Origin of the sequence: Pseudomonas sp. WS 5071 (assembly GCF_012985765.1) — a bacterium.
In the GTDB taxonomy this organism is placed as follows: Bacteria; Pseudomonadota; Gammaproteobacteria; order Pseudomonadales; family Pseudomonadaceae; genus Aquipseudomonas; species Aquipseudomonas lundensis_A.
In genome coordinates, this window is record NZ_JAAQWY010000012.1 from 1 (window position 1) to 115,343 (window position 115,343).

Below are 115,343 nucleotides of genomic sequence, written 5' to 3' on the forward strand. Positions count from 1 at the left end.
GAGCACGAGGTCGGAAGCCTCGCGTTTGAATTCAGCAGAAAAGGAACGGCGTTGTTTGGTCATCTGACACCTCGATCTGGCGAGCATTCTCGCCTAAATGGGTGTCCGGTTTCATTAGACCACTACAGGGTGCGTTGCAGATACACAATCAAGGCCTTACTAAAATCCTGGAAAGTGAAGGGGAGTGGCCCCTTAGGCGGGGCGGGATAGCCTGTCTTCTCGAGGGCTTGCCGATGCGTTTCGAAGGTAAGAGCATGTTGGTTATCCCGTTGTGGTAACCAACTTCCGACGTCCCACACCGATGACGCCCACGATGTTGAAATTGGCAACGACTGAAAAATCGCTTGTTCCTGTGTAATAAAGCCCTCGATGCTCTGCCTTGCCCTAGACAGCGTCATCTGCGGCATCCTCCGTGTGCTGCCGGCAGCGCTCGATGGTAGCGCTTACCGCCAGGATGGTTGTCTGATGCTGGGCGAGGGGCCGGTTGTGAATGAGGTCACCGGCTTGTTCTGCCATATCAATGAACCGTTGGGCTTCTCGTTGCAACGCCTCTTTCACCTGCTCATGGCGGCCGTCAGCAAAGGGATGAAACTTCTTGCAGGTGTAGCAGGCATACACGGGATTGTAGGGGCAGTGCGTATGAACTGGCAGGGCACAGGCACCGATGTCCCCGATGTACTGCGTATCGATGACGCCGCGGATGGCTCTTTCTGCGACTGTATTTCGACGCTGGACGATTTCCCCGGTTAATAAACTGCGCATGATGCGCTGATAGGAAGGGCTCTTTCCGAGCGCTTTCTCTTTGATCCGGGCAATGTTGGGGGTTGCTGTGACATAGGCACGTGCCGCGACCGTGCTGTTGTGACCGAGCAGTTCGGCAATCATGCCTGCTGGAGTTCCCTGGTCCGCCAAACCTTGTCCGAGGTGATGACGCAGTAACATGGTTACCTGGTTCGGTTTGTCTATCCCGGCTTCGCGCAGCTCCTGTTTAAGGCCTGCACAGATTTTGGTTACCGAGAGGCGCCTTCCTTTGGAATTGACAAATAATGGTTCGCATTTGCTGCCAAAACGGCGTTGAATTTCCGAAACATGGCGGGAAATTTTTTCACCCAACCGCGTGGTTACTTTGCGGGGTCGTCGCTCAGGTCGGCGTTGACCAACCTTTTTTGCCATGGGGAGCCACAAAGTGTAGTACTTCTCAAGATTAGTGCTTTCAATGAGTTCAAAATCCGCAATATCAAGGGAATGGAACTGAATAGCTCGCGGTCCGAGTTCAAAACCCATGAGAAGCATCAAATTTAACTGGGCGTCCTCCCAAAGATCTGTTGGAGGTGCTCGTTCAATACGCTTGAGCAACCGAACTTCCTCATCAAGGTCAAAACCAGACTGCGAAAGAAAAATTCGCGCATATGGATCCACCCGGGCTGACTTTGTATCTTTTATTGTAAGGTAAGTATTTAGATCAAAACCTTTAATACCTCTATCAACCGCCCAACGATAAAATCTACGAAACCCTACAAGATCGTGTCTTGATTTTTTTAAGTCCTCAAGAACGGCTATTAGAAGGATTTTATCCCAAGGAAGTCCATTTGCTAGTTTAGTCCTAGATAAAACCTGAAGGGAATTTGCAAACATATGCGCTGTTCTTGGTGCATATTTTTCAAGCGCATAAGCCATAAAATTTTTGCTAATTGCCATGAGTTCAGAGTTAAATCGAAGATCAGTCCAATCAATTTTCATTGCAAGACCGCCGTCGTACCACGTCCAGACGCTCAATCGGGTATCGACGTACCTTGGCTGGTCATTAGTGCGAGTTCGAATAGCAACCTGAGCCGGGCCCTCAAATACGTAAGCCGGTAAAGAGGAGGAGGGTGAAGCCTGTTCTTGATCGGCTGATTTGGTCACGATGAACCTCCTTAACTGTCAAGTCGGCTCCAGGCTGCCGAGGCGCGCTGGGCGTTATGGCGGTTGGCCGACTCGGCTAGATAACGACTTGCATAACGGCGTGGCATCGCCGACGTATCAGACCAGCCGCAGACTCGTCGGAGTTCGTCCGTGGCGCGCTCGAGGTCATGCCCACGCTTCTCGACCAGGTAAGCCAAGAAACGGTCGGCGAAGGTGTGGCGAAAGTCATGCGCAGAAAGTGTAGGCAACAACCCCGGATGAGCCAGTTCAATGGTCAGAAACAGCCGATCGAGGACGTTAGACAACGCGCGAATCGACAGCGGGCGACCTCGGTCAGAGATGAACAAATAGCGGTACAGCAATTTCATTGGTCTGCCGTTACGTATGGGGCGCCGATCGCTCTGGATATAGCGCTCGTAGACCTCATACAACTGTGCGGAGATACCTACGGTCCGTCCGTGGGTTTTCAGCGCAGGCTCTTCAGCGCGCGGGTCACCTGGGTCATGTTCGCGATCATTGACGCTGACATAGGCATGATGTGAACCCTGATTGATATCCGTGGTGTAGAGCTTCAGAAGCTCACCGCGACGGATACCGGTCTCCAACAGCAATTCAATCATTAGCCAGTTGCGCAACTGCAATCGTTCTGGAAACGGATTTTCCGTAGTGCCCGGGCGAATCAGCGTGCGAATGATCTGGAGTTGCGTATCTGTCAGGCTGCGGTAACGAGTGCGGTCCGGCTGTGCATTGATGATATGGCTCTCAAAGCGCCGTTCAATGACATCGGCAACGTCTGCAAATACAGCCTCGATGTTTGCTAGGGAGGTTGAGTTTTGACGAGCACGCGGGATGTAACGGGTGACACACCAGGACAAGTATTGCTTCAGCAATCGTAGGTACTGGTCACGAGTACGCGGATCGATCTGCGGAAAAGGTGCCGTCGCAGCTGTGCCGATTCGGGCGATCAGATTATCGGCGTGACGGCCGCTTTGGAGCCAGATGGCGTAACCATCTAGCAAAGCCAAAATCGCCTCAAAGTGGCAGGCCAAGATGGCCTCATCGATATCCAGATCTCTGGTATTGGCATAGGTATAGAAAGCCTGGATCGCGCGCAGATGTGCCGCCGCAGTGTTGTAAGCGCGGTATCTGAGCTTGAGTTGAACGTAGATGAACGGGACAAGCATGGGCAATGGCGCCGCATCTCCGGTCTGCACGAGCAGCGGTACACGCTGACCGGATGAGTAACGGCACTGAATCAGCTTCATCGGCAGCCACCTCATTCAATGTCTCACCATGAACACGAAGTACATGGCCCGTTGAGAGCGTGGACGTCAGAAGCAGGTTTGTCGAATCAGTAGCTTAGGCAGCTCATGAACATCTATGACATGACCTGTCGTTTAACATAATATACATTATGCGAACCTAAGTATTGGGGTGTCAGGGTCAGTGGAGGCTGCTTTTGAACAGGCAAATAAGTATTTCAGGTGCTGGAAACCAACGTTGGACTTTCGCCTGCCAATCCACTGCCGCTGGTTGCCCAATGATCAAGCTAATAAAATGGTCTTCTTCACGATGACACGCTGGCCGTTGAAAAATTTGCAGCCTACTAGATCGCAGTGCTTCAAACCTTCGATCAACCGTGCGACGCTTATAACCCTCAGACGTCCAGCTCAACTTTGGTCGTCGAAACCTTTCAATTACAAGGGTGAGTTACTCATGAAATACAGCCTGACATTCATGCATCCCAATGCCCATGATTCACGGGAATCTGATTTCTACACATTGGAAATCGATGCTCAGTCAGCACCTCAAAGCCTCAGTGATTTCAATGGAGGAACAGCTAAGGCTTACGCTGGTTACCAGACTTCCGATGATACGTTCATCATCAAAGCCGACCCGCACAATGACGATACTATCGAGCTATGGGGGCACAACACGCCGGTATGGAATGTTTGGCAAAACACGAGCAACCTGAATCTTGGCGGCAAAGTCACAGTTAACGAGTCCGGAAAACACTATTCATCCATAGAAGCAAAGATCACCAGGCGCAGCTGGTAGCCTTCATGCTTATATATGAAAGAATTTTCGCAGACGCGAAAGGTATAAGGAGCGTTTAGTTCTCCCTCGCCCGAGAAAACAACTTAAAAATATAACTAAACTAAATGTCTGTTTAGTTTAGTTATATATATGGCGGAGGAATTTACTGCCTCCTCCACCCTTACACACGCCACACAACGCAGCGCTCAATACGTCTAACCTAGCTATCCGCACGCCTCAAGAATGCGAAGATCCATCGTTGGTCAATTGCTTTGGTCCCGCGATCAGCCAGGCCAGTAACCCCAGCAACGGGACGAAAATCAATACTGCAACCCACATGCAACGGCTGTTCACGTTGGCACCGCTCTTGAGGACGCTCTTGATTGCCCACAACTCCAACAGGAGAACGACGACTGCCAATGCCACCCAGATGTATTCAATTTGCATGCTTAACCTCCCAAGTTGTTGTGCATTAGGCGGCTGATGCGCATGAGGGTTCATTAAATTCACGTTGAGCGTGTGCTCACAGGATGAAGCGATCTGTGGCGTTACGGCGCTCGTTGTCATCACGCATGTCGTAACTGACGGTGGTTGCGATGTTGGCGTGGTGCGCCAGTTTTTGTGCAATGGATACGTCGTACTCCTCAATCACACGGGTAATGAAGGAGCGACGGAAGTCGTGGGGCATGATGTTGACCCCTACTTGCTTGCCGCGCTGTTTGGCAATGTAGTAGATCGCGTGCTTGGTAATGCGCTCGCGGGTGATGTGGTTGCCGCGACGAATGCGGTTGAACAGGAAGTCGTCGTCACTTACGCCTTCCGGCAAATGTGCGCGACGAAACGCCAACCATGCTTCGAGTTTTTCAAACGCCCAGGCCGGTGCGAATTTGATCAACTCCTTGTTACCTTTGCCCATCACTTGCAAGCTGCGCTCGGCCACATTGATCTGGCTCAGGTCCATGTTCACGGACTCTGATTTGCGCATCCCGGAGCCGTACAAAATGGCAATGATCGCTGCATCGCGTAACCCTTGCGGGCGCGGATCGGCAGCACAAACGTCCATCAACTCGCGAATCAACGTACGGCGCAAGTTACGCCCTTTACTCAGGCGTGTGCCCCCGCCCGCCTTCACTGCCCGGATTTTCAGCAGATGATCCTGTGTGATCAGGCTTTGTTGCCACGCCTGATTCATCACCCCGCGGATAGCATTGACGTACAGCGAAGAAGTGTTTGGCGCATAACCATCGGCGCGCAGCGCAGCAACGAGCGCGGTGATATGCCCAGGCTGCAAATGGTGCCAGGGGAACTCGTCAATGGTGACGTCTTCAACACCCAAACGGTCCGCCGCATCTTGCAACACATAGCGCATGGTTTGCCGGCTGGACGGTGCCAGGCGCTCAAGGTAGAGCACCACGGGTGCTTGAACATCATGTAGAGGGCTAACGTTAACCAACGGTGTTACGGGTTCGGAAGTCGACAAAACCAATCTCGATACGGTTTGAAACAAGCCCGCAATATACCGCATCGACAGCGTTTTTCTGACCCGGTGTCTCGCCGATTAAAATCCCCGCGCCAACAGGGTTGCCACACCCAGCAGCAGGATGGCAGTGACTCTCTGTACGATGCGCTGGCGTTCCGGGCTTCGCAGGACTTGACGAATACGCTGTCCGAAATAGCAATACAGGCACCCGCTGGCGAATTGCAGCAACAAGAAGGCTAACCCGAGTGCGGCCACGTCGAGCACCCGAATTTCGCCCCCCTGCCCTGCAAATTGCGGAAATACTGCACTGAACATGACGATGGTTTTCGGATTCGAAAAGCCGGTCAGCAGGCCTTTGCCGAAACGGTCCGCAAACCCGCTGGCCAATGGTGCATGCGCGTCGTGCAGTGAAACCCCGTGACTGGTCCATTGCCGATACGCCAGATACAGCAAATAAGCGACGCCGATGTATTGAATCGCACGCGTTATTAACACATTGCCCTTAACCAGTTCTGCAAACCCCACGGCGAAAATCAACATCGACACCAGATACGCGGCACTCGCGCCCAACTGTACTGGCATAGAGCGCTTGAGCCCCTCCTGCATGCCAAACCCCATCAACAACAGGGTCATGGGGCCGGGGCTGAACGTCATGGTCGCGCAAAAAACCAAAAAATAGGCAAACGAAGTCAAGGTCAATTGAGTAGCCATACAGCGTTTTTCACCCTTAAACACATTGCCCGAACGTGTGCGGGCGGTCAGGCAGTGTGTGCAATCGCCAGCGCTGAGGACAGGTAAAGCCGAGGCAAACATTACCGGTCTTTACTGGTAGCATGACCGGCTAAGTTCGAGGCCGTTATGTCCATTTCCCGTATCGAATTCCAACCCGGCACTTCCAAAGTGCAGCAAATTGTTAGCGCACTGACCCAGGCCATCGATGAAGGATTGCTAAGCCCCGGTAGCAAGTTGCCATCTGTGCGCGAAATGACACTCGTGTTGGGCGTCAGCAAATTCACCCTGATCGAGGCGCTGGATCGCCTGCGCGGACAAGCACGCATCACCTCCAGCCAGGGCCTAGGGTATTTTGTAGCATCCAGGCCGATGACCGCCGCCACGGCGCCTGTTGACCTGTTACCCAACGATCTGACCAGCGTCCTGCGACGCTCACTGATCGGCGCCAGCGCAGCCTTGCGACCCGGCGGCGGGCACTTGCCTGAACAATGGCTTGAGGCCAGCACGCTGCGCGCCAGTCTGCGCGCCGTCAGCCGCTCCCCGCTGCTGCGGTTAACAGGTTACGGCGACCTCGCGGGTTATCTGCCACTGCGCCAGGCGTTGCAGCGAAAGCTGGCAGCACAGGGGCTGGACGTTGCGCTTGAACAGATCATCACCACCAGTAATACGGTGCAGGCGCTCGACATGGTGTTGCGCTTGCGCCTGCGGCCGGGTGATACCGTGTTGTTGGACACGCCCTGCTACTTCAACTTCCACGCCAATCTGGCGTTACACGGGGTTCGTGTTGTCACACTGGAACGCACGGCTCAGGGGTTGGATGTGCAGGCACTGGAAGCGCTGCTGGGGACACACCGACCAAGCGTCTACCTGACCACCAGCGTATTGCAAAACCCCACCGGCCATTCGTTTACACCCGCTCAGGCTTACGAACTGCTGGAACTGACCAAACGTTACAACTGCCACATCATCGAGGATGATCTGTATGGCGATTTGCATCCCGAGCCGCCGCCGCGCTTGTCGACATTGGCGGGGTTAGACCACGTGACATACCTCAGCGGTTTCTCCAAAACCCTCAGCGCCAATCTACGAGTCAGTTTCGTTGTGACCTCACCGCAAATGGCTGCCAACCTCACGCACATGAAGTTGATGTGTGGCGGTATTACCTGCGAAATGGTGGAACAGACGCTGTATTCGATGCTCGCCGATGGCAGTTACCACAAACACCGAAAGCGGGTTGTGCACCGGCTAATGAGCGCCGGTGCACGGGTTGCAGCAGGGTTGCAACAGGTCGGAATGAGCCTGAGTGTGCCCTACACGGGCGGGCTGTTTATCTGGGCCACGTTGCCGCCAGGTCTGGATGCCGAAAGGCTCGCCCAGGCCGGGCTCAAGCAAGACTTGGTACTCGCCCCAGGAACGCTGTTCGGCTATGGGCCGCAGCTGACACGCTGCCTGCGCTTCAACGTGGCCCATACCGACGACCCGCAGGTCATGACCGCCGTGCATTCGGTGCTATTCACCGCAGCTTGAGCGGATCGACCAGCCCTGCAGCGATCGCCATGCCCACCAGATCAGGTAAATGGTGCGCCTGCATGCGCTTCATCACCCGCGACCGATACAGATCGATGGTCTTGACGCTCACAGCCAGCAGCTCGGCTATTTCGCGGGTCGTATAGCCCTTGACCAACGGCATCAACACATCACGCTCCCTGGGGGTCAGGCTGTTCAGGCGCGCTTGCACCTCGCTCAGCTCCTGGCTGGCGACCTGTTGCGGGGTACGGGCATTCAACGCTTGCTGCACGCTATCGAGTAGCAACTGCTCGTTGTAGGGTTTCTCGATGAAATCATGGGCACCTGCCTTGAACGCACGTACCACAATCGGCACGTCAGCATGCCCGCTGACAAAAATCACTGGCATCGTGATGCCGCGCTCCCTGAGGGCTTGCTGCACATGCAGTCCGCCCATGGACGGCATGCGCACATCCAGCAACACGCACGCGTTCAGGCTCGGGTCACAGGCCTGCAAAAACGCGTGTCCACTGGTGAATGGCAGCGCGTGCAGGCCGACCGATTCCAGCAACCAGACGGTTGAATCGAGCATGCCCTGATCGTCATCGACCACATACACCCTGGGCTGCATTGAAGTTGTCATTGCTCAGTCACTCTCTTGTTTTTGTTCGGGTGGCTGGGCCGCCCCCATCAACGGTAAGTTACAACACATCAACAGGCCGTGAGGTTGCGGATGCGCTTCAAGCTCCCCACCCAAGCCCTCGATGATACTGCGGCTCATGGACAAGCCCAGGCCAAGGCCGTCGGCCTTGCTGGTGTAAAACGGGGTAAATAAGTGCTGCAACTGCGCCTCACTGACCCCCGGCCCCTGATCAAGCACGCTGATTTGCAAACGTAAGGCCCCTAAAGGTTGTGCCTGCAAGCGGATGCACGAAGGCTCTGTGGGACGACGCTCGCCATTGGCGTCGATGGCATTACGCAGCAGGTTGAGCAGCACTTGCTCCAGCAGAACCTGGTCGGCATACACCCGCGGCAAATCAGCCGGTATTTCTTGCTCAATCGTCACCTTGCGGGCGCTGGCTTCCCAGGCACACAAGCTGACAGCCCGGCGCATCACCTCACTGACATCCAGTGCCTGCACGTTACGTCGACCTTTACGCAAAAAACTGCGCAAGCGCTTAATCACTTCGCAAGCATGGTTGGCATGCAGGGTGATGCGCTCCAGCCCTTGCGCAACCCGTTCAGCGGCTTGCGGATTACTGTTCAACGCGTGCAAATAACGCTGACTGGCACTCGCATAATTGACCACGGCGGCCAACGGCTGATTGATCTCGTGGGCGATGCCGGACGCCAACTCGCCCAGTGTCACCAAGCGTGCCGTATGCGCCATTTCTTCTTGGTGCTGACGCTGCTGGGCTTCGCGCAACTCACGCTCGCGCATGTCACGCGCCACCAATGAAAAGAAGCGCTCCCCGGCAGTTGAGCGGTGCGCCAGTAACAGCAGCGATACCGGCACGGAAGGGTCGTCATTCAAAGGCAGCAAACGCGTTTCAGTGCTCCACAGGCCCTCCTGCTCAGCGCGGCTCCAACCCATAGCATCGAGCTGCAACACATCTTGCCGACTCAAGAATGCACTCAGCGCAGGCATCCCGGCCGAGGGCGCCAGCCCCAAAATTCGGCGTGCCGCCGGGTTGAGGTAGGACACCCCGCCCTGCGGGTCGATGAACAGCACAGGGTCCGGATTGGCCTCAACCACCTCGGCCAGGCGTCGCTTGTTCTCTTCGGCCTGAACCCTGGCGGTGATATCACGGGACACGCTGACGACTTCCACCACCGCACCGGTATAGGTTTCACGAATGGCCCGGCTCGCGGTTTCAAACCACAGGTAATGCCCGCCCTGATGGCGAATGCGGTAGGTCATGGTGTAGTAACCGTCTGCGTGCAAAGCATCCCGTGCCTGATGAATCACGTCCGACAAATCGTCAGGGTGAAACAGGCGTTGCGCCCGGGTCCCGCGCAGGACTTCGGGCCAATAACCAAGCAGCGTCCACGAGGCTGGCGAGGCATCCAGAAAGCGCCCGTCGGGGGTATGACGCGAAATCAGGTCGGTGGTGTTTTCAGTGATCAACCGGTACAAGCGCCTTGCTTTGGCGGCCTCCCGTTCGGCCATCCATTCCTGACTGGCCTCCCGACCACGCGCCAGCACACAGTGGCTGGCCATGTCCGGAATCAGCGTCCACAGCCATACGTGTTCCTGGCATTGGGCTTCCACGTGTTCAATCGCCCGCTGCTGTTGCAGGCACGCGCGCACCAGCTCGGGCAGATTATTGGGCAGCCAGGCGCGTACCTGCTCCCGTGGCGCACCCGCCAGCAAGGCGTCCAGCGCCGGGTTGACGGTGAGCGGCGAGCCCTCTGCGTCGAGGATCACAGAAGGTTGCGGATCATGCAGCATGAGCGACACAGGCATAGGATTCCCTGAACACCATCTATATAGAATAACTACTATATTGCTTAGGTATTACTTCCATATCAAACCCGGAGTGGGCTATAAATCGTGCCGGACATCAAACTGACCCACTCGCCACTGGCAGAGCGGGCAGCCATAGAGCTAACAATCAGCCACCGGAATGACCCATATGTCGATTTTTGAGCAAGGCCTCGGGCCTGCCGCTGTCAATCATACTGCCCTCTCCCCGCTCGGCTTCATCGAACGCACTGCCAGCGTCTACCCCCACTACCCTGCCGTGATCCATGGTTCGATTCGTCGTACCTGGTCGCAGACGTACAGCCGTTGCCGACGTCTGGCCTGTGCATTGGCCGGGCGCGGTATTGGCAAGAACGATACCGTGGCCGTGATGCTGCCCAATATTCCGGCGATGCTGGAAGCCCACTTTGCCGTGCCCATGATCGGCGCCGTGCTCAATGCACTGAATGTACGCCTTGACGCGGAAGCCATCGCCTTCATGCTGGCCCATGGCGAAGCCAAGGTACTGATCGCCGACCGGGAATTCCATGACGTGGTGCATGCCGCTGTGGCCATGCTCGATCACCCGCCGCTGGTCATTGATGTCGATGACCCGGAATACGGCGAGGGCCAGCCGGTCAGCGCGCTGGATTACGAAGCGCTGCTGGCTGAGGGCGACCCGGATTACGCCTGGCAATGGCCCGACAACGAATGGGACGCCATCGCCCTCAATTACACTTCCGGCACCACTGGCAATCCCAAGGGCGTGGTGTATCACCATCGCGGCGCGTATTTGAGCTCGCTGGGCAACCAGATGATCTGGGCTATGGGCAACCACCCCGTGTATTTGTGGACCTTGCCGATGTTCCATTGCAACGGTTGGTGCTACCCGTGGGTCATTACGGCTTTGGCGGGCGTGCATGTGTTCCTGCGCCGGGTGGACCCGCAAAAAATCCTCACCCTGATTCGCGAGCACCAAGTTACCCACCTCAGCGGCGCCCCCATTGTGCTCAATGCATTGGTGAACATGCCGGAATCGGCCAAGGCGGCTATCGATCACCCCGTGCACGCGTTGGTGGCCGGTGCGGCGCCGCCTGCCAAAGTGATCGGCGCCGTCGAAGAAATGGGCATCAAAGTCACCCACGTGTACGGCCTGACTGAAGTCTATGGGCCGGTGACCATCTGCGCCTGGCATGACACGTGGGATGAACAGCCCCTGGCAGAGCGTGCCCAAATCAAGTCGCGCCAGGGGGTGCGTTACCCGACCCTCGAAGGGCTGATGGTGGCCGACCCGAAAACCCTCGAGCCAACACCGCGCGATGGCGAAACGATGGGCGAGATTTTCATGCGCGGCAACACCGTCATGAAGGGCTACCTGAAAAACCCCAGCGCCACAGCCGAAGCCTTTGAGGGTGGCTGGTTCCATACCGGCGACCTGGCGGTGTGCCACCCGGACGGCTATGTTGAAATCCGGGACCGCTTGAAGGACATCATTATTTCCGGGGGTGAAAACATCTCCACCATCGAAGTCGAGGGCGTGTTGTATCGCCACCCCGGCGTGATGGAAGCTGCCGTGGTGGCGCGCCCGGATGAGAAATGGGGGGAAACCCCGTGTGCATTTATCACCCTCAAGGCCGATCATGACCATGTGCGCGAAGCGGACATTATGGGCTTTTGCCGTGAACACCTGGCGGGGTTCAAGGTGCCGCGTACCGTCATCTTCACCCTGTTGCCGAAGACGTCCACGGGTAAAGTCCAGAAGTACGTGCTGCGTGACATGGCCAAAGCCCTTTAGTCAGGCGCAGATCGCTTCCATTCCATGAGCTGCAACGAGGTTTCGTGATGCCTGAATTCAATGCTCCACTGCGCGACATGCGCTTTGTACTGCACGAAGTGTTTGACGCCCCTGCCCTATGGGCACGTTTGCCTGCGCTGGCTGACCACGTCGATGCCGACACGGCGGACGCGATTCTTGAAGAAGCCGCCAAAGTCACCGGCCAATTGATCGCGCCGCTCAATCGCAGCGGCGATGAAGAAGGCGCCCAATGGCACGCTGGCAACGTCACCACACCGAGCGGATTCAAAGCCGCCTACAGCATGTACATAGAAGGTGGCTGGGTGGGGTTGTCCGGCAACCCGGAATATGGCGGCCTGGGCATGCCAAAAATGCTCGCCGTACAATTTGAAGAAATGCTCTACGCCGCCAACTCCAGCTTTGCGCTGTACTCGGCGCTCAGCGCCGGCGCGTGCCTGGCCATTGACGCCCATGCCACTCAATCCCTGAAAAACATCTACCTGCCGCCGATGTACGAAGGCCGCTGGGCGGGCTCCATGTGCCTGACCGAGGCCCATGCCGGTACTGACTTAGGCATCATCCGTACCCGCGCCGAGCCACAACCCGACGGCAGCTTCCTCATCAGCGGCAGCAAGATCTTCATCACCGGCGGCGATCAGGACCTGACCGAAAACATCGTGCACCTGGTGCTGGCCAAGCTGCCGGACGCGCCCCCGGGCCCCAAGGGAATCTCGTTATTCCTGGTGCCCAAAATACGGGTCAATGACGATGGCAGCCTCGGGGATGCTAACGCCGTCACTTGCGGCTCGATCGAACACAAGATGGGCATCAAAGCCTCTTCCACCTGCGTGATGAACTTCGATGGCGCAACGGGCTGGTTGATCGGTGAGGCCAACAAAGGCCTGGCCGCGATGTTCACCATGATGAATTACGAGCGCCTGTCGATAGGCATTCAAGGCATCGGCTGTGCCGAAACGTCTTATCAGAATGCCCGCACTTACGCCCGTGAGCGCCTGCAAAGTCGCGCTCCCACTGGCAAAACGGCGCCTGACAAAGTGGCCGACCCGATTATCGTCCACCCGGACGTACGGCGCATGCTGCTGAGCATGAAGGCCATGACCGAGGGCGGCCGGGCTTTTGCCAGCTATGTAGGTCAGCAACTGGACCTGTCCAAGTTTTCGGATGACCCACAGGAACAGGAGCAAGCCAGCACATTGGTGGCGTTACTCACCCCCGTCGCCAAAGCGTTTTTCACGGACACCGGGCTCGACAGCTGCGTACTCGGCCAGCAAGTGTTCGGCGGTCACGGCTATATCCGTGAATGGGGACAGGAACAGTTAGTGCGTGATGTGCGAATTGCACAAATTTATGAAGGCACCAACGGCATTCAGGCGCTGGATTTGCTCGGGCGCAAAGTGGTCGCCAACGGCGGTGCAGCCTTGCGGTTGTTCACTGGCCAGATTCGACAGTTCGCCAGCCAGCCCGGCAAGCCTTATGGCCCCGAACTGACCGACGCGGTGCAGCGCCTTGAAGACGTGACCGATTGGCTTCTGACTCGGGCCGCGAGTAACCCCAACGAAATCGGGGCGGCGTCGGTGGAGTATCTGCACCTGTTCGGTTATGTGGCCTACGCCTGGCTGTGGGCGCGCATGGCCGACGTGGCCCAAACGTCCATGGACGCTGATCCACCGTTCTACCGTGCCAAAAAGGCAACCGCACGGTTTTACTTCACCCGCTTGCTGCCGCGCATCTTAAGCCTGGAGCAATCGATACGCGCGGGAAGCGAACCTCTGTTTGAGCTAGACGCTGCCAGTTTCTGACCCAAAAAAACGGCGGCCTGTTCAAGGCCGCCGTCAGTGGTTCAGAGGCTCACTTCATCCAAGTAAAGCACCTCTCGGTGCTCGACCAAATCGGCCGCGGCGGCGGCCATTTTCTGGTAATGATCAGTTTTTTGGTGAAAATCAATCGCGGCCTGATCCGTCCAGCCCTCCATAAACACAAACCGTTGCGGATCTGCCCGGTCGACATGCAGGTGATAGAACAGGCAGCCTGGCTCGTTGCGTGAATCCGGTACGCAGGCCAGCAGCGCATTTTTCAGGGCTTCACCCTTGCCTGGCTTGGCCAGCAGAATGGCAACCACTTTGATGGCATTGGACATGTCAGATTCCTGTCAATTCATTGGGCGTGCTGAGCGGGGTTCAACCGCTTTAGTTCATCGACGATTTTATCTTTCACTTTAAGCCGTTTATCTTTGAGCAGGATCAATGTGTCGTCGGAAGTGCCAATGGCCTCATTCTTTTCGGCCTCAAGCACATGCACATCGGCTTCCTCATACTTTTTGATCAACGCTGCAAGATGAGGGTCTTGCGCCTGCAACTTTTGCACTTGTTCTTTGGTATGTCCCAGGTCTTGATACAAATCATGTTTAACCGGCATAGCTCAGTACCTCATGTAAGTTGCAGTAGGAAAGCAGGCTCACTGTATCAGCCTGCCCGTCAGCTCTCATGTCCTCTAAGCAATAGCACGCTGTGCCTCACACAGAAAGCCGCGTGATGACATTCTGCTTAGGGGCATTGCGCTTGAACCAGGACAAACCGGCCCAGCACACCGCCTGACGCGGGAAAGCCTCTATTGGGCTCCTGCGCACGACGCAAGTTCACACCCTGTGCCTCATGGTTTTTTACCCGCTCAATTCCAACCGGGCTGCCAGTCCAGAGCCCTTCATCGTTGATTTCCAGCGCCAACACCCCGCAAAGCATCATCAGCGATCTGGCGCCCGACCGCGGCCCGACCAAGCTCAAGCTGTTTGAGATTGCGCCAAACGACATCGCTCAGGCCCTGGCCACCTTGACCCGTGAGTTGAATCGCGCAGGCATCAGCCCTGCCTGCCAGATTGTACTGGTGGCGCCCGCCAGCAGTTGGGGCAACAAGGTCGCAGCGCATCGTCTGGGCCAATGGCTCAAACGCCTGCGTGCCTGGCTGGTCGAGCGTCAGGCCACCTTATTGGTCATCGCCCATGGCGACGCCCAACCGTTGCACAGCGAACTGTTGCAGTTCAACGAAACGTTATCGGGGCTCTGTCGCCTGTATCGGCACAATGGCGAAATCCGCTATCAACTGCATTTTTGGCACAACCAGCTGGGGGTCAGCGCCGGCCAAGAATTCAAACTGTCGGTGGCTGACCAATGTTTCACCCTGATTCCACAGACAACCGTCGATACCCAGCCCCGGGTGGCGGACGATCAGCACGTCTACCTCGCAGAACGCGCTGTGCTTGAGGGCTCGCCGTCGTTATCGAAACACTGGTACTTGTTCGAGAACCGCCAGACATTGCTTGAGCAAGCCCTGTCCGCCCGTGCTGCAACCGTGATTGTGGCCATCGATAACAGCCACCAACTGCTGGAGCTGGCGCAGCAACTGCACGATTTGCGGGAAAAGTGCGGCCCGGAACTGAAAATCGTGGTTCGCGAGATGGAACCGGCCGTGCGCTATCGCGACGAGCGCCTGCTGCTGGCCTGCGGCGCCAATTTGATTGTCCCGGAAGGCACTGTGCTGTCGCGCTTTTTGAGCATGATCGAGAGTGTTCAGGGCCAACGCTGGCAATACAGCCAGAACAGTGACTTTGAAACCCTGCTCGAGCGCCAGCGGCCGCCGCAGGTCCGGGGACTGGTCAGCCCCCGGGAGTTTTACGAAACCGTGGAGCAGATCTACACCGACAGTTCCGGCGAAGTCACCCATCAACTGCTCAAATTCCAGCCGGTGTCCGGTTTGGCGCCCGAGCTGTTTTTGAATCAAATGTGTCTGCGCCGCTTCGGTGACATGGCTTGCCTGCTCAATGGCGAGCTTTACCTGTTCCTGTTCGCCTGCCGCGCTGATGGTCTGGACCCGGCGCTGGGCAACATTTGCCGACTGCCCTGGCGCGACTTGTTCAATCAGCGGCACGTGCTCTCGGGGATGACCGACTTGCCCGAAGAAGCCTTCTTGAACGCCACCGTTACACCTGAAGGGCTGTCGATCCCCACTGAACATGCCGTGATGGCGCCGCAGGTTGCTCAAATCCACCCTCCGTTAATTGCGCAAAGCGTCGCGTTGCCCCTGAGTGAGCCTGCGTCATGACCTTTCTTGAGTTGCTCGAAGTCATTGTGCTGACCAGTGTCGTCACGGTAGTCCTGACACTGCTGTCACGCCGTTTTCGCCTGCGTCTGAAAATCTATTTTGAGCAGTACCAGCGTCCCCGCTACCTGAAATCTCGCGGCGTACGACGCCGTGCACCTGCCAGTTCGTCTTCGAGAACGCCCGATGAGTCTGTTTAAGTCATCCCCCGCCCCCGCCAGAATCTCCGGAAAGTGGAAAGGGCTGGGGCTTTGGAACCTGTATTTCCTGGCCAAGTTTTTGTTGGCCTGGACGGGCCACCTGAATCTTCAGGTGATGCCTAACCTGATATTTGCCCTGGTGTTGCTGATTCCCCTCGCCCATCCGCTCCTGCGCCGGGTGCGCACGCTCATTGCAATCCCGGTGGCGGTGGCGCTGCTGTATCAGGACACCTGGTTTCCACCCTTCAGCCGCTTGCTGGCGCAACCCGGCGTGCTCGACTTCTCGGTGGATTACATCGTCGAGCTGCTCGGGCGTTTCATCGACTGGCAAGTCTGTGCCCTGCTGTTGCTGTTGATCATCGGCTATGCCTTCCTCAACCAATGGCTGCGCTTGACCACCTTCACCTTGCTCGGTTTGTGCTGGATGAGTGTGGGCAACGTACAAGCCTTGTTGCCCCAAACCCTGCGCAAAGTCGATTTCAAGACGCCCGCCGTCGAGCCACCGCCGTTTGACCTGCTGGTGCTGAACATTTGCTCGCTGGCTTGGGACGACCTGGATGAAGTGGGTATGCGTGACAACCCGCTGCTCAATCAGATGGACGTGATTTTTGACAATTTCAACTCGGCCACCGCTTACAGCGGCCCGGCGGCGATCCGTTTGCTGCGCGCCAGTTGCGGTCAGGTCTCCCATGCCCAGCTGTATAAAGCCACGCCCGAACAGTGCCTGCTCTTCGAAGACCTGCGCAAGCTGGGCTTCAGCAACGAGCTGATGCTTAACCACACCGGGGAATTTGACGGTTTCTTGCAGGAAGTCCGCGATCAGGGTCATTTACCCGCCCCTGCGCTGGGCACCTCGCCCGGTGTGCCGCGTGCTTACGTGAGCTTTGATGGCTCACCGATCTGGCGCGACCGCGATGTACTGAGCAAGTGGTGGAAACACCGTCTGGAGCAGAACACCCCCCACGCCGCGCTGTTTTACAACACCACCACCTTGCACGACGGTAACCGTATGGTCACGGCTGATGGCGGCACTCAACGCGCTGATTACAGCAGCCGGGCGCAAGTGCTCCTCGATGATCTGGACGCTTTTATCAATGAGTTGAAAAAAAGCGGACGCCGCGTAGTGGTCATGATCGTGCCCGAGCACGGTGCCGCCCTGCACGGCGACCGCATGCAGATTTCCGGCATGCGCGAAATTCCCAGCGACTCGATCACCCATGTGCCGGTGGGCATCAAGCTGATCAACATGGGCGACGATAACCAGACGTCTCCCGTGCACGTCACCCAGCCCAGCAGTTACCTGGCAATTGCCGAGATCATTGCGCGCTTGTACGCCGACCCGGCCCTGAGCGAAGGCCAGCGCATCGACTGGTCCAAGGTGCTGGCCGATCTGCCGCAAACAGCAAAAGTGTCTGAAAACTCGGGGACGGTTGTACTGGATTACAACGGCAAGCCCTATGTGCGTATCAAGGAGAACGGCGGATGGCTGCCCTACCCACAGCGTTTCAAATAAGTGCCGATATCCTCACGCGCAACGAGCGTGCCGATGACATCGCCCGGCTCAAGTCGATGATGGACTTGCCTGATCTGCGCTATGTCGACGTCTCTGCACAAATGGAGCTTATGCAGTCGTTGGAGCGCTGGCCCTTGCTGGCCCATCTGGAAGCACAGTACAAGGCGACGCCCGGCGCTGAATCGCTCGGTCTGCAAACACGCTTGGAGAAAAAGCCATGATCGCCGCCAGCTTTCGCGGTATTCGTGGCGGCGTGGGCACCAGCGCCAGCCTGGCAGCCCTGGCGTATGCGCTGTATGCCATGGAGCAGAGAGTGCTGGTGGTGGACATGTGCCCGGAGAACACCTTGGGCCTGCACTTCAATCTGGACCTTGCACCTCACGGCGGTTGGGCGCGGGCCACGCTGGATCAGCAGCCCTGGAACGAATCAGCCTGGCGTGTCAGCGACCGGTTGTACGTGCTGCCTTACGGGCACGTCACAGAAACAGAACACGTTCAGCTGGATGCGTGGCTGTTGCAACACCCTCAATTGTGGCGCCAGCGTCAGGCCGCGTTGGGTGACGCATTTGACTGGGTGCTGTTCGACTTGCCGCAACGTTTGCCGGGCCATGCGAGCAATCCACCGTGCGACTTCGCCTTCAGCGTGATTAACGCCGATGCCGCTTGCCATGTGCTGTTGCAAACCCGTCCCAAGGACAGCAACTGGCTGCTGGTCAACCGTTTTGATCCCGGCAGTCAATTGCAACGCGACCTGACCCTGATTTGGCAAAACCGCTACACCGCTTCATTGATCCCCATCAACCTGCACAGCGATGAAGCCATGGGTGAGGCGCTGGCCTGTCGTCAGCCAGTAGGCCGCTATGCGCCCGCCAGCTTGATCACGCAAGACATCATCAGCTTCGCCAGTTGGTGCCTGGTGCGTGGCCGGAGGCTGGAATGATCGATCAGTGGTTTCCTTACACCCGCCTGCGCCGCGATCAGAACTGCACGCGCGTGACCGCTTTTATCCTTGCGCTGTTGCAAGCGCTGGGCTGGATCTTCTTGCGCCTGGAATCGCCCAACTGGCAGGCACTGCAGGCACAACACAAACGCTTGTACCCGCATCTGGCCAACAAGCGCCCGTCCATTGGCGACCCGCTGCGGTATGCGATTCAAACCGTGTGGTTGCTGTTTGTACGCCCGATTGACGAAAACCATCAGCGCCGCCAACGGGCGCGACGTCGCTTCCGAGCGCGCCTTTTCGACCTCCTCAAAGTCGTGCAGCGCCCTTGGAATGCGCTGTCCGATGCATTTGCGCGCCTGCCCTCGACCATCAGCCCGCAGTTGGATGAAGGCTCGCGCAAATGGAGCGCCATGCGCTGGAAAACGCGCAAGGTGCTGTACATCGCGATCGGGATCGTGGCCTCGGTGCTGATTCTGATCTGCGTCACCGAACCGTTCGATTACCTGGCCCAATTGGTGTTCGTGATCCTGTTATGGGCCATCGCCATGCTGGTGCGCAGGATGCCGGGGCGTTTCCCGACACTGCTGCTGATCGTGCTGTCGATCATCGTTTCCTGCCGCTACCTGTGGTGGCGCTACACCTCCACACTGAACTGGAACGACGGGTTGGACTTGACCTGCGGTCTGATCTTGCTGGCCGCCGAAACTTATTCGTGGCTGATTTTGATTCTGGGTTATGTGCAAACCTCCTGGCCACTCAACCGCAAGCCTGCGCCCCTGCCTGCAGACACGCGTGAATGGCCGGTGATCGATCTGATGATCCCGACGTACAACGAAGAACTGGCGATCACCCGGGGCACGGTTTATGCGGCCATGGGTATCGACTGGCCCAAAGACAAACTGCGCATTCACTTGCTCGACGACGGCAATCGTCCAAGCTTCAAAGCCTTTGCTGAAGAAGTGGGCATCAACTACATCGCCCGTGCCGATAATCGCCATGCCAAAGCCGGTAACCTCAACCACGCGCTGACGCTTACCGACGGCGAGCTGGTGGCGATTTTTGACTGCGACCACATGCCCGCGCGCTCCTTTATGCAATTGACGGTCGGCTGGTTTATGGCCGACCCCAAACTGGCACTGGTGCAAACCCCGCACCACTTCCTCTCGCCTGATCCGTTTGAGCGCAACCTCGGCACCTTCCGTAACCGTCCCAACGAAGGAGAGCTCTTTTACGGGCTGGTTCAGGATGGCAACGACATGTGGAACGCGGCGTTTTTCTGCGGCTCTTGCGCCATTCTGAGGCGCTCGGCACTGGAGGAAATCGGCGGTTTTGCCGTCGAAACCGTCACCGAAGACGCCCACACGGCGTTGCGTCTGCACCGCAAGGGCTGGAACTCGGCGTACTTGCGCATCCCGCAAGCCGCCGGGCTGGCCACTGAAAGCCTGTCGGCGCATATCGGCCAGCGTATTCGCTGGGCCCGAGGCATGGTGCAGATCTTCCGCACCGACAACCCTTTGCTGGGCAAGGGCCTTAGCCTGTTCCAGCGAATCTGCTATGCCAACGCCATGATGCACTTTCTGGTGGGCCTTCCTCGGCTGGTGTTCCTCACCGCGCCGCTGGCGTTTCTGTTGCTGCACGCCTACATCATTTATGCCCCGGCCGTGATGATCCTGCTGTACGTGTTGCCGCACATGATTCACGCCAGCCTGACCAACTCCAGAATGCAGGGGGCCTACCGCCAGACCTTCTGGGGCGAGGTCTACGAAACAGTGCTGGCCTGGTACATCGCACGGCCGACCACCGTCGCCCTGTTCAGTCCGTCTCGGGGCAAGTTCAACGTCACGGCCAAGGGCGGCATCATGGAGGAAAACCAGTTCGACTGGCGAACCGCACGGCCTTACCTGGTGCTGTCAGCCCTCAACATGCTGGGCCTGGGGTTTGCGGTATGGCGGATCTTTACCGGGCCCAAAGACGAAATCATCACTATTTTTGTCAGTGTGCTGTGGGTGATTTACAACCTGTTGATTATCGGGGCTGCCGTGGCTGTTGCCGCGGAAGTGCGTCAGGTCCGCCAGACCCACCGGGTGCAAACCCGATTGCCGGGCGCTATCAAACTCAGCGACGGGCACAGCTACCCCTGCGAACTGGTGGACTACTCCGATGGCGGCGCCGGGCTGCAACTCAATGAGCCACTGCAACTGCCGGTGGGCACGCCAGTGTCGCTGATCGTGCAGCGTGGCAATCGGGAATTTCTGTTCCCCGGCACCCTGACCCGTTCCGGCGGGCTGTTCATGGGGTTGAGCCTGTCGCAACTGACGCCACAGCAGCGGGTCGAGTTCGTTCAATGCACCTTTGGCCGGGCGGATGCCTGGCTCGACCACAACAGCGAATTTGAAGCCGACAAACCCATCCAGAGCCTCAGAGAAATTCTGGCGCTCGGCGTCAAAGGCTATTACCGCCTTTACGAATACCTGCCTGCCTGGGTGCGACACATTGCACGACCGTTCATGCGAATTCTTCAGTGGCTGGGCAGCTTTTTGCCGCGCATGCCCAAAGCATCCACCCCTCTTAACTCCCGGCCAGTGAGCACATCATGAGTCGTTTCTCTAAAAAGAACCTGTTGGCCAGCCTCGCGCTGATGACATTCACTTCACAGCTGGTGGCCGCCACCCTGGCCCTGCCGGCGGCACCTGCCGCGGCCCCGGCGACCCTGGCGCAAACGCCCGAGCCTACCGCACAGGCCTTGCCAAGCTGGACGGTCACGCGCACGTTTGAGCAACTGGGGCGTTTGAGCGATACCTTGCTGCTGGGGATTAACAACGCCGAACAGGTCGAGTTCAGCCTGCGCCGCGACCGGATTGCCACGGATGCCCGCCTGCAATTGCAATACACGCCTTCGCCGTCGCTGATTCCGACCATTTCCCATCTGCGCATTTATCTGAACGATGTGCTGGCGGCTGTCGTTCCGATTGAAAAAGACCAGTTGGGCCGTCAAACCACTCAACAGGTGGCACTCGACCCGCGCCTGATCGCCGACTTCAACCGGCTGCGCCTTGAGTTCGTGGGCCACTACACCGACATCTGTGAAGACCCGGCCAACAGCACCCTGTGGATCAACATCAGCCGGGCCAGCAGCATCACCTTGCAGGAACAGGCGCTGAGCCTGAAAAACGACCTCGCCTTCTTCCCGTTACCGTTTTTCGACCCACGCAACTCCAACAAGCTGGTGCTGCCCTTTGTGTTCGCGGCGAACCCGACGTTGGGCGAACAAAAGGCGGCGGCCATCCTGGCGTCTTATTTCGGCAGCCAGTCCAACTGGCGCGGTGCCGAATTCCCGGTCCTCTTTGACACGCTGCCCAGCGTGCAAAGCAAGGAAGCCACTCAGCCTTCCATCGTGTTCGCCACCAATGAGCACCGCCCCGCGTTCATGAGCGATCTGGAGAAATTCCCGGCCGTGCAAGCGCCGGTGGTGCAGTTGATCGATCACCCCGAGGCGCCTTACAGCAAAATCCTGCTGGTCATGGGCCGTAATGAAGAAGACCTCGCCACCGCGGCCAAGGCGTTGGCATTGGGCGGGCACCTGCTGCGCGGGCAACGGGCTACCATCGACAAGGTCGAAACCCTGCAGCCGCGCAAACCGTACGATGCCCCGGCCTGGATGCGCACGGACCGCCCGGTTCGCTTCGCCGAGTTGATTACCTACCCGCAACAACTGCAAGTCAGTGGCCTGCAACCGCGCCCAATCACGCTGGACGTCAACCTGCCACCGGACCTGTTCGTATGGCGCAACCAGGGCATCCCGCTGCGCACCCAATACCGTTACACCGCGCCGTCGGCCAACGATGATTCGCGCCTGAACATCAGCCTCAACGACCAGTTCATCACCAGCCTGCCGTTGCAGGCTAAAGGCACCAGCAGCCTGGAAGAATTACGCCTGGCTGTGCTGGCCAACGACTCGGCCAACGCCACGGACAAACTCATCGTTCCGTCGCTGAAAATCGGTGACCGTAACCGCCTGCGCTTTGACTTCAACTTCGCCAGCACCGTCGGCAGCGCCCAACGCGACCGTTGCCAGACCATCTTGCCGGCCAACACCCAGGCAATCATTGACGAAGACTCCACCATTGACCTGTCGGGCTACCACCACTACATCAACATGCCGGACCTCAAAGCGTTTGCCCGCAGTGGTTTCCCGTTCAGCCGCATGGCGGACATGTCCGAATCCATTGTCGTCGTACCCCAGCACACCACCCCGACACTGGTCAGCACGTTGCTGGAGGCGGTGGCGGGCATTTCTGCACGCTCCGGCTACCCGGCCTTTGGCTTGCGCCTGAGCGACGACTGGAACAGTGCGTCCAAAGAAGACGCCGACGTGCTGCTGCTGGGGCAACTGGCGCCAGACCTGCGCGACAACCCGGACTTGAATGTGGTGTTGCAACGCCAGCGCGACATGCTGGTACAGCCTTATAACAACAGCGGTATCAAAGAGAGCAACCGTCGCGGACCGGCCGATATCGACAGCAACCAGCCTGCCAATCGGGTTGAAGTCAGCGCCCAGGCGCCGATTGCCGCGATCATGGGCATGCAGTCGCCGCACCACAACCAACGCAGTGTCGTCGCGCTGCTGGGCAACGACGACGCCGATTACAGCCTGATACGTGAAACCCTGGGCGATTCGGGCAAGCTCAACGCCGTGGCCGGTTCCGTGTCATTGATCCGTAACAGCGGCGTGTACAGCCAGTTGGTGGGTGATACCTACTACGTGGGCAGCCTGCCTTGGTGGCTGCTGCTGTGGTACCAGTTGTCGGAGCACCCGGTGTTGCTGGCAGCCCTGGCCGTCATCAGCATTTTGCTGACAGCGTTCCTGCTGTGGCGTGCCCTACGTTGGGCTGCGGACCGTCGTCTGCACAAGGATGAATAAGGCATGAAAACACTGGCGGCACTCGTCCTGAGCGTGTCCATCGGATTGCCCGCTTCAGCGGTCGCGGTCACCTGTGACTGGCCCGCCTGGGACAGTTACAAAGCGGCGATGATGAGTCCTGACGGGCGCATCATCGATCGCTCGACCGAACAACTGATCAGCACCTCCGAAGGCCAGAGTTACGGTTTGTTTTTTGCCCTGTTGGCCAATGACAAAGCCAGCTTTGAACGCATCCTTGACTGGACCCGCAACAATTTGGCAGGTGGCAATCTGGAAGCCAACCTGCCTGCCTGGTTGTGGGGGCGTTCCAAGGACGGCAAGTGGCAAGTGCTGGACGCCAATAACGCCACTGACTCGGACCTGTGGATCGCCTACACACTGCTCGAAGCCGGTCGCCTGTGGGATGAGCCGAGGTACAGCACGCTGGGGCAAAACATGCTCTGGCGCAGTGCAGCGCAAAGTGTGCGCAAACTGCCCAAGCTGGGGTTGATGATGTTGCCCGGTGACGTGGGCTTCGATAAGGCTGATGGCTGGCGCCTCAACCCCAGCTACACGCCGCCACAATTGATGGCGCGCTTTGCCCAGTTGTCGCCGGTGTGGGCTGAAGTGGCGAACAATCAGCAGCGTATGTTGCTGGAAGGCTCACCGAAGGGGTTTGCCCCGGACTGGCTGATGTGGAAATCCGGCAGTGGTTGGGCGCCCGATACGCAGAACGGCAGCGCCGGTGACTACGACGCGATCCGGGTCTACCTGTGGGTGGGCATGCTGGCGGAGGATGCCGCCAACCGCCACACCTTGCAGCAGCATTTCGCGCCCATGGTCTCCCTCACCCAAACACTGGGCTATCCTCCCGAAACAGTGGACGCCGTGACCGGCGCCTACAAAGGGAAAGGGCCAACAGGGTTCTCCGCTGCGTTGCTGCCCCTGCTGGCCAGCGCAGGCTCACCTGCCTACGCGGTACAAAAACAGCGTGTGCAGCAAGAGCCGCTGGCCACCGATGCGTACTACAACCAGTCGCTGGCCTTGTTTGGTCAGGGCTGGGATGAACAGCGTTACCGCTTCGACAAGAATGGACAGTTATTACCGGCCTGGATTGACACATGCGAACAATAAAAACATGGGCCTTTGTGCTCAGTGGCCTGTCCACCGCCGTGATGGCGCAACCCTCCAGTGTTCAGGACCAGCAGCAATGGCTGCTGGAACAAGTGCGCATCGGCGAAGCCATGTACCGCGAAGACCTGGTGCGTGACTCCCTGGCGCGGCTGGAACTGATTGCCCCGGATAACCCGCAGGCATTGGTGGCGTCGATTCGTCAGGCGCTGCTGGAGAAAAAACCGGACCTGGCCCGTGAGCGTCTGGCTCACCTGCAACAGGTCGCACCCGACTCAGCAGCCCTGCGCCAGGCGCAAAGCCTGATGAAGCTGCAAGACCCGCAGAACCAGAAAGCACTGCAAGAAGCGCGTCTGCTGGCCGCCGCCGGACGCCCTGAAGAGTCCAGTGCGGTTTTTGAACGCCTGTTCGGCGATGCGCCACCGGATTTCGCCACAGCGCTCGAATACCTGCGCATCCGCAGCAATATCCCCGGCCAGCGTCCCAAAGTGATTGAGCAACTGCGCACCCTCGACAGCCAATACCCCGGTAACGCAGGGTTGCGACAGACACTGGCCGATTTGCTGTTCAGAGAAAAGCGCCCGGCCGAAGCACTGGCGGTGCTCGATCAACTCTCCAGCGACCCGCAAGCCAGCAACGCGGCAGCCGATCGTGAATACGAATACCTGAAGAGCTTGCCGGTAGAGAACAAGACCGTGCAGGCCTGGCAGGCGTTTGTGAAGCGCTATCCAGCGTCACAGGCTGTGGTTGAAGCCAATCAGATCCTGCTCAATCAGCAACGCCTGCTGGCAGATCCGGCATGGGTCGCCGGTGCGCAAGGCAAGCAGATGATCGAGCAGCAGCGCTCGCCTGCGGTGGCAGAAGGACTGTTGCGCCGGGCGATCAAACGCTACCCCGACGATCCGAGCCTGTATGGCGCGCTGGGCCTGGCGTTGCTGCGCCAGAGCCGCTATGAAGAAGCCAATGCCACCTTCATCCTGGCGCGCAACAAGGAGCAAGACACCTCTTACATGAGTCAGTGGCAAGACCTGATGGATGCCAGCCACTACCTGATGCTGCTCAGTCAGGGCGACAAGGCACTGGATCGCAAGGACTACGCTGCCGCACGCCGCGCGTTCGAACAGGCGCGCAAGGCCAAACCCCGCGATGCCGACGCGTTGATCGGGTTGGCGGCGGCCGCACGTGGCGAGCTCAATGACATCCAGGCCGAAGCCCTGTTGTTGCAGGCGCGCAAGCTGGAGCCCGGCAATGGCAGCGCCATTCGGGCCCTTGTGAGGTTGTACAGCGCGCAATCTGCGGATAAGGCCAAGGCATTCCTCAACAGCTTGCCCGCCTCCAACCAGCAAGAGTTTGCCGGGCTGCGTCGCGGTTTTGAACTGGACGAACTGAATCAGCAGGCCGATGCCGCTAGCGCCCGCAAAGACTGGCCACAGGTGGTGGCGTTGTTAAGCAAAATTCGCACGCTGACCCCGGACGAGCCCTGGCTCACCTACCGGCTGGTCAATGCGCAACGGGAGATCAACCAGCCCGGCGCCGCAGACGACAGTTTCAAACAATTGATGCGCCGTCAGGGGCAAAATCCCGAAGCGTTGTATGCCTATGCGCTCTACCTGTCGAGTACCGACCGCGATGCCAGCGCGCTGAGTGTGCTGGAACAGCTGCCCGGCGCCCGCTGGACGGATGCGATGCGCGAATTGGGCGCCCGTCTGCAACGCAACCTGCTGGTGGCCCGTGCAGAACGCCTGCGTGAAGCCGGTCAGGAACCTGAAGCCATTGCACTGCTGATGCAAAAGCCCAGCACCGACGACGTGCTGACCGTGGCCCGTTGGGCGAGCGAGCGCGGCGACACCCTCCAGGCCGGCGCACTCTACAACCAGGTGCTGCAACAAGAGCCGGGCAACACGAGCGCCCGGTTGGGGCAGATTGAAACGCTGATCAGTGCCGGCCAATTGCCTGCGGCGCGCCAGCAATTGACCCAATTTACACCGGCCGCAGGCACCGAACTGAGTGCCTCTGAACAACGGCGGCTGGCCAATGCCTGGTCAGAAGTCGGGGAACCGGAAAAAGCCAGCGCCCTGTTCACCGAACTGCTCAAAAGCCCGCAGGCAGAGCCCGTGGTATACCGCGACGCGGCTCGCCTGATCGCGGCCAAGGCGCCGCAACAGGCCCTGGACTATTACGCCAAGGGCATGGCAGGTGCCGGGTTGATCACCCCTGAGCAAGCGAACCCGCGCGATAACCGCGCCATGACCCTGGCCAGCCGGGCCAAGGACAATGACGAATGGCTGCCAGGCAGCCTGCGCAGTGACGTCGATGAGCTGTACCAGCGCCAGAACCCGACGGTGCACCTGTATACCGACTACGGCTGGCGCTCGGACAACGCCTCGAAAGGCACATCCGATACCGACACCCAAACCACTATCCTGCAACTCGACCTGCCGGTGGTGGACGGCACAGGCTGGCTGCGGGCCGAGCAACTGGACATGGATGCGGGCAAGTTCAAGACCGACGATGACGGCTTGGTGCGCGAAAACTACGGCACGTGCTCCGTCGGTGTGGTTGCAAAAGGAACTTCAGAACCGGTGTTCTCGGGCTGTGACAATCACTCGCAATCGGCACGCGGCACGACCCTGGCTACCGGGTGGAAGAATGAAACCTGGGAAATCGACGTCGGCCGCACCCCGGACACGTTCAAGGTGCCCAACTGGCTGGGCGGCGTGTCGTACAGCAACAAAATCGGATCGGTGGGCTGGACGCTGACCGGCTCGCGTCGGCCCCTGAGCAACTCGATTCTGTCCTACAGCGGCGCGACGGATCGCAACACTGGCGTGACCTGGGGTGGCGTGACATCCAACGGCGTGACACTTGGGCTTAGCCACGACGAAGGCGGCGTGGACGGGGTTTGGGCCAGCCTCGGGCAACACTGGCTGCGCGGTAAAAACGTGGCCGACAACCATAAAAACACCGCCATGGCCGGTTACTACTACCGTTTGCGTGACAGTGCCGATGAGCGCATGCGCACCGGCCTGACCCTCATGTACTGGAGCTACGATCAGGATTTGAGCGAATACACCTTGGGCCAGGGCGGGTATTACAGCCCGCAGCAGTACTACTCGATCGGTGTGCCGCTCAACTACGCCTTTCGCACCGCCAACTGGTCGGTGTCACTGGAAAGCTCGGTCAGTTGGTCCCACTCCAAGTCTGATGGCAACGACCTCTACCCGCTCAACGGCTTGAACTCAAAACTGTTGGGGGCGCTGGACCAGGCGGGTTATGAACTGGCCGAGCCGTTGGGCAAGACGGCGTCCAGTGCCAGCAATGGAATAGGCTACAAAGTGCAGGGGCTGGTGGAACGCAGGCTGAGCGACAACCTGGTGTTGGGTGCAGGTGTGCTCTACCAGCACAGCGACGATTACGCGCCCAGCCGCGCGTTGATGTACCTGCGCTATACCTTCGATCCGTGGCAAGGCAACCTGCCATTACCGGTGGAGCCGCTGATTCCGTACGCAGACTTCAGATAAAAAAACGCGCCGCCTGCCCCGCGATGCCCTGTTACAAGGGCATCACCGGGGCAGGCGGCGTGTCGTTTTACAACGGTTAATTAACGTCCCATGGCCCGTGCTGCGTCAGCGGTGTACTGATCGGCGGTGAATTTGCCTTCGTTCAGAATCGCCCCTTTCTTGGACTCGTTCGTCATCCCGTAACCGGTGTACTGGCCCGAGTTCAAGTCCATGAAGAATTGCGAACCTGCCTGCCAGGCGCTCATGTCCGGGTGGTAGAAGTAGTTGATCATGGCGTGCTTCCACAACTGCCCGCGGGAATCGTAGTTATCGGCCATCACCGAATGCCAGGTGTCCTCGTCAATGAACAGCACGCGCTTGCCATAGACGTGACGGTAGCCTTCCTTCAAGTCGGCTTCGAGCACCCACACACGGCGCAACTCATAGCGCATGTAGTCCGGGTTCGGGTGATTGACAGTCAACAGGTCAGCATATTTCGCCGTGCCCGCATTTGCCTTGTAGGCATTGCCCGGGATGTACATTTCACGCTTGCCGATCAACTTCCAGGTAAAACGCTCCGGCGAGCCGTTGTACAACCGGTCTTCGTCCACGGTCATGGTGCCGTTGGTGCCAATCATCGGCTGGTCATAACCATAACCCGGCAACTGGCGCACACGGCGGGTCGAAGGGCTGTAGGTCCAGGCCTGACGCGGGTCGGTCTTGAAGTTGTAGGGTTCGTGGGCAATGTTGATGACCCCGTTATCCCGTGCGGGCTTGAGGGTGGTGTTGTTGGTGTAGGACTGGAGCTTGTCCTCGGTGCGCGGCTCCACGGTCGGTGAGTTGGCAGGCGACAGCCCTTTGCCGTAGGCACGGCCCCAACCAATACTGCCATTGGGCAATACCGACGCCAGGTCGCTGGTTTTATCTTCCGTCCAGGCGCGTGCCGGCAATTGGTGGTTCCACAACAGCTCCATGCCGTTCTTCGGGATCGGGAACGGAATTTGCCCCAGCCCTTCGATGCCCATGCCGTCATCCACCAGCTTGGCATTCAACGCATTGCTCATGGCCCGGCGGCACACGTAGTCCGGGTAACGGTAATCGCGGTGGCCGGGGTAGATGTTCATCTTGTAGGTATCCGGGTAGCGCTTGAGCAGCGCTTTCTGGCCCTCGGACAGTTGATCGGCGTATTGCGCCATGTTCTGCGCGGTAATGACCAAAATCGGCTTTTCGTCAGCGTAAGGGTCGACCGGGTGGTCTCCGGAGAATTTGACGTGTTTCCAGCCCGGCACCTCCCCCAGGTACTTACCGGTGTAAGGCGGAATGGTGCCCGCCGCGTTACCGGCCTTTTCGGCGCCGACACAGGTCAGCTCCTTGCCCAATTTGGCCGCCTCTTCGGGGGACACCTGGGCCATTGCGGCACTGATCGCCAGTCCATTGACGGTCAGGGTGGCTGCGAGCATGACGCCTGTTCTTGTTATTTTCATGTATTGCCTCCTACGCGAATAAAGCTTGCTGGGGGTGTGGTGCCATTCTTCGCCATCTGCAGCCGTATACATCGTCCACAAAGACTAATCAGGCGCTGAGTAGCAGCGTCTTGAGCACGCCCTTGAGGGTTTTGCCCGAGGCGTTGCGTTCGAACGGGGTGTGCTGCACGTGAATCCGTGCCGGAACTTTGTAACTGGCCAGCCGCGCCGCCATGAAGGCCTTGAGTGCGTCACTGTCCGGGGCCCGGCCCGCCTCGCCGCTGACCACCAGCAATACCACTTCGCCCAATGCCTCATCGGGCATGGCCAAAGCCGCCGCTTCGATTACGCCAGGCATTTCACAGGCGCAGGACTCCACTTCCGCGGCGGAGATTTTTTCGCCGCCGCGATTGATCAAGTCTTTGGCGCGATCGGTGATATAGAGGAAACCTTCGTCATCGAGCATTCCGATGTCTCCGGTGTCCAGCCAGCCATTTTGCAAGGTCTGCGCGCTGGCATCGGGCAGGTTCCAGTAGCCGCTCATCAAGGTTGGCGAGCGCAGCCAGATCACACCGCTGACACCCGCAGGCACCGGATTATCGGGGCTGTCGCCGATGCGCACATCCACGATGGGCAGCGGCCAGCCGGCGGCAGCCGGTTTATAAACGAACTGATCGCCGCCAATCGCAGCGCCGATGCCATTGCTTTCCGTCAAGCCATAACCACTGCCGCCGACGGCTTCAGGTTTACGCTGGGTCAAATGTGCCAGCAGGCTGCTGGAGGGAGCGGCACCGCCCAGCCCGAGGCCGAACAGGCTCCGGGTGTCAGCGGTGCCGAAACGCGGTGACGTCAACAGCTGCTGCATCATCACCGGCGCGCCGTTGAACTGGGTGCATTGCTCGTCGCGAATCAGGTCCAGGGCCGTTTCAACGTCCCACTTGTACATCAGCAGCAGGCGTCGACCGCTGCGCAAGGCCAGCAGAAACTGCGCGTGCAAACCGCTGACATGAAACAACGGCACCGCCATCAGCGTCGTCGGCGCATAGCCACTGTTGATCACCACACTGATGCGCTCGGGCGAACTCACCGCGCAAAATGCGCCCTGAAACTCCAGCGCCACCAGCGCCTGACATACCGCACGGTGCGTCGACAGTACGCCCTTGGCCAGACTGGTGGTGCCCGACGTGTACAGAATCAGCGCCGGGTCATCGGCACTGACAGTCGCTGCCGGAACACGCACGGGCGGCTCCGCGAGCAGGTCGTCAAGGCGCTGGCAATGTTCTTCCAGTGGCGTGCCGTCAGGCGTGCCCACCACCACGGTCGCCAGCCCCTGCTCACGCAGGTCGCGGGCTAACAGCTGCAAGCGTGGTGCATCGCACACCAGCACCTGAGCATTGCTGTCTTGCAAACCATGAAACAACTCATCGCGCAGGCCCCAGCTATTGAGCGGCACACACACGGCACCGCAGCGCTGGACGGCGGCAAACGCCACCAGCCACGCCGGTTGATTGCGCATCGCAATGGCGACACGATCCCCCTGGCGCACGCCAAAGCGCCGCACCAGTTGCCCGGCGAGACGGTCCACCTGATCGAAAAATTGGCTGAACGTCAGCCGCTGCTGTTCCCACACCAAAAATTCGCGGTCCCCGTGTACCCGACCGCTGTCGATGGCTGCCCACACGTTGGCGGCGGTGTGGCGGAAGTACTTCAGGCCGCTGCCCGCTGTGGTCTGAACTTCATAGGGCGAGCCCGGGCCAATCAGTTGCTGCCAGGCGCCCTGCCATTGCTCAAGCTTCATCTTGTTATTCTCCAGACGTTAAGCGCCTATACCGACTCAGGCGGGCGCGAACGCCAGCGAGGCGTAGCGCTCGCAGTGGAAATCGGCATCCCCCAGACACGCTTGGGCAACGCGGATGCGTTTAAGAAACAGCCCGACATCCAGCTCGTCGGTCACGCCGATACCGCCGTGCATTTGCACGGCTTCATTGGCCACGCGCACGGCCATTGAACCGGCCTTCCACTTGGCCAGGCTGGCCAGCCGCTGACGCTCGCCCTCAGCCAACGCCGGGTCGTCCAGCGCGGCAAGCCCGGCCATCACGGCACTGCGTGCCAGTGACAGTTCGACATATAACTGCGCCGCCCGGTGTTGCAGCGACTGAAACGAACCGATCGCGACATCAAACTGGACCCGGGTCTTGAGGTAATCGAGGGTCATTTCAAACAGTTTTTCGGCCATGCCCAACAGTTCAGCCGCCAGGCACACCCGGCCCCGGTCCAGCGCCGTGTTCAGCGCAGGCCACGCTGCGCCCGGATCGCCCAGCAGCGCATCGGCGCCAAGTCGCACCTGTTCCAGGCGCACTTGCGCATGGTTGCGCGAGTCAATCAGGGGCAACGCGCTGACCGTCAGGCCCGGTGCATTGGCAGGCACCAGAAACAGGCTGATGCCCTGCTCCGGAATCGATGTGTGTGCGGTACGCGCCGCCACCAGATACGCATCGGCACCGACCCCGTCGACCACAAAGTACTTGTGGCCATCAAGGACGTAACCGTCGCCATCCGCTTGCGCGGTCAAATTCACGCACTGCGGGCTGTGACGCGGACGCTCCTCCAGGGCCAGGGCCAGACGGCGCTCGCCGCTGATCACCGAAGACAACCACACGTCTTGCTGCTGCGCATTGCCCAGCACGTGCATCAGCGAGCCGCTGAGTACCACGCTGGACAGCAACGGCGTGGCGCTGAGGTTTTGGCCGATGGATTCAAAAATCGGCCCCAACCCCATGCAGCCAAAGTCCAGCCCGCCGAGGCTTTCCGGGAACGGAATCGCACTCCAGCCCAGCGCCACGGCGTCCTGCCACACCTGCGTGTCAAAACCGGGTGCACGGTGCTCATCGCGCAGTGCACGTTGCCGTGCGACCGGGCTGCGGGCTGCCAGAAACTCGCGGGCGCTGTCGGCCAGTAGCCGTTGTTCTTCGCTATAAAGCAGAGTCATGGTGGGTTCCTTACTTCACGTCAGGCAGGCCGAGGACCCGCTTGGCGATGACATTGAGCTGGATTTCCGAAGCGCCGCCCGAGATCGTCAGGGCGAAACTGTTCAACCAGCCGCGGGTGATGGCCTGTTCCTGCGGGGTGAAAGCGTCCTTGTCCCAACCCAGCGCGTGATACCCCATGACCTCCAGCAGCACTTCAAACTTGTTGCGCTCCTGTTCGGTGTGCACCAGTTTCATGATCGACATCAGCCCGCTGACGTCTTGCCCGGCCCGAGCCTCTTCGCCCATGCGCTGGACAGTCAGGTTGTAAGCCTGCTCATCCATGGCGCACGCGACAGCCCGCGCCACCAGCGCGTGTTCAGACTGTCCCTGCGGGTTCGGCAGGTAGTCCTGCACCAGCGACAGCAAATGAAAATGCGTCGGCAAACTGAACTCGCCGAACTTGGACATGGCCTTGCGTTCGTGCTGTAACAGGCGTTTGGCCAGATTCCAGCCACCATTGAGCGGGCCGATCAGTTGGCTTTTGGGCACCTTCACGCCATCGAAAAACACTTGGCAGAAGGCGGATTTGCCGCTGATCAAATCAATTGGCGCGACGCTGACACCGGGGCTTTTCATGTCCAGCACAATCAGGCTGATGCCCGTGTGTTTGCTCGCCGCGGGATCGGTACGCACCAACGCGTACATCCAGTCAGATTTGTCGCCGTACGAGGTCCAGATTTTGCTGCCATCCACCACAAAATGGTCGCCCGCGTCCTTGGCCGATGTCTTGAGACTGGCCAGGTCGGAGCCCGCATTCGGTTCCGAAAACCCCTGACACCAGCGCACTTCACCGCGGGTCATGGGGGTCAACAACGTTTTTTTCTGTTCTTCGGTGCCAAACTCCAGCAACACCGGGCCGAGCATCCAGATGCCGAGGTTGATCTGTGGCGGACGGCATTTCAGGCGCCGCAGTTCGCTTTCCAGCACCGCGTTGTATTCAGGGCTCAAGCCCCCGCCACCGTATTCGACGGGCCAATCGGGGCAAAACCAGCCTTTATCGCGCATGCGTTCAAACCAGACGCGGGCGTCTTCACTCGCAAACGCCACGTCACGGCCACCCCACACCAGTTCCCCTTCAGGAATCGCCTTGCGTTGCGAGGGCGGGCAATTGGCTTCAAGCCAACTGCGGGTTTGTTCTCTGAACTGATCAATCGCACTCATGTGACTCACCTGTTGATCATGGGAAACGGGTTAACGCTGGGTGCGTGGCATGCCCAGGCCGAATTGGGCGATCAGCTCGCGCTGGATTTCATTGGTGCCACCGCCAAACGTCAAGGTCACCGAGGCCCGCACTTCGTACTCCAGGTCACCGTGCAGCACAGCGGCGTCTGACCCGCTGCGCACCAAACCGCTGGCACCGACGATGTTGCTCAGCAGGCGCAAAATCTCGATCCCGGATTCCGAGCCGTACACCTTGGTGGTGGACGCCAGCGCCACGTCCATGCGATCACGCTCCAGATCGGCGGCAATGCGCAGATTGATCAGGCGCATGGCTTCCAGACGCGCATAGCACTCGGCCAGCCCGGCACGTACCCACGCGGTATCCATGGCGCGCACACCATTTTCGTCAGGCTGACGCGCCCACGCCCAGACACGCCGGAACAGCCCCACCACCTTGTCCGACCACGCACCCAACCCGAGCCGCTCGTGATTGAGCTGCGCGGTGATGAGCTTCCAGCCGCCGTGTAACTCACCGACCAGCATGCCCTGCGGCACCTTGACGTTGTCGTAGTACGTGGCGGCCGTCGGGTTGCTGGTGGTCGGGATGACGGTGGTTGAAAAGCCCTCGACCCGGGTGTCGAGAATCAGGATCGACACGCCTTTATGCCGAGGGCGCTCCGGGTCGGTTCGCGCGGCCAGCCAGATGTAATCCGCCGATTCCGCGCCAGAGGTCCAGAGTTTGTTGCCATTGACCACAAAGTGATCGCCTTCCAGGCGCGCCGAGGTTTTCAGCATCGCCAGGTCACTGCCTGCCTCCGGTTCCGAATAGCCGATGGCAAAGATGATTTCCCCGGCTGCAATACCCGGCAAAAACTGGGCTTTCTGCGCCTCGGTGCCGTATGCCATCAAGGCGGGACCGACAGTGCTGATAGTCACAAACGGCAGGGGCGCACCCGCAATGTTGGCTTCTTCAAAGAAGATGAACTGCTCGGTCGGCCCGTACCCCTGACCGCCATGTTCCTTGGGCCATCCCACCGCCAGCCAGCCATCGCGCCCCATCTGGCGGATGGTGTCGCGGTACAGCTCGCCGCCTTCCTTGCCGCGCAACTGTGCGCGCAAAGCCGGTGTCATCAAGTGTTGAAAGTAATCGCGCACGGTATGGCGCAGGGCATGTTGTTCGGGCGTAAGGTCAACGAACATAAAAGCTCCTTAGGCTGCGCCGAGAATCAAACCGCTGGTAGGCACGCCGGTGCCGGCGGTAACCAGCACGTTGTGCACATCATCGACCTGGTTGACCGAGGTGCCGCGCACTTGACGCACTGCCTCGGCTACACCGTTCATGCCGTGGATATAGGCTTCGCCCAACTGGCCGCCGTGGGTGTTGATCGGCAGCTTGCCACCTCGGGCATGGTGCCCGGCCCGGATGAATTCCTTGGCTTCGCCCCGCTCGCACAAACCGAACTCTTCCAGTTGCGGCAGTACAAACGGCGTGAAGTGGTCGTAGATAATGGCGGTTTGCAGCGCGTCCGGCCCCAGCCCTGACTGGCGATACAGCTCTTTGGCGACCACGCCCATCTCCGGCAGCCCGGTAATGTCATCGCGGTAAAACGAGGTCATGATCTGCTGCCCCGAGGTGATGCCCTGGGACCCCGCTTTGATCATCACCGGCTTCTGGCGCAGGTCCTTGGCGTACTCGGCCGAGGTAATGACCATGGCCACGGCGCCATCGGATTCCTGGCAGCAATCGAGCAAGTGCAACGGTTCGCAGATCCAGCGCGACGCTTGATGCTCTTGTAGCGTGATCGGCTTGCCGTAAAAGAAGGCGGCCGGGTTGGTGGCGGCAAAATCGCGCACGGCCACGGCCACGCGGCCGAAATCTTCCGAGGTGGCGCCGTAGGTGTGCATATAACGTTGGGCAAACATGCCCACCCACGATGCCGGCGTGTGCAGACCGTGGGGCATGTACCAGCCGTAATTGACGTTTTCAAAGATCGGCGTGGAGGCAAAGCCATAGCTGCCGCTGCCAAACCGGTACCACGAGCGCTCGTTCATGGCGCGGTACACCACCACGACTTTGGCCACACCTGTGGCCACCGCCATGGCGGCGTGCATGATGGGCGCGCAGGCCGCGCCACCGCCGTGGGGCACCTGGGAGAAGAACTTGACGTCTTTACAGCCCAGCAGGCGGGCGATTTCATACTCGGGCACCTTGTCCACCGAGTAGGAGCTGAACCCCTCCACGTCAGCAGGGTTGATACCTGCGTCTTTAAGGGCCGCCAGGGTGGCTTCCATCGCCAGACGCAGTTCGGTGCGCCCGGAATTTTTCGAGAATTCGGTGGCGCCCAGACCGACAATGGCGGCGCGCCCGGAGAGTGACGATTGCGACATGTGAACTGTCTCCCGCTGTCAGGGTAAAACCAGCGCGACCGTGCCGGTCACGTGGTTGCCCATGGAATTTTTGCCGCTGAGGGTGATTTCCACCGTGCGCGTGGCTGCGTCTTGATGGCTGACAACGCCGTTGAAGGTCATGCAGTCGCCAGGGTAATTCGGCGCCCCCAACTTGATCTTCAAGGAAGCAAAGCGCGCTAGCGGGCCTGCCCACTCTTCGACATAACGCTGCACCAGCCCGTTGGTGGTCAGGATGTTCATGAAGATGTGCGGCGAGCCCAGTGCCTGCGCCGCCTGCATGTCGTGATGACCTGGGAAGTAATCGCGCGTGGCAATCGCCCCCCCCGTAATCAGGCCAACGGTAATAGGAATGGCCAGTTCCGGCAGGGTCTCGCCGGGGCGCACGTCGTCAAAGCGCTTGGTGTTCTTCGAGGTCATATTTCCATCCCAGCTTGTCGTGGTGGCTCAGCCAATTGCCGAGGTGTTCAAGGCTGGCGGCCGAACCGCCCAGCGCATTGCCAAGTGCCCGGCTCCAGTAGAGAAAACGGTGCATCGGGTAGGTCAGGTCGACGCCAATGCCGCCATGTACGTGCTGCGCGTTGTGCCCGATCACATGCCCGGCTTCGCACGCTTGCCAGGCCGTGGCCAGTGCTTCGGATGGCGCCGGCAGGCCGGCGTCGAGGCGGTAACACAATTGCCAGAGGCAACTGCGCAGGGCTTCGAGTGCGATGTGGGCGTCGGCCATGCTCATTTGCACCGCCTGAAAACTGCCGATGGCGCGGTCGAACTGACGGCGCTCGGAGACGTACGCCACCGTGCGCCGCAACTGCTCGGCACTGACACCCAATTGCAACGCCGCCAGCGCCGCCGTGGCCCGGGGTTCTAGCCATTGCAAGGCCGCGGTGGGCAACAGCTGCCCGGCCCCGATAATCAGCCCGTCAATGCGCAGGTCCGCGATGGCCTCGCCGTGGGTCATGCGCCCGGGCACATGCGTGATGCCCTTGGCCGCCAGCTCGACCCAGGCCAGTCGCGGTTGTCCTTCCGCCATCACCAGCAGTAGCGCGGCCTGGGACTGCTCGGCCAAGGCCAGTGCCGACACGCGGCCTTTCAACTGCCAGCCCTGCGCGTGAGGATGTGCATGCACCTGCACCCCAAGGGCACTGTGCAAACCACCAAGGTCCAGCGTCAGCAGCGCACGCCCTGCCGCCGCCTCCGTGGCCCAGGCTTGTAAGGTGTCATCACCGAAACCGGCGAGGGTGGCCGCCGCCAATTGATGGCGCCACAAGGGCACTTGCCCCAAGGCATTGCCCTGGGCTTGCAGCACCTGCATCAGGTCGGTCATGCCCAACCCGCTGCCGCCCTGAGCTTCAGGAATGGCCAAGGCTTGCAAACCAGTCTCTATGCACAGCTCCCACAGCGGTTCCATGAAGGCCTGATCGCCCGTATCAAACTGGCGCAGGCGGTCGTCGGTGCAATAGTCGGCAAACACGCTGCCGGCCATTTCAGCGATCGCGTGTTGATCCTCTGTGAATTCGAAATCCATACGCCCCCCCTTACTCGGCCACAGGCCGGAACAGCGGCAAGGTCAACTCACCGTCAAAGGTCTGGAACTCCAATTGCACCGGTTGCCCGATACGCAAGGCATCACGCGTGACCCCGGTCAGCCCTGCTACCAGCCGAACGCCCTCCTGCAGCTCAATCAGACCAATGGGGTTGGGGTGATCGAACGGCGCGACTTCGGGGTAATGCATGATCACGAAGGAGTACAGATGCCCACGGCCACTGGCTTCGACGCTGTCCCAGTCAAAGGAATGGCATTCGATGCACACCGGCGCTGGCGGATGCCGCAGGGTCTGGCACTGGGTACAGCGCTGGATCAACAGCTTGCCTGCTTCGCAGCCCTCCCAGAAAAACCGCGTGTCGTCGCTCATTCCCGGTTTCGGGCGTTTGACCACGGGCGCAGCGCTCACATCGGCCGGGGCCTGGGGCGCGGCTGGCGGGTGCGCCGGGCGGAACTTGAAGACGCGGAACAACAGTTCCCCGACAGCTTCGTCGCCGCTTTTATGCTCGACGAAATACTGCATCACCAACGTGACGAAAAACCCGTTGCCTAAACCCGTGGTTTTCTCGTCGCCCACTGAATCCAGGCGCGTGGTGTAGTAGAGCTTTTCGCCGGGACGCAGGTTGCGGTTGAAGGTCAACTCCGAGTTCACCGCCACCACTGACGGGTAACCGTAGGACTCGATCAGTTTGAGCACTTCGTAAGGGTTTTCGGTGGTTGAGCCAGGCGGGTAATGGTTGGCGTGAAAGCCTTCCATGCACCACACCTGCAACATCGAAGGCGGCGCCACCAGTCCGTCCTGCTCACTGTTGGCAGCAAAGGCGGGATCGGTGTACAGCGGGTTATCGACACCCATGATTTCGCACCATTGGCGAATCATCGGGGCGTTGACATCGTCCCAGGCGTACACGCGACCATATTCACGCCCCACCAGGGCGCGCACGTCGGTTAGCAATTGAGAATCAGCCAAGTTCGTCTCCTGCAGGATGAGCGCGGCAACTTGCGGGTTGCCGCAGAGGGTCGATCAATGCCCGGCGTTCTGCGCGGCACCCAGAAAAGCCGGGCGTTCGCCGCCGCCGTGCAGCAACAGGTTGCAACCGCTGGCATACCCCGCCATGGGCGATGCGATAAACAGGCAGGCGTTACCAATGTCTTCAGGCAGCGCCATGCGCCCGGCCGGTATCCCGGCGCTGACGGCGGCGACACCCTGTTCATCGCCGTAATGCAAATGCGACTGTTCGGTGCGCACCAAACCGGGGCTGACCGCCACCACGCGCACCTTGGGCGCCCATTCCACCGCCAGCGATTGCACCAGCGCCAACACACCGGCCTTGGCTGCGCCATAAGCCGCCGTACCCGGCGAGGCACGCAACGCGCTGATGCTGCCGATAAACACAATGCAGCCGCCGTCGGCCTGTTGCTGCATCAGCGCATTGGCCTGCTGCGCCACATTCAGGGGAGCGATCAGGTTGAGGCGGATAATGCCTTCATGAAAACGGGGCGAAACACTGGCCGCGTCGGCGGCAGGGCTGCCACCGGCGTTGTTGATCAGCACATCCAGACGCCCGAAATCGGCACGGATGCCGTCGAACAGGGCCTTGAGCGAATCCAGGTCACGCACATCGCAGGCCATGAAGATCGCCTGCGCCGAACCGGCCTGTGGCAGTGCTTCGGGCGCCGTACGGCCACACACAATGACGCGCGCTCCGGCCTGCAAAAAACTGCACGCAATGCCTGCGCCGATGCCTTTGGTTCCGCCGGTAATCAGCACCACCTTGTCGGTGTAATCGAGTCCTGAATGTTGGCCCATGAGGCGCTCCTTTTCTTCTGATGGAGCCACTCTAGGGGCTTATTCGCGGGTGCTCGTCGTCTGAATGGACGATGAAGCCGCGCCACGCCAACGCAACACTTCAGCGCACGCGGCACTGCCAGCCATCGCTCATGAGGAACGCCATGTCAGCCCCTTCCACCGACCCGGTTCTGCTCGAATTCCCGAGCCCGGGCGTCGCCCTGTTGCGACTCAATCGGCCCCAGGCCACCAATGCCCTGAGCCTTGAATTACAGGCTTTGTTGTCACGCTATTTCGTGGAACTTGCAGAAAATGCCGAGGTGCGCTGCATCCTGCTCACCGGTGGCGAGAAGGTGTTTGCGGCGGGCGGCGACATCAACAGCATGGCCGGGGTTGGCCCGATCGACATTTATCAGCGCCACACCGAACGGGTCTGGGCGCCGATTCAGCAGTGCCCGAAGCCTGTGATCGCGGCGGTGTGCGGCTACGCCTATGGCGGCGGTTGTGAGCTGGCGATGCTGGCCGACATCATCGTCGCCGGGCGCGGGGCCAAATTTTGCCAGCCGGAAATCCGCATCGGCATCATGCCGGGGATCGGCGGCACGCAGCGGCTAGTACGGGCCGTGGGCAAGGTCAAAGCCATGCGCATGGCCTTGACCGGTCAACCCATCAGCGCAGAAGAAGCCTGGACGGCCGGGCTGGTCAGCGACCTGGTGGACGATGACCAGGTGCAAGCCCAGGCACTGGACATTGCCAGACAGATTGCGGCGATGCCGCCGTTGGCGGCCGAGCAAATCAAAGAAGTGATCCTGGCCGGGATGGACGCACCGCTGGAGGCCGGCTTGGCGCTGGAGCGCAAAGCCAATGCGTTGCTGTTTGCGTCACGGGACCAGAAGGAAGGCATGCAGGCGTTCATCGAGAAACGCACGCCACGGTTTGAAGGTAAGTAAACCCGGGCCCGCGTCAGCATCTCAAGGCTGGCGCGGGCCCGTTGTTGTGTGGGTCAGGCGTTCACCTTTGCGCGCAATTCATTCTTCGCCACTTTGTTCGACGCATTGACCGGCAACGCCTCAAAGAACCGCACCTGCCGGGGCACTTTGTAATTGGCCATGTGTTCACGCGCCCATTCAATCAACTGGGCTTGATCCAGTGACTGGCCGTGGCGCAGCACAACACAGGCGCAACCCACCTCCCCCATGCGCTCATCGGCAATACCGATGACCGCCACCTGCGCGACAGCCGGGTGCTCCATCAGCCCGGCCTCGATTTCGGCCGGGTAGCAGTTGAAGCCGCCGACGATGAACATGTCTTTCAGGCGATCGGTGATGCGCAGGTTTCCCGCAGCGTCCAGCACGCCAATGTCGCCGGTGTGCAGCCAGCCTTCGCTGTCAATGGTTTGCGCAGTGGCAACCGGGTCTTCGAAATAGCCTTGCATGACATGAAAGCCGCGCAGGCAGATCTCGCCGGTGTTGCCTGCTGCAAGGGGGCGGTTGTGCGGGTCGCGAATGCTCACTTCTGTACCGGGAATCGCCCGGCCGCTGGTGCCGGCGATGGTCTCGGCCGCATCGTGCGGGTCGCAGATGGTCGCCAGCCCACCGCATTCGGTCAGGCCATATGCGGTGGTCACCACGGCGAACCCCAGCTCACGGCGCATGCGCTCAATCAGGATGGGCGGAATCGTTGCTGCGCCGGTGACAGCAATCCGCAGGCTCGACAAGTCCGTCTCGGCCAGTTTCGGGTGGGCCAGCATCGACAGGTACAAGGTAGGCGGCCCCGGCAGCACGTTAATACGTTCTGCGGCGATGCGTTGAAACACCGCCTCGGCATCAAATACCGCGTGCGGCAAGATGGTCGCCCCGGCCAACAAGCAGGTCAGCCACCCCGCCTTGTAGCCAAAGGCATGGAAAAACGGGTTGATGACCAGATACCGGTCGCCCGCCTGCAAGCCAATCACCTTCACGTACTCGCTGAAGGCGCGCAGGTTTTGCCCGTGGGCGCTCATCACGCCCTTGGGCTTGCCCGTAGTGCCGGAGGTAAAGAGCAGATCGCTCAAGTCGTTGGCCTGGACACTGTCCGAACGCGCCTGCACAGAATGTTCGCTGACTGTGGTGCCCAAGGCCAGGAACTCATCCCAATCCAGGTCGAGGGCGCTGGCGACCTGCCGTTCTTCCAGCAGCACCATGTGTTCAAGGCTGGCGGGGCGACAAGGGGCCAGCAACGCCAGGTAATTGGTGCCAAGGAAATGCGGCTGCACAAACAGCACACGGCTGCCGCTTCGTTGCAGGATGTCAGCTGCTTCACTGCCTTTCATCCGGGTGTTGATGGGTACCATGACTGCCCCGGCGCAATGAATCCCCAGCGCGGCAATGATCCAGTCGCGGCCATTGGGCGCCCAGATTGCCACCCGATCGCCCTTCTCGATCCCCAGCGCCATCAGGCTGCGGGTCACCGCGAGGGCGAGTCGGGGCAAGTCTCGATAGTCAGTGCGCTGCCCATGCGCTTCAATGGCCGTGCGCCCGGCATGCTGTTGCGCCGCTTGCTGCAACAAGTGAGGAATGGAGCTTGGCAGGCTCAAGGTGTCGTCACGCAGGACGTCAAGGGTGGAATTCATCGGTCACTCGTCTGGCGAATTATTCGGGGAAACACACGCGTAACTGTTCACTGCGGGGGATGGACTGGCAGGCCAGTACCCAGCCTTCACTGAGCTCCTGCTGATCGAGGGCATCGTTGCGCAGCATCTCTACCGCACCGCGTTCGACCGTGCACATGCAGGTGGCACACGACCCCACCAGACACGAACTGGGCGGACTCAGCCCGGCGCGTTGCATGGCATTGAGCAGGGTTTCACCCTCGGCGCACGGGACTTCGAATTCTTCGCCGTCGAGGCGTACCGACAGTTGGCTGCTGACGCCATCGGGGTTCACCGCGGGCAGCTCTGGCACACTGCCTTCTTCGGGCAGTGAAACAAAGCGCTCCACGTGAATACGCCCGTGTGGCATGCCCAGCCCTTGCAGGGCGCTGACGGCGGCGTCCATGAACGGCCCCGGACCGCAGATAAAGGCTTGGGCATGGGCCCACGGGCGGGCGATTTCTGCCAATTGCGCCACCGCCGGAATGCCCTGTACCGAATCCAGCCAGTGAATCACTTGCAGCCGCTGGGGGTAGGCGCTGGCCAGGGCCTTCAGCTCGGCGGCGAAGATCACCGAGGCTTCATCGCGATTGGCGTAGATCAGCAAAACCCGCTCGCTGCCGGCAATCAGCACAGAGCGCAGGATCGACAGCACTGGCGTCACCCCGCTGCCGCCGCCAAACAGTACAAAGTCATCGTCAAAGTGACGTGGCACGAACGCCCCCGCCGGCGCCAGCACGTCCAGTTGATCGCCCTCGCGCAGTTGCTGACACAGCCAGTTAGAGGCGCGGCCGTCACGCACTTGCTTGATGGTCACCCGCAGTGGCTCATCGTGCAGCGGTGTGCTGGACAGCGAATAACAGCGCGGTAGCCATGCACCTTCGAACGGCACGCGCAGGGTCAGGAATTGACCGGGCTTATAGGTGAACTGCTCGCGCAACGCAGGCGGAATGTCGAACACCAGTGAGCGCGAATCAGCGGTTTCAGGGATGATTTGCGCAATGCGCAGCGAATGGTAGGCAGGTGTATTCATTTTAAATACTCATCACAAACTGGCCGCTGTCGATGCGCAGCTCTATACCATTGATCGCGCGCGACTCATCGCTGGCCAGAAACAACACGCTATTGGCCACGTCTTCAGGCAGGCACATCCGGTGCATCGGGTCACTCTCGATGGTCAGGCTGGCGGGGTCCAGTCCGGCCGGGAACGTGCCGGTTGTCATTGGGGTAAGAATCCCGTCCGGGTGCAATGAATTGCAGCGGATGCGGTATTTGCGCCGACGGCAGAGCACCGCCACGGTACGGGTCAGGGCGGCAACGGCCCCTTTGGAAGCACTGTAGGCGGTGTAGTCGTCGCGTCCGGCGAGTCCGGCAATCGACGACATGTTGATGATCGAGCCGCCCTCGCCCTCTTTCATCAACCCCAGTGCCGCCCGGCAGCCCAGAAAAACACTGTCGCTGTTGACCCGTTGCACGCGCTGCCAGTCCCGGTAGTCGGTGTGTTCAATGTCACCGTGCAGCAGAATGCCCGCGTTGTTGAACACAATATCCAAGCGTCCGTAGGTGGTGCGAATCACGTCAATGACCCGCGCCCAGTCCGCCTCGCTGGCCGCATCATGCGCCAGGAACAGGGCGGCGGGACCGATTGCCTGCGCCAGTGCCTGCCCGGCCGCGACGTCAATGTCGCTGATCACAACCTGCGCGCCCTCTCGGGCCAACAGCCGGGCGCTGGCGCGTCCCACACCGCTGGCCCCACCGGTAATCAACGCCACTTTGCCTGCTACGCGTGCGCTCATAGGGTGCTCCTTCACAGGGTTTCAGCCGCCAGTTGGGCCCGAGCGGGCTGGCTGTCAGTAGCAACAGCCTTGCCTGCACGGCGCCCGGAAAACACGCAGTCGGCCAGCGAAAGGCCGCTGATGTACAAATGCGAGGCGATGCCGATGGCGGTTCGCCCGGCACTGTACAACCCGGCAATCGGTTGGCCGTTGCCATCCAGTACCGCGCCGTTATGTTCGTCGACCTTGAGGCCGCCCAAGGTCAGCGCCCCCAATGGAAACATCGGGTTGCTGACACTGATGTCACAGGCGTAGAACGGGCCCTGATCCAACACCTGGCGGCTGCCCTGCGACTTGCCAAACGCATCGGGCGCCGTGCCACGTGCGCCTGCGTTATAGGCTTGCAACGCAGCCTCAAGGGTTTCGCCGTGCATGCCGCAAGCGCTGGCCAGCTGCGACGCATCGCGGCCTTTGCGCACCTTGAACAGCATCAATGCCAAGGCTGGCAATGCCTGAAACCACCAATAGCCGTCGAACAGCGCCTGACGAATCGCCTGCTTGCGCAAGCGCGCATCCAGCACCAGCCAGGCCTTGCCCCCCTGCTCTTCACACAGCGGCTGGCCGAGGGTGGCGCCATACACTTCTTCGTTGCAAAAACGTCGGCCTTCGGTGTTGACCACAATCCCTTTAGGCCAGCAAAACGGCGGGTTGATAAAGCGCCATGCCGACACCCGGCTCAGGCGATCACCGTGTGCGCCCACCGATTGCCCCAGGCGCAGGCCGCTGCCATCGCAGCCGGTAGCGCCGACCTTGAAGTTGCGGCGAAATTTGGGGGCATGTTCGCGGATCAGGTCGCGATTGAAGATAAAGCCGCCCGTGCTCAGGATCACGCCTTGGCGCGCCCGTATCAGCACAGGTCGGGCATGCTCGCGCTCCAGCTGGCTGACGGTGTGGCGCAAACGGTCGCAGTAGCCCGGCGCAAAGTTCTGCAAGCGCTCGGCCCGTGCCGCCAGCCGTGCATGTTGCTGCGCCTCGCGCGATCCGGCAGGCATCTGCCACAGCTCAGCACCGACGACCCGGCCCGTCTCATCCACCACTAACCGACGCGCAGCCGATTGCAGCAACGGCTGCACCCCGGCACGCAGGCAGGCAGCTTGCAAATGGCCATATAACACGGCGCCGCACTGGCCTTTGCCAACCGTGCGATGGCCCCGTGGCGCCGGCGCGTGCGTGCCGCTGTGGGACGGCACCAGTTCGTTGCCGGAGTAATACAGAAAGTAGCCATCGGACGGGTAGGACGTCTTGCCGCCCGGGGGCACGCTGTGGGCGTAACTCGCGCCGTGGCTTTCGAGCCAGTTCAGGTTGCTGACGCTGTCCGCGCAGAATTGACGCAAGGTGTCGTCGCTGATAACGCCAGCGGTTTCGTGTTTGAGGTAATCGAACATCGCCTGTGGGCTGTCATCAAAACCGGCTGCCCGTTGTTGCCGGGTGCCGCCCCCTGCGTAGACCACACCACCGCTCTTGGCGCTGGCCCCGCCGCCAGTAAAGCGGTCTGCAACGATCACGCTGGCGCCGTGGGTACGGGCTTCCAGCGCGGCACAGGCGCCCGCGGCGCCCCAGCCGATCACCAGCACGTCACAACTGTCGTGCCAAGCCTGATCGGCCACGTCACACACTCGCAATGGCGCGAGGATGTCGGTGTTGCTGGTGTGCGCTGCCGGACGGTTCATACTGCCGCCTCGGCCTTGGGCGCGGACGCCACGGGCGCATGGCGGGCAATGTGGTTGGCGGCAATGTAGCCGAAGGTCATGGCCGGGCCAAGGGTGCCACCGGCGCCGGGGTAGCTGGTGCCCATCACTGACGCCGAGCAGTTGCCAATGGCGTACAGCCCCGCAATCGGCTGGCCGTCTTCACGCACCACCTGGGCGTGTTGATTGGTCAGCAAGCCGCCCTTTGTACCGATGTCTCCGGCATCCAGGCGCATGGCGTAAAACGGGCCTTTGCGGATCGGTGCCAGGCACGGGTTGGGTTTGAGATTGCTGTCGCCGTAATAGCGGTCAAAGACATTGCCGCCCCGGTCGAAGTCGAGATCCTCGCCGGTTTGGGCGTACTCATTGACCTTTTGCACCGTGTCGCCCAAGCCGTGGGCATCGACGCCGATTTGCGCAGCCAACGCCTCCAGGCTGTCGGCTTTCCAGTACACGGTGTTGAGCCACTCTTTACGCAAGCGGCTGTCCGGCATGACTTGGGCGGGCATTAACGGCCCCATCGCATAATGAAAACGGAAGTGCCCGTCAAAAATGACCCACGCGGGCACCGAGCGCCCTCCGGTCTTGAGATTGTCTTTGTACATGGCGTCAACAAACTCCAGGTACGGCGCCGCTTCATTGACAAAACGATGGCCGAGGCTGTTAACCACGATGGCGCCCGGAAATGCCCGCTCGGCAAACACGCCGCGGGGTTTTTCTTCGCCGGGCACGGCAATCGTGGGCGCCCACCAGGCCCAGTCCATCAACGCCGTGGCAGCCCCAGCATTGAGGCCTGCTTGCAACGCCGCCCCGGTGTTATTGCCCGGCGGCGTCGCGCTCCAGGACGCGCGGGTAGGTTGCGGCAGGAATTTTTCACGCAGGGCCTGGTTCTGTTCAAAGCCGCCAGAGCCAAAAATCACGCCGCGCCGCGCCTTGAGCGTCAGCAGGTTGCCAGCGCTACGGACTTTAATGCCGGTGACCCGCTGATCCTCGACCACCAGCTCTTCAAAATCAGTGTTGAGCCACAGCGGCACGTTGCGGTCCATCAGCGAGCGGCGCAGCGAGGCGACCAGCGAGCTGCCCAGCGCAGCGCGGCGGTCGAATTTGCTTTTACGGCGCCATTTGAAGTCCAGTTTGTAGCGCGCCATCAATTTGAAGATCAGCCATTGCCAGCCAAAACTGCGGGCCATGGCGACGTGCGCGTCACGTGCGGTCCACGCGATGCGCCCCATCAGCAAGGTGGACGGTGACGGTTTGCGCAGGTTCGCCAGCTCTTCACCCAGCAGGCTGGTGTCGAACAGCTCCGGGTCCAGCGTCCGCCCGCCGGGCAAGGCACCGGGCAAGTGCGGGTAATAATCGGGGTATTTTTCTGCCACGGCATAACGCACGCGGCTGTTATGCGTCAGTTGCTTAATCATCGGCGCGGCATTGTCCAGATAGGCGCGCAGGCGCGCTTCATCGCCGTGTTCGCCGGTGGCGGCCTTGAGGTATTGCATCGACAACTCAGGGCTGTCATGCCCGCCTTTGGCTTTGAAGTAGTGGTTATTGGGAATCCAGATGCCGCCGCCGGATATCGCTGAAGTTCCGCCATATTTGTCACTTTTTTCGACAATCAGCACCGAAAGGCCCTGATCGGCGGCGAACAGGGCCGAGGTCATGGCGCCGGCACCGGAGCCGACCACGATCACGTCATAGCTGGACTGAGACTGAACTTGAGCCGTCATTGTTGTTGTGCCATCCGCTGAGGTCTGAAATTCATGCTGACGTCACGCCAGCCGCTGCCGTGTGCAGGCACGGGCAGTGACGGGCGCGGTGCGTTCAACGCGTGTGGAGCCGTTTACACAAATGGGTCGGCGTTAGGCAGGCCCAGTTGCACCAGCCCGTAACTGCGGCGGTAAGCCGCCTCATTGTTGGCGATATGCCCGCGCGCTTGATGCAGGTCGCGGAAATAGCGCGCCACCGGGTTGCCGCTGTACAGGCCTGACGCCGCCATGCACCGCAGCAGGTCGCTGGCCCGGTCGGCACACACGTTGGTCACGTGGGACGACTGATAGCGGTACAGCAAGCGCGTTTCGACATCCGGGTACTCGCCCGCTTCGGCCAGGGCCAGCAGGTGCCCGTAATTGCGCGCCAACACCAGTTTCAGGGCGTCCACGGTGATAATCGCTTCAGCCACGGCAGCTTGCGCCGCAGGGTCTTCAGCGGTTTTGGCGCCATGCTTGCCGATGTGCCCGGCGGCGTTGTCGCGGAACGCGTTGATTGCACCTTGTAACGCGCCAATGGCCGAGGTCGAGACCGCCCGGGCAAACACTTGGGCGAACGGGATCGAATACATCGGGTTGGTGTTGATCCGTCGCCCGGGGGTCGCTTCGACGCTGTAGTTATTGGTGCGCTGTACGCGGTGGGCGGGTACGAAGACGTCTTCAACCACGATGTCGTGGCTGCCGCTGCCGCGCAGGCCCAGCACGTCCCAATTCTGCTCAATGCGGTAATCGCTGGCCGGAATCAGAAAGGTCCCATGCTCGGTGGGGCCCGTCTCGTCTTGCGGCACGATGCCGCCGAGGAAACACCACTGCGCATGCTGGCTGCCACTGGAAAACCCCCAACGGCCGCTGACCTGATACCCGCCCTTGACCGGCGTCACTTTGGCCACTGGCATGTAGGTGGAGGCCACCAGCGCCGAGCTGTCTTCGCCCCACACATCGCGCTGGGCCTGTTCCGGGTAGCGGGCCAGTTGCCATGGGTGGACGCCCATCACGCCAAACACCCAGGCCGTGGACATGCAGCCTTCGGCCAGGGTCATCTGGATTTCAAAGAACGTGCGAATGTCCACTTCGTGACCACCCCACGCCTTGGGCTGCAGGGCGCGCAGCAAACCGGTTTCCTGCAAGTCGCGCACCGTGGCATCCGGCAACTTGCAGTCTTTGTCGGCTTGGGCCGAACGGCTTTGCAAAGCCGGGATCAGGGTGCGTGCGCGTTCCAGCAGCTCAAGCTCTATCGGACTTTTCACTCGGGTCGGGTCCATCTTTGGTTCTCCGTCAGTCTCTCGCTGCGCGGATGCGCGGGCGGTCTGTGACGAATAATCCGATCTGTAACGCTCGGCATCATCGTCAAAGCGGACTAGCCCCAACCCTGTTGTGTTTTAATTGCCGCCTTTTTTCAGCCTCCGTGTTTCAAGGAACAGCCCCATGCCGTCGACTGCCCCCACCCGCGTCCTGATCATCGGTTACGTGTGGCCAGAGCCGCGCTCCTCAGCGGCGGGTGGGCACATGATGCAAATCATCGAGAGCTTTTTGCAGCAAGGCTGGCACATTACCTTCAGCAGCCCGGCCGGTGTGGGCGAGCACAAGGCAGACCTGGCGGCCTTGGGCATCGATGAGGTCAGCATCGAGCTCAACAACAGCAGCTTCGATGCCTTCATCTGCGCGTTGGCGCCGGACATCGTGCTGTTTGACCGTTTCATGATGGAAGAGCAATTCGGCTGGCGGGTCGAAAAACACTGCCCCGACGCCCTGCGGGTGCTGGAAACCTCTGATCTGCAGAGCCTGCGCGATGCTCGTCATCAGCAGCTCAAGACACGCCTCAAGCACAGTGGCGACCTGGACGATTTCAGTGCGTTGTTCGCCCCGGCCACCGACGAGATCTTCGAACAAATGGCTGAAACGGACTTGGCGCAGCGCGAACTGGCCGCGATTTACCGCAGCGACCTGAACCTGATGATTTCCGAGTTCGAGATCGACTTGCTGGTGGAGCAATTTCACGTCCCCACTGCGTTGCTGCACCTGTGCCCGTTGATGGTGGATGGCGTACCCGACACCTGTGTGCCCTACGAGCAACGTCAGCACTTCTTGAGCATTGGCAACTTTCGCCACGCGCCAAACTGGGACGCGGTGCTGTGGATGAAGACCACGCTGTGGCCCTTGATTCGTCAGCAACTGCCCGATGCCCAGTTGCACATTTATGGTGCCTACACCCCGCCCAAGGCCACTGCCTTGCATAACCCGGCCCAGGGTTTTCATGTGCTGAACTGGGCCGAGGACGCGCTGGCCGTGATGAGCCAGGCGCGGGTGTGTCTGGCGCCGTTGCGCTTTGGTGCGGGCATCAAGGGCAAGATTGCCGATGCCATGCTATGCGGCACGCCTAACGTCACCACGCCAATCGGCGCCGAAGGGATGCACGGTGACCTGCCGTGGGCCGGAGCCATCGCGACGTCGGCTTCTGCGATAGCCGCCGCTGCGGTGGAGCTGTATCGCACCCCTTCGGCATGGCATCAGGCTCAACAGCACGGGCGGACACTGCTTGCCGAACGTTACCAGCAAAACGTTCATGGTCCGGCACTGGTGCAACGGATTGAAGCCTGCCGCGCAGACCTGCCACGTCACCGTCGCAATAACTTCACCGGGGCCATGTTGCGCCACCATCATCACAAAAGTACGCAGTACATGGCGCAATGGATCGAGGCCAAAAACCGTTCACTTTAACGGCTTGATGCCCCACAAGGTTTGCAGCGCGGCGCTGAATGAGGGCGCTAGGATGCGATTGCCGTGGCCGCTGAGGTGGTTGGAATCAAAGAACAACGGTTTGCCGTTTTTCCTGTCATAGGCCGAACAGAGGGCGGTCGGGCACAACACCGGGAACGGGTCCCACACTGCCAACGCGGGATGCTGCTGTTGTAAACGCTCGATCAACGCCAGTTGCGGGGCACGCAAGCGTTGCAAGGTGCTGCGAAACACCGTCAGGCCGGGAGCACACACCGGGTTCATGTGATTGAACCAGTCGGAACAGCGGCTGGGCGGTGCCTTGAATAATGGTTTGGGGGCCTCGATCAACACCTGCAGCCCGGTCGCTTGCAAACGGTTGAGGGTTGCCAGCGCCGATGCATACGCGGCCGCCTGCTCGTGCTCAATCCCTGCAAGCAAGTCGTCGACCACGGGGGTTTCCCCTTTTGACCATTCAAGCCCCTGAAGCTCCGGCATGCGCAGGGATGGCAGAAACACGATGTCCCCAGGCCGGGCGCGGGCCTCCAGATCCTTGAAATCCGCCTCACGCCGGGCAGCGCATCCGGGCGGGTCGGCGGCAATCAGGGTCACCACCCCGCAGCCTCCCCGCTCATACTCAATCACCTTGATGCCCATTTGCAGGGCGATCAGGGTGAACAGGGTGCGGTAGGCGGCAGCGTGCGAGTCGCCCAGCACGAACAGCCGTCGCCCCTGCAAACGCGGCTCGTCAAGGGCGGGCAGCGGCTCTGCGGGCCAATGCCGGTAGGCATACCAGGTGTACGTGTCGCGGGTCTGGCTCAAGGACAGGTGTTCTGTTTGACGGGTCATCGCCACGCACGTGAGCGCCAAAAGCCCGACTGCCGCACCGCTCACGGCAAGCGTCAGGCCGGGGGCGCGTAGCTGCCGTAAGGGGCTGGCACGCACCGGCCTTTCGAGCCAGTGATACGACGCAGCGGCCAGTGCGAAGACCAGTACGGGGTACAGGCATTGAACCCATAACAGTTCCAGCCCGGTCGTCCATTGGAAAAACACCCGCACCGGCCAGTGCCACAGGTAAAGGGAGTAGGACAAACGACCGATGTACGTCAGCGCGCGACCTTGCAACACACGCTGCAACGGCATCGCGCAGTGTGGCGCTGGCAGGATAATCGCCGTCAGCAGCAACAGCGTGCCCGATACCGTGACCACCGCCCACGGGAACGGAAACTGACTGGGCCGGGCCAACCCGAAACTGCCGATGAGCAAGGCTGCCCCGGCCAACAACGTAATAGTGCCCAGAGGCACAGAGGTCAACACGCCTCGCTTGGCGCCAATGGCCTGATACAGCATGGCGCCGGCGGCCAGTTCCCAAAAGCGGCCGGGCAAGAGGTAAAACGCTGACAACGGCGCATTGCTGGTCTGCAAGGCGCACACCAGCAGCGACACGGCGGCCAGTACGGGCAGCAGCGCCCGTGCGAGCCATGATTGTGTGCGGTAACGCAGCCACAGCCAAAACAACCCGGGGAACAGCAGGTAGAACTGTTCTTCGACCCCCAGTGACCACGTGTGGAGAAACGGGTTGAGGTTGCTGCCGGGGGAAAAGTAAGTGTCTGTGTGCAGTGCCAGCACGGCATTGCTCAGCCCGAAAAATGCCGCAAGCCCTGTGCGATTGATGTGATCGCTGAGCCAAAACTGCGGCATGAACATCGCAGACAGCACAAAGCTGACCAGCAGCACGCACAGCAACGCGGGCAGGATGCGCAGACAGCGGCGTCGATAAAAGTCGGCCAGATACGTCAACAACCCGGATGACGGCCGTTCACTCAGGGATTGGCTGATGACATACCCCGAGATGACAAAGAACATGTCCACCCCGACAAAACCGCCAGGCAGGACATTCAGGTAATCGCTGTGGAAAATGATCACCGCCAGTACGGCAATGGCCCGCAGGCCATCTATGCCGTGGATGTGCGCGTAAGAATGGTGAGGCATCGGGGAACCTGCTCGCACGGACTGTTGACCGGTAAGGACAGTAACCTTGCGTTACGTATTGAGCAGTAGTCCCCATCTTGTTTCGACGTAGTACCTTGGCCTAGTTTTCCGCCCCCCGTCTGCGCCGTCGTAACAGGTAGGTGTCCATGATCCAGCCTTTGCGCAGCCTGGCCTGTGCCCTGACCTGCTTGATCTGCGCGCACACGTCGGACAGTTCGCCTGCGATGAGGATTTCATCTGCGGTGCCTATGTAAGCGCCCCAATAGATGTCGACATCCTGGTCCACGAACGCTTCGAACGCACAATGGGCGTCGAGCATGACCACCACGTTGTCCAGGTCTGCTGCGCTGAGTTGTCGCCCGGTGGTGATCCGGATTGGCTGCCCAATACCGTTAAGGGCAATGCGGTGCCGCGCCACCAGGGCCTGCACACTGCTGATGCCGGGAATCACCTCATAGTCGAACCCGGTCAGCCCCTGGTCACGGACCCGATCCAGCATGCGTAAGGTGCTGTCGTACAGCGCCGGCTCTCCCCATAACAAAAAGGCCCCGCATTCCCCGTCCTGCAATTCGTGTTCAATCAGTCGGGCAACAACCTCGGCACGTTGCGCGTGCCATTGCTCCACGCCATCGGTGTAGCGAGGGGTTGTGCTGTCGCGCTTGGGGTCACTGACTTGCACCACGCGGTACGCAGGTTCGCGGATGTATCGCTGGCAGATCTCCAGCCGCAGGCGTACCAGATCCTGGGTGATGGACCCTTTATCCAGTACAAAAAAGACGGTCGCCCGATTCAGCGCATGGATCGCCTGCACCGTGAAGTGCTCAGGATTGCCAGCGCCCATGCCAATCAGCAGAAGGGTTTTCATGCACAGAAGGCTCCACCAAAGTCGTGCCGCTGACTATAGAGCGCCGTGCCGGTGAACGCACCGCGAATCAGCCCTGTGTGTCGGACTGACCCGCGGTCGCAAGGGTTACCAGATGTTGAGGTTGTAGCTGACGATCAGGCGGGTTTCGTCCACGTCACGGGCGAACTTGGAGTAGTTGGTGCGGTAGGTGGCATTACGAAAGCGCAGGCTCAGGTCTTTGAACGTGCCGCTTTGCACAATGTATTTGACCTCGGTGTCGCGTTCCCACTCTTTGCCTTCTTCGGCGCGGCCTACAACCTTGATGTTGTCGCCGTTCACATAGCGGGTCATGAACGACCAGCCGTTGTAACCCATGGCCTTGAAGTCATAGTCGTAGCGCAATTGCCAGGAGCGTTCCTGCGCGTTGGCGAAATCGTTGACTTGCAAGTAGTTGACCAAGTACGGGTTGCTGCCATCCAGATACGGCATGGAGCTGTCACCGTTCATGCGCTGCCAGCCCGCGCTGACTTTGTGCCCGCCCAGCGAGTAACCCAGCATGGCCCCCAGGGCACGGTTGTCGATGGTCGAGGCCTTGGCAGAACCGGCATCGTCACTTTTGAACAGGCGCACGTCAGCCGACAGCACGCCCGGGCCGATCGGCTGGTTGGCCAGCAGCCCCACGAATTGCTGGCGATAGATGTCTTCAAGTTCGGCGTAGTGGTACTGCGCCGTCAGTCGGTCATTAACCTTGTAGTCCAGACCGTACATGTTGAAGTGGTCGGCGGTGATGTTGCAGCCATAACGCTTGTTCTTGCAGTTGAGGCGTAAATCCTGCGGGTCGGTGGAGTCGCGCGCGGTGTAACGATTAAGGCGCGAGGCCATGATCGTAAGGTCGTTTACGTCCCTGGAAACCAGCATCGCACCGTTGAACATGTTCGGCAGCAAACGGCCATCGTTGTACTTGAGCAAGGGCAGATCCGGGAGCAAGGCACCGTACTTGAGCACGGTGTCGGATAAACGCATTTTGGCGGTCACGCCGATTTTCGCGTATTGGTCCTTGGAACGACGCGGGTCGCTGCCGGTCGAAGGCAACAGTCCGCTGTTGCTGTCGGCGGGGCTGGAGTCCAGTTTCAGGCCCAGCATGCCCAGCGCGTCCAGACCAAAACCCACCGTGCCTTGGGTGTAGCCCGATTGCACGTTGAGGATGAAACCCTGGGCGGTTTCTTCACGCTTGGAAGCGCCTTGCGGGCTAGACGTGCTGCCGTCCCGAAAATCGCGATTGAAGTACACGGTACGGGCTTCCAGCTTGGCCGTGCTGTCTTCAATAAAACCGCCGGCCTGGGTTTGTGCAGCAAAACCGGCGCACACCGCCAGCGCGCTCAGGCGTGCAGCCCGGCATTGCGGCAACAACGAAAAAGGGACAACCATGTACAAGCTCCAGCAGCGAATCATTCGCAAGACGAAAACCATTGAGCCTGCACCTTCGGTTAGAAACCGGGGCGAAAGCGCTCAATGCAAAGGGGGCGCAATTGTACGAAAGGCTAAGCTGCTGCCTCATACGACCTTAGTCGCAAATGATGGCCTTTTGCCCAGATTTAGCCCCGTTCATTTAGTTAATAGCGTTTAACCCATATCCGGCCTTAAATAGACGCACCGACGATTGACCCCCTCAGGATTTTTCATGAGCGCTGTATTTTCCCTCAGTCAACTCGCGCCCCTGTCGCAACGCCTGGACTGGCAACGAAACCCGCTGGGCGAGGTGGCTGACTGGCCGCAAAGCCTGCGCACCTGTGTCCAGCTGTTAATGAACTCGCCCATGCCCATGCTGTTGTTGTGGGGCAAGCAGTTGACGCAGATCTACAACGACAGCTTTGCCGTGCTGGCCGGCGACAAACACCCGGACGCATTTGGCCAGCCGGTGCACCAGAGCTGGCCCGAGTACCGGGAATTCACCCAGCTGATCATTGACGCCGTGCTGGCAGGTGAAAGCCGCAGCCACATCGATCAGTATTTTTTGATCCCTGACCGCCAGCACGCCAATGAAATGTGGCTCGACCTCACGTTCAGCCCGGTGTGCGACGACACCGGCGAGGTGGCCGGGCTCTTGATGATGGCGGTCAAGGCGTCCCGCCGCCGTACGGCCATCAAACTGCGGCAACGCTCAAAAGCCACCCGCAAGGCCCAACACGACACCGAGGAACGCCTGCGACTGGCGCAGACCGTCACCAACGGCGTGGGCACATGGGACTGGAACATCGACCAGGACCTGTTCGTCACCGACAGCCGATTTGCGCAGATGCATGGCATTGAGCCGCAGTTGTCCGGGCAGTTACCGATTACCGCGTATTTAGAAGGCGTACACCCTGAAGACCGGGGGCTGCTGACCCGTTCGATCAAAGCCTGCCTGGCCAGCAATGGCGAATACGCAGAGGAATACCGCCTGCTGGACGCCAACGGCACAATCCGCTGGATTTTCGCCCGCGGTCGTTGCTTCAGTGCGGACCCCGGACGCGCCCAGCGGTTCATGGGCGCAGCGCTGGACATCACCGAACGCAAAAAAACCGAACAAGCCCTGCTCCACCTCAATGAAACCCTCGAAGAGCGCGTGGCCGAACGTACTCAGGCGCTGGCTGAGGCCAACGAGCAACTGCAACGCGAAATGCAGGAGCGCGAACGGGCCGAAGACGCGCTGCGCCATGCGCAGAAGATGGAAGCCGTGGGCCAATTGACCGGCGGCATCGCCCATGATTTCAACAATATGCTCACCGGCATCATCGGCAGTCTCGACCTGATGAAGCGCTACATTGCTGCGGGCCGAAGTGCCGAGATTGGGCGTTTCACCGACGCGGCCGTTTCCTCGGCACAACGGGCGGCCGCACTCACCCATCGGCTGCTGGCGTTTTCACGGCGCCAGTCGCTGGACCGCAAGCCGCTGGACCCCAATCATCTGGTGACGTCACTTGAGGAGCTGTTCAGGCGCACCAAAGGCGCCCATATCACCCTTGATGTGCAACTGGGCGACAACATCTGGGCGGTGAACACCGACGCGGGTCAGCTGGAAAGTGCCTTGCTGAACCTGATCATCAACGCCCGCGATGCCATGCCTCAGGGCGGCACCTTGCGCGTGCGAACCCGCAACAGCTACCTCGACGGCAGTGATATCAGCACCTTGGAGCCAGTCAAGGCCGGTGACTATGTGATGCTCGAAGTCAGCGATAACGGCTCGGGCATGACGCCTCAGGTGCTGGCCAAGGCTTTCGATCCGTTTTTCACCACCAAACCCATCGGCCAGGGCACGGGGCTGGGCCTGTCCATGATCTATGGCTTTGCCCAACAGTCGGGCGGGCACGTGACCATCACCAGTGAAAGCGGCAACGGCACCTGTGTGCGCCTGTACTTGCCCCGCCATTACAACCTGCAAGTGCAACCCCGCCCGCCGGTTGTCAGCCCGGATGCCCCCTGCGCCATTGAGGGTGAAAGCGTGCTGGTAGTGGAGGATGACCCCGCCGTGCGCACGCTGGTGCTTAATGTGCTGGATGAGTTGGGCTACACCGCCCATCAGGCGCCGGATGCCAAAACCGCGTTGTCACTGCTGGAGTCGTCGCTGCGCATCGACTTGCTGGTGACCGACGTGGGGTTACCCGGTATGAACGGCCGCCAGTTGGCGGAAATCGCCCGTCAACAGCGTCCCGGCCTGAATGTACTGTTCATGACCGGCTATGCGGAAAGCGCCATCCAGCGCGAGGGTTTTTTGGACTCGGGCATGGACATGATCGGCAAACCGTTCTCGGTGGATAAGCTGGCAACCCTGATTCGGGCAATGATCCCGGCGAAAACTCAGGCATAATCCGCGCCCTCGAATTTGCCCAATAGCTGCAAGGTATACGCCCCATGAAAGCTCAAGCCCGCCATATTCTGGTGAAGACCGCAGAAGAAGCCGAGTCCCTCAAGCAACGCATCGCCAAGGGTGAAGCCTTCGATGTGCTGGCCAAGAAGTTCTCGACCTGCCCTTCTGGCAAACGCGGAGGCGATTTGGGGGAAGTACGGCCGGGGCAAATGGTCGGTGTGATCGACCAGATCATCTTCAAAAAACCGCTGCGTGTGGTGCATGGCCCGGTCAAAAGCAAGTTCGGTTACCACTTGGTGCAAGTGTTTTTCCGCGATTAAACGCGGGGGACGAGGCGGCGCGACTGAGCGCGGCTTTGTTCCCCGACACCGACGCGCCTTAAAACACGATCTCGAACGGTTCAACCACTGTCAGTTGCTCGTCTACCAGGCAGCCCGTACGCCATTTATCAAACGTCAGGCACGGGTGGGACGTCCCAAAGCTGATGATGTCGCCCACCCGCAGCTCAATGCCAGGGCCGACGGTCATAAACCCATGTTGGTCCATCAGCGCAGTCACTGTGCACGCGCTCACGTCATCGCCCGAGGCATCCACCTTCCCTTCGCGGTAGCGCTTGAGCGGCACCGGCAGCCCGGCATCATAGGCCACATCACGCTTGCCCAGCGCCACGATGGCCAAGCCGGGTTCCGGCAATGATTGCACGTGTGCCCACACTTCCATCGCCGGGCGCAGGCCTTCGTGCAAATCGCTGCGCCGGTCCAGCACGCAACACTGCGCTGCTTTATAGATCCCATGATCGTGGACCACGTAACTGCCGGGGCGCAGAACACTCAGGAAGCGTCCGCTGGCGGCCTCGGCTTCGAAGGCTTCGGCAATCAGGTCATACCAGGCTGAACCTGACGCAGTAATGATCGGCGTGTCGCGCCTAAAGGCGCCGCCACGCTGCAACGCCAGCGCCAGACGCACCAGCGAAGCGGCAAAGGCACGGATGTCCGTGACGGCCTGTGCGCCGTGAATCACCCCTTCATAGCCTTCGATTCCGGTCAGGGCCAATGCCGGTTGCGCACTGATGGCGGCCGCCAGGGCCATAACCTGCGCTTCTGTGCGGCAACCACAACGCCCGCCTGTGACGCCATACTCAATCATCACGTTCAAGTGCTGACCACGTTCAGCGAAGAAGGCGCCAAGGGCGGCGACGTTGTCCGGGTGATCCACCAGGCAGTGAAATTCAAACCCGGGGTCGGCCTGCAAATCCGCGATGAGTGCCATGTTCGGGCGCCCCACCAACTGGTTGGCCATCAGCACCCTGCGCACACCGGCTGCATACGCCACGCGGGTCTGCACGGCGGTGCCCAGGGTCATGGCCCACGCGCCCTGCGCCATCTGCCGACGAAACACCGCAGGGGCCATGCTGGTTTTGCCATGCGGTGCCAATACCGCGCCGCTGCGCGTGACGAAATCCTGCATCCAGCGAATGTTGTGCTCCAGCGCCTGGCGATGAATCACCAGCGCCGGAAGGCTGACGTCACACAGCAGGTGGTCCCCGATCCGCGCTGCACCCTTCTCCACGTCAAGCAGGTTCATAGGTTCACCCTTTGGCTTTGTAGGCGATGCAGTCGATTTCGACTTTGCAGTCCACCATCATCATTGCCTGTACGCAGGCGCGGGCCGGGGCGTGTTCACTGCTGAAATAGCTGGCGAACACTTTGTTGAAACTCCAGAAGTCTCGCGGATCGACCAGCCACACGCCTGCACGCACCACATCTTCGAGGCCGTAACCGGCTTCTTCGAGGATCGCGATCAGGTTTTGCATGGTTTTATGGGTTTGTTCGACGATACCGCCCGCAATGATTTCGCCCTGTTCCATCGCCACTTGCCCCGAGACGTGCAACCAGCCATCCGCTTCTACGGCACGGGCAAAGGGCAACGGCTGACCACCTGCGCCCACGGCGCCGGTTCCGAAACGTTTGATGCTCATAACAAACTCCTCGATACGTACAGGCGGCGAATGCGCCCAAGGCGTAGAAGTTTGCCATACACGTGCAGGCGAAGAGTCAGTGATACAGGGTGATGAAGATCCAGGCGAATCCGGCTAAAACGAGGGACATGCAGACCACATACAGCAAAAACGCACGTTTCACGCTCAGTACTCAACTGCAAGGGGGCCAATCTGCTCTGACGACTGGCAGATTTTCAGCGGCGCGAAGTTTATCAGCCAGTGATATCGCTGTGATATTGCGCCCCTCCTATCGCGGAAAATATCCGATCAGTGGATCGGTTATCGCAGTGACCACCATTTGGGCAAAAGCTGTTGCACGTTGGGCTCGGCAAACCGGTCATCAATCAAAAACAACGCCCCCTGATCGCTTTGGGTACGGATCACACGCCCGGCCGCCTGTACGACTTTTTGCATGCCCGGGTACAAGTAGGTGTAGTCATAGCCCGCCCCGAACAACGCCCCCATGCGCAGCTTGATCTGTTCATTGACCGGGTTGAACTGGCCCAGTCCCAGGGTGGCGATAAAGGCGCCGATCAGGCGCGCGCCGGGCAGGTCAATGCCTTCCCCAAACGCCCCGCCCAACACCGCAAAACCGATGCCCTGCCCGGTCAGCGTAAAGCGGTCGAGGAAGCCTTGGCGCGCGGTTTCATCCATCCGACGCGCCTGTTGCCACTGCGCAATGTGCGGGTGACGTTCAGCGAGCAGCCCGGCCACTTGCTGCAAGTAGTCGAAACTGCTGAAGAACGCCAGATAATTGCCCGCCCGCTGTTCATATTGCTGAACCATCAGCTCGACAATCGGCTCCAGTGACTGCTCACGGTGGGTAAAACGGGTGGAAATGTGGTTTACCACGCGCACGGTTAATTGTTCAGCCTTGAACGGCGACTCCACATCGATCCACACCGTGTCTGGCGGCAGACCGAGCAGATTGGCGTAATACACCCGTGGGCTCAGGGTGGCAGAAAACAGCACGTTACTGTGGGCACTGGCCAGGCGCGGCCCAATAAAAGCGGCAGGCACCACATTGCGCAAATTAAGCTGCGACAGGCGGCGCTTGCCGGTTTCACGCAGGGTGACATCGAAAATGAAATGCCCATCGAACAGCTCCGCGACCCGGTTGAATTGCAGCGCATCGAAGTAAAAACCCTGCAACTCGCCGGTCATGCCTTGCGGGTGATCGTTGAGGTAATCCCCGATAGCGGTGATGCAAGCCGTCAACGCAGTCAGCCATTTGCCCGGTACCTGCGCATGAACCTGATAGGGCCCGACTTGCTCACGATGCAGCGCGTTCCACTCGCGATTCAAGCGTTTAAACGCCTTGTCCAAAGGCGCCGGGGCGTTGAGACGCACGGCGTTCAAGCTGTACTGGTCAAGGCTGGCGCTGTACATCTGGCGGCCGCGTTCCACCAGGTTATGGGCTTCGTCGATCAGGGTCGCCACCTTCCATTGGTTGGCCTGCGCAAGTCCGTACAACAAACCACTGAAGTCGAAGTAATAGTTGTAATCGGCAATCACCAGATCGGCCCAGCGCGCCATTTCCTGACTCAGGTAATACGGGCACACCTGATGCGTCAGTGCCACCTCGCGCAAGGCGGCCTGATTTAGGTGCGCGTGCTGGACGGCGGCCTGGCGCGCGGCAGGCAAGCGGTCATAAAACCCTTTGGCTAGCGGGCATGCGTCGCCGTTACAGGCGTTTTGCGGGTATTCGCAGGCTTTTTCACGGGCCACCAGCTCCAGCACGCGCGGCGCTCCCGGCCCTTCGTCGGGGTACAGCACCTGCGCGGCATCCAGAGCCAGTTTGCGGCCGGGTGTTTTGGCAGTGAGAAACAGCAGCTTGTCCAGTTGTTGCGTGGGCATGGCCTTGAGCAATGGAAACAGCGTGCCCACCGTTTTACCAATGCCGGTGGGCGCCTGGGCCATCAGGCAACGGCCGGTGCTGACGGTTTTGTACACCGCCTCGGCCAACGGGCGTTGCCCCGTGCGAAACGCCGGGTAGGGAAAAGCCAGCGTGCGCGCGGCTTCATCGCGAACGCTACGGTGCGCGACTTCCTGTTCCGCCCAGGCCAGAAACTGCTGACATTGCTGTATGAAAAACTGTTGAAGATCAGCGGCACTCCACTCTTCCTGCAGCCGTGTTTCTTTTTCGCTGACGATGTCGAAATACACCAGCGCCAAATTGACCGCAGGCAGCTCCAGTCGCTGACACAGCAACCCGCCGTAGACCTTGGCCTGCGCCCAGTGCAAATGACGGTGATTGGCCGGGAGGGCCGCGAAGTCGCCGCGAAAGGTTTTCACCTCTTCCAGTACATTATTCACCGGGTCGTAGCCATCGGCCCTGCCCCGCACACAGAGCGTGCGGTACTGGCCTTCAAGGCTCAGCTCCGCTTGATAGTCAGCATTGCGGCGTGAGGCGACAGTGCGATGCCCGGCAATGCCCTGTTGCGCACTCGGGGACGGTGTGAAACGCAGGTCAAGATCGCCAATTTTGGCCGTGAACTCACACAAGGCCCTGACTGCAATGCGATAACTCACGCGGTACACACTTGCCATTGCACGTAACACACGGTGACTGGCATCTGATGCTGCTCGCAAAAGGCCAGCCAACGCAGTTGGTTGTCTTGCAGGCGATCCCCAGGCCCTTTGACTTCGATCATGCGGTAGGTTTTTTGCGCGGGCCAAAACTGGATCAGATCGGGCATACCGGTGCGGTTGGCTTTTATGTCCAGTAACAATCGACTGAACCACCGTTGCAAATGCTCAGGCGGCAGGCAGCTCAGCGCATGCTCCAGCAACTGTTCGTTCAGATGGCCCCACGCCACGAATGGCGACTGCACGCCATATTTTCGGGTGTACGTGTCGCGAATGGTGTGCCGGTATCGTCCATCGTGCAATTGCGCGAAACAGGCGTCGAACAGCTCGGATCGACGTGCGTGGAAGTCGTCTTCCAGCAAATCGGCGGGCCCGCTTTGATACGGATGGAAAAACGCGCCCGGCAGCGGCGCAAAAATGGCGGGCCAGCACAGTAACCCGAACAGGGCGTTGATCAGCGTGTTTTCCACGTAATGCACCGGCGCATCCTCGGTGTGCAAATGGGCAGCCACGCTGAACTCCACCGAACGTCCCGCATGGCGTTCCAGGCACAGGTCGAGGCGTTGCGGGGCGCCGGGTCGGGCACGTGGCGCTGCGGGCAGTCCGAGTTTGCGTCGCAGCCGCGGGAGCATTCGCTGCAACTGTTGAGACTCCTCATCGGTCAGCGGTGCCTGTTCGGCGGCTTGAGCCAACGCATAAGCTTGCTCAAACGCTTGCAGGTGCTCCATGCAGCGCACCGTGCGCACCCGGGCTTGCGGGTGCTGGCTGTGAGGATAAATGTGCAGGGCGCGCAGGTGATCGCCTGCCCGCTCGTGGTATTGCCCCAATTGAAACAACAAACGCGCGCGACGGCGCGCCAGCCAGCGGTTGTCGGCCGTGTAGTCAAGTACGTGCTGCAAAACAAGGTCGACGTCTTGCGCGGCTTCGAACTGTTCGCGGCACGCATGCAGGTGCAAATAGCCGTCGATATCAGCCCGGCAACGCAGGGCACGCGACGCCGGGCTCAATGGCACGGCTTCGTAAGTAAACAGGCCCAGATCCGCCAGTACCAGGTCGGACCAGCTCTGGTTGAGGGTGCCGAAAAACATCAGGCGCAGACGATCACCCAAGGCACGGTTGGTCAGGGTAAACAGCCGGTCTTCCAGGCCCGGGCACCAGCTCCCCAGGGGTTGCTCATCGGTCAGCTCAAGGCTCAACCGGGCCTTCCAGTCGGCCTTTCGGCCTTTTGAATCAGCAATATGCGCAGCGAAAAAACGCAGCAATTCAGCCTTTTGGAGCACCTCGAACACATCTGTCAGGTTGATCGTCGCCTGGTCATTCACCCAGCCTTGGTCCAGCAAGGGGGCCGCGGCAGAGGCGATATCACCGATTTCGGCGTAATTGAGCTTGCTCGCGCGAAAGTGCGTGCCCTTGCGCATGACCAGCCTGACCCACAGTGCCTGTGAAGCACCGGGCAACTGGAGGAACGTGTCGATGAAGCACTGCTCTTCAAGGTTCAGCAGATCGTCGTAACGGGATTTGATCCAGTGCAGGACGTGCTGGAAGTTCTTCAGGTAGTACAACGGGTCTTCGAGGGGATTGGAAATCACAGGCGGAACGAACCACTGACGTTAAATACTGGATAAGCGCACAGATATCAGTTCGTCCTGCAGGTTGGCAATGGCTAATGGATGAATGGTTCAGCGCGCCCGTCTGGCCGGGTCATGGGACCCCATAAGGTCAATCAGGGTGGTGCCTTCAGCCAGGTCGATCTTGCGCAGGGTGTAAAGCGCTTGCAGGGACTTCAACGGCAGCCCGCTCACGGTTTCGAGCCAGGCTGCCTGACGCGCACATGCTTGGGGGTGAGCCTGCAAGGCGTCGTGCAGATCGGGCACCCACGGTAATTTGTCAGGGTAGTTGCGTTGCACAAACGCTGCGAGTTGCCCGCCTTGTTCAACAAAAGGCGATTGAATAAAGCAACTGATCTGCTCGTCCTTCACGTTATAGAGATCATTTAAATAGTCGGCCATCTGCTGGCGTAACTTCTGAATTCGCTTTGGTGTATTAAATGCACCGGCAATGACACTCACAAGTTGCCCCTTGTATCGAGAATTACATTCATTCTCCCGGACCAGCGCATGTAAGTATGAACTGACCCCACTGCAATAATCACCGGCCTCGGTATAAACATGACGCAACCCTTGCACATGCGCTTCAACTAATATCACTGCGGCCTGAGGCTCTTCAATATTGACACCCGCGGCATTAATGTGGCCCTCGGTAAAGTTAAGCGCTTCGGAGTTCAGGACTTCCACTTCGCAGGAGAGACAATCAAATACGTTAATAACAACCCACTCGCTGCCCGCCGACAGCGCGGGTGTTTCTGCGGGTATGGATTGCGGGTGCAGTATCGAGCGAGACGCCTTCTCAAGTTTTAAACACATATCCAGCGCAGCCGGCAGCACATCGTCGGTGGAACTGGCCTCACAGTGCCCCAGCTGTTCAGCCACCTTTAACATCCAGTGGGCGTATTCCCCCAAGTGCGGCGGTGGGCGTCTGTCGATCAGCGCATTGACCGCGCCACCCCACCTATAAGCTGTCTGAAACAGCGGGGCCCGTGACAACAGGTCGCTGTACAAAAACGTCGCCCGTGCATCCCCCTCCGATACATGCCCCCACATCAAGACATCGAGTTTCCCGGCTTCTGGCGGACATTCACTGAACGGGGTATGACGTGTGACGGGATGGGCGCCCGTCTCATCGACCTGAAGCAATTCAACCCGATCATCGTCATACAAGAACAACTCATTGCACTGGTTATGGAACCTGGCCATGACGGATGCGGTGAGTCTGGGCTGGCGTAGTACGGCCAGACGCAACATAAACGTAACGGGCGCCCGTGCTGCAATACTCAACTGCGCGGCGCGGAGAAACGCCAGGGTGTAAGCGCTTTCCTTACCCCCCTCATGCACCACCATCACCCGGAACTGACCTATGCGCTCGATCCCTCCGGCTGCCACCAATAACCGCTGAATCAACAATTGCAGCGCAATGCGCTCATGTCGACTGAAGAAGCCTGTCAGGCGATGCAGAACTTGTTGATATACAAAGCTCATGGCCTGCTCATGAAAGGTACTCATGGGTTAACCCTCCGCAACGTCTGGTTAGTAATTGCAGGCTCACTCAAAGCGGCCAGGCATACCCTGCCTCTTATAAAAAAAGACCGGTATTACTTAAATGTAAGAATTCGACTACGCAGCTAGCATTCATCCAGATGCGCCCGACGCCAATCAATTTCCATATGAGTGGCCATCAGTAAGCTATCAGTATTTATACCCAAAAGAAAAGCTATTTGCGCATATAAATAATTAGACCGACCGGTCATAGTTAAAATTTAAACAGGCCGTAAAAGTTACAACACCCCCTTTAAACACGGCGACTACTTTTAAACATTCAATCAAGACTTTTCAACTTGCTCAATTAATACATACAACAACGCCACGACCCGTTGAGGCGTCGTGGCGTTTTATTGGCTGAGGCTAGAACTGTGGCGCACAGGTTCAAACTTCCAGGGCGACTCGTCCTCGGCAAGGGCACTCATCCATATAACGATGCGCCTGCACAAATTGATCGAAAGGAAAGACTTTAACCACCAGCGGGCGCAGGATCCTGTCGGCCGTCCATTCATTGATGGCTCGCAATGCGCGCGCCATGGCTTCCTGGTCCTGGGCGATGCCCAATTCCGGCTTGCCGGTGAAATTACCGATGCAGTGCACAAAGAACTGAATGTTCTTCTGAAACGCCGCGCAAGCCGGAAATGGCGTTTGATTACCCCCTTGCAGGCCGTAAAGCACCAGGCTGCCACGGGGCGCAAGCACATCCCCCAACACAGACATTTGCGGGCCACCCAAACCGTCGAACACGGTGTCTACGCCTCGACCGTCAGTGATCTTGTTGATCTGCATCAGCAAGTCCTGTTCTTCGGTAACGATCACTTTGTCGGCGCCAAGTTCGCTTAAGTAGTCGCGTTCGGCCGCTTCTTTAGTGGCTGCAATGACCGTGGCGCCCAACGCTTTGCCCATCTGTACGAACGATGGGCCTGCGCAATGGCTGGCGTCGGTGATCAACACGGTTTGGCCCGGCTTGACCCGCGCCAGATCCACGTAGGCGAAATAGGCGATCAACAACGGTGTGTAATGGACGCTGGCCTCAACCGGACTCAGCACCTCTGGATAGCGGGTTAATGCGCAGCGTGGCATCAGGACACGTTCGCCATAGCTCGGGTAGTCATTGGCGCTGTGTGCAGGAAAACTGGCGACCTTGTCCCCCGGTTTCAAGTCACTCACGCCCTCACCGACAGCGGTCACAACCCCCGCCATCTCCTGACCAATACCGGCAGGCAGGCGAGCCTGGGACGGCGCCAGATTTTGCCGCCAGAGCACGTCATACCAACTGATACCAATGGCTTCGACGCGCACCTGCACTTCTCCGGGCGCGGGCGCAGCGACCTCGTGCTCTTCGCACTTGAGCACCTCGGCCGAGCCAAACTTGTGAAAACGGATCGTGCGCGACATCGCAAACCTCGCCAAATTAATCGCTAATACCCCGGGACTTTATCGGGGCTTTGGGCGCAAGACTAACAGACAGCATTAATAGTCGACATGCCTGACATTGATCCGCGACCGCAGTGCTTGTGCCAAAGAGGCCGTGAAAAAGCTGCGTAAGGCGCAAAGTTAATCCGATCAGGCAATCAGAAAGCAAATCTAGGCAGTGACGATTTGGCATGTATGCCCGTAAGATCCGTCACCTAAGTCCCTGAAGAACCGCCTGTGAAGCCAGCGAGATGAACCGTAACGACTTGCGTCGCGTCGATCTTAACCTGCTGATCGTCTTTGAAACCTTGATGCATGAACGCAGTGTGACCCGTGCCGCAGAGAAATTGTTCCTCGGCCAACCGGCGATCAGTGCGGCGTTATCGCGCCTGCGCAACTTGTTCGATGATCCGTTGTTCGTGCGGACCGGCCGCAGCATGGAGCCTACCGCGCGGGCGATTGAGATTTTTGCACTGCTGTCCCCGGCGCTGGACTCTATTTCCACTGCGGTCAGCCGCGCTTCGGAATTCGACCCGGCCACCAGCACCTCGGTCTTTCGCATCGGGTTGTCGGACGACGTGGAATTTGCCCTCCTCCCCATGCTGCTCAAACGCCTGCGTGCCGAGGCGCCTGGCATTGTGCTGGTGGTGCGGCGGGTGAACTACATCCTGATGCCGCCGTTGTTGGCATCCGGTGAAATTTCAGTCGGCGTCAGCTACACCAACGACCTGCCGGCCAATGCCAAACGTAAAGTGCTGCGCCGCAGCAAACCCAAACTGCTGCGCGCCGATAGCGTACCCGGCGCACTGTCGCTGGATGACTTCTGCGCCCGCCCCCACGCACTGGTGTCATTTGCCGGTGACTTGAGCGGCTTTATCGATACCGAGCTGGAAAAACTCGGCCGCAAGCGCCACGTGGTGCTGGCCGTTCCGCAGTTCAACGGCCTGAGCACCTTGCTTGCCGGTACCGATATCATCGCCACCGTGCCCGATTACACCGCCGAAGCCTTGACAGCCGCCGGCGGTATTCGGGCTGAAGACCCGCCGCTGGATACCCAGACCTTTGAACTGCACATGGCCTGGCGTGGCGCTCAAGACAACGATCCCGGAGAGCGCTGGCTGCGGTCACGGATCCAGATGTTCTTCGGGGATCCGGACAGCCTCTGACATCACGCAATGCTGAGGGCCAGGTCAGATCGATTCGGGATTTGGCCGCACGGCCCGAGCACGCTTCACACTGCGCAAGCGAACCAAACACGACTCCCTTGACTCACGTCCAATGACGCGCTTCGCCTGTGGCCGCGCAGCGTTCGGCGTAGAGGCACGTACGCCAAAGATCTGGGCCTTGATCAGAGCGCGTCCGCACGCCCGCAACAAATAGACAATGTATTTATGTTAGAAAATCAGTCTAAAACCATTTAACCTCAGCACAGCACCACACAACCTGTATTGCCACTTATAGGCCGTACAGCAGACTTTCACCCCGTATCAGGTCCAACACTATGGTCGTCGTGAAACGCAGGCTGCCACAAACAGGCTCAAGGGCGCGGCATCACCGGGCTCGCAGCCTTTTTTGCCACAGGGGCAGTGGCCTATGAGCCCGCTGCTTTATGACTTGAACAGTCTGCGCGCAGCCTTGACGCGCCACGACATACTGCGAGTGGTGCGCAACGCCTGTGTTGAGCATGCGCGCGACAAGGTGATCAGCGCGAAATCGGGTGAACTGCTGTTTCAGGACCCGCCGGGCGATTGCCACATCCGGTTCGGATATTTTCGCGGTGCTCCCGCTTTTGTGGTCAAGGTGGCCATGGGCTTTTACGAGAATCCGTCCCGTGGACTGGACACTAACAACGGGCTGATGCTGGTTTTCAGCTCGCTGACTGGCACTTTAATCGCCATTCTCAACGATGAAGGCTGGTTGACCAGTTGGCGTACCGCCGCTGCCGGAGCCCTGGCCGCACAAGCGGGTGCTCCGTCGCGCATTACAGCCCTGGGTATCCTCGGCAGCGGGCATCAGGCCGAACTGCAAGCGCTCTGGGCTGCACACCACCTCGGGACACAGCGGGTGGTCATCTGGGGCCGGGCTGCGGAAAAAGCTGACCGCTTGGCCGAAACCTTACGGCTTAATGCCTTGAATGCCCATGCAGTATCGGCGGTAGAGGACGTGTTTGAACGCTGCAATGTGGTGATTACCTGCACGCCCTCAAACCGGGCGATCGTCCCTGTCAGCGCCGTAAAACCCGGGACCCACATTGTCGCGCTGGGGGCTGACAGCCTGGGTAAACAGGAACTGGACCCGCACATTCTGGCTCAAGCCAGAGTCATCATGACCGACGATCATCAGCAATGTGCCGAACGCGGCGAGTTGGCGTATGCCTTGCGTGCTGGGCTGATTACAGAAGGCGCGGATGTTGCGCTGGGGCATGTGCTTGCGGGCACGCGCCCAGGCCGCCTCAGTGATAACGACATAACCGTTGCAGACCTTACCGGGCTTGCAGCCCAAGACATTGCCATCGCTACCCTGGCGGTAGAGAGGGCACAACATTCACCCGCTACCGGTGCGCGCACCACCCCGCCCTGATCCTGCACCCTGAGTAAAAAGCGCCTGATTCAACAAAAACAATAAAGAAGGTACTCACATGAACACCCTGGTCCGCGTTACAGCCGTTTTCACCTCTTGCCTGTTGTTCGCCATCACCATGACGGCTCAGGCAGAAACACTGCGCATCGCCAGCGAAGGGGCTTACCCGCCGTTCAATTACATTGACCCGGACAATACGTTGCACGGGCTCGATATCGACATTGCTAACGCCCTGTGCGAGCGGATGCAGGTCACGTGTACATTTGTCACCCAAGATTGGGAAGGCATGATTCCGGCCTTGCTGGCAAAAAAATTCGACGCCATTGTGGCGTCGATGAATGTCACTGAAGAGCGCAAAAAGAAGGTGGCCTTCACTGATCGCTATTACCGCACACCCTTGTCCCTTGCCGTGCCCAAAGACTCAACCACCCGCGATGCCCAGACCGATTTCAAGGGGTTAACGGTGGGCACCCAATCGTTTTCGACACAATCGATCTACGCCGAAGAGCATTACGCCGCTGCCGGCGCCACTGTGAAGCTCTACCCCTCTCAGGATGAGGCTGTCAGCGATCTGGCCGCCGGGCGCCTGGATGCTGTCATCGCTGATAAATACCCGTTGCTGGCCTGGCTCAAAGCGCCGGGGAAAGGAAAAGAGTGTTGCAAGTTTCTGGGTGACGTAAAGGGCACTAACGCCGATGCCGCTATCGTCGTGCGCCTGGAAGACAACGCCTTGCGTGAACGATTGAACAATGCGCTGGCTGAAATAATCGCTGACGGCACTTACAAAAAAATCGTCAGTCGTTACTTCGACTTCGACATTTATTGACCCTCAGGGAGCGTGCGCCAAGGGGTCCCCGGCGCACCTGCTCCCCATCGTGACCTCGCCTCGCGCAGCCATTTGGCGCGACGACGTCATGCCCCTCATAGATCGCGCAAGAGGGTTCGGGCATGCCTGAGCAGTTGACCTTGTTATCCTTTGCCAGCGGCGGTTGGGGCGCAGCCTTGTTGATGGGCGCCCTGGTAACACTCGCACTGGCGTTGAGCTGTGTGCCGCTGGGCTTGCCGCTGGGCCTGGGCGTTGCGTTTGCCGCTCGGTCCCGGCGACGCTGGCTGCGTCTGAGTGCCACGGCATTTTCCACGGTCTTTCGCGGCTTGCCGGAGCTGTTGACGTTACTGATCATCTACTACGGCTGCCAGATCGGAGCACAGAAGCTCCTTGCCACGCTGGGCTACCCGGCCGACGTGAGAATCAATGCATTCGTCGCGGCGATGATTGCCTTCAGCCTGGTGTTTGCGGCGTTTTCGAGTGAAGTCTGGCTAAGCGCCTTCAAGGCCATACCCAAAGGCCAGTTCGAAGCGGCGAAGGTGCTGGGTTTGAGCACCAGCGCGATGTTTCGCAACGTGCTGCTCCCACAACTGGCGCGTGTGGCCTTACCGGGCTTGTCAAACAATTGGCTGGCGTTGCTTAAAGAGACCTCGCTGGTGTCGACTATTTCTTTGGTCGACCTGATGCGTCAGACCAGTCTGGCCGTGAGTGTCACCAAAGAGCCCATGCTGTTTTACACCGTAGCCTGCTTTGGCTACCTGTTTTTCTCGGCACTGTCCGGCCGCCTGTTCCACGTTCTCGAACAGTATTTCAACCGTCACCAACGGGGTGCACAGCCATGAGTGCCGGTGACTGGCTCGACCTGTTTTTTAACCCGCAGCTCCTGGAGCGCTATGGTCCGCGCTTTGTCGACGGGTTGTTGGTCACCGGCAAACTGGTGGCGATTTCTTTCAGCCTCGGCATGCTGCTAGGGCTGGTGATTGCCCTCAGCCGGTTATCTGACCGTCGCTTACTGCGCGGTTTCAGCAGCGTGTATGTGTATTTTTTTCGGGGATCGCCGCTGCTCGCTCAACTGTTCTTGCTGTATTACGGCCTCGGCTCCTTCAAACAGTTCTGGGAGTCGATAGGGCTTTGGTGGTTATTCCGCGATGCCTGGTATTGCACCCTGCTCGCATTTACCTTGAACACGGCTGCCTATCAGGCCGAAATCCTGCGCGGTGCGTTAATGGCCGTTGCGCAGGGTCAACGCGAAGCCGCGCAAGTTCTCAGCCTGCCCCGTCGCGTCACCTTCTTCAACATCATCATGCCGCAGGCGTTGCTGGTGGCTGTCAGGCCATTAGGCAACGAACTGATTCTGATGATCAAAGCCAGCGCCCTCGCTTCGCTGGTTACGATATATGACGTCATGGGGGTGGCCAAAGTGGCGTTCTCCCGCAGTTTCGATTTTCAGGTCTATCTGTGGGCGGCGCTGCTGTACCTGTTGATCGTAGAAGGCGTCAGGCGTGCGCTCAAATGGCTTGAACAGTCACTGAGCAAGCATGCCGGATGACCCGCACACCACTCCAAACCTGCGCACATTTATCGAGGGAATATGCCATGCAGCCCGTCATGACAGCGTCACACGATCAGTCCACTTCAGCGTTGACCGCACGAGAGACCGTAGTCCACATAAGCGGGCTGAATAAATGGTATGGCCCTTTTCAAGTGCTGCACGGTATCGACCTGACGGTACAGCAAGGGGAGCGTATCGTGCTGTGCGGACCGTCCGGCTCAGGCAAGTCGACCTTGATCCGCTGTATCAGTCACTTGGAGGTTGCCCAAGAGGGCATCATCCATACATTGGGTGTCGACCTGACGAAACCCTCACCGGCCAGACGCCTGGCGCTGCGGAAAGTTGGCATGGTGTTTCAGAGCTTCAACCTCTTTCCCCACATGACTGTTCTGCAAAACTGCACCCTCGCCCCGGTCTCGGTACGCGGCCTGTCACGTCAGAAGGCTGCAGAACAGGCGAGGTACTTCTTGGACAAAGTCGGGGTTGAGAACCAGGCAAACAAATACCCCAGCCAGCTCTCGGGCGGTCAGCAACAGCGGGTGGCGATTGCCCGGGCGCTGTGCATGGCGCCAAAAATCATGCTATTCGACGAACCCACCTCAGCGCTCGACCCGGAAATGGTCAATGAAGTACTGGACGTTATCGTCAAGCTGGCTGATACAGGCATGACACTGCTTTGCGTCACGCACGAAATGGGCTTCGCCCGTCAAGTGGCTGACCGGGTTCTGTTTCTCGACGCGGGGCGCATTGTCGAAGACTTACCCCCCGAGCGTTTTTTTACTGCCCCTGAAAGTGACCGGGCTCAAGCGTTTCTGGCACAAATCCACCGTTGAACGCATTGATGACAAGCGTGCTCGATTCAACCCTGCGGGTCTCCTGTCAATTACAGGTCGATTGCGTACAATCCCCTTCTCAACTTTCACGAACTGTCTGCCCCTTATGGTCGATATCGCCTTCATGAACGCAACAGCAGACGGCATTGCCGCCCTGCTTTTCCCAGACTTGGAAGCTGTGGTCCACGATCTTCGCAGCGGACAGATCGCGCACATTGCTAACGGCTTTTCCAAGCGCAAGGTCGGTGACGCCTCATTGATCAGTGACTTACCCGAATTGAACAAGGGGCTGGACGTCATCGGCCCGTATGAAAAAGCGGGACTGAACAACCGCTCCCTGCGCTCAATCTCGATTGCTGCACGTGGGCCAGACGGCCAGGTTGCAGCATTGCTGTGCCTGAACTTCGATGTGACAGTGTTAACCCACGTGCAAAAGCTGCTGAGCGGCTACGTGGTGGGCGTGCAGCCCCAGACACGTCCAGCGCCCTTGTTCAGGACCGACTGGCGTGAACAGCTCAATGCTATCGTCCAGGCGATATCTGTTAAGCACAACGTGCGGCAAAGCGATTTCGGGCGTGCCGAAATCATGTTAGCCCTGGCGCAAGCCCGCACCGCCGGGCTGCTGGATATTCGTAATTTCATCGATTATTTCGGGGAGTATTTCGGTATCTCTCGAGCGACGGTTTACAACTATTTGAAAGCCACGCCTAAAGAATAGGCCGCTGTGCCACTACCGTCGCTCAATACGGCCTGCACACGTCACCTTACCAAACGTACTTCTTTGGAAGGTCTGTAACCAAAAAAGGCGCTATAGCATTTGCTGAAATGACTGGGTGACACAAAACCGCAGGCCACCAGCACGTCCACCTGTGACAGCGCCGTGTGTTGCAACAAACGGCGCGCCTCTGTGAGGCGCAACTCCAGGTAGTAACGCTGCGGGGTGGTGCCCAATTGTTCCTTGAACAGGCGTTCCAACTGGCGCCGCGACCTTGCCGCGTAGACCGCCAATTGTTCCAGCGCCAGCGGTTCTTCCAGGTTAGCGTCCATCAACCTGATCACTTCACGCAAGGGGGCGCTGACGCAGATGTTCTCTGCCGGTTTGATTCGGCGATAGCGCGACGCCTCAAACGCCAGAATGTCCTCAATGCCCTCCACCAACGCCTTGTCGTGCAGCCCTTTGATCCACTCCAGCGCCATCTGAAAAGCACCTGCGGGGCTTGAGGCGGTCAGTCGGTTTCGGTCAATCACGAAGGGCTCACTGGTGACCTGTGCCGATCGGGCCATCTCCGCCAACGCGGGTCGATGCTCGGGATGAATGGCGCAGCGATAGCCTTGCAGCAAACCGGCACTGCCAAGAAACCATGCCCCGTTCCACAGCCCTGCCAAGGTCATGCCGGTCTGGCCTGCGGCACGCAGTAATTGAACCAGTTGTTCATCCGCCTTTAGCTCGGTTCTGTACCCCCCGCACACAATCAGTAGGTCCAGATCGTCAAGGCTGCCCTTCTCAAACACCGCATCCGGGCGGATCACCAACCCCAGATCACTCAGCACCTCTGCGTCGCACACGCCGAAAGTGCGTGAAGAAAACAGCCCGGCGCGCAGCAGGTTAGCTGTCACCAGCGCGTCCAGGGCCTGGGTAAATGCGGGCAGCGAGAAGTGCTCCAACAACAAAAAGCCTGCACGGACCGGGGCATTTGTGGAGCCCGCAGCGTCGTGCAGGTGTGTCCTTTTCATGCCGCCGCTGAACTGACGTCTTTGCATCAAGAAAGCTCGATCTTGGGGTGAGCTGGCTTATATAACCCACTGTGCGCTTCGATACCATGGGATTCCCCCTCCCCACCCTTCAAGCCGCTGTGGCTATACGTGCTGAACGGGTAAAGCCGTTGATCACCATGTACAACAAAGGCCCTGCCGAAACGAACAGCGCCGTCAGCAAAAAATAGGGCCATAGGCAGGCAATTGACTGACCATGGGCACGTGCATCCCGGTACATCCAGATACAGGCCAGACCCGCCATCAGGTACAAGTCAATCACCACTTGTGCGGTGTCAGGGCTGGACATCAGTTGCAGGCCAAATTCCAGCAGGGATTGTTCTGAATGCCAGAGGGTGAATGCCGTGTACAGCGTAAACATCAGCAGTACAAACAAGGCGCAATAAGGCTTTTTCATGTCGTCAATCCTTGAGCAGATGAGGGTGTCTTCAGCAGTTACATTAGTGATAACGTCAGCCCTCAGGCAATGACCTCTGAGGTCATGGACGCCACCCGTTGCCCTGCCAGAGTTCATGCATGAACCCTCATCCCTATCCTCGATCAACCTCCGGACATGCGGGCACACAGCTGCGCCAGCTACGTAAACGCGCGCGGTTGAGTCAAATGGCGCTGGCCCTCATTACCGGGATTTCCCAGCGGCACCTGAGCTGTATTGAGACAGGACGCGCCAGACCCGGCCCCGCCACATTGCACAATGTATTGATGGCCTTGCAGACCCCTCTGGAAGAATGCAACGCCCTATTTTTAGCTGCAGGTTATGCACCTCGCTATGACGCGACGCCATTGGCGTCGCCTTCAATGGATGCGATTCGTGAGGCTATCAGCCATGTGTTACACGCCAACAACCCTGCACCGGCCATTGTACTGGGCAGCCAATGGGACGTTCTGGCCGCCAACGCCAGTACCTTCGTGCTGTTCGACCTGGCAGGTTTGAGTCAGGATGCGGCACAAGGGCTGAACCTGCTCACCACGCTCCTGCAACCCTGCGGGTTGGGCGACTGCCTGGTAAACGCCGAAGAAATCCGGTATGTCGCCTGGCAGCGGGCGGCGCGTGAAGCCATGGGCAACCCGGCGTTGGCTCGGTTGCTCGAACAATTGCCCACACCGGTCGCTGCGCAACAGTTGAGTAGCGAACCGCCGCCCCTGATGATGACGCGGGTGAAATCCAGAAAAGGCCAATTGAATTTCCTGTCCACGTTTACGACCTTTGGCATGCCACTTGATATCACCGTGACGTCATTGCGGATCGAACACCTGATACCCGCCGATCCCCGCACGTGGAGCGTCATGTCTGAAGCGTATGCAGCGGCTGGCAGCGCATTCAGCGCCGCAACTGCTTTCTTGGGCCACCCCTTCGATACTCACCCTGCACGGGAAGCACGGGATTACGCTGACCATAAGGAAGATGATGAACATTCGAATGACACAAGCCTGTGACTGGCCGTTACTCAAACAGGTTCGCCTGGCGGCATTGCTGGACGCACCGACAGCCTTTGGGGTGAGCTATCACGCGGCGCTGGAAAACAGCGATGAGCGCTGGCAAGCCTTGGCCTCCTCTGATAGCAGCCCGCTGTTCTGGCTAGCGCTGGATGACCGCCGCCCCGTCGGACTGATTGGCGCCGGCAGCAGTCAAAGCGGACGTTTCAATTTGATTGCGATGTGGGTAGAGCCAGGTGCACGAGGGACGGGCATCGCCTCACGGTTGGTAGAAACCGTGCTCAATCACGCGCGTGATGCTCGCTATGCGGACGTGTATCTCGACGTGTCACCACAGAACACACAGGCCGCGCAGCTCTACCACAAGCACGGTTTTGTCTTCATAAACGAATGGGAACCCTTGGCCAGTCATCCGCATATTCACGTTCAAACCATGGTCTGGAGCGACACGGACGCGCAGCATGCATAAACAGTGGGTACAGATCGAAGAGGCCTATATACAGAGCAATCGCATCTTCAACTATGCACGTCTCAGGCTGCAGGGGCGCTTGCCCGCGGTGTGGCCGGCATTGGGCGCGTTCGGGTTGCTCATCGCTTTGTCCGGCACCCTGTTCCTGTTTAACAACCCGCTATGGCCTGTTGTCTGCGTCACGGGCACTGCGTGTTGCATGATGGTGTATTTCAGGTCACTGGACCGACTGCTGGGGCGGCTCTACCCTCAAGAGTACGAGCAGTACGCCATTGCCCGGCAGCGCATGTCAGAGCGCTGTGATTACCTGGCGTATGCGCTGTTTCTGCAAAGGATAAAGGTCATGGGCCATAGTCCGCAGGCCCTGCAAGCGCTCAGCGACTATTCTGAAACCCTCAGCCAGCCGCCCAAGCCGTTCCTGATTAATCAGCACTTTACAACGGTGATCATGGTGTCGATTCTGGTAAGCCTGTTGAGCGCCTATCTGCAAAAAACACCCGGCTGGACAACCCAGGCGCTGGAGTACATTGCCACCGCTCTGGGGCTAACCTTCGTGCTCTCATTGGGGCTCGACGGTTTGCGCGTCACCCAAACCCGCGATAACCGTATCCGCCGTTACCTGAAACGTGCACGGATTGAGCTGGAGCACGCTATGCACATTGCTTCAGCCCCGGATACTGCCGACGACGATGCAGCCGAAGATACTCAGCACCGGCGTAATTGAACGGACGCCAGCCAATGCCTTACGCCTACCCCGCGATACCGCCATGCGTCCCGCAACTGCTGGGCCGTAATACTTCGCTTGGCCGGGTCGAGCGTGAGCGCTGCCCGCAATGCGGGCCAACAATGCCAAGGCAAACGCCGCGGCGCACGCAATGAGTGGTGCAAGTGCTGTTCTCGCGCCTTGTTTGCAGGTACGCGCTGAAACGGGTGTTTGCCTTCTGCCAGCTCATACAACACGCAGGCCACGGCAAACAGATCAGCCCGCCTCGTCAGCGGCTGACCGTCCAGCAGCTCAGGGGCTGCATACCCCGGCGTCCAGGCGTTGAAACGCCCCCGGCTCAATTGAGGCAAACCGTTGAGCACACCCTCTTCGGCCTGTCCAAGCCCAAAATCGAACAGACGCACACCCTCTTCGCTAAGCATGACATTGCTAGGCTTGATGTCCCCGTGCAGCACCCCGCGACCATGGGCGCAAGCCAATGCATCCAGCAGCGGCAAAGCGATATCGCGCAGTTCGGCCCAGGACACCCCTGCGGGGCGTTCGCACAACAACTTGTCGAGCGTCAGCCCGCGCATCAGCTCCATGCTGATAAACGCCAGCTGACTCTCCTTGTCGACTTCAAATGTGTACAGCCGCAGTACGTTGTCATGGCGTACATGCTGCGTCAGCGCAAATTCGCTATACAGCAGTGCGCTGGCATCCGGTGCTGCGGCAACGTCTTCGCCAAGTAGTTTGATTGCCAGATACGGCGAAGGTTCGCCGTACTGCTCATGCAGAAGATCACGCGCCCGGTACACGCCCCCCATGCCGCCAGCGCCCAGCAAACCTTCGAGCTGATAGCGTCCTGCAAGCACTTGCGGTAGTTGCCCGACACTGGCACGGGTAAGCGCCGCTGCGGGTTGGCGCACCGCATCCTTGGCGAAGGCAAAGTACGTCAGGTTGTGGGCCTGTTCACTCTCGTCCAGCAGATCATCGATTGAGGCGTCGGGCTCGCTCATTGGCGGATCACCACGGCGGTCAGGTTGTCCCGCGCCGCGCCGCGCAGGGCCCCTGCAAACAAACGCTCCAGCGCCAAATGCGCCGCGGGCAGACTCAGGGCATGGCCGAGGGCATCGATGCTCAAACTTTGATACAAACCGTCGCTGCACAGCAGAAAGGCATCACCCGCAATTGTTTCCAGCTCCAGCACATCCAGCGTCAACTGTTCACTGGCGCCCACTGCACGGGTCAGTGCATGGGCAGACGGATGTGCCTTGGCTTGCTCAGCAGTCATCTGCTGCTCGTCGATCAATTGTTGCTGCAGGGAATGGTCCTTCGACAGCTGGTACAAACGTTGGCCTCGCCATAAGTAGCACCGACTGTCACCCGCCCACACACACGCCGCGCGATTGCCTTCCATCAATACCGCCACCACCGTACTGCCCATGATGCTGTCGGGACGCCCGGCGGTAACGGTCAGCTCTTGGCCCAGTCGGCGGTTGAGCCAGTGCAGGCACTGACGCACGCTTTTCAGGCGGGCGTCGAAATCCACTTCCACCGGCAAATCCGCCAGACTGGCAACGATCAACTGACTGGCGATATCGCCGCCCTGATGACCGCCCATGCCGTCCGCCACTACCCATAAGCCCTGTTGCGGGCACTCCAGAAAGGCATCTTCGTTGCGCGCCCGAACCTTGCCGGGATCGGTGCGCGCTGCGCTATGCCATTTGCCCGTCGAGGCCATCAGAGCTGCACCGGCATACGGAAGGTACGGATCACACTCATATCAAAAGGGTTAGGCGAGCGTGCACTGGTTAACAGGTAGTTGGCCCGCAGCCCGCCCAGATCGGCTTTGAGCACCAGCACGTCGCGCCCGCTCAACGACTCGGTTTGCATCAAGTCAAACAGACGGAACAGCGACCACGGGCCGGTATTTTTTTCGATGCCCACCGGGCGCCCGACCATTTTTTCCAGCACCAGGCTGGTCCTGCCATCGGCTGCATCGGTTGGCCATTTGAAAGCGACCGGCACAATCGGACCGTGGCGATATTCAATCACCTTGTCACCAAAGGTGAACGCCGAGCGGCTGACAGCGGCGTCCAGTGTGTAGGGCTCCAGCTTGAATTGCACTTGTGGCTCGGCCGGATTCTCGGTGAAGAAGCTTTGGCGAATCACCTGTGCTGAGCCCATTTGATCCAGATACGCCTTAGAAATCGGCAAACTGTGACCATCCACGCTGCGCAGACGATAGTTGCCGGGGTCGCCACTGACGAAGGGGCGCATGTACGTGTCAAAAAACTTGTCCGCTATCCCCTGGGCTTTGAAGAAGTCACGGAATTCGCTGAGAGCTACATCGCTACTGCTGTGGGCATAGAACGGATAGCGCTTGCTGATGGCTTTGCCGTAATAGCTGTACAACTCGCGTTGATAACGCTGGTTAAGGTACTGGTAGGTATCGTCGAGCAATAACCGCCACGTGTCTTCAGCCAACACGTTCAACCACGTTCCTACCGGACGCGGCAAGCGTGCGGAGGCATTGCGCAAGCTGCTCAACGCGTCGCGCTGACCACCCATGCGCACTTTGGTCATCTCGTAGGCGGCTTGCTGGGGCGCACTGGCCCGGGCCAGACTGGTCAGTTGCAACTGCACATCGTTGAGCGCCTGAAGGGCTGGCGTCAAATCAGCCGCAGGGCCGTTATTGTCATCCAGCAAACGGTGCAGGGGTTCAAACCGGCGCTGCAGTGACTTCTTGGCGGTGTCGGGCAATTTGGCCCCCACAGTCAGGGATGCCTTACCGGCGACCGCCTGTAGCGCTTTACCTGCCTTACCGGTTTTTTGGGCCAGCGCCTCTGTGGCTTCGCCCGCCTCTTCTATACGCTCGGCGATGGACGGGAAGCGGGTGTTATCCCGCACCTCTACCAGCAGTTGCAATACTGGCGAATTGGCTGAGGTCAAGCCGGCCAGCAGTTCGGCGCCTTCAGCGGCATCATTGACGGGTTGCAAGGCCACCCGACCGACCGCCTCTCCCCAATAGTTGGCGTAGTCACGGAAATACAGCTGCTCGAGTTCCACCATCAAACGACGCAAGTCCATCCCGCTCATGCCAGGACCTTCGCCCAGCACCCAGTTGTCTTGCAGGATGTCAGTCACCAGCGTGGTGCTTTGCACCGAAAAATACTGCTGATAGCCGCTTAGGGTGTAGAAACCCGGAATAACATAATCCGTGCCGAGAAACAGATTGCCCTGCGGCCCCAAATGTTGGCTCAGACGGTACTCGGGCAAGCTGCGCGCTTGTTCGCGCAACATCCGATACACCACGTTGGCCAAGGATTCGCTGCGCAGCACCTGACGCGCCTGCGCCACCAATTGATCATCGAGCGTGTACCCGAACGGTTGCTTGAGCAAACGCTCAAAGTGGGTGTTCAGGCCGTTTTGCACGTCGGTGTTACCTGCATAACGTACTGACCAGTCGGCAGCTACCCACTCTTTTAGCCAATCGGTATCCCGACGCTCATTCATGTTCAGCATCAGGTAAGCACGCAGGCTGTTGAGCAGACGCTCCCGGTTTTTCAGGTTGGTTCGGATCTGCCCTTCAAGCATCGTGGCAACGTGCGGCAACAGCTGCTTTTCCAGTTCCTCGTCATACGCCGTGAGCACCACAGGGTTGGTGGATTCGCCCTGATACAGGCCGCCGCGCTCCAGATACGACACGTCGCCTGATTTCGGGAAAACCTGGGTGGCTGCATACAGGGTATCCAACGGTTTGAGTATGCTCCGGGCGTCATCGTTGGCTGTCAGGGCTTTGCGTTGTTGCACCCAGTCCTGAGCCAGTGCTCGCACGCGCTCCAAACGCTCATAGTTAGCCGAAAAACCGCCAGCCCAGAGCACGCCAAATAACGCCAGTGCAGCCAGGGCGCCCACGTACAACGCCCGCTGCCCCCAATGAATACGGCGACGCTCGCGCTTGTCGAGCCCGGCCAGATCCGCTTCCGGGAAAATCACCCGGCTGAACAGGTGATGAATAAAGCAGGAGCGGCCGCGGTGCAGGTTGGGCAACCCCTTGCTATTGAGGCTACCGAGCCCGTCATCCTGTTGGCCATCCAGGTCCTGAACAGCCGACACATGCGGCGCGCTGGTCAAATAAAACCCTCGCAATTGGCTGACGCGCTGGTAACGATTGCCGGTGAAGGCCATGTCCACAAATACACACATGCTGGCACCGATTTGCCCCAGTTGGTGCGGAAAGTCGAGGATCCGCGCACGCCGCTGGGTATCCCGTTCCTGATGCATGCGCATGATCACTTGACTGTTAAGGCGACGAAGCAGCTCTTCGAACTCGGCGCGCAGCACAGTTGCGTCCGTTCCGTTCTGGTCTTTGCGCAGCGTGGTGCCTAGCACCTGATCACTTTCTTCACGACTCAATTGTTCAAAGAACTCGTCGAAACCAAGTAAATGATCGGCCTTGCTGAGCACCAGATACACCGGCACATCCACGTGCAGCTTTTGATGAATATCCTGCAACCGGGAGCGGACCAGACGCGCCAGCATGTCCAGACTATCAGGCGTTCCCTCAATCAGGGCCTCCACGGGAATATTGACCAGAACGCCATTCAGCGGCCGGTTGCGACGACGCTGACGCAACAGGTCAAGCAAGGTGTTCCAACCGTTGCCATCGACCTCGGCATCCGGCTGGGTCAGGTAGCGCCCGGCAGTGTCGATCAAGACACCATGGTCCGCAAAGTACCAGTCACACAGCGCAGTGCCCTGGGTGTCGCGAGTCAGCTTGCGGTCCAGTTTGTTGATCGGAAACTCCAGTCCCGAGAAATCCAGCAAACTGGTTTTGCCACTGCCTTGAGGCCCGATCAGCAAGTACCAAGGCAAATCATTGCGCCAGCGTTCGCTGCGCCCACGGTAGACACTGGACGTCTTGAGGGTATGGAGTGCGTCCTTGAAGCGCTCTTTCAGCGCTTTGCGCTCATCCTCGATCTTCACTTCCCGGCGCAAACGTTCCTGGCCGTCCTTACTGTCCTGCAACGCCTGCTTGAGCGCGCCCGCACGCCAGTTGACATAGACCATGAACAGGCCCCACATCAGGATGAGCACGCTGATCGTCAACAAACGCGAAACCGGGCTTTCCCAAAACTTGTAGTCGTTAACGGCCAACAGCGGTCCGGCAAACCATACCAACAGCGCCAGGAACAACAGCAGCATCAGCGTCCAGACCCAGGTCTTGCACAAGAAAGCGCCGGTATTTTTGAAAAAGTTTTTCATCACACGTCCTTGTTTACAGATGGGGCTTTGGCTGAGCCGGAGCTGGATCAAGCTGCTGATAAGGTTGCAGAACCGTTTCGCGTTGCTCACCCAACACCCAGGCAAAACCGGAATACATCACCGCCAGGCACACCAGGGTAAACAGCACCACCATCCAGGCTGGCACGATGCGCACCAGGTTGCGTCGCTGCTGACTCAAGCCCTGCCACTGCGGCGACAGCTCCCGGGGGACGTCGCCGCGCAATTGGCGGATCTGCCGATACAACGCATCGCGGATATCTTCCAGTTCTGACATGCCACGCGGTTGCACGCGGTATTTACCTTCAAACCCCAACGCCAGGCAGAGGTACAACAACTCCAGCATCGGCAAGTGCTTGACCGGGTTTTTCGACAGTCGCTCAAGCAGGCTGAACACCTTTTCACCCCCGAAGGTTTCGCTGTGAAAACTGCTCAACAGGCTAATCTTCGACCATTCGCTTTCATTGCCCCACTCTGTGGTAACCACAGCTTCATCCACCACCGTACACAGCACATAACGGGCCGCCATCACCTGACTGCTTTCAGCGCCATAATGCGAGGCGCGAGTTTCAAACATCCTCAACGCCTCCGTCAGGCGCTGATTCAAGGCAACAAGGTTTTCTTTGACTTTACTGTGCTTGAGCCGTACCACTTCGCTTAACAGGTCTGAGGCCGCAGCCACCAGTGAGTTGAGACTGATACTGAAGGTCTCTGTCGGCCGCTGGCGAGCAGCGTAAATCATCCGCTCTTCCAGTTGCTCAAAGCGCGGAGGCGAAGAAAAGTCCGTCAGTGGTCCCGTGCCGGGGCCTTGTCCCTTGCGGTCAAGCAGTACGGTTTTCTCGTCCTGGCTGTGTTCCATATCCTTGATCATGACGGTCAGTTCCTGATGGCCCAGAATTTCAGTTCAAGCTCGGAGAACTCACCGGAAACATGGAATGCGAAGCCTCCGGAGCGCTCCAGCTGTGCCACGTCATCAGGGCTGAGTTCGAGAATGAAATAGGTTTTATTGGAGTGGAATGCGATCTGGCGAGGCGCCACCGGTAACGGTTTGACCTTGATACCCGGCAAGTGCAGGTTCACCAGTTGGCGAATCTGTTCCACAGGGCCCACCTTCAGGTGCGCAGGCAAACGATGACGCAACTCTTCGCTGTCGCAATTGGCGCTGGCGGCCAACACAAAAGAGGCCGTGGACAACAGTTTGTGATCGTGCATCGGCGACACCAGAATCCCGTACTGGCGTGCTTGCAGGATCAGCTCGATGGCATGTTGTTCAAGCACCATCGACAACACCTGGCGGATTGCCTCCATCAGCCTGCGAAAACACCCGCCCTGATCGCTGTGCTGATAGCCGCTTTCCATCCTGGGACGTTTGCTGTCGCTGGAGAAGGTCGCCAACTCACCCAGCATGGTCAGTAGCGTGCGGTACAACTCCTCCGGGTGAACCTGTTCGAGGCTAAGGTAGTGGCGCAGCAACAGTTCGGTGCGGTTAATCAATTGCAACATCATGAAATCACCGACCTCGGCACCACCCACCTTGCCATTGGAGCGAATGCGCTCGGCAATGGCGTCGCCGCGGTGCCCCAGCATGCTGATAACCTCTTTGAGGCACGACAGCAGGTAACTGGAGGAATGTGCCTGTATGAATGTCGGCACGAAGTCCGGATTGAGGCTGATAACGCCATCAGGCGTGGTGTCGAGTACATCGCAGAGCAGGAGTTTGACGTACGCCTGATCACTCTGCTGTTCCCCAAGCAACAAGCGGAAATCCGGACGCGCGCAACTGACTTGACTGGCCGAATCATCGCCCGCGTTGGAATCAGTAACTTCGGTTTCATACGCCGTATAGCGTGCCAAGACGTCGGACTGCTCCGGCCGACGCGATTCAATGTGGTTGCCCGTGACCAGCGGTAACGCCAAATAAACTGGCATATTCCCGGTATTGGGCGGCACGTCCAGGGCCAGTGGATCGGTGTTGCCCCCCAACTCGAACAAGCTGCCGTCAGGCAGGATTCCTGATGCCTGGCTCACGACAACTTTACCCATGCTGAGGAACTGCAAATCGATTTCCAGGCTCAGAAAACCCCAGATGTAACTGCCCAGCAACTGGGTACGGGTTTTCATCTGGTGGTCGTAATAGCGATCGTTATGTTGAAAGTGCTGCGGACGCAGCAGCATGCCTTCCTGCCAAATGACTTTGTGTGTATTCATGATCAGTCATCCGCCTTGGCGAGCATTTTTTGCGCATTAAGGATGCCGGTTTTATCCAGAATCAACGCGACATCCGTGATTTCCTGCGGCGCGACCTGAACGGTGTAGCGCCACTGCGTATCAGGCAGATCACGATAAGCCGCGAGAATACCGATGAAACGACTGCCCTCCTCCACACTAAGCTTAAGCGCTATGGTTTCACCGGGACGCAGCTCTAGTTGCTCGCTGGACACCATGTCCGGACTCAGCGCCTCTTTGGGGTGTTCATAGAGGCTGAAAAAGTCTGCGTTCTCGAACGCCACCGGGTGCTTGAGCTCAAACAGGCTCACCACCACTGGCGACGGTCGACCATTGAGGTCCGGGTTCAATTGGTCACTGGCTTGCAGCTTGAGATTGACCTTGGTCAGGGTCGAATACGGCGACAGGGTCGAGCACCCTGTCATCAGTAGCCACGCGGCGCACGCAAACAGCGTTTTAAATACACGGGTCGGGCAGCAAGACATACGCTTCATCCTTGGTAGTCGTGGTGTAGGGAGCCAATCAGGCGTGCCTGTTCTGCGTAGGCTTGCGCGAAATCGCGTGCCAGCAGGCGTTCGCTCCAGTCGTCGTCTTGCTGCAAAGCCTGGTGATAACGTGTGAAGGCTCTCCAGCGGCTGCCCGAAGTGGCCAGCAACGGTTTATGATCCCGCTCGAAACGCAGGGTCATGCGCTCTGGCGAAAAGTGCTCCAGGGTGCCGCGCAGTGCTGCGCGGCTGGCGCTCAGCAACGCCACCTGATGCGCTTGCACATCCCGAAAGGCACGGGCGACAGCCTGTTCGGCCGAGAGCTGCCCGACACGACCCGGCTGGAGCAGGATCGAAAGGGCTTCGCCAGCGTCGACGGCCACTTTCAACGGGTTTTTTTGTACGGCCTGTCCAGTGGTTTGCGTCAGGCGCAATTCGTTTTTTAACTCGCTGCGGGTGCGCAGGCTCTGCTGCAATCCGCTGACGCTTTGCTTGAGCAAGCGCGCGGCATTCAGCGCGAGTGTTTCGCGGGCCTCGTGATCCATGCCCTTGAGATCAACCCCCAGTGCCGCCCCAAAATGCTCCCAAAAGCCTTCCCTTTGCTGCTCTATAACCGGCGCAGGAGCGACCGGCTCAATAGGCTCAGGTGCCTTGACCAGTTGCGGCACGATCAGTCGTTCTTGATCGATCTGCGCGTAATCGGCCCTTTGACGGGCTGGCTCCTCGGCCGTTTTCGGGTTGAGCAGTTCATGGAGATGGGAATCATCGTGATCGAACTGGCCAAGTGCATTGAGAGGATCTAGATCAAAGAAGGCATTGTCCGGAATGACGCTGCCCGCCGGTTGTGGCAGTCCGAATTCCATGTCCAGGCTTTGCGGGTCACGGATCAACCGCGCTCGAATCTCAAAGTCCCCCAGTACATAGCCTGAACCGCTTTCAATGCGCATGGGCTCGCCTTTGGGCAGGCGTGCGCCAGTGTCACGGTCCTGCATCCCGTTAGTACTGGTGTCTGTCAGGTAAAACACACCGTCGCGGCAAGTAATCAGCGCATGGTGATTGGACAGATGACGTTTTTCGTCCGGGATCACCCAGTCACAGTCCGCTGCCCGGCCGATAACGCCGCCAGCGCAGGTGAAAGTCTTCTGGCACAACTGCGCAGGCACGAACTGCTTGGTGTTCAGCATTTCGAAAACCAGTTCCATGATCTTGCTCCTTGCGGTCACTTGCCGCGATTGACCGCCTGCGGATCACCCAAGGGGCGATAGGCGTTGTCGTTAAATTTGTAATTGCTGTTACAACCGCCCAGGCCGCATACAACGACGAGGGCCAACAGCACGGCTTGCCAGTGACGAACAGGCATCAGGGGGTCTCCATACATAAGCAAAATTCAAGGGCCTGCACAGGCACGGAGGCCACTCGCAAGCACGCGTGAGGTTTTCAATCGATAGTCGTTAGCCATCACGCTCGCCCACCTGAACATTCAGGCGCTCCATGCGGTACAGCAACGTGCGGCGCGGCAATCCCAGTTCGCGTGCGGCCAGCGTCTGGTTGCCATCGTTTTTGCGCAGGCATTCACGCACCCAGCTACGCTCCACTTGCTCCAGCCGTTCACGCAGGCTCAAGCTGCTGCCTTCGAGCGCCAGATCGTGACGACGGGTGAAATGCTCGGGCAATAATTCCTCGCCTTCGCATAACAGCACCGCACGCTCGACCAACCCTTTGAGCTCGCGCACGTTACCGGGGAAGGCATAGCCGATCAGATGGTCCAGCGCCGCCTGCGACCACTGCAGGACCTCGCGTTGCAGGAACGCGCAAGCCTTATCGGCAAAATGCCGGGCCAGCAAGAGGATGTCGCCCTCACGCTGACGCAGGGGCGGCAATTCAATCGGGAATTGCGCCAGTCGGTAATACAAGTCCTCACGGAACTTGCCTTCACTGACCAGCACGGTGAGGTCGCGGTGAGTGGCCGCAATGATCCGCACATCTATAGTGTGGGTGTCGCTGCTGCCCAAAGGACGGATCTCGCCTTCCTGCAACACCCGAAGCAACTTGGCTTGCAACGAAAGCGGCATGTCGCCGATTTCGTCCAGTAACAAAGTGCCACCATTGGCGGCGTCGAACAGGCCGGGACGATCGCAATCGGCACCGGTAAAGGCGCCTTTGCGGTAACCGAACAATTCGCTCTCCAGCAGATTTTCCGGAAAAGCCGCGCAGTTCTGCACAATAAACGCCTGCGAGCGACGCGGGCCATAATCGTGAATGGCCCGCGCCACCACTTCTTTACCGCTGCCGGTTTCTCCCAGCAACATCACGGTGTACGGGCTGTGCAACACTTTGCTGATCAACGAATAGGTCTCACGCATGACTTGGCTTTCACCGATCAACCCATAACCGCTGACCCTTGGCTCGCTTACCAAGGGTGTGCGCAGCTCACCTGTCGAGCGACGTAAAGCTCGCTGTAAATGCAGTTGCCCGAGCACGAACGAGCCGAGCTGCGCCAACGATCCAGCATAACTGTCCAGGTCCGCTTTCCGTTGAGTGGCGCACACTAACAACCCTTCCACGGTCTGCTTTTGATTCAACAGCGGTATGCACAACAGTGAGTTCCACACCACGCCCGGTGGCAAAAAGCTCATTTCATGCAGGCGGGTATTCAGATCACTGAGGCACACCACGCGGTTTTGGCACAACGCAAATTGCAGTAACTCGTCGCCGTTGTAGTCGGCCGGAATGCTTTGCCCTTCCCGGGCTTGTGCACGTCCATTCAAGTATTGCGCGCTCAGTCCCAAATACGTGTGTGTGGCGTCCAGCACATACAATTGAGCCAGCTCACAACCACTGAGCCCGGCCACACCCTGCACGAAATCGCCCATCAAAGAATCGTCGTCCGGTGCACGGGCCAAATGTGTGAATTGAGCGAGCAAGGTTTCTGCATACGCCAGCGGCTGGTCGACGTGGGTAAACATCACGCCCACCTCAAGCGAACTCGCAGGTCACGCAGGCATTGGCGTCAAGCGTGGCATGCACGCGCTTGAGGCTCACCCCCTGCGCCATGGCATCCAGCAAACGGTCAGCCACCAACGGCAGCACATGCTGGTCAAGTAAGTGATCAATCAGGCGTGCGCCACTGTCACTTTGTGTGCATCGCTCGGCCAACTGGTCCACCAAGGGCTGACAGAAACTGAATACCAATTGACGACGTGCCAGGCGCTCACCCAACCGGGCCAGCTTGATTTCTATCAGTTCACGCAGTACAGGACCGCCCACCGGGTAGTAAGGTACGACGCGCATACGGGCTAGCAACGCAGGCTTGAAATGTTTGCTTAGGACGGGGCGAATAGTTTGTTCCAGCACCTGCGCCGATGGACGTTCACCGTTTTCGCAGAGCTGCGAAATAGGTTCGCTGCCCAGATTGGAAGTCATCAGGATCAGGGTGTTGCGAAAATCGATTTCGCGTCCTTCACCGTCATTGGCTACGCCTTTATCGAAGATTTGATAGAACAGGTTCAGCACATCGGGATCAGCTTTTTCGACTTCATCGAGCAGCACCACGGAGTATGGTTTTTGACGCACCGCTTCGGTGAGCATGCCCCCCTCGCCATACCCCACATAGCCTGGTGGCGCGCCGATCAACCGCGAGACCGTGTGTTTCTCCTGAAATTCGGACATGTTAATCGTGGTGATGAAACGCTCACCCCCGTACAGCAGGTCCGCTAGTGCCAGGGCTGTTTCGGTCTTGCCCACCCCGCTGGGTCCCACCAGCAAAAATACACCCACCGGGGCGTCCGGTTTGTTCAGGCCGGCAGCAGTGGCGCGCATAGAGCGATCAAGGGCATGCACAGCCTGTTCCTGACCACGGATCCGGGTGCGCAAATCGGTGGCAAAACTTGCGACCTTTGCGTTGTGCTCCCGCGCCAATTGCTCCAAAGGTATGCCAGTCCAGGCACTGATGACTTCTGCTACCAGGCGCGGGCACACCTCAAAACTCACCAGGCGATCTTTCAGTTGCGCCTCGCTCAGGGCGCGCTGAGTGTCACTCAGGGCAGCTTCCAGCGTCTCGATGCTCGGCACTGCACCTCCCTGCGCCTCCATATTCAGACTCGCAGCGTCTTCTTCGGGGGGCGTGCCCGGCGCGGCAACAGCTGTCATCCGCGCCGCTGCCAACTGCTTGCGTTGCAACAACAACGTCTCTGCCAAGACCTTTTGCTCAGCCCACAATGTTTCAAGTGCTGCGCGTTCGTTTTCGGCTGCTGCCAGACGACTGTCGAGCAACGCCAGCGCATCTAGATCGATTGCGAGTCCCGATTCAGCATCACGACGCAACGCCTGGCGTTGCCTCTCACCTTCAGCCAGCTCGCCTCGCAACTGCTCCAGACCCTGCGGGGCAGCGGCCAGACTGATGCGCACCCGCGCACACGCTGTGTCCAATACATCCACGGCTTTGTCCGGAAGCTGGCGCCCGGCCAGATACCGAGCCGACAGTTCTGCCGCTGCCACTACCGCGTCATCACGTAGGTAAATACCGTGGCTTTTTTCATACACCTGCGCCAGACCACGCAGAATCGTCACTGCTTCACTGACGGTTGGCTCGTGTAACTGCACAGGCTGGAAACGTCGTGCCAGCGCGGGATCCTTCTCAAAGTACTTTTTGTACTCTGACCAGGTGGTGGCGGCGATTGTGCGCAATTCACCACGCGCCAGTGCGGGCTTGAGCAGGTTGGCGGCATCTGAACCACCCGCATTGCCCCCGGCGCCGATCAGGGTGTGCGCCTCGTCAATAAATATGATGATTGGTTTGGGCGACGCTTTGACTTCGTCAATCACGCCTTTGAGACGCCGTTCGAACTCCCCCTTGACGCTGGCACCTGCTTGCAGCAGTCCCATGTCCAGAGCCAATAGTTCGACATCTTTGAGCACCTGCGGCACTTCACCGGCCGCAATACGCGAGGCCAACCCTTCAACAATTGCGGTTTTACCCACGCCCGCCTCGCCCACCACAATCGGGTTATTTTTTCGACGGCGGGCCAGAATGTCGATCATCTGACGAATCGCGTCATCGCGGCACAACACAGGATCAAGTTTGCCGTCGCGGGCCTGCTGGGTCAGGTTGTGCGTGAAGCGCTCAAGCAACGATTCGCCAGATACAGAGGGTTTACCGGAGTTCGGCTGCGCCTGGAGCGAGAGTGCAAAACCCTTCAGACGTTCGATGTCCAGTTTGCTGAGTAAAGGCAAATAGTGGCTGCCTGCATAGCGCATCGGATTACGCAATAACGCCAAAATCAATGCAGCTTGCTCGACCTGGCTTTGACCCAGCTCAAGGTTGGCCACCAGCAGCGCGTCTTGTAACCATTGCACCAGTTCCGGCGCAAATACCGGGTTGCGAGACGCGCTGTGTTCAACCCTTGATTGCAGCGCTGAGCTCAGCTCGCCAGCGTCCACACCGGCGTCTTGCAACGCGCGCACCAGCAGGCCTTGAGGTCGTTCGAGCAGGCCCAGTAGCAGGTCCTCAACCAAAACTTTGTTGCCGCCACGGGCCACGCATCGCTCAGCCGAACCTTCAAGATCCCGACGGGTATCGGCGTCCAGCGCCTGAATCAGTTGTTGCAGGTCTACATTGATCATGTGACATCAGTCCTTAATGAATTTTGCTGCCCAGCGTCACCACGCCATCGGCGCGTTCACGCCCCAGCCAACTGGTCCATCCCAAGCGGCAGGCGTTCAGTTCTCCAATGCGTAGTTCGCGGATTTCTTCCTGACGCAACACCAGCCGGATGTCGTAATCGAGCGGGTCGCGCAAGGTGAAACGCACCAGTGCGCACAGTGGCTGGTAGCCAAAACCTATGGGTAAAAACTCATGAAAGCGTTCCCAATTCAGTTCCCGGATATAAATGCGGAACTTGCCGCTGCGGTCCCGAACACGCTCCCCGAGCACCAGATCTTCACCCAGCAAGCTGTTGGCCCGGCCGAGGCGATTACGTTGCTCCTCGAGAATCTCGACCCTCCGTTCAATGCACTGCTCAATGGTCAATTCGGCGTGTTTAAAGTAGTAACGCAACACCGCTTCTATCAGTGCTGCCGAATGCGCACGCAAGCTGAGCAACCCCAGGTAAGGCAACAAACGCTTCCAGTTCAGCTCTTTGGCCTGGCGGATTTCTTCGCCACCCAGACCGATCAGCGCAAACAGTTGCGCCGAAAACGGGTCCAGCGCGCCGCTCTGAAAACTTGCTCGGTAGCGGTACTTTTTCCAGATCGGCAGCATCAGCCGTTGCAGGCGATGGTGAAACAGGTCCAGAAAATTACGCGTCGGATTACCTTCTTCACTGTCGCCCAGCGCTTGCTCGCCGTAAAACGCCGGCAAGGGTGAGCCGGCCCCCACCAACCCGATCAGGTTGAACTGCAAGCGTGCACGCAGCTGCCCGTGCTCATTAAAAAACTGCACGCGGTCCACATCACTGCCCGGGAAGCCCAGGCTTGGGTTGGCCTGAAACTCCAACTGGTCGTACAGGTCGTCTTCATTGAGGAGTGGATGGGCTTCACGCAACCGGTCCATCACCAGCAATACAGCCTGAAACAGTGAGTACTCGCGTATAACCCGGCTCAGCCCACTTAAAGAAGTGGCTGTAGGCCCATACGTGGTGTCCATTGGTACACCTCTCCCTGTGTGCTCTTTACACGCAACTCGTGGTACGAGTTAAGGCTGGCGTAAAGGGCGAAAAACTCATTGAGCACCGACGCAAAAACGAACAGATCGCCTTCACCGATATACCCTTGCGTGTCGACTGTCAGCTCGGTGCGCAAACCGCGCACGGGCAGCCCACGGTGCAAGCGGTCAACGTGTTCGTGGCGGATCGACTTGAGCCCACCCAGCAGCCGCTGGCTGACTTTTTCAGCATGTTGGTCGTAATAGCGCGGCAGGTCGTACGTTTCGAGAATTACCTTCAACGCATTCACATCGGCCAGTGACAGGTAGTTCAGCGACATGTTGCTGATCAGCTTCCACAGGAAGTCACGGTTGATCGGGGGTGCATAACTGCACGTCGCCGGGGTGATATTGCGAAAGGTCAGGAACTCCGGGGTTTTTTCACAGGAGCGACATATATCCCCGAGTTTGAGCGTGCGCGGCAAGTTCTGATTGGTACAGGTCAGCTCGATTGACAGGGTTTCGTGGGCCTCTGTATCACGGATGCCGAAGCTCAGGTACGTGTCGAGGCCATCGTGCAACAGCGAAGAGCGCTGACGAATACTGTAATGGGCACGGGCTGTGGGCACGTCAAAGCTGGGGTCGTGCTCGAACGACTCAAATGGCACATAGGCCTGATAGCCCAAGCCCCCAGGCTTCCAGCCAATGACGCTTTCGACTGAAAACACCCCGCAGTGCTCCTGATCGTGCCCGGCAGGCAGCAACAGGTACTCGTCCTGCTTGCCATCGAGACGAATCGGCATCGCGTCATGTTTGAACAAGTTCACAATCGGCGTGCAATAGAGTTTTACGTTTTCCAGCGTCGGGCGTAAGCGCTGAATACCGCTCTTGCGGATCTCAAAGCGCAGCTCCAGGCCGCGCATTTGCTTGAGGGTGTCTTGCGGCAGGGAGTTGAGCATGTCCAGGCCGCTGACATCGACAAACAAAAACTTGTCCTGAAACGCGAAATATTCCTGTAAGTAGCGATAACCCCGAAAGGTGTTGAGCGGGTATGGGATCAGGGCTTCCTCTTCGGAAAACCCCACCGGTTTCACCCGGTCACCCGGCAGTTTGAATGCCATCGGACGCCCGCCCGCGCCCTCCAGCGGTTTGTTCGAAGCGTCCAGCGGAATCAGCTCGATGCTTTCCAGATTGCGCAGCAGGCTGAGGTACAACATCTGACTGATGTAGCGTTCGCCGGCAAAATGCAACCGCAAACGGCTCAGTTCGAGTTCCCCCAAGTGCCCGTCGGCGCTCATTTCCAGACGCAAACTCAGTAGCGATCCGTCGCCCTTGACTGAATAATTCAAAGCCTTCAGATCGAGAGCCATAACCTCGGTTGGGTAACAGGTGCGAAACCGGCACTGCACACCGCCTATCGGTACACTTTCGACAGGTGTTTCGCGCGCCACTTTTAGCCCAGGCCCAGGCATTGTCAGCGGATCAAACTGCAAAATGCTGAAGGCTGGCAGTGGACGCATGTAATTGGGCCACAGCAGTTGCATCAACGAGTGGCTCAGCTCGGGCAACTCGTCGTCGAGTTTCTGCCGCAAACGGCCAGTCAGAAAGGCAAATCCCTCCAGCAACCGCTCCACGTCAGGATCCCGCCCGGCTTGCCCCAGAAAAGGTGCCAACGCCGGACTGCGCTCGGCGAATCGTCGACCTAACTGTCGAAGTGCGGTGAGCTCACTTTGGTAGTAGTGGTTAAAGGACACGAAATACCTTCCTGGCATTAAAACTCATGAAAAATCTGTCTTGCCCGCCACTGGATCATGCTGTGTGCCGAGAAAGGAACTGCTTACTTCTTGTCGATATACCAGCTCGATGTATCTTCAGGTCACGTTGACTTGGCCACTGCCGTCCAGGCAGGCGCTAAAAGTCACTTGCCGCTTGATTCCTTCAACTTCCAACAGGCCTTCAATACTGAAGGTCAGGCGCAATTGATCGTGGTCACGGGGCAAGGAAACGACGCGCACCTTACTCAAGCGCGGCTCATAAGCTTCAATGAAACCCTCAATCGCCTCACGGGCCTGACTCAAAGAGTCATGCAGGCTCAAGCGCATGTCATTGAGATCAGGCAACCCGTAATCGGACAGCGTTTGCACGCTGCCCGCACGGGTGCTGAGCATCTTGGCGAGATGGGCAGCCACCGACGCCATGGCCGATATTTCGCGGCTCCAGCCGATGCGCGCATCCGCATCGCCGTTCAGGCGCTCGAAAAGGCTGCCATATCCCGTCATGAGTCGCTCCGCTTACTCTTTGTCCAGCTTGCCCACCAGGGACAAGGTGAAATCAGCGCCCATGTACTTGAAATGCGGGCGCACATTGAGGCTGACGCGGTACCAGCCCGGCTCCCCTTCTACGTCACTCACAATGATTTGCGCAGCGCGCAGCGGACGACGTCCACGCACTTCAGCGCTCGGGTTCTCCTGGTCGGCCACGTACTGGCGGATCCACTTGTTCAGCTCCAACTCAAGGTCGGTACGCTCTTTCCACGATCCGAGTTGTTCGCGCTGCAGCACTTTCAAGTAATGGGCCAGACGGTTAACGATCATCATGTACGGCAGCTGGGTGCCCAGCTTGTAGTTCAGTTCAGCAGCTTTGCCTTCGGCACTGATGCCAAAGAATTTTGGCTTCTGCACGGAACTGGCCGAGAAGAATGCTGCGTTGTCGCTGCCTTTACGCATGGTCAGGGAGATGAAGCCTTCCTCGGCCAACTCGTACTCACGGCGGTCGGACACCAGCACTTCGGTCGGAATCTTGGTCTCGATCTCACCCATGCTTTCGAAGTGATGCAACGGCAAGTCTTCAACCGCACCACCGCTTTGCGGGCCGATAATGTTCGGGCACCAACGGAATTTGGCGAAGCTGTCAGTTAACTTGGTGCCGAATGCGTAGGCCGTGTTACCCCACAGGTAGTGCTCGTGGCTGTTGGCAACGGTTTCTTTGTAGACGAACGATTTGACCGGGTTTTCTTCCGGGTCGTACGGGTTGCGCAACAGGAAGCGCGGCACGGTCAGGCCGACGTAACGCGAGTCTTCCGATTGGCGGAAACTCTGCCACTTGGCGAACTGCGGGCCTTCAAAATGATCTTTCAGGTCTTTGAGGTCCGGCAAGCCGGTGAAGCTTTCCAGGCCAAAGAACTTAGGGCCGGCAGCCGCAATGAACGGCGCATGAGACATGCATGCAACGCTGGACACGTACTGCATCAGTTTCACGTCCGGCGCGCTTGGCGACAGGTAATAGTTGGCGATAATTGCGCCCACCGGCTGACCACCGAACTGGCCGTATTCAGCGGTGTAGATATGTTTGTACAGCCCGGCCTGCATGACTTCCGGCGAGTCCTCGAAATCGTCGAGCAGGTCCTCTTTGGACACATTGAGGATTTCGATCTTGATGTTTTCACGGAAATCGGTGCGATCGACCAGCAATTGCAAGCCACGCCACGATGACTCCAGCGACTGGAACTCCGGATGGTGCAGGATTTCATCCATCTGACGGCTGAGCTTTGCATCGATCTCGGCGATCATGCGGTCAACCATCGCTTTCTTGACCGGCTCACCATTGTTCTGCGGCTTGAGCAACTCCTCGATGAATGCCGACACGCCACGCTTGGCAATGTCATACGCTTCATCGTCTGGCGTCAGACGCGTCTGCGCGATGATGTTGTCAAGAATGCTGTATTCGCCGTTTTCAGTACTGCTTTGCTGCGCTGCATTGGTGCTCATTGCGTTCTCTTCCTTGGCTGATGGGGGCTCAAGCGTCCTGGGTGGCGGCGTTCAAGCCCAGCTCGCCCAATACGCGATCACGGGATTCATCGTCGGCCAATACGCCTTCAATGGCTTTGCGAAATGCCGGTGCATTCCCTAATGGACCTTTAAGGGCCATCAGCGCCTCGCGCAGCTCCATCAGCTTTTTCAACTCGGGGATTTGCTCGACAAGGCTCGCCGGGTTGAAGTCCTTCATCGAGTTAACGCGCAGTTCAACGGCCAATTCTTCAGTGTCGCTTTCTTCCTGAAGACGGTTGGGAACGCTCAAGGTCAAGCTCAGCTCTTGCTTGGCCAGCACCTCATCGAAAGTCATCTTGTCGATGCTGATCGGCTTGCGATCTTCGACTTTGCGTTCATCCTTGCGGTGGGTGTAATCACCGATGGAAAGTAGCTTCAACGGCAGTTCTATTTCTTCCTGTGCCCCACCGGTTGCGGGTTTGAAGGTGACGTTGATGCGTTCCTTGGGGGCTACCGAGCCTTCTTTGGCCATGGTTTTTTTCCTTGCTTGTGTGACCCTGGGGCCTATTCGAGTACCACTTCAAGATCGAGGTGGCACAACCTGCGATATATCTCATCCCTGCGTTCACGTACGGCATGGTTCTGCGGTAATAACTCGCAGCAGTTATGCAGTAAATGCAGCACTTCCAGCGCAAGATCAGGTTCCCAGGCATTCAGGCCTGAGTCCTGTAAGGTTCGGTCCAGGGTTTCAAGCTGGGTCTTGGCCAGCTCGTACTTCTTGGCCATGAAACACAGTCGCGCGAGGGCGAACTGCCAAAAAAACCGGACGCGTCCGCCTTGAGCGTTTTGCAAGCCTTGCTTGAGGATCTGCACGGCGGGTTTGAGACCGTCCTTGCGTAGAATCGGTAGCACCTCTTCAAGGGCAAGTTCCCAAGCAGGCTGCGTAGCGGTCACTTCGACCTTGCGCGGCGCACTGGCGCTTTGCAGGTGCGGCATGACACTGGCACTGATCCATGCGCGCGTCGCCGGATCAGCAAACGGTGCCCCGTCATGGAAGCGCAATTCAATAATGCCGGGCAGGCGCTGAATCAGCAGACTGAAGTGGATTTCGACCTCACGCATAGCGAGGTCGGCATTCAAAGACTGCAAGCATTCCCACACAATCCGATGACCATCAAACCAGAATGGGGCCTTGCCCAAACTGGCCTCCACCTCCACCAACAAGTCGGCGTACTGACCTTGAGCGAAACGGTCCTCATAGGCCTTGAGCTTGTCGGCGGGCAACCCGCGCAGCGCGGTAATTTGCTCGGAGCTGCGCTCAGGCAAGGCGTCGATGGCCATCCACATCAACGTACGATTGAGGCGCAACGCCCGCACATCCGTGGCTTTCTGCCTTAGCCACCAGGCGCACAGTGGACGCGCGCTGTCCTGCTGGGTACGCAGTGCCTTTTGCGCGTCTTTTTCGTTATCAATTGGAGTACCGGGCGTGAACAGTTGGTTAGCCGCCTGTTTGACCTGAGCTACCACAGCCCCGACTACGCCAGGTTCTGGCTCGTTATTGGCGGCGCGCTGGACCATATTTGCCAGTCGTCGGTGAATGGGCAGCAGCAATGGCGCAGCATCGTCAAGGTGTCGAGTCAGCACGGCGTCCAGCGCTTGCAACTGTTTGACCAAGCTGCGAAAGAGCGGCAACTGCTCCTTGATCGGCACGTCATCTTTCAACGCCCCTTCGAGTCGCGGCACCAACCATGCAATGGCCGCAGCGCGAGTCCGCGCCTTGGCCGGGTGGAACTGTTCCCAGTGATGCTCACACAGGTACACCAGCACGCCCAATCCGGCATGCAGCCCGGCGAAAGATTCACGCAGATGCAAGGCCCAAGTCAGCTATGCTGCAACACGTAAATCCTTGGAAGAGTTTCGAAGAATGTGCTCGCTGTTTTCCTGAATTTTCAGCCAGTCGACAGGACCGCTGGCGTGCAGCGATTGAGCCTTTTCCAGCTCCGCTTCCAATGCTTCAAACTCACTGGAGTAGCGCACCTCATCACCGGCAAAACTATCAATTGAAATGGGCTGCCGGACCAAGTCGGCATAGCGGACCATTAGCGTGCTTGAATACGTCATCTATACCTCCTTGATGATTGAACGCTAGAGCGCTCGCGCCTCCTGGCAAACCCTTAAAGCAACTTCCCCCCTCGGATCAACAAGGTGGGAAATGGACTTTATATCAAACACCTCCAATACCTTAATGGCACTGTGATACCTGATGCGGGCCGAGAGGATACACAAAAAACTAACGAGTCGTTACCAAAAAACAGCCGTCTACCTTACCGAGAAATATTATGCCTTTCATATTTTTCATTTATTCGAATGAAACTACCGCCGCCACAGGCCTCACGTTGCGAATTGCCTGACAACAGTGGAGACCAACCCATTGAAACCCGAAATCCCCTTTAAAAAAATGCGGTTTAGCCAATGAAATCAGTTACTTGTCGTATTTATATGCCACCTTTAATTCAACATTACATACAAGCACGTTTGCCGGGCGATTATCACCATTTAGCAAGCGAGCATCTATCAGAAAATTCTGATAATTCAAAAATATTTCACACCTCATATAAATCGAACAACAGCCTCATCTTCACACGCTGCCTCCGACTTGCGACGAACACCCGCTAACAAAAACCCTAAAATCATCTTAAGAAACCAAGGTTTCCACAGATACAAACCTCCTCCAGCAATGAAAAAGTCACCTCTCAATCCCCCTCTCAAAACACCCTTAATTCCCGCACCCCAAAACACGCCAACTGCGCAAGAAGTTGCGCACTCAAATGTGGATAACCGTGTGGATACATTGCCAGAGCACATATAAACCGTGCTCTATAGACGAGTGCGCAAGAAGTTGCACAGTACTGCGCAACTTCTTGCGCACTTTTCAGGAGTTTTTGTTTAAAAATTAACCACTAAAAACTACTACTTCACCTATGTCATTGTTTTTAAAGGCTTTCAAAAAAGTTGGCACGAACTTTGGTTACTACATTCAGCACTTGACCGGCATTTGGGCCTTTCAAGTCCTTATTTTTCAGCAAGGAGAGCCTCAATGGCGACGCCAGCTTACATGTCCATCACCGGCACCAAACAGGGTCTGATTACTGCCGGTGCATTCACCGCAGATTCGGTAGGCAATACCTACCAGGAAGGTCATGAAGACCAAGTCATGGTTCAGGGTTTTAGTCACGAAGTGATCATTCCTCGCGACCCGCAGTCGGGCCAACCCACCGGTCAGCGCGTTCACAAACCGGTAAAAATCACCAAGGTTTTCGACAAATCGTCGCCGCTGCTGCTGGCCGCACTGACCTCGGGCGAGCGCCTGACGGAGATCGAAATCCAGTGGTTCCGCACCTCGGCGGCCGGTACGCAAGAGCATTACTTCACCACCAAACTTGAAGACGCAATCATCGTCGACATCAAGGACTACATGCACAACTGCCAGGACCCGTCGAATTCACACTTCACGCACCTGGAAGACGTGGAATTCACCTACCGAAAAATCACTTGGACCCACGAAGTATCGGGCACTTCCGGTTCCGATGACTGGCGTACGCCGATCGCTGGCTAAGGCTGGCTGAGTGTTTCTGCGTACCGACCCCTGACAGTCGGTACGCCGTATTGCCCCCAGAATTTTATGTTCTCGTCGCCTGTTTGTAGATGACGACATCAGCAGCACTGCATGAGGAATCAGGGATGTTTTCACCGGCTGACCAGCCCCATTTCACGCTAACCCTTGCGGGAGCGGATTTTCAGGTATTGGCCTTCAAGGGTCGCGAGGCCTTGAACATGCCGTTCGTTTTTGATCTGGAACTGGTCAGTGAGCGGGCCTTCCTTGACCTTGAAAAACTGCTGCACAAGCAGGCGTTCTTGCAGATTTCGCCGTCGGGCACCGGTATTCACTGGCAGGTGTACAGCATCGCCCGGGGCGAAGCTGGCAGACGTCTGACCCGTTATCGCCTGTCATTACGCCCACATCTGTCGTACCTAGAGCACAGGGTCAACCAACGGATTTTCCAGCAGAAAACAGTGCGCCAGATCATCGCGCAGGTGCTGGAAGAGCACGGCATTCTGGCCAGTGATTATAAATTCCAGCTCAGCGCGACCTATCCCGAGCGCGTGTATTGCGTGCAGTACGACGAGTCGGACCTGAAGTTCATTCAGCGCTTGTGTGAAGAAGAAGGCATTCACTTTCACTTTCAGCACAGCCCGGATGCGCACTTGTTGGTGTTCGGCGACGACCAGACCATCTTCCCAAAACTGGCACCGGTGGCGTATCAGCAGGACACGGGGCTGGTGGCGGACGCGCCGGTAATCAAACGTTTCGGCATGCGTCTGACCACCCGAACCACGCGTGTCACGCGCCGTGATTACGACTTCACCAAACCGCGTATCGAGCTGGAAAGTCATGCCAAGAGCAAGGCTGTGCCTGACCTGGAAGACTACGACTACCCCGGACGCTTTGTTGATCGCGAGCGCGGTAAACACCTGTCCACCCGCAACCTGGAACGCCATCGCACCGACTATCAACTGGCCAAGGGCAACAGCGACCAGCCGCTGCTGGTCAGCGGGCATTTCCTGCCGCTCACCGATCACGCCAATGCCACCTGGAACGACCTGTGGCTGCTGACTGAAATCACCCACCATGGCAAACAACCTCAGGTGCTGGAAGAGTCAGTGACCAGTGAAGTCTCCGATTTAAAAGACGACTTTCATCAGGGCTATCGCAACACCTTTAGCGCCATCCCTTGGGACGTGCCGTACCGTCCGCCGCTGAAAAACCCCAAACCTAAAGTCCTCGGCAGCCAGAGCGCCATCGTGACCGGCCCGGCCGGGGAGGAGATTTTCTGCGACGAGCACGGCCGGGTCAAAGTGCAGTTTTATTGGGATCGCGAAGGTGCGTTCGACGATAAAACCAGTTGCTGGATGCGTGTGGCATCGAACTGGGCAAGCCAGAGTTTTGGTTCGATCAACATCCCTCGCATCGGCATGGAAGTGCTGATTACCTTCCTTGAGGGCGACCCTGACCAGCCACTCATTACTGGCTGCCTGTACCACGGCGTGAATTTACCGCCGTACAAGCTGCCCGAGCTCAAAACCCTCGCCACAATCAAAAGCAAGGAGTACAAGGGCAGCCGTGCCAACGAACTGCGCATTGACGACACCACCAGCGAAATCAGCATCGCGCTGCGCAGTGATCACGGCGCCAGTGCGATCAATCTGGGCTATTTGACCCATCCCCGGCCTTCGGGCGGGCAGCCGCGCGGTGAAGGGTTTGAGTTGCGCACAGACCGGCACGGGGCCGTGCGCGCCGCCGCCGGCTTGCTGATTACCACCGAACCGCGCCCCAATGAGTCCAAGCATCACAAAGACCTGCCCGAAACCGCCGAGCGATTGGCCACCGCCAGTGACCAGCAGGACAGCCTGTCGATGCAGGCCATGGAAAACAAGGCACAGGAAGCCGGCGATCAGGATGCCGTGGCCAAGGCGCTGCACGCCCAGCATCAGGGGATTATCGGCAGCGGCCCGGCCAACGTCAGTGCCAATGAGTTTCCGGAGTTCAGCGAACCGCATCTGGTATTGGCGAGCCCGGCGGGGATCGCGCTGAGTACGCCGCAATCGACCCATATCGCCACGGGCGAGCACCTGGGCTTGAGCAGCACCGGGCACACGAGCTTGTCCATCGGCAAGAAGTTACTCGCCAGTGCCAGCCAAGGTATGCGCCTGTTTGTGCAAAATCTGGGCTGGCGACTGGTGGCTGCGTCCGGCGACATCGATGTGCGAGCGCTCAAGGACAGCATCAACCTGCTGGCCAAACTGAACATCACCGCCAACGCCGACCGCATCACCCTGACGGCCAAAACCGAGCTGGTGATTCAGGGCGGCGGCAGTGCCACCACTTATAACGCCGGTGGCATCACCCACGTCACCTCCGGCCCGTATACCGCTCACGCGGCCAACTTTGCTTACACCGGTGCCAAAAGTCTGGCTGGGGTATTCCCCGAGCCGCTCAAGCCCGGTAAAGGCAACCTCGAACTGTTCAATCAGTACGCCAACCACCAGGGCATCAAGGGCGGCGATTTCGAAGTGATCGATGCGCTGGGCAAGCGCATCAAGGGCGCCCTTGACGCTAAAGGCTTTGCGGCGGTGGCCGGTGCAGCACCGGGACCGGCACGCGTCAAGTTTGGCCTCGACCCCTCCGACACCTGGAGTGACGGCAGCTACATCGGCACACCCAAGTGGCCCCGCGCAGTGCCAGGCGGAGCCGGCGCAGACAATCTCCCCGGCCCGATCCAGAGCAAAGTCACTGACCTGCTACCGCGCCAGGGCAAAAGCGCCGAACTGCTGGAGCAAGGCAAAGGGCTGGCCAAGACCGGCATGGCCACGGTGCAGCACGGCATGAGCGTGATCCAGACCGCCCAAGGCGCGATGCAATCGGTGCAGACCGTTAAAACTTCGCTGCAAGCAGGCGTGTCGGGCATCGCGCCGCTGGCCTGTGCCGCGCTGCCGAGCGCGTCAAGTTTGCTGAGTCTGGCCAATAACAGCGGCGCACTGCCGAGCCTGCAGGCGCTGCCGACCTTTAGCCCCCCTTCGCTTTCCTTCAAGACCCCCGGCCTGCTGGCGGGTGAGATGCTCTCATGGCCCCTGAAAATACGGCTGTAGAAAAACGCGGCCCACAGGTCGCCATCGTTCCGATCAGTGCCATTGATGTCAAAGACGTGGCCAGTGGCGCTGCGGTGTTCGATGCCTGGTTGCAGGAAATGAGTGGTGGTGTCGTCACCCTCGAGCGGATCCAGGGCGTGGCCGGGGCCTTGCCCGTGGTCGGTAACATCATGGCGCTGGTAGATGCGTTGGGCGATGTCGTCACGCTGACCAAAACTGAAAAACGCGACCTGCTGCTGTGGGCGAGCCTGGCGATCAACCTGATCGGCGTCTTGCCGCTGCCCCCGGCCATGGCGGCTGCGCGCATGACCTTGCGTCCAACCCTGCACTTGGTACGTCAGGAAATGCGCTCGACCACCAAGCTGATGCTCAGCGCGTCAGTCATCGAGATCCTGGTGGGCCACCTGAACGCGTCCATTGTCGGCAGCCTCGATGACTTCGTCGAGCAAGCCCAGGCCAAGCTGCCGCAAATCCTCGCTGACGCCGGCAAGCTCGGTGAAGACATGCTCAACGAAATCGCCAAGGGGCTGGAAGCCGCCGTCAACGGCACCCTCGATGCCGCTGGGGATCTGGATGCAGCGAGTGCGCAAATCAGTGCGGCGAGCGACCAGTTGCTGCATGACCCCAAAGCGGCTATCCGCAATATCTTCGGCGGCTTGTTCAGCGCCTACAAAGCCGCTGGCAAAGGCATGGCCAACAGCGCCTCGCAGCACCTGCTGTCCGACGACATCAAACGCTCCGTCACCGCCCACACCGCTCAACTGCGGGCGATGGGGCCAGAGCTGCGCACGCAACTGAGCGCGCTCAGCGCCGAAGACGTTGAGTACTCGATTGGCTGGTTGTTGTTGATCCTGTCCAGCGCTACGGCTTTGTGGCGCAAGCGCAATGTTCATGGGCAAAGCACTAACGTCAAACCCGCTGAAACCAACAAGGCCCGACAAACAGCGACTGAAGGACAGGTTGAAGCCAACCAAAAACAAGCCGCTGCGACAGGGATGGCCAATCCCGCAAAAAACTGCGCCTGTGACCGTACGCAGCACAGCATCAACTTTGCTCTGGGCACTGAGTCCATCGGCCACACCGACTTCAGCTTGCCCGGCCCGTTCCCTATCGACTGGACACGTACCTACTGCTCGCGCCTGAGCGCATACGACCAAGGCGCCCTGGGTGCGCGCTGGATCACCGAGTTCACCACCCGCTTTGACCTGCACGGCAAGGGTCTGGTGTTCCACGATGCGGACGGCCGTGACCACAACTACGCGCTCCAACCCGTGGGTCAGGCGCACTACGACGCCATCGAAAACCTGACGCTGGTGCGCGTCACGGAAAACACCCTGTTGCTGTGCCGTGGCTTTGAGCGCAGGGAAAGTTACGTGCGCCACGGCGACCGCTTCCTGCTCGCGCAAATCGAACTGCGCAACGGCGCAGGCGTCATGCTGCACCACGAATACCGCCATGCCGACCAACCGGTGCTGTCCGACCTGATCACCTACCAGAGCGACCTCAACAACGTCCATTTACATCTGGGCACGATGATCGATGACCACGGCCACCTCACAGGCCTGTGGGAAATACGCGACAGCGCGCCGGTGCGCCAACTGGCGGCCTATTACTACGATGCCCACGGCGACCTGATCAATGCCCAGGACGAAAACGGCGCCGCCTGGAGCTACCAATACCAGCACCACCTGATCACCCGCTACACCGACCGCACGCAGCGCGGCATGAACTTGCAATGGCAAGGCACAGGCCCCGACGCCAAGGCCGTGCGCGAATGGGCCGACGACGGCAGCTTCGACACGCGCCTGGAATGGGACGAAAACATCCGCCTGACCTACGTCACCGACGCCCACGGCAACGAGACCTGGCACTACTACGACATCCTCGGTTACACCTACCGCATCCGCCATGCTGACGGGCGTTCGGAATGGCTGTTCCGCGACGACGCGAAAAACATCCTGCGCCACGTGCATCCCGACGGCAGCACCGACCGCTACAGCTACGACGATCGCAGCAACCTGCTCGAACACATCCGCGCCGACCACAGCGTCATGCACTACGCGTACAACGATCACGACCAACTGATCAAAATCCGCGACGCCGAAGGTGGCCTTTGGCTACGTGACTACGACGATCAGGGCAACCTGATTGAAGCCGTCGACCCGTTGGGCAACAAAACCGAATACGCCTACACCGCAGCGGGTTTGCCAAGCGCCATCAAAGACGCCAACGGCAACGAAAAAACCCTCGCCTACAACGACGCCGGGCAACTGGTGGAATACGTCGACTGCTCCGGCAAAACCAGTGTTTGGAAGTACAACGACCTCGGGCAAATGATCTGCTTCACCGATGCGGCGGGCAACAAGACCGAGTACGTGTACAAGGCCGGGCAACTGATCCTGATCACCCACCCGGACAATACCGAAGAACGCTTTAGCCGCGACGCCGAAGGCCGACTGCTGGCCCACACCGATGGCCTCAACCGCTGCACCACCTGGAGCTACACCGCCGCCGGTTTGATCGACGAACGTATCGACGCTGCCGAACAGACCTTGCGCTATCGCTGGGACCGCCTCGGGCAACTGCTCGCGCTGGAAAACGAAAACCGGCAGCAGGCGACATTCGATTACGACCCGGTAGGCCGTTTACTCAAAGAGACCGGGTTTGACGGTCGCAGCACCCTGTACGAGTACGACCCAAACACCGGCCGCCTGGCCAACACCGTCGACGGCCAGCGCACCACCCACGTCGAGTTCGACCCCACAGGTCGCCTCATCGAACGCACCGCACGCCTGGGCAGCACCACCCAAACCGAAACCTTCGCCTACGACGGCAACGGCAACCTGGCCATGGCCACCAACGCCGACAGCCGCCTGCAATGGTTCCACGACCCGGCGGGCAACCTGCTGCGCGAACACCAGCACTACCTGAGCCTGCAAACCCCGGTGGTTGCCGTGTGGCAGCACGAATACGACGTGCTCAACCAACGCATCGCCACCACACGCCCGGACGGCCACAAAGTCAGCTGGCTGACCTACGGCAGCGGCCACCTGCTGGGCCTGCGCCTCGACGAACACGAACTGATCGGCTACGAGCGCGACGACCTGCACCGCGAAGTCGCCCGCCACCAGGGCAACCGCTTGCTGCAGACCCAGCAATGGGACCCGGCCGGGCGCCTGCAAGAACAACTGCTGGGCCGCAGCGACGACAAAACCACCCTGCTCAAACGCACCTATCAGTACGACGCGGCCAGCCAACTGACCGACATCCACGACAGCCGTCGCGGCCCGTTATCGTATCGCTACGACCCGGTAGGCCGACTGCTCAACGCCACCAGCCGACTGGGCGTCGAAACCTTCGCCTTCGACCCGGCCAGCAACCTGCTGGATGAAAAAAACCAACAGCACCAACGCCCGCTGGACCAGGACGCCAAGCGCAACAAACTGATGGACAACCTGCTGCGCGAATACGCCGGCACCCACTACGACTACGACGAACGCGGCAACCAGATCCGCCGCTGGCACAACGGCCAGCAAAGCCGCCTGCACTGGGACCTGTTCGACCGCCTGGTACGCTTTGAAGACAACCGACTGCGCGTCGACTACGCCTACGACCCGCTGGGAAGACGCCTCTACAAATACTCCAACGCCCACCACCTAAACCGAAGCGAAGCGGGCTCGCAGTGGAACCAAAACGAACAGGCGCGTAAACAACGCGAACTGGGCTGCGGCTTCACCTTATTCGGCTGGGACGGCGACACTTTGGCCTGGGAGAGCAGCCCCGCACAGGCTGACGGTGCCAGTGGCAAAACCGTCCACTACCTCTACGAACCCGGCAGCTTCGTCCCCGTGGCCCAGGCCCTGCGCCACCAACCGATGCGCCTGCTGGCCCAGCCGAGTTACACCGGTGCCTACGACATCGACCAAGACCCGCTGTGGACCCACACCCCGCAAGCGCTGCCGATAGACGTACTGGCGTGGTACCAGTGTGATCACCTCGGCACACCACAAGAACTGACCGACCACACCGGCCAAATCGCCTGGAGCGCGCAGTACAAAGCGTGGGGAGAAGTCAAAGAACAACGCTCGGAATGGGCACAACGCCAAGGCCTAAGCAACCCGATCAGGTTTCAAGGCCAGTACCACGATCACGAAACAGGGCTGCACTACAATCGGTATAGGTACTATGATCCACAGGCCGGACGGTTTATCAGCAAAGACCCGATCAGCTATGCGGGTGGCTTGAATCTGTACGCGTATGCGCCTAATCCGGTGGAGTGGGTTGATCCGTTGGGGTTGGCGAGTGACGAAACATTGAAGCCAGGACCTTTTGCTAGTGAGTCTATCCTCGCTAGAGGACCAGAAAGAAACTTCACGCGCCTAGAACGTGAACAGACCAATATAATTGGCTTTAAAGACGGATGTCATACCTGCGGATCGAAAGAACCAGGTACAAAAAGCGGGGATTTTATTCCGGATCATCAGACTCCCAATGCTCTTAATATAGAAGATAATCCACAGCGCTTGTATCCTCACTGTAAGAAGTGCAGCCTGAGGCAAGCAGGACAAGTCACTCAAGCCAAAAGAAGAGCAAAACTATCATGACTAAATTCAAATTTTCAAAATGGCTATCGAGTACCGGTGGCCCTCTAATAGTTATGCCAAAAAATGCAGCTTCACTATGGAGAGGCATAGATGGCAGTCCTTCAGATTACGATCTTGCCTGCCAAGCAAGTAACTATACAGAAAAGCTAGAAGTTCATAATGAAACAGTATTAGTTCTTGGTGACGAACCACTTCAAACTGCGATAGCTACTTCCGATGAAAAAACAGCTATAGTACGATGGAAGTGGGCGCCGAGCGAGATCGCGGTGCATCACGCGATGGAGAATCTAGATTTTGACAATCTTATTTGTATAGAAGATATTGATATAGAGTGGAGCGATATAAGTCTAGTAGTATTTGATGCTGCCGAAAAGTTTTGCACTGGCAACTCAATAAAGTTTAAGGCAGGCTCCAAAAAAAACAGAATACTTACACTAATCCATGAGCCCACACCTGAAACTTCTGTTTTGATACATGTCATACAGTCCTTGTGATTTTATTCGGAGGCTTGCCACGGTTGATCTAACCACGCCGAGCCTGGCAGTCAAGCATGTTCGCCATGTAGGCAGCACTTACACCGTAGACGGTATTGCTGCCACGCTCAACGGTATAGAAATTGCGCGTGGCGCAATCCTAATTGCAAGCGGCACGATGAGAGCAGTTGAACGTTAATATTGCTCTCTAATAAGTTGAATATTATAGCTTTACGTGCGACCACCTTGGAACGCCGCAAGAGCTCATGGATCACAACGGCCAAGTGGCGTGGAGCACAATACAAGGCGTGGGGAGAAGTCAAAGAACAACGCTCGGAATGGGCGCAACGCCAAGGCCTGAAGAGTCCGATCAGGTTTCAAGGGCAATACCACGATCACGAAACAGGGCAGCATTACAATCGGTATAGGTACTATGATCCACGGGCCGGACGGTTTGTCAGCAAAGACCCGATCAGTGATGAGAACGCTACCCCGCCCTACTCAACTCTGTATAAAGCCAGATTTTAAGCAAGTACTGCGTCTCGAATATATCTCAATCCATGCTCTGGCAACTGTTGAAGCAGAGATGAAAACAATGTCACCTGCAGAGAGGGTTCAAACGTTTATAAATCAGATAATCGTGTGGGAAGCGGCCTTTCATACTGAAAGAAAAACTTACCATGACACATGTAATACTGACTACAAATATCGGATTGATGCTGATGCTAAAGCACAATCGATTGATATATCCTCTGAAAATCTTAGTTTAAAAACCTTGAATGCTCTTGGTGCTACTCGACTCGACACCTTAGGCACTGAGCGGCTACCCGAGTATGATCAGGCGATTTTTGTCGATACCGAGACTCGCTCCGGCGCGGCGTGGACAGTCGAAATAATGAAATTCCATGGCATTAAGTATGCATTACCAATACATTTTAAACATGGAAAACGGAACCCTAAAATTAATGGTGTAAATACCCGGCGTGACAGTGCAGAAAAATGGTGGCAACGTAACGCTACCTAGAGAATGCATTGAGCACTTTGTGTGTTTAATGTGTAAAAAACAGAAGGAATTGAGTCGTAATGAAAGACATCATCCGCCTAGGCGATCCCACCACCCATGGGGGCGTCGTTCTTGAAGCTTTTTCCCAGACTGACCTTAACGGCAAACCGATTGCCGGGGTCGGGCATAAGGTTAGTTGCCCTTTATGCAAAGGGATTTTTCCCATTATCGAGGGCAGCGCAACTTACTCCGTAGACGGCATCGCAGTTGCGCTCGACGGTATGAAAACGGCCTGTGGCGCAGCGTTGATTGCCAGCGGCCCTAAAGGTGCCGTTAACCGTTGATCACATATGCATGACACACCACTCAGAACACTGCACACCCGTATTGAACTCATTCTAAGCGGTTGTGTTTTCCCCCTGCGCGGGTACTTTTAGATCCGCGCAGGATTCTCCCCTGCAAACTAAAATTTGCACCTGCTTTAATGGATTAAACATGAGCCTTAAACTTTCAACTCTGCTGTTGGCCGCCTCTGTTTCAATGTGTTCTGTCGTTCAAGCGGCCCCTGCCGCAGACATGCCCGATGCTACAACCCTCAAGCAAATCTATGACACCAGCCGTTCGATGTCGGGCCTGATTTCGTACTGTGTCGACCAGGGTGTACTGAAGAAAGACAGCTTGGCTGAAGCCAAAAAAATGACGGATTACGTCAACAACATGCCAGCCAAGTTCGACAAAAGCTCAGGCGACGCAATGGAAAAAAACGGGCGTCAAGGCAACATTCAGGGCAGTGACGGCAAACTGGTGAATATATCCGATGCGCCTCAAGGCCTTGAGGCGTGGTGCAAAGGTGCGGATGAAGGCCTGCGTCAAGGCTTGAAATCCATGCAGCAATAAATGGTCCGTTAATCTAACCACGATGTTTATTAATGGCTCATCGCTTCGATAGTTTATCGGTTGCTCGCCTGACAACTCCGTAAACGTCAGTTGGGTTTAACGCGAATAGATGCGCACTTTCTTATTCATCAGGAAGTGCGCGTCTGGTTTACCTTTGCAAGGATGTGTTTTGTCATGGAAAAAATATTCATTGCCCGCCTTATGCCTTTGGCGCTTTCGTTATCAGCTTTATTTCTGGCGGGTTGTCATGAAGACGCTGCTAGCCACTCCACGGCCCCGCACTCAGTTGTCCCTTTGGCTGCCATGGTGATCCCCGTTTGTGTGAACGGTGAATGTCTGGTGCTGGACCAAAAGGGCTCTGTGTTAGTCAACGGCGACAACACCTATGCCATCGCCCTCTCAGTGCCGTTGAACAGCACGTTCATTTATGCCGAAGACGGTCAATGGAACGTGGCCAATGCCGACGGTACACAGGTTATAAAACCCGCGTTCACCGAGGGGCTGCGCTTGCTGACACCCGGTTTTTTCGGATTTGAGCGTGATGGCAAGTGGGGTGTCATGGACCAGCAAGGCAATGAAGTTCAACCGCCAGCTTATGATGATATCTATCCCGGCGGCGGGACTGCGCTGGGCCAGTACATCGTCTACGGGGTGGACGATAAATACGGTCTGCTCAGCGCTGAGGGGCATGTGATCACAGCCCCTCTCTTCGACTCTCTCTCGACCTATAAAGACAGTGCCCTGGCGGGCGGTTGGGTGAGTGCTGAACGTGACGGCCAGAACTGGGCAATCAACCTGCAAACACGCGAGGTCAAGTCTGTCGGCTTCGACAAGTTCGTTGAATACGCCAATGAGCATTTCGTCGTTTCACTGGGCAGAAAAAAAGGGTTGGCAGACGCGTCGAATACGCTACTGACCGAGTTCAAGTATGACTGGATAGGCGTACCTGGCGATGGTTTGGTGGCCTTCAAGGAGAACTTCGACAGCCTCTGCGGCTATCTGGACTTTAAAGGTCAGGTTGCCATCGCGCCGACCTACGACGCTTGCGAGGTGTTTGGTCACAAAGGCGCACTGGTCAAGGCCGTGGGCCACGATGGAAACAGGGGCAAATATGGCTTTCTCGCACGTTCAGGAGAGTGGCTGATTCAGCCAAGCTTCGATTCGGCAGAACCGGCGGTGCACTCACCGCTGGGAATGTTCGAGTCTGTTCCGGGCTTTACCCAGACCGGTCACTTAAAGAACATGCTCACCGTCTACTTCGGCCTGTTCGACACCGATAAAGGGGTTGAGCTGTTCAAGCCGGAATATGCACAAATCGGTGTTTTGACCCCTGACCGGATTGTTTTCGCAAAACCTGATTCGCCGAAAAGGACCATTACTTTCTTGGGTGCCCCCCATCAGTTGCCAACGCTGGGGCTCATGAACGCCAAGGGCTCCGTGCTGATTGAACCCGGGCAATACGTCGCGCTTACGCTGGATAAAAGTGGTCGCTTCATCCGTGCATGGACTGGTACATCCCGCCTGGCAACGACCGCGTTATATGACCTGAACGGCAAGTTATTGGTACCCGCCAACTGGCAAGAAGTGGTTATCGATGAACACCGTGGTGCCCTCTTCGCCTACGAGCTGGAGGGTACGCCATCTGATGAGACCCGCAGCTTGCGCGCCTTGTACAGCCTGGACGGTAGCCCCGTTTTTCAAACCCGAACGGTAGGTTGCGACGTGCAACAAGTGATCGATGGCAGCGGCAAGGTGTTATGGCCTACCGACCCAGAACACTTGTGCCGTGAGTCAGACGACGCCGCCGAGACCCAACAACAGGGTTGAGACTGCTGCGCCCCTTGGTGTGCGCCGACGGGCGCCAAGTGCACACGTTTGGCCTGGATCTTGCGCACTTACCACTCACTGACAACCCTTGCGTCGCCATGGCATTTACCTGTGTCCACACGGCGTATTTGATGCGTTGCATCATGCTGTTGAACGGGGTACCGCAGGACACGGCCTGGCAGGTGCTGTTGCTCAACACGCAATGCGCCCAGTATTGCTTTTCGGGCTGGGAAGGCCTGATGCCGTGACGCGAATTGCCCGTATTCCACCCGACACCCGCCTGACCTGCTCTTCTTGCGGATCAACCCGGTATGCGCGCCAGCATCAAAGGTGCGATATGCCGGTGAACCGGAGCGACTGGCAGCATGTACAGGCGGCCAAGACGGTTATGGGTATGCACCACAGTGGCCACTACGATTTCTCGCGTGCCATCGGTTTGAACGCCAGAGCGGCTCAATGACACGTACACATCAAGGTGCTTGTCTTTGTCTGCGACCAATACCTCATTGGGGGTGTTGGCCAGCAAGGTGAAGATGCCAAGCCTATCATGCACCTGATAGGTGCTTTCTTCCCGGTTCAAATCGATATGCCCTAATCGGCCGAGGTCTTTGAGCCCCAACAACTTGACCACACGATTGCGGGTCGTCATCAGTGCGTCGATCCAGCCCGGTGTGGCCGCCATGATATGCAACAGGTGGCTTAACGCTGTGCGGTCTGACTCCCGGGTGAACGTGCGCTGACTGTCAACGAATTGCGCGCCTTCAACGTGGGCGCTGATCAGCGTACCCGGCGGCACTGCACAGGGGGTGACGCGTGGGTTCATAAAAGTTGCGCTCCTTGCCGGATAGTTTCATTGCCTTCAAAAGCCAAAGGGGGCCTGCCATACATCTTCACGGGAAACATCTTTTAACCGCTGCTGAAAGCTCGGGCATTGCGCATGGCTGACCGCAGGGCAGGCGGCTGCACGATGCAGGTCATCACGTACCCCGGCGAGTTTGCCTATTAAACGATCTAGCATGTCCGCTTTGCGGGTGAGCTGCTGCCGATCAAGGGCTACGTGGCCATTTGCCGCCAGCATGGACGCAATTTCATCCAATGAAAACGTCAGCGACTGCGCGAGCGTGATTAACGCGAGCTGATTCAGTACATCGGCCTTGAATACCCGGCTCAAGCCACGTCGTCCAGCCGAGCGAATCAGCCCTTTTTCTTCGTAGTAGCGCAACGTCGAAGCGGGAACCCCGGAGCGCCTTGCGACTTCCTTAATGCCGAACTCTTTCATGCTTGACCTCAAGTCGACTTGAACTTGCACACTGGCCATTCAAACAACTCGATACTTGGCCGACAAGGAGAACGTGACATGGACACACCGCAGTGGATCGCAAGCGCTACGGGGCTTGGCCTGGGTGCCACGTTTTTCATGGACATCGTTGCCCTGCTTCGCCAGCGTTTATTCAACGTGCCATCCCTTGACTATCGGCTCGTTGGCCGCTGGCTAGGGCATATGCTTTCAGGGCGATTTCGCCATGATTCGATAAGCCGCGCTCAACCGCTACGCCATGAGCGGCTGACCGGCTGGCTGTTTCATTACCTGACAGGCGTCGCCTTCGCTGCACTCCTGCTGGCAGTCGCTGGCGAACACTGGTTTTATCGGCCGACACTGACTCCGGCACTGCTGATGGGCGTGTTCAGCGTTGCTGCGCCGTGGCTGATCATGCAACCGGCACTGGGTATGGGGGTAGCAGCCTCTAACACGCCCCATCCCCGACTGGCGCGACTAAGGAGTCTGACTACACACCTGTCATTCGGTATCGGATTGTATGTTACGGGCTGGCTATGGGCTCATTTGAAGCCGGGTTGAAAGACATGCTCAACAGCGTCTACGGCGGTTTTAGTCAGCAGACGCACGTCATCGGTAGGATAGGGCAACGTCACGACGATACCTCTGGCGTATTTGGCTTCATCCGGATTGAACATGCCGGTACGGATACTGACCCGCACCTTGTGGCAATAAGACTGTTGCGCCCGGAGTTTTTCCGAGGCACGCATCATGTAGGTCGCCACCGCTTCTTTGATCGGCTCAATGGCTGTCAGACGCCTGCCGAACATTCGGCTACAGCAGATTTCCTGTTTCGGCGGGTCGGGCTCGTCCAGTTCAAGGCACGGGGTGCCCGCCAACTCGCGAGCGGTTTTCTCGATGACCACGCTAAATTTTTTACGCAACGTCCACGGATCGGCCCGCGCCAGGTCCATCGCCGACACAATGCCCATGCCTTCCAGGTGCGCAGTCATACGTCGTCCGATTCCCCAGACATCAGACACCGAAGTATTGCGCAGCGTCCAGGCCCGTTCGTGATCCGGACACAGATTGACCACGCCTCCGGTATGCGCCTGTAAGCGTTTGGCAGTGTGGTTGGCCAGTTTGGCCAAGGTCTTGGTAGGACCAATACCGACCCCTACCGGGATACCGGTGCACTGCAGGATGCGCTTTCGCAACTGGCGACTGACCTCGGTAACATCTGCAATGCCGGTCATGTCGGCAAATGCTTCATCAATTTAAAGGAAAGATTGTGGGCTATGGACATAGCCACAGGGCAGTCATGGTCTGTTTTTGCCATTAATCCCCGATGTCCATACTTCAGCTCCATTTTCCCGCGAAAAAACGAAAGTGTGTCCATACGCCATTGCATGGATCCGACCGTTTATTTGCTACATTCCGCGAAAACTCCAGAGCTCAATGCATGCCAGTAACCATGCAGCACTTTTTGTATTTTCTCTGCGATCCGCATGGACACGGACCATTTCGTCCGACATCAGCGTCTGAATGGGATGTTCGGATCACTCTCTCCGAAACGTTATCTAGGATATTTAAAGTCTTCATCGCTTTTTGAGTCATCTCCCGCTCCCCGCTTGTAAGGGGAACAGTTCCATCAACGGCAAAGATCGTCTCAGATCCACCTTGTCCGCCTTTGGTGTCAGCTCCGAATATCAATATCTCCTTCGCCTTCTGGTATTTGTACATCGCGACGTATGCGTACAGCTGCATGCACCCCGTCCGTGCCTCTCGGTATTCCTGATATGACGTAAAGCTATCGTCCCAAGGGAAGAACACGAATACATACAACCTGTCAGGCTTAGCAGTGGACGGTGCCGTCCGCGCAGAGCGGATGCCTTTGGGCACCAATCCGAACTTCTCGAACAAGGCCGATGCTAGAAAGCTGCTTGAATGTAGGTTCTCGGACGCCAAAATCTGAAGAGCATTTGAATGGCCAATGAAAGGAAGATCCTTGGCCTCACCTACGCATGCATCGGTAATGGCATCAGCGAAGCGAGCGATGATCTCGTTCCAGAGCTTCGCGTTTTTCTTATGGCCATGCCGGAGCGCGTAAGCCACTGTCTGCCGGTAATGCTTCCATTCCCCTTCTGGGATCCTGAAAGAGTGGCCTTCGTAGCCTGTCGGTACTCTGAGATCGCCGAAACCGTACCCACCATCTTCTTGCAAATATGTTGCGAGCGTCTCTTCCTCCCCAGCGCTGGATAGGAAGCTTCCACTCCGAATAGCCCGTTCCTTGGTCTCTAAATAGTGGATGAAATCTGCCGGTGTACAAAGCTCCTCGAACAGTAGCTTCAGACCGCTTTCATCAAGCACATGGACGAATGTTTTTCGTGGATCGACATCGCCTACGATGAAAGGCTTTTCCAGCAAATAATTTTCAGAAACCTCATAGTGATACACCAACGTTCCATTACTACCGGGCCCTACCGAATTAAAGAAACGCTGGGCGTGCTGACCAATCCCGCCCGTGACCGCTACCAGATGGATCTTCAACCCTGGCTTGGTCAAATCGAACGGGAACGGATCCTCCAGCCTGGAGTTGAGGAAGAGCTTGTCGGGGTGGTTTCTGACGAAACTCTCAGCCCCGTACAATTGCTTTGCAGACTCCCTGACTGCAGCCCGATACCAGCGGCTCCAGGCCAACTGGACATCATTTTGCTCTTGAAAGTTGACGTGGCCTTTGTCGGAGAAAATGATCAGGGTGTTGTTGAAGAAAATGGTGAGGTCGGCGAATTCCTTACCCTTACCAACTGAGCGGAACAGGCTCGGATAACACCAGAGACTGAAGAACGTGTTTGACACGATTGCGGACAGAATCCTCTCACTCTCGTTGACACTGGGTTCCTTCAGAATGGGTTTCAGCACTTCGATCGTCCTTTTTATTTTGCGTGCTTGAGAACGTTCAGGCCACGTAACGACTCAATGCTGCTCGGATAAGCGCTATTGGTAGGAAACTTGGCCGGACACCTACAGCCAACCTTCCTAAACTGCGATTAACAAGCAAAGTGTGATCCGCAGACGCATACGTTTCTGTACCAGAATTTACCGTAGTATTCGGTCTATCCTCGAATCACAGTATTGTAGATGAATAGGTTGCTGCATCGGTGACCGGATATATCTGAATCTGGTGAATCAAGCTGCCCCCAAGCCATCGCGGCGAGGGGGCTAACAAAGTGTTCGCAATCATCTGGTGTACGCAAAAGCAGCCGACCCACGGGTCGAAAGATCGACGCCTCTACCCTCCACTGCTGCCAGTGTCTCTACGTTCGTAGCGCTCAGGTCGCAGGTGGTTCGAAGCTGCCGAGGAAACGCGGTGTATTACCTGTGACGTACTCGCCCATCGTGCGGTTGATGAGGTTTTCAACATTAAGGATCTTGGCGGGATCCTCGCTGATGAAACCAAAGGGTATCGGTACTGGGGACAACGCCGGCAAAATTAAATGGTAAACCACGACCGCGCATTTGCCGTGAATGACGATTGCCTCAAGCGGCGCCAGTTGCTCTGACTCAACAAAGCCACAAAGCAGCAGTCTGGCCTTATTGCAATCTGCTTTTGCGCGCTTGATCGCCGGCCAATCGTCACTTGCAGAAACCGGGATAAGCATTTTGGCGTCGAATACAAGTTTTCCATCATTCGCGCCTCCCTTGCTTTTTGTTTTTGATAAATCAGAAAACGCACTGCACATCTGCTCATGCCTGGCCGAGCGTCCCCAGAGCTCATGTGAAGCCGGAGCCATCCAGGACAGGCTGATCGGAGCAGCGTGGGATTCACTCTGAACTGCTTTCTGATGTTTGCGCAGCACGGAAAAAACTCTGTCCCAGTTTTGCTGCAGCTG

General features: G+C 58.5%; 92 protein-coding genes and 3 pseudogenes (1 of these 95 running past the window's edge). 38 read left to right on the forward strand and 57 right to left on the reverse strand.

From position 1 onward, the window contains the following. Positions 1–384 precede the first annotated feature (384 nt). A complete protein-coding gene (locus HBN61_RS09485) occupies positions 385–1,905 on the reverse strand; it encodes a tyrosine-type recombinase/integrase (protein ID WP_170046602.1) in 1,521 nt (506 codons plus the stop codon). An 11-nt stretch (positions 1,906–1,916) separates the two neighbouring features. After that, entirely contained in the window at positions 1,917–3,170 is a 1,254-nt protein-coding gene (locus tag HBN61_RS09490; protein ID WP_170046603.1) for a tyrosine-type recombinase/integrase, read from the reverse strand. 235 nt (positions 3,171–3,405) lie between these two features. Between HBN61_RS09490 and HBN61_RS09495 the strand changes: the two genes are divergently transcribed. Then, on the forward strand, positions 3,406–3,963 hold the full coding sequence (locus HBN61_RS09495; RefSeq protein ID WP_170046604.1) for a hypothetical protein: 558 nt from the start codon (positions 3,406–3,408) through the stop codon (positions 3,961–3,963). A gap of 216 nt (positions 3,964–4,179) precedes the next feature. On the opposite strand, the gene HBN61_RS09500 is transcribed toward HBN61_RS09495, so the two are convergent. The 3 genes from HBN61_RS09500 to HBN61_RS09510 all read right to left on the reverse strand — a co-directional run bounded on the left by HBN61_RS09500 (position 4,180) and on the right by HBN61_RS09510 (position 6,133). Then, the gene (locus HBN61_RS09500; RefSeq protein ID WP_169962852.1) at positions 4,180–4,389 is read right to left on the reverse strand and encodes a PLD nuclease N-terminal domain-containing protein; all 210 of its coding nucleotides are present in this window, start codon (positions 4,387–4,389) and stop codon (positions 4,180–4,182) included. Positions 4,390–4,465: 76 nt separating this feature from the next. Next, positions 4,466–5,422 carry a site-specific integrase gene (locus HBN61_RS09505; protein WP_094993581.1) on the reverse strand — a complete coding sequence of 319 codons (957 nt, stop codon included), beginning with the start codon at positions 5,420–5,422 and terminating at the stop codon, positions 4,466–4,468. Positions 5,423–5,500: 78 nt separating this feature from the next. Then, complete coding sequence (locus tag HBN61_RS09510; RefSeq protein WP_170046605.1) at positions 5,501–6,133, reverse strand: LysE family translocator; 633 nt, start codon at positions 6,131–6,133, stop codon at positions 5,501–5,503. Between the two features lie 147 nt (positions 6,134–6,280). On the opposite strand from HBN61_RS09510, the gene HBN61_RS09515 reads away from it, so the two are divergent. Next, positions 6,281–7,681, forward strand: coding sequence for an aminotransferase-like domain-containing protein (locus HBN61_RS09515; RefSeq protein ID WP_170046606.1), 1,401 nt, complete (start codon positions 6,281–6,283; stop codon positions 7,679–7,681). Here HBN61_RS09515 and HBN61_RS09520 read toward each other — a convergent pair. Both HBN61_RS09520 and HBN61_RS09525 read right to left on the reverse strand, forming a co-directional pair. Beyond that, positions 7,668–8,291, reverse strand: coding sequence for a response regulator transcription factor (locus HBN61_RS09520; RefSeq protein ID WP_524539069.1), 624 nt, complete (start codon positions 8,289–8,291; stop codon positions 7,668–7,670). The genes HBN61_RS09515 and HBN61_RS09520 overlap by 14 nt on opposite strands. Before the next feature lie 15 nt (positions 8,292–8,306). After that, positions 8,307–10,127, reverse strand: coding sequence for a PAS domain-containing sensor histidine kinase (locus HBN61_RS09525; protein ID WP_170046608.1), 1,821 nt, complete (start codon positions 10,125–10,127; stop codon positions 8,307–8,309). 169 nt (positions 10,128–10,296) lie between these two features. Between HBN61_RS09525 and HBN61_RS09530 the strand changes: the two genes are divergently transcribed. Then, positions 10,297–11,919, forward strand: coding sequence for an acyl-CoA synthetase (locus HBN61_RS09530; RefSeq protein WP_170046609.1), 1,623 nt, complete (start codon positions 10,297–10,299; stop codon positions 11,917–11,919). A 47-nt stretch (positions 11,920–11,966) separates the two neighbouring features. Then, complete coding sequence (locus tag HBN61_RS09535) at positions 11,967–13,739, forward strand: acyl-CoA dehydrogenase C-terminal domain-containing protein (RefSeq protein WP_170046610.1); 1,773 nt, start codon at positions 11,967–11,969, stop codon at positions 13,737–13,739. 41 nt (positions 13,740–13,780) lie between these two features. Here the strand turns inward: HBN61_RS09535 and HBN61_RS09540 are convergent, their stop codons facing one another. Both HBN61_RS09540 and HBN61_RS09545 read right to left on the reverse strand, forming a co-directional pair. Then, a complete protein-coding gene (locus tag HBN61_RS09540; protein WP_094993575.1) occupies positions 13,781–14,077 on the reverse strand; it encodes a putative quinol monooxygenase in 297 nt (98 codons plus the stop codon). 17 nt (positions 14,078–14,094) lie between these two features. Next, entirely contained in the window at positions 14,095–14,355 is a 261-nt protein-coding gene (locus HBN61_RS09545) for a DUF465 domain-containing protein (RefSeq protein WP_170046611.1), read from the reverse strand. Between the two features lie 195 nt (positions 14,356–14,550). Between HBN61_RS09545 and bcsE the strand changes: the two genes are divergently transcribed. The 9 genes from bcsE to bcsC are packed head-to-tail and all read left to right on the forward strand — an operon-like array spanning position 14,551 to position 28,240. Continuing rightward, the gene (gene bcsE / locus HBN61_RS09550) at positions 14,551–16,035 is read left to right on the forward strand and encodes a cellulose biosynthesis protein BcsE (protein ID WP_170046612.1); all 1,485 of its coding nucleotides are present in this window, start codon (positions 14,551–14,553) and stop codon (positions 16,033–16,035) included. After that, positions 16,032–16,232 (forward strand): cellulose biosynthesis protein BcsF, encoded by a 201-nt coding sequence (bcsF, locus tag HBN61_RS09555; protein ID WP_170046613.1) that lies wholly within the window; start codon positions 16,032–16,034, stop codon positions 16,230–16,232. The genes bcsE and bcsF overlap by 4 nt, the downstream gene beginning before the upstream one ends. Further along, a complete protein-coding gene (gene bcsG / locus HBN61_RS09560; protein ID WP_170046614.1) occupies positions 16,219–17,745 on the forward strand; it encodes a cellulose biosynthesis protein BcsG in 1,527 nt (508 codons plus the stop codon). The genes bcsF and bcsG overlap by 14 nt, the downstream gene beginning before the upstream one ends. Continuing rightward, positions 17,715–17,966, forward strand: a complete 252-nt coding sequence (bcsR, locus tag HBN61_RS09565) for a cellulose biosynthesis protein BcsR (RefSeq protein ID WP_094994387.1) — start codon at positions 17,715–17,717, stop codon at positions 17,964–17,966. Before bcsG ends, bcsR begins: the two co-directional genes overlap by 31 nt. After that, positions 17,963–18,685 carry a cellulose biosynthesis protein BcsQ gene (gene bcsQ, locus HBN61_RS09570; RefSeq protein ID WP_094994388.1) on the forward strand — a complete coding sequence of 241 codons (723 nt, stop codon included), beginning with the start codon at positions 17,963–17,965 and terminating at the stop codon, positions 18,683–18,685. Before bcsR ends, bcsQ begins: the two co-directional genes overlap by 4 nt. Further along, complete coding sequence (bcsA, locus tag HBN61_RS09575; RefSeq protein WP_170046615.1) at positions 18,682–21,285, forward strand: UDP-forming cellulose synthase catalytic subunit; 2,604 nt, start codon at positions 18,682–18,684, stop codon at positions 21,283–21,285. Before bcsQ ends, bcsA begins: the two co-directional genes overlap by 4 nt. Further along, on the forward strand, positions 21,282–23,609 hold the full coding sequence (bcsB, locus tag HBN61_RS09580) for a cellulose biosynthesis cyclic di-GMP-binding regulatory protein BcsB (protein ID WP_170046616.1): 2,328 nt from the start codon (positions 21,282–21,284) through the stop codon (positions 23,607–23,609). Before bcsA ends, bcsB begins: the two co-directional genes overlap by 4 nt. A 3-nt stretch (positions 23,610–23,612) precedes the next feature. Then, positions 23,613–24,722, forward strand: a complete 1,110-nt coding sequence (gene bcsZ / locus HBN61_RS09585) for a cellulose synthase complex periplasmic endoglucanase BcsZ (protein WP_169962843.1) — start codon at positions 23,613–23,615, stop codon at positions 24,720–24,722. Continuing rightward, a complete protein-coding gene (gene bcsC / locus HBN61_RS09590; protein ID WP_170046617.1) occupies positions 24,710–28,240 on the forward strand; it encodes a cellulose synthase complex outer membrane protein BcsC in 3,531 nt (1,176 codons plus the stop codon). The genes bcsZ and bcsC overlap by 13 nt, the downstream gene beginning before the upstream one ends. An 80-nt stretch (positions 28,241–28,320) precedes the next feature. Here the strand turns inward: bcsC and HBN61_RS09595 are convergent, their stop codons facing one another. From HBN61_RS09595 to HBN61_RS09640, 10 genes are all read right to left on the reverse strand, one after another. Beyond that, on the reverse strand, positions 28,321–29,703 hold the full coding sequence (locus tag HBN61_RS09595) for an outer membrane lipoprotein-sorting protein (protein ID WP_524539068.1): 1,383 nt from the start codon (positions 29,701–29,703) through the stop codon (positions 28,321–28,323). Between the two features lie 88 nt (positions 29,704–29,791). Next, the gene (locus HBN61_RS09600; RefSeq protein WP_170046618.1) at positions 29,792–31,480 is read right to left on the reverse strand and encodes a class I adenylate-forming enzyme family protein; all 1,689 of its coding nucleotides are present in this window, start codon (positions 31,478–31,480) and stop codon (positions 29,792–29,794) included. 36 nt (positions 31,481–31,516) lie between these two features. After that, positions 31,517–32,671 (reverse strand): acyl-CoA dehydrogenase family protein, encoded by a 1,155-nt coding sequence (locus HBN61_RS09605; RefSeq protein ID WP_170046619.1) that lies wholly within the window; start codon positions 32,669–32,671, stop codon positions 31,517–31,519. Positions 32,672–32,681: 10 nt separating this feature from the next. Then, a complete protein-coding gene (locus tag HBN61_RS09610) occupies positions 32,682–33,872 on the reverse strand; it encodes an acyl-CoA dehydrogenase family protein (RefSeq protein WP_169962840.1) in 1,191 nt (396 codons plus the stop codon). A gap of 30 nt (positions 33,873–33,902) precedes the next feature. After that, positions 33,903–35,072: an acyl-CoA dehydrogenase family protein gene (locus HBN61_RS09615; protein WP_170046620.1), complete on the reverse strand. Its 1,170-nt coding sequence runs from the start codon at positions 35,070–35,072 to the stop codon at positions 33,903–33,905. 9 nt (positions 35,073–35,081) lie between these two features. Then, a complete protein-coding gene (locus HBN61_RS09620) occupies positions 35,082–36,260 on the reverse strand; it encodes a lipid-transfer protein (protein WP_094994397.1) in 1,179 nt (392 codons plus the stop codon). A gap of 18 nt (positions 36,261–36,278) precedes the next feature. Continuing rightward, positions 36,279–36,698, reverse strand: coding sequence for a MaoC family dehydratase (locus HBN61_RS09625; RefSeq protein WP_094994398.1), 420 nt, complete (start codon positions 36,696–36,698; stop codon positions 36,279–36,281). Then, positions 36,670–37,803: an acyl-CoA dehydrogenase family protein gene (locus HBN61_RS09630; RefSeq protein WP_169962837.1), complete on the reverse strand. Its 1,134-nt coding sequence runs from the start codon at positions 37,801–37,803 to the stop codon at positions 36,670–36,672. Before HBN61_RS09630 ends, HBN61_RS09625 begins: the two co-directional genes overlap by 29 nt. A 10-nt stretch (positions 37,804–37,813) precedes the next feature. Next, on the reverse strand, positions 37,814–38,791 hold the full coding sequence (locus HBN61_RS09635; RefSeq protein ID WP_170046621.1) for a bifunctional MaoC family dehydratase N-terminal/OB-fold nucleic acid binding domain-containing protein: 978 nt from the start codon (positions 38,789–38,791) through the stop codon (positions 37,814–37,816). A gap of 54 nt (positions 38,792–38,845) precedes the next feature. After that, positions 38,846–39,631 (reverse strand): SDR family oxidoreductase, encoded by a 786-nt coding sequence (locus HBN61_RS09640; RefSeq protein WP_169962833.1) that lies wholly within the window; start codon positions 39,629–39,631, stop codon positions 38,846–38,848. A 143-nt stretch (positions 39,632–39,774) separates the two neighbouring features. Between HBN61_RS09640 and HBN61_RS09645 the strand changes: the two genes are divergently transcribed. Beyond that, positions 39,775–40,560: an enoyl-CoA hydratase gene (locus HBN61_RS09645; RefSeq protein ID WP_094994402.1), complete on the forward strand. Its 786-nt coding sequence runs from the start codon at positions 39,775–39,777 to the stop codon at positions 40,558–40,560. Between the two features lie 53 nt (positions 40,561–40,613). Here HBN61_RS09645 and HBN61_RS09650 read toward each other — a convergent pair whose 3' ends face one another. The 6 genes from HBN61_RS09650 to HBN61_RS09675 form a co-directional block, all read right to left on the reverse strand. Next, positions 40,614–42,221, reverse strand: coding sequence for a FadD3 family acyl-CoA ligase (locus tag HBN61_RS09650; RefSeq protein ID WP_170046622.1), 1,608 nt, complete (start codon positions 42,219–42,221; stop codon positions 40,614–40,616). A gap of 19 nt (positions 42,222–42,240) precedes the next feature. After that, positions 42,241–43,272, reverse strand: a complete 1,032-nt coding sequence (locus HBN61_RS09655; protein ID WP_170046623.1) for a ferredoxin--NADP reductase — start codon at positions 43,270–43,272, stop codon at positions 42,241–42,243. A 1-nt stretch (position 43,273) separates the two neighbouring features. Further along, positions 43,274–44,035: an SDR family oxidoreductase gene (locus HBN61_RS09660; RefSeq protein WP_094994405.1), complete on the reverse strand. Its 762-nt coding sequence runs from the start codon at positions 44,033–44,035 to the stop codon at positions 43,274–43,276. A gap of 11 nt (positions 44,036–44,046) precedes the next feature. After that, positions 44,047–45,744 carry an FAD-binding protein gene (locus tag HBN61_RS09665; RefSeq protein WP_170046624.1) on the reverse strand — a complete coding sequence of 566 codons (1,698 nt, stop codon included), beginning with the start codon at positions 45,742–45,744 and terminating at the stop codon, positions 44,047–44,049. Continuing rightward, entirely contained in the window at positions 45,741–47,486 is a 1,746-nt protein-coding gene (locus tag HBN61_RS09670; protein ID WP_170046625.1) for an FAD-binding protein, read from the reverse strand. The genes HBN61_RS09665 and HBN61_RS09670 overlap by 4 nt, the downstream gene beginning before the upstream one ends. A 113-nt stretch (positions 47,487–47,599) precedes the next feature. Continuing rightward, complete coding sequence (locus tag HBN61_RS09675; RefSeq protein ID WP_094994408.1) at positions 47,600–48,787, reverse strand: acyl-CoA dehydrogenase family protein; 1,188 nt, start codon at positions 48,785–48,787, stop codon at positions 47,600–47,602. Between the two features lie 163 nt (positions 48,788–48,950). Here HBN61_RS09675 and HBN61_RS09680 point away from each other — a divergent pair, with 163 nt between their 5' ends. Continuing rightward, the gene (locus HBN61_RS09680) at positions 48,951–50,243 is read left to right on the forward strand and encodes a glycosyltransferase (protein WP_170046626.1); all 1,293 of its coding nucleotides are present in this window, start codon (positions 48,951–48,953) and stop codon (positions 50,241–50,243) included. On the opposite strand, the gene HBN61_RS09685 is transcribed toward HBN61_RS09680, so the two are convergent. The 3 genes from HBN61_RS09685 to HBN61_RS09695 form a co-directional block, all read right to left on the reverse strand. Then, positions 50,235–52,232 (reverse strand): acyltransferase family protein, encoded by a 1,998-nt coding sequence (locus HBN61_RS09685; RefSeq protein ID WP_170046627.1) that lies wholly within the window; start codon positions 52,230–52,232, stop codon positions 50,235–50,237. The two genes, HBN61_RS09680 and HBN61_RS09685, sit on opposite strands and share 9 nt — an antisense overlap. Positions 52,233–52,332: 100 nt before the next feature. After that, positions 52,333–53,097 carry a precorrin-6A synthase (deacetylating) gene (cobF, locus tag HBN61_RS09690; RefSeq protein ID WP_170046628.1) on the reverse strand — a complete coding sequence of 255 codons (765 nt, stop codon included), beginning with the start codon at positions 53,095–53,097 and terminating at the stop codon, positions 52,333–52,335. A 105-nt stretch (positions 53,098–53,202) separates the two neighbouring features. Continuing rightward, the gene (locus tag HBN61_RS09695; RefSeq protein WP_170046629.1) at positions 53,203–54,504 is read right to left on the reverse strand and encodes an OprD family porin; all 1,302 of its coding nucleotides are present in this window, start codon (positions 54,502–54,504) and stop codon (positions 53,203–53,205) included. Positions 54,505–54,757: 253 nt separating this feature from the next. Between HBN61_RS09695 and HBN61_RS09700 the strand changes: the two genes are divergently transcribed. Together HBN61_RS09700 and HBN61_RS09705 are read left to right on the forward strand one after the other, a co-directional pair. After that, positions 54,758–56,923: an ATP-binding protein gene (locus HBN61_RS09700; protein WP_170046630.1), complete on the forward strand. Its 2,166-nt coding sequence runs from the start codon at positions 54,758–54,760 to the stop codon at positions 56,921–56,923. Positions 56,924–56,967: 44 nt separating this feature from the next. Beyond that, on the forward strand, positions 56,968–57,243 hold the full coding sequence (locus HBN61_RS09705; protein WP_047274612.1) for a peptidylprolyl isomerase: 276 nt from the start codon (positions 56,968–56,970) through the stop codon (positions 57,241–57,243). A gap of 58 nt (positions 57,244–57,301) precedes the next feature. Here the strand turns inward: HBN61_RS09705 and HBN61_RS09710 are convergent, their stop codons facing one another. The 6 genes from HBN61_RS09710 to HBN61_RS09735 form a co-directional block, all read right to left on the reverse strand. After that, a complete protein-coding gene (locus tag HBN61_RS09710; RefSeq protein WP_170046631.1) occupies positions 57,302–58,507 on the reverse strand; it encodes an amino acid deaminase in 1,206 nt (401 codons plus the stop codon). Positions 58,508–58,511: 4 nt separating this feature from the next. Further along, positions 58,512–58,901, reverse strand: a complete 390-nt coding sequence (locus HBN61_RS09715; RefSeq protein ID WP_170046632.1) for a RidA family protein — start codon at positions 58,899–58,901, stop codon at positions 58,512–58,514. A 300-nt stretch (positions 58,902–59,201) separates the two neighbouring features. Next, complete coding sequence (locus HBN61_RS09720; protein WP_170046633.1) at positions 59,202–61,454, reverse strand: helicase C-terminal domain-containing protein; 2,253 nt, start codon at positions 61,452–61,454, stop codon at positions 59,202–59,204. Further along, entirely contained in the window at positions 61,451–63,100 is a 1,650-nt protein-coding gene (locus HBN61_RS09725) for a VRR-NUC domain-containing protein (protein ID WP_170046634.1), read from the reverse strand. Before HBN61_RS09725 ends, HBN61_RS09720 begins: the two co-directional genes overlap by 4 nt. Positions 63,101–63,190: 90 nt before the next feature. Next, positions 63,191–64,630: a hypothetical protein gene (locus HBN61_RS09730; protein ID WP_170046635.1), complete on the reverse strand. Its 1,440-nt coding sequence runs from the start codon at positions 64,628–64,630 to the stop codon at positions 63,191–63,193. Positions 64,631–65,050: 420 nt separating this feature from the next. Continuing rightward, positions 65,051–66,064, reverse strand: coding sequence for a zinc-dependent alcohol dehydrogenase family protein (locus tag HBN61_RS09735; RefSeq protein ID WP_170046636.1), 1,014 nt, complete (start codon positions 66,062–66,064; stop codon positions 65,051–65,053). A gap of 269 nt (positions 66,065–66,333) precedes the next feature. Between HBN61_RS09735 and HBN61_RS09740 the strand changes: the two genes are divergently transcribed. From HBN61_RS09740 to HBN61_RS09770, 7 genes are all read left to right on the forward strand, one after another. Continuing rightward, entirely contained in the window at positions 66,334–67,248 is a 915-nt protein-coding gene (locus HBN61_RS09740) for a LysR family transcriptional regulator (RefSeq protein WP_094994418.1), read from the forward strand. A gap of 427 nt (positions 67,249–67,675) precedes the next feature. Next, entirely contained in the window at positions 67,676–68,662 is a 987-nt protein-coding gene (locus HBN61_RS09745; protein WP_094994419.1) for a Rossmann-fold NAD(P)-binding domain-containing protein, read from the forward strand. 118 nt (positions 68,663–68,780) lie between these two features. Then, the gene (locus HBN61_RS09750; protein WP_262498749.1) at positions 68,781–69,488 is read left to right on the forward strand and encodes a transporter substrate-binding domain-containing protein; all 708 of its coding nucleotides are present in this window, start codon (positions 68,781–68,783) and stop codon (positions 69,486–69,488) included. 122 nt (positions 69,489–69,610) lie between these two features. After that, positions 69,611–70,330 carry an ABC transporter permease gene (locus HBN61_RS09755; protein ID WP_169962814.1) on the forward strand — a complete coding sequence of 240 codons (720 nt, stop codon included), beginning with the start codon at positions 69,611–69,613 and terminating at the stop codon, positions 70,328–70,330. Then, positions 70,327–71,037 (forward strand): ABC transporter permease, encoded by a 711-nt coding sequence (locus HBN61_RS09760; RefSeq protein WP_170046638.1) that lies wholly within the window; start codon positions 70,327–70,329, stop codon positions 71,035–71,037. Before HBN61_RS09755 ends, HBN61_RS09760 begins: the two co-directional genes overlap by 4 nt. Positions 71,038–71,096: 59 nt before the next feature. Then, positions 71,097–71,873 (forward strand): amino acid ABC transporter ATP-binding protein, encoded by a 777-nt coding sequence (locus HBN61_RS09765; RefSeq protein WP_170046639.1) that lies wholly within the window; start codon positions 71,097–71,099, stop codon positions 71,871–71,873. A gap of 106 nt (positions 71,874–71,979) precedes the next feature. Next, positions 71,980–72,591 carry a helix-turn-helix transcriptional regulator gene (locus HBN61_RS09770; RefSeq protein ID WP_094994423.1) on the forward strand — a complete coding sequence of 204 codons (612 nt, stop codon included), beginning with the start codon at positions 71,980–71,982 and terminating at the stop codon, positions 72,589–72,591. 41 nt (positions 72,592–72,632) lie between these two features. Here the strand turns inward: HBN61_RS09770 and souR are convergent, their stop codons facing one another. Together souR and HBN61_RS09780 are read right to left on the reverse strand one after the other, a co-directional pair. Further along, on the reverse strand, positions 72,633–73,607 hold the full coding sequence (souR, locus tag HBN61_RS09775) for a transcriptional regulator SouR (protein ID WP_524539070.1): 975 nt from the start codon (positions 73,605–73,607) through the stop codon (positions 72,633–72,635). Between the two features lie 109 nt (positions 73,608–73,716). Further along, entirely contained in the window at positions 73,717–74,043 is a 327-nt protein-coding gene (locus tag HBN61_RS09780; protein ID WP_170046641.1) for a DUF2834 domain-containing protein, read from the reverse strand. A gap of 119 nt (positions 74,044–74,162) precedes the next feature. Here HBN61_RS09780 and HBN61_RS09785 point away from each other — a divergent pair, with 119 nt between their 5' ends. Genes HBN61_RS09785 through HBN61_RS09795 form a run of 3 tightly spaced genes read left to right on the forward strand, consistent with a single transcriptional unit; the run spans position 74,163 to position 76,276 of the window. Continuing rightward, complete coding sequence (locus HBN61_RS09785) at positions 74,163–75,083, forward strand: helix-turn-helix domain-containing protein (RefSeq protein ID WP_170046642.1); 921 nt, start codon at positions 74,163–74,165, stop codon at positions 75,081–75,083. Beyond that, entirely contained in the window at positions 75,055–75,552 is a 498-nt protein-coding gene (locus HBN61_RS09790; RefSeq protein ID WP_170046643.1) for a GNAT family N-acetyltransferase, read from the forward strand. The genes HBN61_RS09785 and HBN61_RS09790 overlap by 29 nt, the downstream gene beginning before the upstream one ends. After that, on the forward strand, positions 75,545–76,276 hold the full coding sequence (locus tag HBN61_RS09795) for a hypothetical protein (protein ID WP_170046644.1): 732 nt from the start codon (positions 75,545–75,547) through the stop codon (positions 76,274–76,276). The genes HBN61_RS09790 and HBN61_RS09795 overlap by 8 nt, the downstream gene beginning before the upstream one ends. Here HBN61_RS09795 and HBN61_RS09800 read toward each other — a convergent pair. The 16 genes and pseudogenes from HBN61_RS09800 to tssA all read right to left on the reverse strand — a co-directional run bounded on the left by HBN61_RS09800 (position 76,258) and on the right by tssA (position 96,783). Continuing rightward, a complete protein-coding gene (locus tag HBN61_RS09800; protein WP_170046645.1) occupies positions 76,258–77,274 on the reverse strand; it encodes a serine/threonine-protein kinase in 1,017 nt (338 codons plus the stop codon). The two genes, HBN61_RS09795 and HBN61_RS09800, sit on opposite strands and share 19 nt — an antisense overlap. Beyond that, positions 77,271–77,999 (reverse strand): PP2C family protein-serine/threonine phosphatase, encoded by a 729-nt coding sequence (locus HBN61_RS09805; RefSeq protein ID WP_170046646.1) that lies wholly within the window; start codon positions 77,997–77,999, stop codon positions 77,271–77,273. Before HBN61_RS09805 ends, HBN61_RS09800 begins: the two co-directional genes overlap by 4 nt. Further along, complete coding sequence (gene tssM, locus HBN61_RS09810; RefSeq protein ID WP_170046647.1) at positions 77,999–81,526, reverse strand: type VI secretion system membrane subunit TssM; 3,528 nt, start codon at positions 81,524–81,526, stop codon at positions 77,999–78,001. The genes HBN61_RS09805 and tssM overlap by 1 nt, the downstream gene beginning before the upstream one ends. 13 nt (positions 81,527–81,539) lie before the next feature. Further along, a complete protein-coding gene (gene icmH / locus HBN61_RS09815; RefSeq protein WP_170046648.1) occupies positions 81,540–82,415 on the reverse strand; it encodes a type IVB secretion system protein IcmH/DotU in 876 nt (291 codons plus the stop codon). A gap of 5 nt (positions 82,416–82,420) precedes the next feature. Then, positions 82,421–83,752 (reverse strand): type VI secretion system baseplate subunit TssK, encoded by a 1,332-nt coding sequence (tssK, locus tag HBN61_RS09820; RefSeq protein ID WP_170046649.1) that lies wholly within the window; start codon positions 83,750–83,752, stop codon positions 82,421–82,423. Between the two features lie 2 nt (positions 83,753–83,754). Further along, complete coding sequence (gene tssJ / locus HBN61_RS09825; protein ID WP_170046650.1) at positions 83,755–84,255, reverse strand: type VI secretion system lipoprotein TssJ; 501 nt, start codon at positions 84,253–84,255, stop codon at positions 83,755–83,757. Positions 84,256–84,260: 5 nt separating this feature from the next. After that, positions 84,261–85,457 (reverse strand): type VI secretion system-associated FHA domain protein TagH, encoded by a 1,197-nt coding sequence (gene tagH / locus HBN61_RS09830; protein WP_170046651.1) that lies wholly within the window; start codon positions 85,455–85,457, stop codon positions 84,261–84,263. A 17-nt stretch (positions 85,458–85,474) separates the two neighbouring features. Next, positions 85,475–85,615, reverse strand: coding sequence for a type VI secretion protein (locus HBN61_RS09835; protein ID WP_170046652.1), 141 nt, complete (start codon positions 85,613–85,615; stop codon positions 85,475–85,477). A 91-nt stretch (positions 85,616–85,706) separates the two neighbouring features. After that, entirely contained in the window at positions 85,707–87,221 is a 1,515-nt protein-coding gene (locus HBN61_RS09840) for a sigma-54 interaction domain-containing protein (RefSeq protein ID WP_170046653.1), read from the reverse strand. Between the two features lie 10 nt (positions 87,222–87,231). Next, complete coding sequence (tssH, locus tag HBN61_RS09845) at positions 87,232–89,877, reverse strand: type VI secretion system ATPase TssH (protein ID WP_170046654.1); 2,646 nt, start codon at positions 89,875–89,877, stop codon at positions 87,232–87,234. A 13-nt stretch (positions 89,878–89,890) separates the two neighbouring features. Continuing rightward, positions 89,891–90,898 carry a type VI secretion system baseplate subunit TssG gene (gene tssG / locus HBN61_RS09850; RefSeq protein WP_170046655.1) on the reverse strand — a complete coding sequence of 336 codons (1,008 nt, stop codon included), beginning with the start codon at positions 90,896–90,898 and terminating at the stop codon, positions 89,891–89,893. After that, on the reverse strand, positions 90,862–92,649 hold the full coding sequence (gene tssF / locus HBN61_RS09855; protein ID WP_170046656.1) for a type VI secretion system baseplate subunit TssF: 1,788 nt from the start codon (positions 92,647–92,649) through the stop codon (positions 90,862–90,864). Before tssF ends, tssG begins: the two co-directional genes overlap by 37 nt. A 117-nt stretch (positions 92,650–92,766) precedes the next feature. After that, positions 92,767–93,174: a type VI secretion system baseplate subunit TssE gene (gene tssE / locus HBN61_RS09860; RefSeq protein ID WP_170046657.1), complete on the reverse strand. Its 408-nt coding sequence runs from the start codon at positions 93,172–93,174 to the stop codon at positions 92,767–92,769. A gap of 12 nt (positions 93,175–93,186) precedes the next feature. Beyond that, positions 93,187–94,662 carry a type VI secretion system contractile sheath large subunit gene (tssC, locus tag HBN61_RS09865; RefSeq protein WP_170046658.1) on the reverse strand — a complete coding sequence of 492 codons (1,476 nt, stop codon included), beginning with the start codon at positions 94,660–94,662 and terminating at the stop codon, positions 93,187–93,189. 28 nt (positions 94,663–94,690) lie between these two features. Continuing rightward, positions 94,691–95,194, reverse strand: coding sequence for a type VI secretion system contractile sheath small subunit (tssB, locus tag HBN61_RS09870; RefSeq protein WP_170046659.1), 504 nt, complete (start codon positions 95,192–95,194; stop codon positions 94,691–94,693). Between the two features lie 32 nt (positions 95,195–95,226). Then, positions 95,227–96,783 (reverse strand): annotated as a pseudogene (gene tssA / locus HBN61_RS09875) (type VI secretion system protein TssA). A gap of 976 nt (positions 96,784–97,759) precedes the next feature. On the opposite strand from tssA, the gene HBN61_RS09880 reads away from it, so the two are divergent. The 10 genes and pseudogenes from HBN61_RS09880 to HBN61_RS09925 all read left to right on the forward strand — a co-directional run bounded on the left by HBN61_RS09880 (position 97,760) and on the right by HBN61_RS09925 (position 110,422). Then, positions 97,760–98,278 (forward strand): Hcp family type VI secretion system effector, encoded by a 519-nt coding sequence (locus tag HBN61_RS09880; protein ID WP_169892590.1) that lies wholly within the window; start codon positions 97,760–97,762, stop codon positions 98,276–98,278. Positions 98,279–98,403: 125 nt separating this feature from the next. Next, a complete protein-coding gene (locus HBN61_RS09885) occupies positions 98,404–101,370 on the forward strand; it encodes a type VI secretion system Vgr family protein (RefSeq protein WP_170046660.1) in 2,967 nt (988 codons plus the stop codon). Continuing rightward, positions 101,346–105,974, forward strand: coding sequence for an RHS repeat-associated core domain-containing protein (locus HBN61_RS09890; protein ID WP_170046661.1), 4,629 nt, complete (start codon positions 101,346–101,348; stop codon positions 105,972–105,974). Before HBN61_RS09885 ends, HBN61_RS09890 begins: the two co-directional genes overlap by 25 nt. Further along, positions 105,971–106,468, forward strand: coding sequence for an Imm21 family immunity protein (locus HBN61_RS09895; protein WP_170046662.1), 498 nt, complete (start codon positions 105,971–105,973; stop codon positions 106,466–106,468). Before HBN61_RS09890 ends, HBN61_RS09895 begins: the two co-directional genes overlap by 4 nt. A 209-nt stretch (positions 106,469–106,677) precedes the next feature. Then, positions 106,678–106,924, forward strand: a pseudogene (locus HBN61_RS22940) (RHS repeat domain-containing protein); the annotation flags it as partial. Between the two features lies 1 nt (position 106,925). Continuing rightward, complete coding sequence (locus tag HBN61_RS09905) at positions 106,926–107,471, forward strand: hypothetical protein (RefSeq protein ID WP_170046601.1); 546 nt, start codon at positions 106,926–106,928, stop codon at positions 107,469–107,471. 59 nt (positions 107,472–107,530) lie between these two features. Then, on the forward strand, positions 107,531–107,794 hold the full coding sequence (locus tag HBN61_RS09910) for a PAAR domain-containing protein (RefSeq protein WP_170046664.1): 264 nt from the start codon (positions 107,531–107,533) through the stop codon (positions 107,792–107,794). A 151-nt stretch (positions 107,795–107,945) separates the two neighbouring features. After that, the gene (locus HBN61_RS09915; protein WP_169962806.1) at positions 107,946–108,347 is read left to right on the forward strand and encodes a hypothetical protein; all 402 of its coding nucleotides are present in this window, start codon (positions 107,946–107,948) and stop codon (positions 108,345–108,347) included. 174 nt (positions 108,348–108,521) lie between these two features. Beyond that, positions 108,522–110,174, forward strand: coding sequence for a WG repeat-containing protein (locus HBN61_RS09920; protein WP_170046665.1), 1,653 nt, complete (start codon positions 108,522–108,524; stop codon positions 110,172–110,174). Between the two features lie 98 nt (positions 110,175–110,272). Then, entirely contained in the window at positions 110,273–110,422 is a 150-nt protein-coding gene (locus tag HBN61_RS09925) for a hypothetical protein (RefSeq protein WP_169962802.1), read from the forward strand. A gap of 53 nt (positions 110,423–110,475) precedes the next feature. Here the strand turns inward: HBN61_RS09925 and HBN61_RS09930 are convergent, their stop codons facing one another. Further along, on the reverse strand, positions 110,476–110,997 hold the full coding sequence (locus HBN61_RS09930; RefSeq protein ID WP_170046666.1) for a DUF2867 domain-containing protein: 522 nt from the start codon (positions 110,995–110,997) through the stop codon (positions 110,476–110,478). 36 nt (positions 110,998–111,033) lie between these two features. Continuing rightward, positions 111,034–111,453, reverse strand: coding sequence for a helix-turn-helix domain-containing protein (locus HBN61_RS09935; RefSeq protein WP_169962798.1), 420 nt, complete (start codon positions 111,451–111,453; stop codon positions 111,034–111,036). A 78-nt stretch (positions 111,454–111,531) separates the two neighbouring features. Between HBN61_RS09935 and HBN61_RS22625 the strand changes: the two genes are divergently transcribed. Further along, positions 111,532–112,032, forward strand: a complete 501-nt coding sequence (locus HBN61_RS22625) for a DUF2938 domain-containing protein (RefSeq protein WP_262498746.1) — start codon at positions 111,532–111,534, stop codon at positions 112,030–112,032. On the opposite strand, the pseudogene HBN61_RS09940 reads toward HBN61_RS22625, so the two are convergent. From HBN61_RS09940 to HBN61_RS09950, 3 genes and pseudogenes are all read right to left on the reverse strand, one after another. After that, positions 112,017–112,727: pseudogene (locus HBN61_RS09940) on the reverse strand (DinB/UmuC family translesion DNA polymerase); the annotation flags it as partial. The gene HBN61_RS22625 and the pseudogene HBN61_RS09940 overlap by 16 nt on opposite strands. 178 nt (positions 112,728–112,905) lie before the next feature. Next, on the reverse strand, positions 112,906–114,372 hold the full coding sequence (locus HBN61_RS09945; RefSeq protein WP_170046667.1) for an SEC-C metal-binding domain-containing protein: 1,467 nt from the start codon (positions 114,370–114,372) through the stop codon (positions 112,906–112,908). 410 nt (positions 114,373–114,782) lie between these two features. Then, on the reverse strand, positions 114,783–115,343 hold the final stretch of the coding sequence (locus HBN61_RS09950; protein WP_010466328.1) for a hypothetical protein. The gene runs 879 nt beyond the window's last position; 561 of the gene's 1,440 nt are visible here — the last part of the coding sequence; the start codon falls outside the window, past its right edge — the gene reads right to left on this strand; the stop codon is at positions 114,783–114,785.

Excerpts from the sequence above, each read along its gene's own strand:
- HBN61_RS09490 (WP_170046603.1), bottom strand. The coding sequence starts at position 3,170 with ATGAAGCTGATTCAGTGCCGTTACTCATCCGGTCAGCGTGTACCGCTG.
- HBN61_RS09500 (WP_169962852.1), bottom strand. The coding sequence starts at position 4,389 with ATGCAAATTGAATACATCTGGGTGGCATTGGCAGTCGTCGTTCTCCTG.
- HBN61_RS09510 (WP_170046605.1), bottom strand. The coding sequence starts at position 6,133 with ATGGCTACTCAATTGACCTTGACTTCGTTTGCCTATTTTTTGGTTTTT.
- HBN61_RS09515 (WP_170046606.1), top strand. The coding sequence starts at position 6,281 with ATGTCCATTTCCCGTATCGAATTCCAACCCGGCACTTCCAAAGTGCAG.
- HBN61_RS09520 (WP_524539069.1), bottom strand. The coding sequence starts at position 8,291 with ATGCAGCCCAGGGTGTATGTGGTCGATGACGATCAGGGCATGCTCGAT.
- HBN61_RS09525 (WP_170046608.1), bottom strand. The coding sequence starts at position 10,127 with ATGCCTGTGTCGCTCATGCTGCATGATCCGCAACCTTCTGTGATCCTC.
- HBN61_RS09530 (WP_170046609.1), top strand. The coding sequence starts at position 10,297 with ATGTCGATTTTTGAGCAAGGCCTCGGGCCTGCCGCTGTCAATCATACT.
- HBN61_RS09535 (WP_170046610.1), top strand. The coding sequence starts at position 11,967 with ATGCCTGAATTCAATGCTCCACTGCGCGACATGCGCTTTGTACTGCAC.
- HBN61_RS09540 (WP_094993575.1), bottom strand. The coding sequence starts at position 14,077 with ATGTCCAATGCCATCAAAGTGGTTGCCATTCTGCTGGCCAAGCCAGGC.
- HBN61_RS09545 (WP_170046611.1), bottom strand. The coding sequence starts at position 14,355 with ATGCCGGTTAAACATGATTTGTATCAAGACCTGGGACATACCAAAGAA.
- bcsF (WP_170046613.1), top strand. The coding sequence starts at position 16,032 with ATGACCTTTCTTGAGTTGCTCGAAGTCATTGTGCTGACCAGTGTCGTC.
- bcsG (WP_170046614.1), top strand. The coding sequence starts at position 16,219 with ATGAGTCTGTTTAAGTCATCCCCCGCCCCCGCCAGAATCTCCGGAAAG.
- bcsR (WP_094994387.1), top strand. The coding sequence starts at position 17,715 with ATGGCTGCCCTACCCACAGCGTTTCAAATAAGTGCCGATATCCTCACG.
- bcsQ (WP_094994388.1), top strand. The coding sequence starts at position 17,963 with ATGATCGCCGCCAGCTTTCGCGGTATTCGTGGCGGCGTGGGCACCAGC.
- bcsA (WP_170046615.1), top strand. The coding sequence starts at position 18,682 with ATGATCGATCAGTGGTTTCCTTACACCCGCCTGCGCCGCGATCAGAAC.
- bcsB (WP_170046616.1), top strand. The coding sequence starts at position 21,282 with ATGAGTCGTTTCTCTAAAAAGAACCTGTTGGCCAGCCTCGCGCTGATG.
- bcsZ (WP_169962843.1), top strand. The coding sequence starts at position 23,613 with ATGAAAACACTGGCGGCACTCGTCCTGAGCGTGTCCATCGGATTGCCC.
- bcsC (WP_170046617.1), top strand. The coding sequence starts at position 24,710 with ATGCGAACAATAAAAACATGGGCCTTTGTGCTCAGTGGCCTGTCCACC.
- HBN61_RS09595 (WP_524539068.1), bottom strand. The coding sequence starts at position 29,703 with ATGAAAATAACAAGAACAGGCGTCATGCTCGCAGCCACCCTGACCGTC.
- HBN61_RS09600 (WP_170046618.1), bottom strand. The coding sequence starts at position 31,480 with ATGAAGCTTGAGCAATGGCAGGGCGCCTGGCAGCAACTGATTGGCCCG.
- HBN61_RS09605 (WP_170046619.1), bottom strand. The coding sequence starts at position 32,671 with ATGACTCTGCTTTATAGCGAAGAACAACGGCTACTGGCCGACAGCGCC.
- HBN61_RS09610 (WP_169962840.1), bottom strand. The coding sequence starts at position 33,872 with ATGAGTGCGATTGATCAGTTCAGAGAACAAACCCGCAGTTGGCTTGAA.
- HBN61_RS09615 (WP_170046620.1), bottom strand. The coding sequence starts at position 35,072 with ATGTTCGTTGACCTTACGCCCGAACAACATGCCCTGCGCCATACCGTG.
- HBN61_RS09620 (WP_094994397.1), bottom strand. The coding sequence starts at position 36,260 with ATGTCGCAATCGTCACTCTCCGGGCGCGCCGCCATTGTCGGTCTGGGC.
- HBN61_RS09625 (WP_094994398.1), bottom strand. The coding sequence starts at position 36,698 with ATGACCTCGAAGAACACCAAGCGCTTTGACGACGTGCGCCCCGGCGAG.
- HBN61_RS09630 (WP_169962837.1), bottom strand. The coding sequence starts at position 37,803 with ATGGATTTCGAATTCACAGAGGATCAACACGCGATCGCTGAAATGGCC.
- HBN61_RS09640 (WP_169962833.1), bottom strand. The coding sequence starts at position 39,631 with ATGGGCCAACATTCAGGACTCGATTACACCGACAAGGTGGTGCTGATT.
- HBN61_RS09645 (WP_094994402.1), top strand. The coding sequence starts at position 39,775 with ATGTCAGCCCCTTCCACCGACCCGGTTCTGCTCGAATTCCCGAGCCCG.
- HBN61_RS09650 (WP_170046622.1), bottom strand. The coding sequence starts at position 42,221 with ATGAATTCCACCCTTGACGTCCTGCGTGACGACACCTTGAGCCTGCCA.
- HBN61_RS09655 (WP_170046623.1), bottom strand. The coding sequence starts at position 43,272 with ATGAATACACCTGCCTACCATTCGCTGCGCATTGCGCAAATCATCCCT.
- HBN61_RS09660 (WP_094994405.1), bottom strand. The coding sequence starts at position 44,035 with ATGAGCGCACGCGTAGCAGGCAAAGTGGCGTTGATTACCGGTGGGGCC.
- HBN61_RS09665 (WP_170046624.1), bottom strand. The coding sequence starts at position 45,744 with ATGAACCGTCCGGCAGCGCACACCAGCAACACCGACATCCTCGCGCCA.
- HBN61_RS09670 (WP_170046625.1), bottom strand. The coding sequence starts at position 47,486 with ATGACGGCTCAAGTTCAGTCTCAGTCCAGCTATGACGTGATCGTGGTC.
- HBN61_RS09675 (WP_094994408.1), bottom strand. The coding sequence starts at position 48,787 with ATGGACCCGACCCGAGTGAAAAGTCCGATAGAGCTTGAGCTGCTGGAA.
- HBN61_RS09680 (WP_170046626.1), top strand. The coding sequence starts at position 48,951 with ATGCCGTCGACTGCCCCCACCCGCGTCCTGATCATCGGTTACGTGTGG.
- HBN61_RS09685 (WP_170046627.1), bottom strand. The coding sequence starts at position 52,232 with ATGCCTCACCATTCTTACGCGCACATCCACGGCATAGATGGCCTGCGG.
- cobF (WP_170046628.1), bottom strand. The coding sequence starts at position 53,097 with ATGAAAACCCTTCTGCTGATTGGCATGGGCGCTGGCAATCCTGAGCAC.
- HBN61_RS09695 (WP_170046629.1), bottom strand. The coding sequence starts at position 54,504 with ATGGTTGTCCCTTTTTCGTTGTTGCCGCAATGCCGGGCTGCACGCCTG.
- HBN61_RS09700 (WP_170046630.1), top strand. The coding sequence starts at position 54,758 with ATGAGCGCTGTATTTTCCCTCAGTCAACTCGCGCCCCTGTCGCAACGC.
- HBN61_RS09705 (WP_047274612.1), top strand. The coding sequence starts at position 56,968 with ATGAAAGCTCAAGCCCGCCATATTCTGGTGAAGACCGCAGAAGAAGCC.
- HBN61_RS09710 (WP_170046631.1), bottom strand. The coding sequence starts at position 58,507 with ATGAACCTGCTTGACGTGGAGAAGGGTGCAGCGCGGATCGGGGACCAC.
- HBN61_RS09715 (WP_170046632.1), bottom strand. The coding sequence starts at position 58,901 with ATGAGCATCAAACGTTTCGGAACCGGCGCCGTGGGCGCAGGTGGTCAG.
- HBN61_RS09730 (WP_170046635.1), bottom strand. The coding sequence starts at position 64,630 with ATGAGTACCTTTCATGAGCAGGCCATGAGCTTTGTATATCAACAAGTT.
- HBN61_RS09735 (WP_170046636.1), bottom strand. The coding sequence starts at position 66,064 with ATGTCGCGCACGATCCGTTTTCACAAGTTTGGCTCGGCCGAGGTGCTC.
- HBN61_RS09740 (WP_094994418.1), top strand. The coding sequence starts at position 66,334 with ATGAACCGTAACGACTTGCGTCGCGTCGATCTTAACCTGCTGATCGTC.
- HBN61_RS09745 (WP_094994419.1), top strand. The coding sequence starts at position 67,676 with ATGAGCCCGCTGCTTTATGACTTGAACAGTCTGCGCGCAGCCTTGACG.
- HBN61_RS09750 (WP_262498749.1), top strand. The coding sequence starts at position 68,781 with ATGACGGCTCAGGCAGAAACACTGCGCATCGCCAGCGAAGGGGCTTAC.
- HBN61_RS09755 (WP_169962814.1), top strand. The coding sequence starts at position 69,611 with ATGCCTGAGCAGTTGACCTTGTTATCCTTTGCCAGCGGCGGTTGGGGC.
- HBN61_RS09760 (WP_170046638.1), top strand. The coding sequence starts at position 70,327 with ATGAGTGCCGGTGACTGGCTCGACCTGTTTTTTAACCCGCAGCTCCTG.
- HBN61_RS09765 (WP_170046639.1), top strand. The coding sequence starts at position 71,097 with ATGACAGCGTCACACGATCAGTCCACTTCAGCGTTGACCGCACGAGAG.
- HBN61_RS09770 (WP_094994423.1), top strand. The coding sequence starts at position 71,980 with ATGGTCGATATCGCCTTCATGAACGCAACAGCAGACGGCATTGCCGCC.
- souR (WP_524539070.1), bottom strand. The coding sequence starts at position 73,607 with ATGAAAAGGACACACCTGCACGACGCTGCGGGCTCCACAAATGCCCCG.
- HBN61_RS09780 (WP_170046641.1), bottom strand. The coding sequence starts at position 74,043 with ATGAAAAAGCCTTATTGCGCCTTGTTTGTACTGCTGATGTTTACGCTG.
- HBN61_RS09785 (WP_170046642.1), top strand. The coding sequence starts at position 74,163 with ATGAACCCTCATCCCTATCCTCGATCAACCTCCGGACATGCGGGCACA.
- HBN61_RS09790 (WP_170046643.1), top strand. The coding sequence starts at position 75,055 with ATGAACATTCGAATGACACAAGCCTGTGACTGGCCGTTACTCAAACAG.
- HBN61_RS09795 (WP_170046644.1), top strand. The coding sequence starts at position 75,545 with ATGCATAAACAGTGGGTACAGATCGAAGAGGCCTATATACAGAGCAAT.
- HBN61_RS09800 (WP_170046645.1), bottom strand. The coding sequence starts at position 77,274 with ATGAGCGAGCCCGACGCCTCAATCGATGATCTGCTGGACGAGAGTGAA.
- HBN61_RS09805 (WP_170046646.1), bottom strand. The coding sequence starts at position 77,999 with ATGGCCTCGACGGGCAAATGGCATAGCGCAGCGCGCACCGATCCCGGC.
- tssM (WP_170046647.1), bottom strand. The coding sequence starts at position 81,526 with ATGAAAAACTTTTTCAAAAATACCGGCGCTTTCTTGTGCAAGACCTGG.
- icmH (WP_170046648.1), bottom strand. The coding sequence starts at position 82,415 with ATGATCAAGGATATGGAACACAGCCAGGACGAGAAAACCGTACTGCTT.
- tssK (WP_170046649.1), bottom strand. The coding sequence starts at position 83,752 with ATGAATACACACAAAGTCATTTGGCAGGAAGGCATGCTGCTGCGTCCG.
- tssJ (WP_170046650.1), bottom strand. The coding sequence starts at position 84,255 with ATGTCTTGCTGCCCGACCCGTGTATTTAAAACGCTGTTTGCGTGCGCC.
- tagH (WP_170046651.1), bottom strand. The coding sequence starts at position 85,457 with ATGGAACTGGTTTTCGAAATGCTGAACACCAAGCAGTTCGTGCCTGCG.
- HBN61_RS09835 (WP_170046652.1), bottom strand. The coding sequence starts at position 85,615 with ATGCCTGTTCGTCACTGGCAAGCCGTGCTGTTGGCCCTCGTCGTTGTA.
- HBN61_RS09840 (WP_170046653.1), bottom strand. The coding sequence starts at position 87,221 with ATGTTTACCCACGTCGACCAGCCGCTGGCGTATGCAGAAACCTTGCTC.
- tssH (WP_170046654.1), bottom strand. The coding sequence starts at position 89,877 with ATGATCAATGTAGACCTGCAACAACTGATTCAGGCGCTGGACGCCGAT.
- tssG (WP_170046655.1), bottom strand. The coding sequence starts at position 90,898 with ATGGACACCACGTATGGGCCTACAGCCACTTCTTTAAGTGGGCTGAGC.
- tssE (WP_170046657.1), bottom strand. The coding sequence starts at position 93,174 with ATGACGGGATATGGCAGCCTTTTCGAGCGCCTGAACGGCGATGCGGAT.
- tssC (WP_170046658.1), bottom strand. The coding sequence starts at position 94,662 with ATGAGCACCAATGCAGCGCAGCAAAGCAGTACTGAAAACGGCGAATAC.
- tssB (WP_170046659.1), bottom strand. The coding sequence starts at position 95,194 with ATGGCCAAAGAAGGCTCGGTAGCCCCCAAGGAACGCATCAACGTCACC.
- HBN61_RS09880 (WP_169892590.1), top strand. The coding sequence starts at position 97,760 with ATGGCGACGCCAGCTTACATGTCCATCACCGGCACCAAACAGGGTCTG.
- HBN61_RS09885 (WP_170046660.1), top strand. The coding sequence starts at position 98,404 with ATGTTTTCACCGGCTGACCAGCCCCATTTCACGCTAACCCTTGCGGGA.
- HBN61_RS09890 (WP_170046661.1), top strand. The coding sequence starts at position 101,346 with ATGGCCCCTGAAAATACGGCTGTAGAAAAACGCGGCCCACAGGTCGCC.
- HBN61_RS09895 (WP_170046662.1), top strand. The coding sequence starts at position 105,971 with ATGACTAAATTCAAATTTTCAAAATGGCTATCGAGTACCGGTGGCCCT.
- HBN61_RS09905 (WP_170046601.1), top strand. The coding sequence starts at position 106,926 with ATGAGAACGCTACCCCGCCCTACTCAACTCTGTATAAAGCCAGATTTT.
- HBN61_RS09910 (WP_170046664.1), top strand. The coding sequence starts at position 107,531 with ATGAAAGACATCATCCGCCTAGGCGATCCCACCACCCATGGGGGCGTC.
- HBN61_RS09915 (WP_169962806.1), top strand. The coding sequence starts at position 107,946 with ATGAGCCTTAAACTTTCAACTCTGCTGTTGGCCGCCTCTGTTTCAATG.
- HBN61_RS09920 (WP_170046665.1), top strand. The coding sequence starts at position 108,522 with ATGGAAAAAATATTCATTGCCCGCCTTATGCCTTTGGCGCTTTCGTTA.
- HBN61_RS09925 (WP_169962802.1), top strand. The coding sequence starts at position 110,273 with ATGGCATTTACCTGTGTCCACACGGCGTATTTGATGCGTTGCATCATG.
- HBN61_RS09930 (WP_170046666.1), bottom strand. The coding sequence starts at position 110,997 with ATGAACCCACGCGTCACCCCCTGTGCAGTGCCGCCGGGTACGCTGATC.
- HBN61_RS09935 (WP_169962798.1), bottom strand. The coding sequence starts at position 111,453 with ATGAAAGAGTTCGGCATTAAGGAAGTCGCAAGGCGCTCCGGGGTTCCC.
- HBN61_RS22625 (WP_262498746.1), top strand. The coding sequence starts at position 111,532 with ATGGACACACCGCAGTGGATCGCAAGCGCTACGGGGCTTGGCCTGGGT.